The organism is Microcoleus sp. B6-A1 (genome assembly GCF_036705085.1).
Taxonomy (GTDB): Bacteria; Cyanobacteriota; Cyanobacteriia; order Cyanobacteriales; family Microcoleaceae; genus Microcoleus.
This window is the reverse complement of record NZ_JAUBTU010000013.1, coordinates 25,697-112,208: the sequence shown is the minus strand read 5'-3', so window position 1 is coordinate 112,208 and position 86,512 is coordinate 25,697. Positions and strand designations below refer to the sequence as shown.

Sequence of the window (86,512 nt, the reverse complement as noted above, 5' to 3'; positions counted from 1 at the left end):
TCAATTACTTGTTTAGCAACAGGCAAGATGCCTGTTCCACAAGAAAATTCACTCTTTGTGGAACGGGCATCTTGCCCGTTTTTGAGAATGGTGCAAGATGCAAGTTTTAACCGACTTTCGCTATCAGCCAGGGAATTCATTCCCTGGCGGGCTCTCGAAGCATGAATCAACCCAGCCATCTCCCCCTCTTGTGCTCTTGCGGGTTGATTCCCGACTAAAGACGGGGCGATCGCCAGTACGGGTAAAATCGAGACTGACAATATTAGACGCCAATAGAAAAAATTACGTTTCACAGCTTACAACTCACAATTTCACTTCTAAACGCATGGGGATTTAGAAACCCGGAAAATCCGTATGTTTCTTCTTACTAAATCCGATATTTTTAGCCGATCGCACTAATTGCCCTCAAGCCCTACTACAAAAGGCTCACCCCGGAATAGAAATCACCAACTCCGAACCCTCCCCCAAAGAAGACTTCACCAGTAACGTACCTCCATGTTTTTCTACAACAATTTGATGGGCGATCGACAATCCTAATCCAGTTCCTTGACCCACAGGCTTGGTTGTAAATAAGTGGTTAAAGATGTTTTCCTTGACTTCGACTGACATCCCCACTCCATTATCCTTAATGCGAATCAAAACCTGATTGTTGTCTTCGCTCAGAACAGTTTGAACCGTTATTTGATTAGCTAGGGCTTTAATTTCACTAAAACTGCGCCCCTTATTTGACTCCTCCAGAGCATCAATGGCATTGGCCAGTACATTCATAAATACCTGGTTTAACTGTCCGGGAAAGCATTTCACTAGGGGCAAGTTACCATACTCTTTCACAACTTCAATGGCCGGGCGGAACTCGCTGGCTTTTAAACGGTGCTTGAGAATTAGCAGAGTGCTTTCAAGTCCATCATGAATATTGAAAGAAACTGGTCGATCGCTATCAGCCCTCGAAAACGTTCTCAAACTCGTACTGATATTGCGGATGCGATCGACTCCCTCCTGCATTGAGCCAATCAATTTGGGCAAATCTTCTCGCAAATACTCCAAGTCCATATCCTCTATTTCGGCTTCAATTTCCCCTCCCGGATTGGGAAATTTTTCTTGATACAAATCAATCAAATTGAATAAATCCCCCACGTATTCTATAGCCGGTTGCAAGTTGCCGGCGATAAAGCCTACGGGATTGTTAATTTCGTGGGCTACCCCTGCAACTAAATTTCCCAGAGCCGACATTTTCTCACCCTGCACCAATTGCAACTGCATCTGTTTGAGATTGTGGATAGATTGCTCTAGTTTTTGGGCATAATCCTGAGATTGTTGATAAAGCTGTTGAGATTCCTGATACAAGCGGGCGTTTTCCAGCGAGATCGCAGCTTGGGAGCAGAGGATGTTGAGGAGGACGACGCGATCGCCAGTGAATGCCCCCGTCGTCAGATTATTTTCCAAGTAGAGAATTGCCATCATTTTGCCTTGATGGATAATCGGAGTACATAGGATGCTCTTAGGTTGCTGCTGCTTTATATAGGGGTCAGAAGCAAATATTAATTCTGTCTTGACATCATCGAAAACTAGGGCTTTATGGGTGCGTTTGACGTAATTAATGACAGTCTGAGGAATTGATTCGCTGTCCTCTATCCCAATATTTTCTTGCAGAATACAGCCTTGGCTATCGCTACAGTGGACGGCGATTTTCCAGTTTTCCTCTTCTTTCAAAATTAATACTCCTGTTTGAGCGCCTGCATTCTGAATCGCCACTTCCATCAGGGTAGTGAGCAATTGTTCCAGCTTAATTTCGCTAGACAAAGCTTGATAAGCTTTGATAACAGTTGGTAAATCTATTACTGTGGTACTCGTACTTCCAGCAATTGTTTGGTTTTTGCTAGAAGATGAGGTGTCATGGGAGGTGGTCACTGCCTCGAACAAACGAACTTGATTATGTTGCAAAATAGGAGCCAGCAATTGAGAATAGCGTTGTTCTATGTCGTCAATTTTCGCTTTAGCTCCCCAACGAGAGTAGGCATAGTAGGCATCAATTAGATAAAGTTGAGCAATTTTTTCTTTACCCCATTGTAAATAAAATTTTGCAGCCAGCTCATTTGCCAAAGCTTCTTCATTGAGGTATTTGTTTTCTTTAGCCAGAGCGATCGCGCGATCGTAAAAATCCATCGCCTCAACTTGCTGTCCTAAAACGCGATATCGCTCTGCCTCGACCAAATAGAACTTATGCAAGTGATTCATAGGGGCATACTCCGCCCATCGCTTGCTTTTTGCCTGATTTACTGCTACTTTTTCTAGGAGTGCAGCTTGTTTTTCCGCATCAGCCTCTGCATACACCGCTAAGTACGTTAGAGACCCATAGAAATAAATCAGCGAATACTGAAGCCCTGCGGTTAGAGCATCCGAATATTGCTCTGCTAGCACGGCATTTTCCAGCGCTTGTTGATAGTTTTCAAACAAATAACCGAGAATCAACTTGTTGAGATAAACGCTGCAAATCGCATACTGCACGTTATTAGCTTGATGCTGCGGTATCATGATGTCTTCATCATAAGCTTCCCCAACCAAACGGCAGGGGTTATCGGTTTTGCCTCGCAAGTTCAAAACAGCCTGCCGAAAAATTTTCACGAAACTGAGTGCGTTTCCCTGACGAATCTGATGAATAGCGCGATCGAAGGTTTCTGTCTCCCGCTCCATTTCCGCCAAGTCTCTGCCCATAGAGAAAGAAAGCGCCGTATAATTGTAAAGTCCATAGGCAGCATATTCTAATTCTCCTGCTTCTAGGGCAATTTGATGGGCTTCTAATAAAAATGGCAAAGAATCTTGGGGGTAGCGTTTCCAATGCCGGACATAGCCATAAACAAGGTTGTAGGTTTTGGTTTTCAACTCTTTGCTTTTCACATTATCTAGCAGACCTAAAGCTACCTCACCTGATTGATAGCCGATATCAATATCACCTCCTGTTCCTGCATGAATTAAACCATACCAAGCATAACTAAAAGCAGATGTAGGTGCATTTCCATAAGTGAGAGATAGTTCTATTGGCTTGCACACAATCAGCGGGAATAATTTAGATGCAGACTGATAAGAAGCCGACACAACCGTGCCTAAAATTCGCAGGGCTGCCAGATAATAGGAGTCGGTCATCTCTGGAAGATTAATCAATTCTTCCAACGTGTGGCTGGCGAACTTGCGTTTTGTTTCTTCCTGCGTTTGCTGAACCTTTTCCGGGCTGGGATTCTCTGGAAATTCCACGCCCAGTTGTTTGAGAACAATCAGCGCAGTCTGTTCTGCTAAGGGTAAATTATTCTGAGCGATGTAACTTTGAATTCGCACTGTATAAACTTTCACAGTATCCAGAGAGGTTCGGGCTTGCTGCAACACGATTTGCACCCATTGATCCATTTGTTCAAATTCACCGCTCAGGAATGCCGCTTCAACTGCTTCCTCATATAGGTTTAAGGTGAGTTGGTACTGGCTGTCCCAACAATCCGTTGCTAATAATTCAATTCCGTTACTCAAGCACTCAAAGGCTGCAGCATACGCTGTTGCGGCTTTTGCTTTTCGTCCAGCTACTAGATTTAACTGGGCATATTCTTGCCGTTGCACCCGATCGCTAACCAGCTTAATCGCCATATTCAAATGGTCAACCATTTCAAAAATTCTTTCTTCCCGCTCGACTTCCGATGTTTCCTTAAACAGCAGTTGCCCTATCTTTAAGTGGGTCGAGCGTTTTTGATCTTCGGGAATGAGAGAATAGGCAGCCTGCTGTACGCGGTCATGCAAAAACTTGTATTTCGCTAATTGTTCATGGCTAGTTAATAAGTGATGGGTATCTTCCCGGGCCGCTGGCTCAGCTAAGTCTTTACTAGATTGTTGATAAAATTTATAAACATCGCTAACTGGTAAAATCAACCCTTCTTGCAATGCTTTCCACAAAGCTGTTGCTGTTTCTGTTGGCGAATTTTCATCAACAATTGCTAAGGTCGCCAAATCGAACTGATTGCCAATACAAGCAGCTAACTTTAAAACTTCCTGTGTCCTGATTGGCAACTTTCGCAACTGAACGGCCATGAATTCTACTACATCATCCGTTAGTGCCAATGTTCGCACTCTAGCGATATCGCACTGCCAATACCGAGATTCAAAATTAAATTCAATTATCTCATCTTCATGCAAAGATTTGAGGAATTGTGTGCTAAAAAAGGGATTGCCTTGGGTTTTCTGATAAACGAGTTCTGTCAAAGGCAGAGCCAATGTTGTAGAACAAGCTAAGGTATCGGCAATCAGACAATTCAACTCCGAGCGATCGAGCGGCGCGAGGGTAATGGTGTTGACTGTGGCTCCGGTTTGTTGAATGTCGGATAATGTCAGCACCAAAGGGTGTACGGGACTGACTTCGTTATCTCGATACGCTCCAATTAACAAGAGATACCGCCGATCGCCATCGCTCGTCAAAAGTTGAATCAACTTTAATGAGGCTGAGTCTGCCCATTGCAAGTCGTCTAAGAAGATAACGAGGGGATGTTCTTTGGTTGTGAAGAGTTGAATGAACTTCTCTAATAAGCGATTGAAGCGATTTTGGGCAGCACTGGCGACGAGTTCTGGTGCGGGAGGTTGCTCTCCGATAATCTGCTCTAGTTCGGGAATTACCTCAACGATTACCTGAGCATTCTCGCCCAATGCTGCCAGGATTTGAGTCTTCCACTGCTCAACTTTAGCATCTGTTTCGCTCAGCAATTGCTTCATTAAATCGCGAAAAGCTTGTACAAAAGCTGAGAAGGGTTGGCTGCGGCCAAATTGGTCGAATTTGCCTTTGATGAAGTAGCCTCTAGCTGCGACAATCGGTTTGTGAACTTCGTTGACGACGGCGGTTTTGCCAATACCTGAGAAGCCAGCCACCAGCATCATTTCCGCGCTTCCTCCACTCACGCGATCGAAGGCTGCTAGTAGGGAGAATACTTCCCTCTCTCTACCATATAATTTTTCGGGAATGATGAAGCGATCGCACAAATCTCGCTCCCCTATTTTAAAGTTAATCAGCGCTCCTGTCTCTTGCCACTGGTACAAACAAGTTTCCAAATCAAACTTGAGTCCGATCGCACTTTGATACCTATCTTCAGCATTCTTCGCCATCAGTTTGCTAACAATTTCAGACAGCACCAAGGGAACGCTTTTGTTAAGGTGATGGACTGGAATAGGCTGCTTGGCAAGGTGACAGTGTACTAACTCTATCGGATCTTCGCTTTGGAAAGGCAACTGTCTCGTCAGCAGTTCGTAGAATGTAACTCCCAGAGAGTAGAAATCTGTGCGGTAATCAATGCCTCGGTTCATTCGCCCAGTTTGTTCGGGAGATATGTAAGCTAAAGTGCCTTCAATGAGGTTGGGATTCTGAATTTCTTGGGTTTGGCGCGGCAACAGGGAAGCGATGCTGAAGTCAATCAGCTTCACTTGTTTGCTGACAGGGTTAATTAAAATGTTCGCCGGTTTGAGGTCTTTATGGATGACGTGGTGGCGATAAAGTCCATCGAGGGAGTTGGCAATTTGAATGGCAATGGGAAGAAACTCGTTAATGGGCAACCCTTCCAGAGGTTCGTTGCTGGCGAACACCAGACTAGCGAGGTAGCTACATAAGGAAATTCCGCCAAAGTCTTCCATCACCAGAGCATACTGGTTATGGTAAGTCTCCAGGCTGTATGCCTTGACAGTGCCGGGTATCTCTAAGTTTTTAGTAATGACAAACTGATTGCGGAAGTGAACCAGTTCGTGGAAGCGAGGAAAGTCATTTCGCAGCAGTTTGATCACTACGGGCTGCTGATCGGAAGACCGACGGCCACGATAAACTAGAGTTCGATTGCCTGCGTATATTTGCTCGTTAATCTGATATCCTCGAAAAATATTTGTTATGCTAGCCATACCTACCTATTCCTACTGTTTCTGTCAAGCCAGAAGCTTTTTAGAGTTAATATAGCGCTTCTCAAGCGTTGTGAGGTATGGGGGCGAGTCCTATGCCCTATGCCCTATGCCTTATGCCCTATGCCCACGGAGCCCTATGAGCACCTCATGTTACTGAGAAAGGCTATAGCTTAAATGTCAAGCCTGACAAGGACTTGATTGGCATTTTGACATATTTGTTCAATTGATTTTACTGCTTTAACTATTGATTTAGCATAGTAAGTAACGAAGAACCCAGATTTGAAAAGCGATCTCGGAGTTTACGGTCAACGTTACGGCATCGAAGCAATGTTTAAAGACTGTAAAACAGGAGGATATAATCGGGAGGGTTGTCAAGCATCACCCGATCAATTGATTGCCAACCATGATTTTAATTGCTTTAGCTATGACTGGAGCCTGGTTACAGGGAAAAAAAACCAATTTTCAGGGACAAAAGAAATATGTTGGTCGGATTCAAGAGATAGGTAAAACTAGAAGAAGATATAGCAACTTTTGGGTTGGTTTGTATGATAACAATTGGCTAATCGCTGTTGACTCTTGTCAGGAGTGGGTAGAGTCCATACAGAGTTTAGTTCGCAATAAAAAGTCATTTTATCAGAAGGGCTTGAGAGCCATAAAGCGAATGCGGGCAAGCACTTTAGCCTCGTTGTCGCCCTCTGAAGAAATACAGCCTCCCGAACGCCCCCAAAAGCGGGGAAGTTCCGTTTCAGCTTGGATCGGCTTTTTTGAAGCTTTGCGATCGCAAGTGGCAAAGATGTGCCAGCAGCAATTTTTCCACAAGGTGAAGTGCCAGCTTGCTAAGTTCTTCGCCCCAGACTTTGTTGTAGAACCAAGCCAAAGGATCGCAGTCTCAATAGTAAGTAATGGGTGCGATCGTGTGCTTTGTAACCCTTTAATAATTTACTAGCGAGTTTTACTTGCTGGCGATTGAAAAAACTTCTGCTTGGGGGTGAAAAGAAACCGGGAAAAAGCCTCCTTCGCGCATTTCTTGAATAGTCTCTTTAACCGCCTGAATAATGCGCTCTGTGTCTTCATGAGTGTGAGCAGTGGAGAGAAAGCAGCTACGACCTTCAGATATGAAAATACGCTTTTCGAGTAAGTGAAAAAGTAGCGGATCTATCTCAACCGAGGCAACAGCGCGAAATTGCGAGCCGAAATTTACAAGCCAGACAGAGACTTCATTTTCTTTGAAATAAGCATTCAGGGTTTCAACTAGCTGCGAAGTTCGCTGATTCAACTGCTGCTGAAGGGCTGGGCCTTGACTTTTAAGATAGCGCAGCACGGAACGCGCAGCGGCCAGAGCAAGTGGGTGCTTGCAAAAAGTGCCGGCAAAAATTGTTGTTTTTACCTGGGGGTAGGAATCATCGCCGTAGTTCCACAAACCGCCGTCAATTTTATCCATATAAGCAGCTTTTCCAGCGATAACTCCAATGGGCATACCGCCCCCGACAATTTTACCGTAAGTTGCAATATCTGCCTCAATGCCAAACCACGCCTGCGCGCCGCCTTGATGAATTCGGAAACCAGTGACCATTTCATCAAAAATCAGCGCAATTTCTGATTCTTTTGTTAATTGCCTGAGTTGCTGGAGAAATTCTTTGGGTTGCAAATCGAGACGGCGGCTTTGCACCGGCTCCACGAGAACCGCCGCTAATTCGTGCTGATGAGCTTTGATAATTTCCAGGGCATGAGGGCTTCCGTAATCCAAAACTAAAACATCTTCAATAAAATTAGCGGGAATTCCTGGCGCTTTGGGAATGGTGCGTAAATCGCCATTTATGTTTTTTACAACTGCCAGAGTTCCGTCAAAATGACCGTGATAAGAACCCGAAAACAAAGCAATTTTATTGCGTTTAGTTGCCGCTCTAGCTAATCGTAGGGCTGCCATCACCGCTTCGGTGCCAGTATTAGAAAAAGCGACGCGCTCCATCCCCGTCAGTTCGCAGATTAATTCCGCAACTTCTCCGGCAAGGTCTGCTTGTGGGCCAATTTGTACGCCGCGATCGAGTTGCTCTAATAGGGCTTCTTTAATAAAGGGCGGATTATGACCGAAAAGATTGATGCCAAATCCCATTGTGATATCGATGTATTCGTTGCCATCAACATCCCACATTTTAGAACCCAGCGATCGCTCGGCGACAATGGGATAAAACATCTCCTTGACGGGCAAGCGAAACCCATCTGAAGCCCGATTGTCAGCGAGAACCGGACGGTATTTTTGCGCGAAATTCTTAGAGGTCTTTGTGCGATCGGTGTAGCGCTCTATCAGCGCTTTCATGTGTCTTTGCTGCAATTGTTCGTTCATTTTGAATTCTCCAGAGTTTGAGTCAGGTAGGATCGCAATGCTTTGCGCCCTTACAGGTTTTAATTGCGGCTACCTATCAAGCCAGAATCGGCGAGATAGGAAAAGTAAGTGCGAAACAAATTCGCATCCGCTTGCGGACAGGTGATGTCAGTGGTAGCAAGTCCATCTAGCGTATTTTGGCAATCGAAATGTAGCGTTCCTGATTGTGGCATTTCCGCTTCAGAAACTTTTTCGGAAAAAAGACCGACTAGCGGGTACAAAGCATGATCGGGAGAATATCCAGCGCGATTGATTATTTCTGCTTGCCAAGCCTCAGAAGAAACTCGTTTGATTGGATAACCCATTGAGCCAATCCAGCCAAGCAATTCACTCATTTGAAAGGACTGACTGTTGACTAAATGAAAAGTTTTTCCGAGCAATTCTTTTTGGCTCGAAAGATGAACGATCGCTCGGCTCACATAGTCAACAGGCGCTACATTCATCAGCTTATCACCATCGGGCGCACATCCAAGTTGCACGCAACCAGCGATTAACCTGTACAGTAAGTCACTGGGATTGCAGGCCCCTGTTTTGCTGTCCCCAGAAATGCGACCTGGCCTGTAAATGCTAACAGGAATGCCGCGATCGCGCGCGACCTCTACTAACTTTTCTGCCACCCATTTAGTCTGAGTGTAAGCGCCTTTCAGACCCTCTCCCGGAGTGAGTTCATCCTCCTCTCGCACCACCTTAATCCCAGATTCTCCCATTGCCGAGAAAACGGAAATCGTAGAAATTAAATGGACTGGTTTTAGCTTACTTTGACTCGCCAATCTCAGAACTTCCTGCGTCCCCAAAACGTTAGCGGGTTTGAGAACCGAGTAGGGATAAGTAAACTTGACAAACGCGCCATTGTGGTAAATGACATCAATTTTACTGGCTAAAACTTGGAACTGCTCCTCGGAAAGCCCCAAAAGTGGTTGAGACAAATCTCCAGCAATTGGGATAATGCGATCGCTGCTGCTTTCATCCCAAATTAAATAGGATTCGAGGCTGCTTTGAATCCGCTTTTTAGCTGATTCTGAATCGGCAGAACGGACTAGGCAATAAATTTCTGCTTGAGTTTGTTGCAAGAGATCGCGGAGTAAAAAGGCTCCCAAAAAGCCCGTCGCCCCTGTTAAGAGAATGCAAGCTGGTTCAGTTTTTTGCTCGCTCAATGGAGTTGTAGGGCGAATTGCCGGATCTAAAACAACTTCAGCGTTAATATCGAAATTCGAGGGGCGATCGCCCGCTGTGTTGCCCCCTTGTTGCATTTCGATTTTTTCAGCTAAACCAGCTACCGTAGGAGCTTCAAACAAAACGCGCAAAGGCAATTCCACCTGAAAAGATTCTCGCACTTTAGCTAACAACTGAGTAATCAGTAATGAGTGTCCCCCCAAGTCAAAGAAATTGTCGTGAATTCCTACCTTTTTAAGGTTGAGAAGCTGGCTCCAAATTCCGGCAAGAATCTCCTCACCGGGAGTGCGAGGGCCTACAAACGTATCTGTAAAATTGGCTGCTATGGACGGTGCAGGAAGCGCTTGACGGTCTATTTTGCCATTGGGAGTCAGTGGCAGCGCTTTCAGAACCACAAAAGCAGAAGGTATCATGTATTCGGGCAGTTGTTCTTTGAGGAATGAACGCAGGCTTTTAATTAGTTGTGAGTCCTGAATGCTGGGTTTTGAGTGAGAAACAATATAGGCGACTAAACGCTGATTTCCCGGTTCATTTTCTTGAAGTAAAACGGCTGCCTCGCGTACAGAGGGATGGTGAGACAGCCCCGCCTCAATTTCCCCTAATTCAATGCGGAAACCTCGCAACTTTACTTGGCGATCGACGCGATCGATAAATTCTATATTTCCGTCTGGCAAATAGCGAGCTAAGTCGCCAGTTTTGTAAAGTCGAGTTTCCGGTTCCTGAGTCAATGACTTGCAAATGAATTTTTCTGCGGTGAGCTCCGGTTGGTTTAGATAGCCGCGAGCCAATCCCGCACCAGCAATATATAATTCACCGGCTACCCCTACAGGAACCGGCTGCAAGTGCGAATCGAGCAAATAAATCTGCGTGTTGGGTAGCGGGCGACCTAAAGGAACTGTCTGGGAAATGCGATCGCCTTGCATTTTTACCTGATAAGTCAGCACGCCTACAGTTGTTTCTGTCGGCCCGTAATGGTTGAAGATCGAGCAGTCTGGATTGTATTTCTGAATTGTTTCAATTAAATTCCACATCAAAGGCTCACCGCCGAGAATTAATCGCTTTTTCGGTAAGATTTGCGAGGCGTTAGAAGCGCTCAACAAAGCTTTTAAGTGAGAGGGAACAATTTTCAGACAATCGATAGAATGTTGCTGAAAATAAGCCGCAATTGCTTGAGGATCTGTTGCGCGTTCTTGAGAGATGATGTGCAGGCATCCACCCGAACACAAAGCCGGAAAAATAACGGTGTTTCCCAAGTCGCCGGCAAAGGTAGAAACGGTGGCATAATTTGCACCTGATGGCAGGTTTAATTTTTCCTGAATTCCGTGCAGGTAATTGAGCAGTTGTCGGTGTTCAATAGCGACTCCTTTGGGGGTGCCGGTGGAACCGGAGGTATAGATAATGTAAGCTAAATTTTCACCAGAAGCAGAGACGAAAGTAGTAGGAGAAAAAGAGGTAATGTCTGTATCTAAGCAGACGATATATGCCTTAGTTTCCGGCAAATTTTTGATGAGATGCTGTTGGGTTAACAGCACTGGAGTCTGAGCATTTTGCAGCATCAATGCTAGGCGCTCTTTGGGCATGGCTGGGTCGAGCGGTAGGTACGCGCCACCTGCTTTGAGGATGCCTAGAATTCCAGCGATCGCCTCTAAAGAGCGATCGACGCAAAGGCCGACAATCACCTCTGGCTTGACACCTAATTGTTGCAAGTAATGGGCGATTTGGTTAGCGCGGGCGTTGAGTTCGCTGTAGGTAATTTGCTGATTTTCACAAACAGCAGCTATACGGTTGGGCGATCGCTCTGCTTGTTCTTCAAAAAGCTGGTGAACGCACTTATCGAGCGGGTAATCTGCTTTGGTGCTGTTGAATTCTAGTAATAACTGATGTCGGGCGCGATCGCTCAGCATTTCCAGCTTGCCGATTGCGGTTTGTGGGTTGCTGGCTACACTTTGCACTAAGGCGTAAAATTGCTCGGCCAAGCACCGGATACTGTTGTCTGCAAGGAAGATAGGATCGTAGTGAAACTCAGCGGCGAGCGAGTCTTTTTGGCGGTGGCAAGAGAGTTTAACTTTGAAGCGATCGCAGCACGCATACTGCTTGTAAATCGAAAAAAATACGCCACTAGCCGAATGCTTTTCGAGTTGTTCCTCAAACTCGAAACCAAATGGAAAGCCGGAAGAGTTGCCTAGATATTCGTGGGAGAAATATTCTTGATACTTGTATGCTTCGCGTTCTTCCTGCTGAATTTGCTGCAATGTTTCCGCGAAGGAAAAGTTTTCTGTTAGCTGGCCCTGCAGCGGTAAAAATTTGGCAAACAGCCCAAGCGCTGGCTCTAGTTCTTCGTATTTTCGACCGTCGAATGCCACGCCAACAGCGATCTCTGATTGGCCAATCAGCCGCCAGAGCAAAATTTTCCAGCAAGCGAGCAAGAATGTAGAAAGTGAGGTGTTGTACTGGCTGGCGATCGCTTCCACTTTTCCCAGTAAAGCTAACTCTAACTTGACCTCAAAAGCTTGGGGAGTAAATTGAGATGGCGCGTTAATTAATCTATTTTCAAACGGCAACCTTAAACTCGCTAGCGCTGAAAAATTATGCCCAGTCCAGTATTCTTTGCCCTCCGCCGCTTCCTCATCTTCTAGCAATTCATTTTGCCATTCGGAAAATTGAATGTATTGCACAACTTCATCGGTAATTTCTTCGCCGTGAAGGCAGGCGGCATAGCACTGGCTGATTTCTTGAACCAGATTTTTTAGTGTGCGACTATCGGCGCACAGTGCGGGCAAACTAACCAGTAAAATATGCCTCTCCGATGAAAGTGTAATTAAAGACAAGTGCCAAACAGGATTGCGATCGAAGTTGAAGAAAGCGCTCTTTTCTTGCTGAAAAATCTCTTCTATTTTGGCTTCTTGCTCCTGGGGATTTACTTCACTCAAGTTAACCCAGTTCCACGAAACAGAGCTATGTTCGGAGATAACTTGTATAGGAATTTTTAGCCCGACCTTTCCCTGAAAGCTTGTGCGGATAATTTCGTGGCGATCGCTAACTTTTTCTAAAGCTTTCTTGAGGTTATCAGTTTGAAGACTTCCCTCGATCGAAATAGCGGATTGAATGCGATAAGCAGCGCTGTCTTGCTGCAAAAGCCACAGATATTTTTGCTGGGGTGAAAGCCGAAATCCATTAATTGTTTGCATTGTTCCTCTTTATCAAAGCACTACTTTATTCTCGTTACCTTTGCCTGGAAGAGATGATATTATGCCCGATCGATTGACCATAATATCCCGGCCGGGCGGGTTTTTGAGATTGTCAATTATTGGCAGATATTGTTGGTGAACCCGCCCCTACAGGAATCAGGCTAATCGACCGGACATGATATGAGAGGGAATTAAATCTCTGCTTCACCGATCATTTCGCCCATCGCTACAACAATTTTTCGCGAACCGATAAATGGATTGCGACTGTGAGCGGCAAGCATATTATCTAGCATTAAGATGTCTCCTGCTTGCCAGGGAAAACTAACAGCAGCTTGCGCGTACACTGCCTGAATTTCTTCCATTACTGAGTCTTCAATAGGAGTGCCGTCACCGTAATAAACATTGCGGGGGAGGTTCTCTTCTCCAAAAACAGAGAGCAAGGAAGCGCGGGTTGCCGCATCTAAGCAGGAAATGTGATGCAAGGGAAGTTGATTGAAAAATACCATCTCTTTGGTTTTTGGGTGCTTGGCAATTGCGGGGCGAATTTTGCGAGTTCTCAAATTATTTCCTGCTTTCCACTCAAATTCCATCCCAGCTTGTCGGCAGTATTCCTCAACCACGGATTTGTCTTCCGTTTGGAAAAAATCTTTCCAGCTTACATCTAGTCCGTCTGTGTAGTTACGAACGTACATAATTTGCTTTTGGGCAAATTTTTCTCTGAGTTTCGGGTCTAACAACTGGTAAATTTTACGGCAGTCAACAATGGGCGTTTCTCCGCCTTGTTGCGCTGGCTGAACGCAGAAAAACCAGATTTTCATCGGCCAGCGGTGCAGGTGCGAACTCTCGCTGTGAAATAAGATAGCTTTATCTGCTGGGTAAGGAGTTGAACCGTAAACTTTTCCGCTAACTCCTTCGCGTGGCAAATCCCCGTACTCCCCAAATAATTCCGAACAAACTGAGAGTGCAAACTGCTCGAATGCGGCAACCACAGGGCCGATGAACCCTCGAAAAAGAATCCCTCCATGCTGCAGCAATTTTGCCTCTATAAATTCGCGGTTATTTTTCGCCCAGTCTGCGAGATCGACATCGGCTACTGCGGGTTTGGCCACTAAAGGAAAGAGTTCGTCGGGGTGCAGGTAGTCGGTTGTTATCAATTCGCCTTGCGGCAATGCCACTTGCTTCGGCTTGACGCTTTTGAACTTACTAAAATTGCTTTTTTCACGCTTTAATTCTTGCATGGCTTGTTTCTGCTTCTGGGCTTCTGTGAGTATTTCTAAAGTGTTTAAACGACTGTCAGGCTGCGCTACAATGCTGCCGAGGAGGGTTTCAAAGCGATTTGACATTTGAGCGATCGTCTCTCTGTCAAATAGGTCGGAATTATACTTCCAACTGCCGACAATTCCTGTCTCTGTTTCCGAGACAAATAGCGCCAAATCAAATTTAGCCGTACCGCTATCAACTGCAATCGGCATTAAAGTTAAACCCGCCATTTCTAAATTCGGCATAGGCGCATTTTGCATGACGAATAAAACTTGAAAGAGCGGTGTTTGACTCAGGGTGCGATCGGGTCGCAATTCCTCCACCAATTTGTCGAAGGGCAAATCTTGGTGAGTGTAAGCTTTTAATGTCACTTCGCGCACGCGATCGAGCAGTTGGCGAAATGTAGGATTGCCGCGCATATCGGTTCGCAAGACGAGGATATTGACAAAGAAACCAATTAAAGCTTCTGTCTCAACTTGTGTGCGGTTTGCTAGGTCAGTACCGACGACAATATCTTCTTGATTTGTGTAGCGATAAAGCAGCGTTTGGAGTGCTGCCAACAATGTCATAAATAAGGTGACATTTTGTTGCCGACTGAGTGCGTTTAGCGCTTCTGAAACTTGCCAATCAAGCTGAAATTCTTGAATCTCAGCTCGATCGCTAGAAACAGCAGAACGCGGTTGTTTGGCTGGCAATTGCAGCGGGGGCAAAATTTGACCCAACTGCTGCTTCCAGTCAGCGAGTTTTGCTTCGAGAACTTCGCCTTGCAGCCAATTTGTTTGCCAAACAGCATAGTCTGCGTACTGTACAGAAAGTTCGGGTAGGGGAGAAGGTTTGCCACTGCAAAAAGCTTCATAAAGCGCCGCCACTTCCCGCACCAGTACCCCCATCGACCAGCCATCAGCTACGATGTGGTGTACGGTTAGTAACAGCAGGTATTCTGTCTCGTCAAGATGTAACAATGTGACGCGCAGTAACGGCCATTTTGTTAGGTCAAAAGGCTGTCGCGCTTCTTCAGCGGCAAGTCGCATTGCCTCGGCTTCTCGTTCAGCTTGCGATAACTCTCTTAAGTTTACGATCGCCAATGTGAAATTTAAAGATGAAATAATAACCTGAGCGGGTCGTCCTTCCACCGAGTTAAAAGTTGTCCGCAATGCTTCGTGTCGCTTGATAATCTCCTGAAAAGTTTGCTCTAGAACCGCTACATTTAGCGCCCCCTTCAAGCGCACGGCTGCTGGGATATTATAGGCAGGATTTCCCGGCTGCAATTGGTCGAGAAACCACAGTCGTTGTTGTGCAAAAGAAAGGGGTAATTCTCCCAGCCTTGACGCAGGCTTGATGGGGGGTGCTTTCAGTTTTTGCGAGGCGCGATATTGCAAGAGGCTTTCGGTAACAGTGGCGACGGTAGGGGATTCAAAAAGAGAGCGCAAGGGCAGTTCAACTTGAAAAGCTTCTCGCAGGCGAGAAATCGCCTGAGTAGCCAGCAATGAATGACCTCCCAATTCAAAGAAGTTATCGTGAATTCCCACTCGCTCTAAACCGAGAACTTCCGCCCAAATTTCTGCAATTAATTGCTCGTCGGGAGTTCGAGGCTCGGTAAAATTGCTCTCGAATTCGGCTGTGTTTGTGTCAGGTGCTCTTAGCGATCGCCGATCGATTTTTCCGTTAGGCGTTAAAGGCATTGCTTCCAGCAGCACAAACGCTGACGGCATCATGTACTGCGGCAGTTTTTGTTTGAGAAAGACGCGCAAGTGATTAATAAATTCTGAATGCCTAGGATCGGTGTCCCCGTGTCCGCCCCGGAGTTCTGAGTTAGCAACGATATAAGCTACTAAACGCTTGTCGCCCGGATTGTCTTCTCGAACCAGTGCGATCGCTTCTCGCACGGCTGGGTATTGGCTGAGTACCGCTTCAATTTCGCCTAATTCGATGCGAAATCCGCGAACTTTCACCTGGTGGTCGCTGCGCCCGATAAATTCAATGTTTCCATCTGGGAGATAGCGAGCCAAGTCCCCGGTTTTATAGAGGCGTTCTGAAATAATAAACGAGGAAGGATGAAGGATGAATGAAGCATGAATTGGGTCTTCTGCAAAGGGGTTAGGAATAAACTTCTCTGCGGTCAGTTCCGGTCGGTTTAGGTAGCCTCTAGATAAGCCGGCACCGCCGATGTGCAGTTCGCCAAATACGCCAACGGGAACCGGCATTAAATAGCGGTCTAATATGAAAATTTGAGTGTTAGCAATCGGGCGACCGATGGAAACTGATTCATCTTTGCGATCGACCTGATTGAGAGTAGACCAGATAGTGGTTTCTGTAGGGCCGTATAAATTCCACACAGAAGCGCCGCGCAAAAGCAACTGATTGGCGAGTTGTCGGGGTAAAGCTTCTCCCCCGCACAGTATTTTTAATTGATTGTTTTCCTGCCATCCTGCTGCTAAAAGCATTTTCCAACTGGCTGGAGTAGCTTGCATGAATGTCGCGCCAGAATTTGTTAATGTTTCTAAAAGCTTTTCGCCGTTAGATGCCACTTCTCGGCTGGCTACAACAACCTGAGAACCTGTTGTAATAGGCAGGAACAGTTCCAGCGCTGCAATGTCAAAAGATAAGGATGTTACTGCTAGCCAAACATCTCGGTCTGCGATCGCAAGTTGTTGGCGCATAGAACTCAAGAAGTTAACGGCAGAGGCGTGGGAAATTTGCACTCCTTTGGGTTTACCTGTTGAGCCTGAAGTATAGATGACATAGGCTAAATTGGAGGAATTTTGTAAACCCACGAGTGGCTCGTCGCAGCTCGATAGGCCTTCCGAATCTGCATCCAGAAACACGATGGAGGCGCTATTTCTTGGCAGGGTTTCTAATAGCTTTTTCTGAGTGAGTAACACGGAAATTTTCGCGTCTTCCAGCATGAATCCCAGGCGCTCTGGTGGATACGCTGGATCGAGGGGGACATAAGCGCCACCGGCTTTGAGAATGCCGAGAAGCCCTACAATCATTTCTAGGGAACGCTCGACATAAATCCCCACCAAAAATTCTGGTTTGACACCGATTTTTTGCAAGTAACTTGCGAGGTTATTTGCTTTTTTGTTCAGTTCCCGGTAAGTCAGACATTCATTTTCAAAGACGACAGCGATCGCATCCGGCGTCCGCTCTGTCTGCGCTTCAAATAGTTCATGTATGCACTTATCTTGCGGAAAATTTGATTGAGTATTGTTCCACTCGAACAGCAGTTGCTGCTGTTCAGGTTTCGTCAAGATTGGCAAATGTGAAATGCGCTGTTCGGGATTAGCAGCTATACTTTCTAGTAAGGTTAGAAAATGTCCGGCTATCCGCCGTGCAGTGCTAGCGTCAAACAAATCTTGGCTGTACTCAAGCGTTCCATTAATACCCTCTAATCCTTCCTCCAGGTCAAGCGCTAAATCAAATCGAGCCGTGTTCCGTTCTATTTCCAAACTGCTCAACGTCACTCCTGGCAATTTTATCTGCGGCGTCCGAACATTTCGCAGAGAAAACAATACCTGAAATAGGGGATTATGACTTAAATCTCGTTCGTGGTGTATGATTTCTACCACTTTCTCGAATGGCAAATCCTGGTGGTTATAGGCGCCGAGAGCTACTTCTCGCATACGACCCAGTAACTCTTTAAAAGTCGGGTTGCTCGACAGATTGGTGCGGAAAACTAAGGTGTTAGCAAATAAGCCAATTAATTCCTCGATTTCGCGTCGGTTGCGGTTAGCAATGGGGGAGCCGACTAAAATATCTTCTTGCCCGGTGTAGCGATGGAGCAATGTTTTAAACGCTGCCAGTAGGGTCATAAATAAAGTCGCTTTTTCCCGCTGGCTTAATTGGGCGATTTCCTCTGCGATCGCCTTGGGAATGGTGAATTTATGCACCGCACCTCGGAAGGTTTGTACTGCCGAGCGGGGACGATCAGTTGGCAAATTTAGTACAGGGAGATTGCCTCCAAGCTGTTTTTTCCAGTAAGCAAGCTGCGTCTCTAAAACTTCTCCCTGCAACCACTGGCGCTGCCAACTTGCAAAGTCTGCGTACTGTACCGACAGTTCGGGAAGGGGAGAAGGTTTGCCAGTGCAAAAGGCTTGATAAAACGTGGCGAGTTCCTGGATGAATATTCCCATTGACCAGGCATCGGAAATGATGTGGTGCGTACTCAATAGCAGCACCCAGTTTGAATCGCTCAAGTGCAGCAATTTGGCACGCAATAAGGGTGCTTGTGAGAGATCGAAAGCAAGCTTTGCTTCTGCGGCGATTAACCGTTCTACTTCGCGCGATCGTTCAGTTTCAGGAAGACCTCGCAAATCTATTTCTACAATTTTCAATTCCAGATTTGAAGCGATCGCCTGAACGGGTTGCCCGTTTATTGTCTTAAAAGCCGTTCGCAACACTTCATGACGCTTGACAAGTTCGTTGAGACTGCGATCGAGGGATTTCGCGTCGAGTGTTCCCGTCAAACGCACGCCGGCGACGATGTGATAGGTAAAGTTCCCAGGAGTTAGTTGCTCAAAAAACCACAACCGCTGTTGAGCAAACGACAGAGGAAAAGTGTTGGACTCTCGACTTTGAGGCAGAATTTTTTCTAGCGAAACGCTTGCTTTTTTCTGGTTGATTCGCTGCAACAGCAACTCGCGCTTTTGGGGAGAAAGACCCGCGATACGTTCGATTAAATCACTCATTTGCTGACTCCTTGTTGGGCGAGAATTTCCTGTATTTCGGTTTCTGACAGTTGATCGAGGTCTGCTAAAACTTGAGCGAGCATTTCACTGTCTGTTTGTTCGGCTTGCTTTTGGGCGATCGCTACTGCAAAATCGGCGACAGTGGCCGACTCAAATAAACGGTGCAAAGGCAACTCGACCTGAAATGCTTGGCGCACTCTGGAAATTACTTGAGTTGCTAATAAGGAATGCCCTCCTAATTCAAAAAAGTTGTCGTAAATGCCGACTTTTTCAATTTTGAGAACTTCAGCCCAGATAGCGGCTAAAACTTCCTCGATATTTGTGCGAGGCGCGACCAAGTTTCCTGTCAACTCCGGTCGCATTTCATCAGGTGCGGGCAGGGCTCGTCGGTCTACTTTTCCGTTAGAAGTTAAAGGCAAACTTTTGAGCGTTACAAAAGCCCAAGGCACCATGTACTCCGGCAATTTTGACGTTAAAAAATTGCGAATTTCCTTGTGGGTAGGTGCTTGTTTCTGATTAGAAACCAAATAAGCCGCGAGGCGCTTTTCACCAGGTGCATCTTCCCGCGCCACAACTACAGCCTGCGCGATATCTGGATGCTGCCCTAACGCTGCCTCAATTTCTCCCAATTCAATGCGGAAACCGCGAATTTTTACTTGGTCGTCAATTCGCCCGATAAATTCGATGTTTCCGTCGGGCAAATAGCGAGCCAAGTCGCCGGTTTTGTACAGTCGCGTCTTTGCTTGCGTGTCAAAGGGATTGGGAATAAATTTTTCTGCGGTTAATTCAGGGCGGTTAAGATATCCGCGCGCCAAATTATCACCGCCGATGTACAGTTCACCAGGTACGCCTATGGGCACCGACTGCAAGTAAGAATCCAAGATATAAATCTGAGTGTTGGCAATCGGAAGACCGAGGGGAACTGTGTCAAAATCGCACCCAATTTTATCAAATTCGACTTGATAAGTCAGGACACCTACAGTTGTTTCTGTTGGCCCGTAGTGATTGAATACTGAGCAACTGGGAGCAAGATTGCGAAGTGTTTTAATTAAGCTCCAGTTGGCAGATTCACCTCCTAAAATAAGCCGTTTACCAGGCAAAATTGACTGGGGTTGAGAGGAATTTAAAAGGGCGGCTAGGTGAGAGGGAACTATTTTGAGGCAGTCGATGGAATTGCGGCAGAAATATTCACTCAGTGCCTCTGAATCGGTGGCGCGTTCTTGGGAGATAATATGCAGGCAACCGCCGAAACAAAGGGCGGGGAAAATCGCTGTGTTTCCTAAGTCGGCGGCGAAGGTGGAAACGGTAGCAAAACTGGCATTGGCTGGTAGGTTTAATTTTTCTTGAATGCTGTGCAGGTAATTGAGCAGTTGCCGGTGTTCGATCGCGACTCCTTTGGGGATGCCAGTGGAACCGGAAGTATAGATGACGTAAGCTAAATTGCCGGCAGAAACACGCGGCGTGCAAGCGGTAGAAACAGTGGGAATGTCTGTATCGATGCAAACAATATTTGCCTGAGTTTTCGGCAAGCTTTCTATGAGCCGCTGTTGTACGAGCAAAACCTTCACCTGAGCGTCTTCTAGCATTAGCGCTTTCCGCTCTATTGGGGTCGTTGGATCGATGGGTAAATAGGCACCACCGGCTTTGAGTACGCCCAGCATTCCTACGATTGTTTCTAAGGAGCGATCGAGGCAAATGCCAACAACGACCTCTGGTTCAACTCCCAAGTTTTGCAGGTGATGGGCGAGTTGATTGGCGCGATCGTTGAGTTCTCGGTAGGTGATTTGTTCACTTTCAAAGACGACGGCAATTTTGTCCGGGTTGCGTTCTGCTTGTTCTTCAAAAAGCTGATGAACGCATTTATTTTTCGGGTAATCTTTTTGGGTTTGGTTAAAGTCAATGAGAAGCTGGTGACGATCGCGATCGCTCAGTATGTCTACCTGACTGATAGCGACTTCTGGATTTTTGACTATGCTTTCTAAAAGCGCCTGAAAGTGTTCTGACAAGCGCTTTATATCTGCCGCAGCAAATAAAGCGGAATCATAGTGAAATTCAGCGCTTATGGAATTGCACAGGCGGAGGCAGGAGAGCTTGAGTTTGAATGGCTCTAGGCAGGCATCTTGCCGAACAAGGGAAAATGAAACGCCTGAATTACCATAGTTCTTAGGCTCTGCTTGGAACTCAAAGCAGACGGGCCAAAAGCTGCTGCTTTTTTCGTTTTCTAAAATTTCTTCCCAGCTAAAATATTCTTGCCAGTTGTACATTTCGTTGAGATTAAGCTCAACTTGCTGCCTCGCTTGTGAGAAATTTAACTCGTCTTGCACTAGGCATCGTAGGGGTAAGTATTTGCACAGCAGCCCCAGAGAGTGTTCTAATTCTTCATATTTTCTGCCGTCAATCGCTACGCCGATTATCGGGTTTTGCTCTCTGGTAAGCCGCCAAATTAGAATTTGCCAGCAAGTCAGCAGGAAGCCAGAAATATCGCTTGTCTGCTTTGGGGCGATCGCTTCTAGGCTGTTCAACAAATCACCGCGAATTTCCACCCTTTCTACTTGTGGCTTAAATTCCGCTTCTCCATTCTTCTTTTCCCAAGGAAGCGTTAATAAATCCAAAGATTCAATGTTCAGCTTTCGCCAGTATTCTTGGCCGATTGCCGTTTCTTCTGATTCGAGTAACTCATTTTGCCACTCAGCAATATCGGCATATTGCATTGGCTCATCGGCTGGTTCTTCTTGGCACGCACAGGCTGAGTAGGAAAGACTCAGTTCGCGGGTAAAATTTTTCAGGGTGACGCTATCTGCAATTAAGGCAGAGAAGTTCGCCACCAATAGGTGCTTGTCTTGGGCGAGAGTGACTAAAGAGATATGCCAAAGTGGGCCGCGCTCAAAATCAAAAGGAAGCAGACTTAGTTGCTGAAAAAGCGCTGCGATTTTAGCTTCTTGTTCTTCGGGAGACAAACCGCTCAGATTGTGTTCCGAGATAGGAACTTCACCAGTGCAGGCGATCGCTTGCAGGGGTAGTGTCATCCCAGGCAAGCAGTGAAAGCTAGTCCGCAGGATTTCGTGCCGATTCACGACATTTTGCAGCGCACTTTTAAGAATCTCTTTATCGAGGTTTCCTGTAATTAAAATTGCACCTCGAACGCGATATATCTGTTTAGGATTATTTTGCTGTAACCCCCACAGATGCCGTTGCTGTGGAGAGAGTCTAAACCCTTCGATTGTTTCGTTTTGCATTTCTAAAGTTCCTTTAATAAGCCTAAATATCTTGACAGCTAAGCTGCTACGCATCTAAATTGAATACAGAGACGGGCAGGATGCCCGTTCCACAATAATTGGAGAAAAATTGACTGTCAAATTAGATGCACAGCAGCTTAAACGCTTCTGCCATCCCCACAACAACCCGACGCGCACCAGAGAATGGGGTGCGTCCGTGCGCGGTTAACATATTATCTAGCAGCAAGACATCTCCTTCTTCCCAAGGGAAAACAATCGTTTCTTGCTGATAGCAGCGACGAATTTCGTCTAATATAAAATCTTCAATGGGCGAGCCATCGCCGTAATAAGCATTGCGGGGTAAATCTTCCTCTTTAAAAGAAGTTAAAAGCTCTTTGCGAACGGCGGGTTCGAGATTGGAAATGTGGAAGAGGTGAGCTTGATTAAACCACACCATTTCCTGCGTTTTTGGATGCTCAGCGACAGCTTGACATATTTGCCTAGTTCTCAAGCCATCGCCACTTTTCCATTCTAACTGTATTCCCGCTTTTTGGCAATACTCTTCTACCTGAATTTTGCTATCAGTATTGAAGACATTTTGCCAGGGTAAATCTACGCCACCGCCGTAATTTCGCACATACATAACCTTTTTTTGTGCGAAGTCTTCTCTAATCTTTGAATCGAGGCGATTAAAGACTTTGCGGCTGTCTGCGATCGGAGTTTCTCCTCCCTGTTCGGCTTTCTTGACGCAGAAAAAAGCGATTTTCAGCGGCCAATTTCGAGAATAAGCCATTTCATTGTGCAGGGGGATGAATTGCTCGGCAGGATACTCGGTGGAAGTGTAAATATTTCCGCTCACCTGACTGCGCGGAGTCGAGCGAAAAGAATATTCCAACAAGTCGCCAGCAATAGTTTGAATAAACTGCTCGAAACCATTCACCCCGCCGACTTCAAAGCCTCGAAAAAGTATTCCTCCATGCTTCCATAACTGCGTTTCAATTGATGAGCGATTGTTCGCAGCCCAACCCGCGAGATTTAATTTTTCTACGGTTGGCTGAACAACTAGAGGTAGAAGGTTTTCGGGCTGGAGGTAGGCGGTTTTGACTAATTCCTCTGAGGATAGGCTGACGGCTTTGCGCCTAACCAATCCTAACTTTTGGGAATTGAGATTCTTTGTTTCTGTATTTGTCATAGTTTTTGGTTTGGTGAAAAAATTATCCCTTTTTTCCGAAAAAACCTGAGAGATTGATATCAAATCCATTAGCATCGGAACTATTCATCTCTCTGTTCTCTTCCTCTGCGTTCTCTGCGTACTCTGCGGTTTAATCATTCCAATGCAACCGGAATTGATACGAGCCATCATTTTCAACTCTTCATAACTTTGCGTTTAGCCATTTTTAATTTTTGAATTCCCGAAAGATGAATTTGTTTTTGCTGCTCGATTTGGTGCTGCCTTTCTGCTTCGGCCAGAATTTCTGCCAAGTCGTCGATCCTGATATCTGGCTGGATGACTACCTGGTTGAGGAGGATTTGAAAACCTCTCACCATTCGGGCAATAGTCGCAGCCTCAAATAAGTCTGTTTTGTAGTCAAATAAGCCTTGAATTCCTTCTGAACTCTCCCAGAGAGTGAGGCTTAAGTCGTGTCTCGACATACCGACATCGGATTCCAGAATGCTCAAGGTCAAACCAGCTAACTCCAGGGGTGGCATGGGTGCATTCTGGAGTACAAACCACACTTGAAACAGCGGGTTATAGCTGAGATTTCGCTCCGGCTGCAATTCCTCCACGAGCTTTTCAAAAGGAACATCCGGGTGAGCGTAAGCTGCTAACGCTACCTCCCGTGTTCGATCGAGTAGTTCGCGGAAAGTTGGATTACCTGCCGTGTCAATTCGCAGCACTAAAGTATTGACAAAAAATCCAATTAGTTCCTCTAATTCAAGGCGGTTGCGATTGGCAATAGGAGAGCCAATAGCGAGGTTATCTTGCTTTATTTGGCAGGATAGCAAGCAGTGAAATGCTGCCAACAACGTCATAAATAGGGTGACATCTTGTTGCGGGGCGAGCGTTTTCAGCCTTTCATTTAAAGAAGCAGAAATCACAAAAGAGTGCTGCGATCCTCGGAAAGTTTGCACGGGAGAGCGCGGCCTATCTGTTGACAGTACAGCTAAACCGCCTCCCAATTGCTGTTTCCAATAAGCGAGCTGTTTTTCTAATTTCTCTCCCTGGAAATGCTGCCGCTGCCAACTGGCGAAGTCGGCATACTGCACGGGAAGTTCAGGCAACCCAGAGGGTTTGTCAGTGGAAAAAGCTTCATAAAGTGCGGCCACTTCTCGCACCAATACCCCCATAGACCAACCATCAGAAATAATGTGGTGTATCGTCAGCAGCAACACATATTCTGCCGAACTAAGTTGCAGCAGAGTTGCCCGCAGTAAGGGCGATCGCGTTAATTCAAAGGGGCGTTGGGCTTCTTCAAGAGTACGCTGCTCAATTTCAGCTTGCTGCTCAGTTTCTGGTAAATGTCGCAAGTTTACCACCGACAAAGCGAAATTCAAGGAAGGAGAAATCAGTTGAACAGGTTCCCCGTCCACTTCTGCAAAAGCAGTCCGTAAAACTTCGTGACGCCGGACAATTTCATTGAGTGTTTGTTGCAGTGCTGACAAATTCAATTGCCCTTGCAACCGCACAGCAGCAGGAAGGTTGTAGGCAGGGTTTTCGGGAGACAATCGATCAAGAAACCACAGCCGTTGCTGGGCAAAAGAAAGGGGAGCAGAATTTTGCTGCGATCGCCTGGGAATACGCTTAGATTGCTCAGCCTGTACTGCCTCTTTGCCTAATGCTTTGAGGAGGAGCGCTCGCTTCTCGGGCGAGAGGTTTTTCAGTCGTTCTGAACGATTAGTATACATCATAATTTACCTCCTCGCAGCGGTCGCTGTTTGTGATAGTTAAGGAAAGCTTGGCTGCTATTTTTAGCTGGTCGTTTAAAACAAAATTGATATCTGCTTCAGTAGTAAGGGGGTTGGCAAGAACGACTCGAAAAGCAACAATGGGAATGGTTTTGCCATAACAGGTGTTTTGCAAGGTTGTTCGCGAGACGAAGGTGTGACCGGCTTGCCGCTGGGCCTCCTGAAGGCGCTCGTTAAATTCATTAATGAAGTGGTTGTCTGCTTCGGTTAGTTGTTTTTGGGCTGCTTTTTCCCTGAAGGTTTCGGGAATGTAGCGGTATAAAAGAATATTAATTTCTGGTTCTAGCAGCAATTCAAATGCTGGATTTTCCCGAAGTAAATTGGCTAAGTGCTGCGTTTTATGGATGCCTCCATCTATCAAAAACTCATAGCCTTGATGGCCGATGATATTTAAGGCGGCTTGCAAGAACAAACTCGCACCCGATCGAGAGCCTTCGAGAGAGCGCTTGCCTAGATCGATCGAGTCTTTTCGCACCGTGTAGGGTGCGTTTTTTTCAATAACTTTGGCGGTTTGGGGATTGCGGAATAAAACCATACCGATTCCCATTGGCAAATACATTTGTTTGTGTCCATCTATGGTGACGGAATCTGCTAGTTGAATGCCTGCGAATTTGTGCCGGTGACGTTCGGAAAAAAGCACGGGGCCGCCCCACGCGGCATCGACGTGAAAGTGAGCGTTTGCTTCTTGGGCGATCGCGGCTATTTCTGGAAGCGGATCGATACTTCCCGAATCGGTGCTGCCTGCAATACCGACAATTGCCAGAATGTGCAGGTTGCGATCGCGACATTCGGCTACAGTTTGGCGCAGCGCTGCCAAATCCATGCGGTGATTGGAATCGGTGGGGACTTTTAGGAGATTGCGATCGCCAATGCCTAATAAACCGGCAGCTTTTTCAAAAGAATAGTGCATCAAACTCGATCCGATTATCACCATTCCCTTGTAGCCGTAAAATTCTAAAGCTGCGTACAAGCCTTCTTTTTCAATGCCACCAAAGTCATTTTTTGGCCCTAAAGAAGCGTTGCGAGCGCACCACAGGGCGGTGATATTAGCTAGGGTGCCGCCCGTTACCATGATACCCAGCGTGCTCTCATTGTTTTGAATGTGCTGGTTATAAAAATCCTCAGAAAAATCGTAAATTAATCGGTGCATCATTGCCAAAGTCTGGCGCTCGCAGGGGCTTAAAACTTTGGCAGTTTCCATCTTGACTAAATTTTGATTCATCGCGGTTACAAGCTTCGCGATCGGGCGCACAAAATAGGGAAGTGCACTCGTCATGTGACCGATATATCGCGGGGAAGATGTGTGGATGGAATGAGCAACGAGGGTTTGGGTCAAATCATCGATATAATTCCCAACATCTGTAGGAAGGGCGGGAATTTTGTTTTCCCTAAACTGCTGAATAATTAACTCTAAGTCAATATCTGTACTAGCGGTTTTTGCGTACAAAAAGTTTTGAACTAGGGCAGAAATTCGCTCCTCCATTGCTTCTTCTGCCAAAAATGACTTTTCTGAGGCACTGAATAGCTCCATTAACTTTTCTTCAAGTGGGATAACAGAGGCTTTTAATTGCTGCATTACCTCTTGAGAGTTTGTGGCTTTTACTGTTAGTTTACTCATGCGAATTTATCCTGTTATATCAAATTCGTTAACATCGGAATTATTCATCTCTCTCTTCCCTTTCTCTGTATCCTCTGTGTCCTCTGCGGTTTAATCATTCCGATACAACCGGAATGGATATTAAATGGGATTTTTAAATCTCCAATTACCCACCGAACCCTTAAGGAGCAAAGGGCTTTTTGTGTTTTTTGACCCACCCGATATTTACTCAGCCACCATCACAGTTTGTGCTGACTCTTCATCCACTTTTTCTAAGAGATCGAGCAATTCATCTATCTGGTTAGCATCGGCGTTTGCCAGAATTTCTTCCTCGATTAGTTCAGCTAAATTCTGAATGGTGGGAGCGGCAAAAAAATCGCACAGCGCTAACTCTACTCCAAAGCACGATCGCACTCGCGATATTAACTGTGTTGCCATCAGAGAGTGACCGCCGAGGTCAAAAAAGTTTTGGTTAATTCCTACTTTTTCTAGCCCTAAAATAGCAGTCCAAATCTCAGCAATTTTCTCCTCTGTAGGCGTTTGTGGCTCAGTGAAGGCTGTTTCATCAGAAACGTAATCGCACCTTTGAGATAAGGCGAGACGGTCAATTTTTCCGTTGGGCGTTAATGGCAACGCATCTAATAGCATAAAAGCTGAAGGAACCATGTAATCGGGCAGTTTTTGCTTCAAGAATGAACGCAGTTCGGAAATAAGTTCTGGGTGCTGATTTCTGAACCCTGAGTTAGGAACTAGGTAAGCGACTAGGCGTTGACTGCCCGGTGCATTTTCTTGAAGCAAAACAGCAGCGGTGGACACAGAAGAATGTTGAGAAATTGCTGCCTCTATTTCTCCGAGTTCGATGCGGAAACCGCGAATTTTTACTTGGCAATCGCCACGGCCCAGAAATTCTATATTACCATCCGGCAGGTAACAACCGATATCGCCTGTTTTGAACAAAACTTTTTGATGAGAATTACCGACAAAATCTAATTTTTCTTGCCCAAACGGGTTAGAAATGAATTTTTCCGAGGTTAAGTCGGGGCGGTTTAAGTAGCCTTTTGCCAATCCATCGCCCCCGACGTAAATCTCGCCGGGAACTCCTATCGGAACGGGTTGCAAATTGCGATCGAGCAGATAAATTTGCGTGTTGGCGATCGGGCGACCGATTGGAACTTTCTCGACACAGTGAGTTGCATCGTACCACGTCACGTCCGCAGCTACTTCAGAAGAGCCATAAAGATTGATTAATACCCGCTGGGGCATCTGCTCTCGAAATTGCTGGCAAAGTTCCATCGGCAGAGTTTCTCCGCTGCAAATCCAATATTTTAATTGAGGCAAACGCCTGTCTAAATCAGGGAAGGAATCTAAGATAGCGCGCAACAAAGAAGGAACCAGCACCAGTCGCGTTACATTTTGCTTTGATAAGGTTTGAAGGAATTGGTTAATATCTTTGACGGAGCGATCGGGAATAATGACAGTGGGCAACCCATGCAGCAAAGGAGCAAATATTTCCCAAACCGAATCGACAAAATTTAAGGACGTTTTTTGACCGCAAATATCTGCTTCGCTAAAAGGGTAGGGGTTCCAAAAACAGCGATTGACTGTGCCTCGGTGGGTGCCGAGTACGCCTTTGGGAGTGCCTGTGGAGCCGGAAGTGTAGAGGACGTAAGCGAGGTTTTCAGCTTCCACTTTAACAGCGGGGTTGCGATCGCTCTCGCGGGAAATTTCCTGCCATTCGGCGTCGATACAGACGACTTTAGCGCTGTGTTCGGGGAGGGTTTCTAGGAGGTTTTTTTGAGTCAAAAGCACCGGAACTTTTGCGTCGGCTAGCATAAAGGAGCGGCGTTCTTGGGGATAAGCAGGATCGATAGGAACGTAAGCGGCACCGACTTTTAAAATGCCCAAAATGGCCACCAGCATCGACAGCGATCGCTCTAAGCAAATTCCCACCAAAACTTCGGGTTTTACACCAAGAGATTGCAGGTAATGCGCGATTTGATTGGCTTTGGCATTCAATTCGCGGTAAGTCAATTGTTCATTTTCGCAAATTGCAGCCACTGCATCTGGGGTTCGCTCTGTTTGCGCTGCAAATAATTCGTGAATTGAGGAATTTTTGGGGTAATCCGCTTGGGTGTCGTTCCACTGGACAAGTAATTGCTGGCGTTCGGCGGCGCTCAATAGGGGCAATTCTGACAGTTTCCGCTCAGGATTGGCAGTCATTTCCTCTAGTAAAGTTTGCAGGTGTCCGAGCATCCGTGCGATAGCAGCGTCTTCAAAGAGGTTGCTATTGTAACCAATTTTCAGCGTCAATTCCGCACCGGGCATTGCCATCACCGTTAGAGGATAATTCGTTGTTTCCAAGGAGCGAATATTCTCTATTTTTAAGTTTTGAATCTTCTCCTGCAAAGAAGCATCCGAAGGATAATTTTCAAAAACGACCAAACTCTCAAATAGAGGTAAACTCCGAGGAACTTCGCTCCACCCCTGCACCTCAACGAGGGGGCTGTACTCATACTGCCTCGCCTCAACTTGTTGCGCTTGGAGTTCTTTCAAGCAGGATAAAATAGAATCCTTTGGGTCAATTTTTACGCGCACTGGCAGAGGATTTACGAACAGTCCCACTACCGATTCAGCACCCATTAACTCTGGCGGTCGCCCGGAGACAACCGTACCAAAAACCACATCTTCCTCGCCGCTGTATCGGCTCAAAAGTAGCGCCCAAGCTGCCTGTACGAGGGTATTTAATGTTAGCTGATGCTGCCGCGCGGCAGATTGCAGTGCGGCGGTGGCTGTTGCAGAAAATATCACCTGCTGTTCGCCACTACTTTCTAAACGGTTTCCCGCGACAATATTGCCCCGGCCGATCGCAGTTGGAGCTGCAAAACCTTTGAGAGTTTGCCGCCAAAATGACTCAGCCGCCGATAAATCTTGCTGGTGCAGCCAGGCGATGTAATCCCGATAAGGGCGAGGGCGTTTGAGGTGCAATTCCTCGCCCTGGGAGAAGGCTTGATAAAAACCAAAAACTTCATCAAGAACGATCGCCAGCGACCACCCATCTAAAACTAAGTGGTGGTGGCTCAAAATAAACTGAAAAGTATCTGTTTCTAACTGCGCCAGTGCAATGCGAATTAAGGGAGCTGATTTCAAGTCAAAGCCCTGCTCGCGATCGGCTTTTAGGAACGTTTCTAGCTGCTGTTGTTGTGCGGATGCCGAGAGCGATCGCCAGTCCATCTGCTGCCAAGATAATGCAGCCTGCTTACGCACCGCTTGCACGGGTTCTTTCAACTTTTCCCACACGAAACAAGTCCGCAAAATGGGATGTCGCTCTACAACATTTTGCCAACTATTTCTCAACGCAGAAACATTGAGATCGCCGCGCAAGACGCACAGCAGTTGCCCGAAATATACGCCCGATTCTGGCTGGTAGAGGGAATGAAAGAGAATGCCCTGCTGCGCTGGAGAGAGGGGATAAAAATCTTCGATATTGCCTTTGCTCATCTTACAGCTCTCCCAAAATTGCGGTAATGTTGTCTAAATCGTCCTGGCCCCACTGACTCCACTTAAACTCTGCAAAGTCAGAAGGAGTGCAGCCGCCGGCGTCGGGGGACTGACAGTATTGAATTAGCGATCGCAGCGATTCTATAAAGCCTGTTGCCAAATTTTCAATGCTTTCTCGTCGGTGAATGCTTTCGCTGTACGTCCAATCTAATTGCAGCTTGTTGCTGGCAATAAATCCGTTAATTTCCAGCAGATAACGCCGATTTCCGCGCGGGCTGCGAAGGGGGCCACTAGGCTCGGAGGACAGCATGAATAAAGAAGATTTCGGCAGCACTTGGTCAAACTGTCCGAGATAATTAAAGCTTACCTCAGATTGCGGCAATTTGTGCAAATTTTTAGCAATTTCAGGGTTTAAATATCGTAGGACACCGCAGCCAATACCGCGATTTGGCACGGCGCGTAACTGCTCTTTCACTGATTTGAGGGTAGCCCCTAGATCCGAAGGTTGTTCTAAATTTAACAGGACGGGAAAAACAGATGTGAACCAGCCGATTGTGCGCGACAAATCTACGGCTTCAAATATATCTTCGCGCCCGTGACCTTCTAAGTCAAGTAAAAGTGAGTTATTGCCTGTCCAGCGTTCAAATGCTTGACCTAAAGCAGTTAGCAATACATCATTAATTTGAGTGCGGTAAGCGGCAGGTACTTCTTGCAGGAGCAGTTTTGTTTCTTCAACACTCAAAGCAACGGATACTGTCTTTTCAGATGCAACTAAATTAGCTGCGGTTGGGAAATCCACTGGCAAGCGAGAAGTTGGTTGGTGAGAAAGGGCGAACCAGTAATCGAACTCTTCCTGCAATTCGGGCGATCGCGCCCACTCATGCAAGCGTTCTGCCCACTGCTTAAAGGAGGTTGTTTTGGGCGGCAGCGCGACAGTTTCGCCGCCGCTAATCTGCCCATAAGCCGTCTGGAAATCCTCAATTAAAATTCGCCACGAAACCCCATCAACCGCTAAGTGATGAATGGCCAATAACAAGCGATTTGGCTGATGTTTGCCCATGTCAAATAGGGCAGCGCGAAGTAATGGCCCCTCTGACAAATTCAAACTGGCTTGCAACTGAGTGGCGGCGGTTTGGAAAGCCGCTTCTCGCTCCTCTGGAGGTAGCGACGACAAATCAATGCAGGTAAACGGAGCAATCTCGTCGGGATTGGCGAGATCCTGCTGCCAGCCAGATTCTCCTGGCGCAAAACGCAGGCGCAGCGCGTCGTGGTGCTTCAGCAATTCCTGCAAAACTGACTCAATTAATGCAGGTTCGAGAGGTTGCCGCAACTCTAAAAGCACCGCCTGATTCCAGTGGTGTAAATCGGAGAGATTTTGCTCGAAAAACCAGTGCTGAATCGGCGTCAGAGGAACGTCGCCAATGATTAATCCCTGTTCCGATTTTTGGGTCTGATCTGTATCGGCGACGGTGGCTAACTGTGCAATAGTTTGGTGCTGAAACAGTTGTTTTGGTGTAAGTCGCAACCCCGCTTGATTGGCTTTAGAAATGACTTGAATGCTGAGGATAGAATCGCCGCCCAATTCAAAGAAATTGTCGTCAATTCCCACTTGTTCTAACCCCAATACTTGCGCCCAAATTTCGGCCAGGATTTTCTCAATAGCTGTGCTTGGGGCGGCGAATGCCTCTTCGAGTTCTGGCCGATCGCGATCCGGTGCGGGAAGTGCTTGGCGATCGACTTTGCCGTTGTTTGTTAAAGGCAGCGCCTCCAGCGTCACGAACACAGCAGGCACCATATATTCCGGCAATTTTTCTTTCAGAAAGCAGCGCAGTTCGTGAATCAGTATTGAATGCTTATTTTGTGCTGCTGAGTTAGCAATGATATAAGCTACCAAGCGCTTATCGCCCGGTACATCTTCTCGCACTACAACCACAGCCTGGGCGACATCTGGATGCTGTCCTAGCGCTGCTTCAATTTCTCCTAATTCGATGCGAAAACCGCGCACTTTTACTTGGTGGTCAATTCGTCCCAAGTATTCAATATCGCCATTTGGCAGATAGCGAGCTAAGTCTCCAGATTTGTACAGCCGCGCTTTCAAACTGTCATTAAAAGGGTTGGGAATAAACCGATCGGCCGTTAATTCTGGCTGATTGAGATAGCCCCGCGCGACGCCAGCACCGCCAACGTAAATTTCTCCGGGGATGCCGATCGGAACGGGTTGGGAGTTGCGATCGAGCAGGTAAACTTGCAAGTCAGGAATTGAACGGCCAATAAGGCTGGCATTTTTACTTAAATCAGCGGCAGTCAGCGGTCGATACGTGACGTGGACAGTTGTTTCTGTAATGCCATACATATTGACAAGTTGGGGGTGCCGATCGCCGTGCCGATCGAACCAAGGTTTTAAGCTTTGCAAGTCTAAAGCTTCCCCGCCAAAAATTACTAAGCGCAGGCTTAAATCTTCGCCAATTCCGGCAGATTCTTCTGTCTTTATCAACTGGTAAAATGCAGAAGGAGTCTGGTTGAGAACTGTGACTCGTTCTTTGCATAGCAAGCTGTAAAAATCTTGGGGCGATCGGCTGACTGAATAAGGCACGATCGCGAGTCGCCCGCCGTAGAGTAAAGCGCCCCAAATTTCCCAGACTGAGAAGTCAAAAGCATAGGAGTGAAACAGCGTCCACACATCTTGGTCGTTGAAGTTGTACCACGACTGGGTAGCAGCAAACAGGCGGACGACGTTGGAGTGAGGAACTAAAACGCCTTTGGGGATGCCAGTTGAGCCAGAAGTGTAGATGATATAGGCGAGATTTTCGGCAGTGGTGCCGCTGGCGGGATTTTCTTTGCTGTGTTGGGACAAAGCACTTTTATCCGCATCGATGCCAACGATTTTGGCGCTGCATTTGGGAAGGGTTTGCAACAACTTTTCCTCAGTCAGCAGTACATTTACCTGCGCGTCTTCGAGTATAAAAGCAAGGCGATCGCGAGGGTTGGCAGGATCTAGCGGAACGTAAGCGCCCCCGGCTTTTAAAGTTCCGAGAATGCCGACGATCGTATCGAGCGATCGCTCGACACAAATTCCCACCAAAACTTCTGGTTTTACACCTAGTTTTTGCAGGTAATGCGCGAGTTGGTTCGCTCGTTCATTCAGTTCGCGGTAGGTGAGTTTTTGGTCTTCAAATACGACTGCAATGGCATCGGGAGTTCGAGCGACCTGCGCTTCAAATAATTGATGAATGCAGCGATCGCTCGAATAATCGGCGCGGGTGTCATTCCACTCTACTAATAACTGATGCCGCTCTTTTTCCCCCAGCAACGGTAGCTCTTCAATCTGGCTATCTGGATTGGCTGTTATTCCCTCCAGTAAAACTATAAAATGCTCCGCCATCCGATTGATTGTGGCTGCATCAAATAAATCTGTGCTGTATTCAAACTGACCGCTAATTTCTTCCTGCTTTTCTTCTAAATACAGCGTTAAGTCAACTTTTGCTGTCTGATTCTCAACATCTAAAAGAGTGAGATTGAGTCCGGCGATTGATTCCGCTGCAACAGGTGCAGTTTGCAAAACAAAAGCAACTTGGAACAGTGGATTGTAGCTCAAATTTCGCTCTGGTTGCAACTCTTCAACCAGTTTCTCAAACGGCAAATCCTGGTGAGCGTAAGCTTCTAAACTCACCTCCCGAATGCGATCGAGCAACTGCCGAAAAGTGCGATCGCCTGACAAATCAGTTCGCAATACCAAAGTATTGACAAAAAACCCGATTAGCCTTTGAATTTCCGCTCTGTTGCGGTTGGCAATGGGAGAGCCAACGGGGATATCTGCCTGTCCTGTATAGCGGTAGAGCAGCGTTTTAAAGGCTGCTAGCTGCGTCATAAACAGGGTGGCATTTTCCTGGCGGCTGAGCTTTTTGAGGGCTGCCGTTAGCGTTTTCGGGATGAGGAATGATTCTTTCGCGCCCCGATAGGTTTGCACCGGAGGACGGGGGCGATCGGCTGGCAATTCCAGCAAGGGGGGAAGGCCACTAAGCTGCTTTTTCCAGTAGTTAAGTTGAGTTTGCAAGCGTGAAGCGCAGCTATCCCGCAGGGAATCGCCCGCAAGCCATTCCCGCTGCCAAATAGCAAAATCGGCGTACTGTATAGAAAGTTCGGGAAGTGGGGATGGTTTGCCAATCAAAAACGCTTCGTAAAGTGCTGCTAATTCTTGCAGAAAGACTCCGATTGACCAGCCATCAAAAATAATGTGGTGTAGCGTCAGCAGCAAGACATATTCCTCAGCATCTAACTGTAGCAAACTAGCTCGCAACAGCGGCCCTTTGGTTAGGTCAAAAGGTTTGCTAGCTTCTTCTGCAGCCAGTTGTTTTACTTTTTCTTCTCGCTCAGTTTCCGCCAATTGTTGCAGGTCTAAAACTTGCAGCCCGAAATTAAAATTCTCACCAACCACCTGCACGGGTTGACCGTCTACAGTGGCAAATGTCGTCCGCAAAGCTTCGTGACGGCGCACAATTTCCTTGAAACTTAGCTCTAGCACTACTACATTTAGCCTGCCTTTTAGTAACACAGCCGCCGGAAGGTTGTAAAAAGGGTTTTCCGGTTCAAATTGGTCAATAAACCACAGTCTTTGCTGGGCAAAAGAGGTGGGAAATGCAAATACTTCTTCTTCGGAAGCATTCGCCGAGTCGCGAGTATCTGTTGGAGGTTTTTCGGAAAAATGCACCGTCATGGGATTTTAGATTTTAGATTTTAGATTTTGGATTGACCCCACGGATCGAGTCTCTTTCTTGAGGATTTTAGATTTGAGATTTTGGATTGATTCCACGGATAAATCAGGGGGCTTGTACCATCAAGAAATTCTCGGTCATGGGATTGGTAACTGATAATTGGGAATTGGCAATTGGGAATAGAGGATTGCAGCCGATAATTGGGGATTACTTATGGGAGATCGGCCGATCGCCCGCGACTCATCACTTATTGCAAAGAGGATAGCGACCTCCGGTATGCCGATCGCGAAACAGGCGCGATCGCGGGTTCTTCAACGGCCACATTTTTGTTTTTGGCATCATTAATATTTTCTGCAAGTACGGCGAGCGATCGTCCTGCAAAAATATCGCACAAAGGCAATTCTATCTGACAAGATTCTCGTATTTTTGCTGCTAATTGAATTGCCAGCAGCGAATTTCCTCCGAGTTCAAAAAAGTTATCGGCAATGCTTAACTGTTCGATGCCGAGAACCTCACAGCAAATTCTCGCTAACATTGCCTCAATAGGGGTGCGTGGTGCCACAAAAATCTTTGCTTTTTGAATCGCCGCATCCGGTTCAGGCAGAGCCTTGCGGTTAACTTTGCCGTTCGCCGACAGCGGCAGCGCGTCCAGAATTATAAATGCAGAAGGCACCATATAATCGGGCAGCTTTTCACTCAGAAATTGTCGCAATTCTTCAACCGCCGGGGCAGCGTTTTGTTGTGGAACGATATATGCTACTAAGCGCTTTTGACTGTGATTTTCTCCGAATGCGGTGACAATGGATGCTTTGACTGCTGGGTGCTCGTTCAAAGCAGCTTCAATTTCTCCGGCTTCGATGCGGAATCCTCGAATTTTAAGGCGGAAATCTTCTCGCCCTAAAAATTCGATATTGCCGTCAGGGAGGAAGCGCCCTAAATCTCCCGTTCGGTACAAACGATCGCCCGTGACGGGGTGCGTGAGGCAACTGGCGCGAGTTTTTTCTTCATTCCGCCAGTATCCTTTTGTCAGTCCAACTCCGGCACAGCACATCTCGCCGGCAACCCAGACGGGACAGTCTTCTAGCCTTTCATTCAAAATGTAATAACGTGTATTGGCGATCGGCGATCCGTAGGGAATGCTCTTCCAAGAAGGGTCAACAGTTTCTACCGGATACCAAATATTCCAAAGGGTAGTTTCCGTTGGCCCGCCGACACTGACAACGCGGCATCCTTTGACGATCGCCCTTAACCTCTGGGGCAGCGTTATCGGTATCCAATCTCCGCCGAGAAACGCCCAGCGCAAGCACTCCGGCAACACCTCAGAACGTCCGCCAGCGTAATCGAGCAGCATTTCCATCATCGGGGGAACCGAGTTCCAAATGGTTACGCGCTCTTTTACCATCAATTGCGCCCAGTGAGAGGGGTCTAGCCGTTGTGTTGCATCGGGAATGACGATCGCTCCCCCGGCCGCTAGGATGCCGAAGATATCGTAAACCGACATATCGTGGTGCAGTGCGGTGACTGCGATCGCGCGATCGCACTCGGTCACATTAAACACTTGATTGGTCTGAGCGATCGCATTGACTACACCTCGGTGCGCGATCGCCACGCCTTTCGGCAAGCCAGTTGAGCCAGAAGTATAAATAACATAAGCTAAATCTTCCGCTTCCTGCACTGATTCCAAAGCTTCGCCGCTTTCTGTTGCTAATTCCTCAGTATCAAGACAAATTCGCCGCACATTTTCCGGCCATTCCAAGCGTTGATTTAACTGAGATTGCGTCAAAACAATCTCAACTTCGCCATTTTCCAGCAAATACCACAGCCGTTCTTTTGGCAGCGCCGCATCTACGGGCAAATAAGCGGCTCCAGAGGCTAGAATGCCCAGCACAGCGACGATTTGCTCCCACCCTTTCTCCATGACGACGGCAACCAACTGGTTAGGGCGAGCTCCCAGCTTTCGCAAGCAATGACCGACTTGATTCGATCGCCGATAGAGTTCCTCGTAGGTGAGGGTACGATCGCGCGTAATGATGGCTGGTTCGTGCGATCGCAAGGCGACTTTCTCAGCAAACAATTCGTGCAGCAATCCATCGGGAATGGGTGCCTCAATGCTGTTAGTAAAGGCTTGCTGAAACTGCACCGTTTTCTGCCAAGTTTCCTCTTCATTGGCGAGGCGTTGCAATAGGCGACAGTAGGCATCAAACATCTCATCGATCAGTCCTTGCGGGAAGAGTTCTTCCACCGCATCCCAGCTAAAAGACAGCCCTTGGGCGGTTTCGGTAAATTGCGCGTCTATCCAAACTTGCGGAGTTTGACCAATAATGTGCACCAATTCTCCCAATTCTTGAATGAGAGAAAAGATAGAGGAATCTTCCCCAGGCGCGTTTTGCGGATCGATCGTAAACACGACTGGCATTAGCGCTGCGGTTGTACCTTGCGCTTGAGCGAGTTCTCGCAAAACGCGCACCCCGCTGACATATTGGTGCTCTAAATCTTGCCAAAGCTGTTCTTGCAATCGCTTGGCTCGTACTTCAAAACTCTCTCGCTTGGAGTTATCTATTTCTAGCAAAGTAAACGAGGCAAATTCTCCGATAATTTCCTCAACTTGAGGATGCAGGGGAAGGCGATTGAAGCGCGGCACGTTGAGGGTAAACCGAGGCGTTTTGCTCCACAGAGACAGAACCTCCGCATAGGCGGCGAGCAATAAACCCGTAGGAGTGAGGCTGGCGCGAGCTGTGCGCGTTTTGAGGCGCTGCCAAGTTGAGAAATCTAAGCGATCGCTCCAGCGTTTAAATCGCGGCTGCGTTAAGGAATTCGGCTGTTTGGCGAGGGGCAATTCCGGCGCTGGTGGCAGGTTTTTGAGGCGATTTCGCCAGTAATCTAAGGATTGCTGGAAAAGTGGGGAGTTTTCTAAGGCGATCGTTGCTAAAACGCAATCGCGGAAAGATAGTTGCAAGGGTGAGCTCGCAGTATTAGGATTGCGGTAAAACTTGACCAAATCACCAAACAAAATTTGAAAACTCCAGCCATCTATGCACAAAGCGTCAATGCTGAGATGCAAGCGAATGCGATCGTTCATTTGCGAAGCGCAAATTTCAAATAGCGGCCAACGATCGAGCGGCAGCACTTGGTGAGAAAGCCGATCGCGAATTGCTTCGAGTTGTTCGCAGGCAACTTTTGAATCGAGCGATCGCAAATCCAAAACCTCAATTTTATAAGCGGGCACGTTTTCCAGAATTTGCTGCTGTCCGTTCGGAAGTACGATCGCCCGCAGCATATCGTGACGCTGTACAACTCGTTGCCACGCGAGGCTAAACCGCTCTAAATCTAACTCGTCGCTCTCAATTTCTACATAGCCGTGAATGGCAACATTGCCCATTTCAAAGAAGCTATTTCTCCCGATCCAGTACGCCTGCTGCATTTCATTGAGCGGAAATGGTTTGTAGCGATTTTGAGGATCGGGGGCGATTGTCGGCAGTAATTTAATAGGTTCTTGATCTGGCTCGCTTTTAGTTTCCGCGATCGTCGCTGCTAGACTAGCGACTGTGGGGGATTGAAACAAGCAGCGCAATGATAGCTCGACTTGAAAGCGATCGCGCACCTTGGCAATCAGTTGAGTCGCTAGTAAAGAGTGACCTCCCAACTCGAAGAAATTGTCATTGATTCCCACCTGTTTTAAACCCAGAACCTCAGCCCAAATACCAGCTAATACTTGTTCTTCTAAAGTCTCAGGAGCGATAAAATCTGCCTCTGAACTGTTGGTTTCCGGTGCGGGAAAAGCTTTGAAATCTACCTTGCCGTTGGGCGTCAGTGGCATCGATTCCAAACACACAAAGCTAGCAGGAACCATATAATCTGGCAGTTGTTCCCGGAGAAAAGAACGCAGATTTTTAATCAGTGCAGAGTGCGTAGGGGCGGTGCCTCCGTGCCCGCCCGCGACTGCTGAGTTTAAAACGAGGTAGGCGACTAAACGCTTTCCGCCTGAATCTTCCTCACGCGCGAGAATGACTGCTTCTTGCACGTCTGGATGTTGGCTGAGTGCTGATTCAATTTCTCCCAACTCTATGCGGAAACCGCGAATTTTCACTTGGCGATCCGTGCGATCGAGAAATTCTAAGTTCCCATCGGGGAGATAGCGGACTAAATCGCCTGTTTTGTAAAGGCGATCGCCTTGCACGCCACTAAAAATATCGGGAATAAATTTTTCTCGATTCAGATCCGAACGGTTGATATATCCTCTGGAAACGCCCGCACCTCCGATATAAAGTTCGCCGGGGACTCCGATGGGAACGGGTTGCAAATTAGCATCGAGTACATAGGTGCGGGCATTTGGAATTGGGCGTCCAATCGGCAAGGTTTTTGGGGAGTTTTTAACCGCAGAGGGCGCAGAGGGCGCAGAGGGGAGAGAAGAAGAGGGGAGAGTGTCGCACCACGTGGCGACGATGGTTGTTTCTGTGGGGCCGTAAGTATTGACAAGTCGTACTTTTTCTGAAACGCACTTTTGCCACTGATTCAGGGATGCTGAAAGTGCGGTTTCTCCGCCAATAATTGTCAAGCGCACTGATGGGGGAAATTCTGCTTTTTCGGTGCTGAGTCTGGCAGTTAATTCGCGCCAGTAAGCTGTCGGCAAATCTAAGACGGTGATTTGCCATTCCTGGCATTTTTGCAGGAAGGAAGAAATGCTGTCTAACATGGATTTTCCGCGTAGTACCAATGTTGCGCCTCGCGTTAAACAGGGATAGATTTCTTCGGCGCTGGCGTCGAAACTGAGGGAAGCAAATTGAAGAACGCGATCGCCTGGTTCGATGCCATATTCGACACTTGCAGCCTGCGTATAATTTGCCAAAGATGCGTGTTGAACCATCACTCCTTTTGGCTTGCCGGTAGACCCGGATGTATATATGATATAAGCTAGGTTTTCTGGCAAAACGGCGCTTTCAGGATTTGACTTGTTTTGTTGAGCGATCGTCTGCCATTCTGCATCCAAGCAAATGACAGAAATATTATTTTGGGCTGGGGTTTCTGCTTTTAATTCTGCTTGCGTTAGCAACACCTGAACACCGGCGTCTTCTAACATGAAGGCTAGGCGTTCTTTAGCATATATGGGATCGAGGGGCAAATAAGCGCCGCCTGCTTTTAATACGCCTAAAATCCCGACGATCGCATCGAGCGATCGCTCCATATAAACGCCGACTATCGCATCTGGTTTTACGCCGAAAGAGTGCAAATAATGGGCAAGTTGATTCGCGCGAATATTTAATTCTTGGTAAGTCAAACTTTGGCATTCAAATCGCACCGCAACCGCATCAGGTGTTTTCGCAGCCTGCGCTTCAAACAAACGGTGAACGCACTCATTTTGGGAGTAATTTATCCCAGTATTATTCCACTCAAATAGAAGTTGCTGGCGTTCTGCTTCTGCAAGCAGGGGCAAATCTGAGAGACGCGCGGAGGGATTCGCCACGATGCCTTTTAATAAGTTCTGAAAGTGTCTCGCCATTCGCGCAATTGTAGCAGCTTCAAATAAGTCTATGCTGTATTCAAACCAGCCTCTAATACCTGTTGCTGTGGCTTCTAATTCCAGCGTTAAATCGAAATTTGCTGTGCCGCTGTGAATCTGTTGGCAGTTCAGGCTTAAATCCGGCAATTCTAAGGCGAATTCAGAGGCATTTTGAAAGGCAAACATCACCTGAAATAAAGGCGAGTGACTTAAATCTCGATTCGGCTGCAATTCTTCTACGAGCTTTTCAAATGGCAATTCTTGGTGTGCATAAGCGCCTAAACTTACCTCTCGAATGCGAGCCAGCAACTCTCGAAAAGTGGGATTTCCGGTTAAGTCAGATCGCAGCACTAAAGTATTGACAAAAAATCCAATTAATGATTCGGTTTCGCTGCTATTGCGGCTGGCAATTGGTGAACCGACGAGGATATCTTCTTGCCCGGTGTAGCGGTAAAGCAGTGTTTTGAATGCTGCCAGCAATGTCATAAATAAAGTGGTTTTTTCCCTGCGACTCAATTGCCTAATTGCCTCGGTTAAGTGTTCTGGCAATTCAAATAATTGCCGACCTCCCTTGTAACTTTGAACAGCGGGACGAGAAAAGTCTGTTGGTAAATTTAGAACCGCTGCGCTGCCACTTAACTGCTGCTTCCAGTAAGTAAGTTGAGTTTCTAATATTTCTCCCTGCATTTGTTGGCGCTGCCAAGTTGCAAAGTCTGCATACTGAATTTGCAGAGGTGGAATCGCGGCTAATTTATTATTAGTAAAGCCTTCATAAAATGCCGCTAGTTCCCGTAAAAATATGCCCAAAGACCACCCATCGAAAATGATATGGTGGGCGGATAAAAGCAGAGTATGTTCTGTTTCTGATAGGCGCAGAAGTTTGGCACGTAGCAGATTTGCTTGAGTTAAATCAAAGGGCAACAGTGCTTCTTCCGCAGACATTTTTTGCGCTTCTTTCTCGCGTTCTGCAGGGGGGAGATGGCTCAAATCTCTCAGGGGCAAGGGGAAATTTTTTGCATCAAAAATAACTTGTATCAGTTCTTTTTCGCCACCAGCAAACGCAGTTCTTAAAATCTCGTGTCGCTCGATAATTTTCTCAATACTTTGCCTGAGTGTTTCTGCATTGAGTTGTCCTGTAATCCGAACTGCACCGCAGAGGTTATAGAATGGGTTTCCGGGTTCCAATTGGTCAAAGAACCACAAGCGCTCTTGGGCAAAAGACAGGGGGATGTTTTGTAGGCGAGAAACTGGCCTTGGGGCGACTGCTTTGGTATTTCCTGTCAGTTGCTCTAGAATTTGCACTGCCAGTCGAGCAATGCTCCTATCCTCAAACAAATCGGCAACCGATACAGTAACGCCCAAGTCACTCTCTATTTGATTTTTTAACTCAAAAATTCTTAAAGAATCTAGTCCAAAGCTACTGAGTGGTCGATCGATAATATTTTGTGTTTTATCGCTGGCACTGAAGTGGATTGAAGATTCGTCTTCAGTCGGTTTTAGCTCACATCTTGCACCATTCTCAATTACTTTTTTAGGAACAGGCAAGATGCCTGTTCCACAAGAAAACTCATTTACTTTTTTAGGAACAGGCAAGATGCCTGTTCCACAAGAAAACTCAATTACTTTTTTAGGAACAGGCAAGATGCCTGTTCCACAAGAAAACTCATTCTTTGTGGAACGGGCATCTTGCCCGTTCTTGACAATGGTGCAAGATATCAGTTTTAGCCGACTTTGGCTATTAGCCGGGGAATTCATTCCCCGGCGGTTTACCTGCTGCCAAAGGTAAGCCTCAAGCAGCGACTGCCGTTCTTCTAAGTCGGCTGTCAGCAGATTTTCTCGCGTGAGGCGATTCTCTATTTCACCAAAATCAGCTAACTCTAAAATGCTACTGGCGACAACTTCCAAATTGTCAGCTAGAAAGTCAGCATAGGCGGCGCGACGTTGAATTTTACCGCTAGTCGTTTTCGGAATGCTTCCCGGCTTAATCAGCACTACTCCATAAACTTGCACTTCATATTCTTGAGCAATGCTAGAGCGGATGGCGCTGATAATTTCCTCGGCATGATCCGGCGCTTTGCGAGATTGTAATTCTGGCACGATAACGAGCTGTTCTTCGCCTGCGACTTCCACCGAGAATGCGGCGATCGCCCCTTGCCGCAAACTGGGATGGCTGCGCTCTGCTGTTCTTTCTATATCTTGGGGGTAAAGATTGCGACCTCGGATGATAATCAAATCTTTGAGTCGCCCTGTAATAAACAGTTCTCCGTCTCGTAAAAAGCCTAAATCTCCTGTTCGCAAAAAGGGCCCTTCGCTGGTATCTGAAAGATATGCTTGAAAGGTTTTTTCTGTTTCTTCTGGGCGATTCCAATAGCCTCGCGCAACTGTTTCGCCAGCTACCCAAATTTCTCCGACTTCCTGTGGCTGGCATTGTGTCAGAGTTTCGGGATTGACGATCGCAACTTTAGTGCCAAATTCAGGGAAACCGCAGCCGACTAAAGTTCTCGCGCCCCCCTCGCCTTCGACAACTTCTACAATGTGATTATTTTCCAGCGCCCCCGCGTCAACAGGTAAGAAAGTCGGTGTTGCGCCGCTGCGAACCGTGGCAATTTTTAGCGTAGTTTCTGCCATTCCGTAAGCAGGACAAAAGGCATCCGCCTGAAAACCGCAGGGCTCAAAAGCTTTGGTAAATCGCTCTAGGGTTTCTTTGTGGATCGGTTCTGCGCCGTTATAGGCCACGCGCCAACTACTCAAGTCGAGCCTTTTTTGGTCATCGCCCAAAATTTCGCGCTGCATAATAGCGGGATGATTTTGATTGTTTTGTGGGATGGGCGTCCCGCCCGTCCGGTGTATTTTCACAGCAGGCCCGACGCCTACCCCACAATAATCATCCTCAAATTGTGCTAGCAACATTTTGCTGATTTTGCTAGCACACAAGTCGTAAGCAAAATTTGGCCCGCCGCTGTGGGTAGCTTTGTAGCGCGAAATCGCTTCCAACCAGCACATCGGGTTCTGAATAAACGCCGCTGGCGGCATGAAGTAAGAGGGAATTCCCAGATACAAAGGTTTGAGCAATCCGTCAATTAACCCCATGTCGTGAAAGGGGGGAAGCCACGTTACCGCAACGCTTTCGGAATCGTGCTGAAAGCCTCGGTGAATGTATTCGATGTTGTATAAAACGTTGGCGTGGCTCACCATTACGCCTTTGGGGGTGGAGGTTGAGCCGGAAGTGTACTGAAGATAAGCTACTTCGTCGGGATGGATCGCTGGCTGCTGCCACTTTTCGCCGTCATCCGAAAGCGCTTCTGCTGTCAGCCAGTGCAGCCCTTTGAGTTCCGGCGCTTGCTCGCATAGCTGCTCTAAATTTTCCAAGTATCGCGCGGGAGCGATCGCAACAGTTGCTCCTGCGTCTTTGGCGATCGCACTTATTTTCGCTAAATTCCGTTTCAGCTTCGGCGGATAGAGGGGAACCGCGATCACTTTGGCGTACAAGCATCCAAAAAAGGCGGCGAGATAGTCCAATCCTGGCGGGAAAAGCAGTAAGGCTCGTTCGCCAGTGACTCCCAATGTCTGAAGTCGCACGGCGTGCGATCGGGCGATCGCATCTAACTCTCGATAAGTCAAACTGGCGGTTTCAGTTTTTCCGTCTAACAGAAATGTATATTTCTGCTCTGGTTGGTGTAGTGCTCTGTTTTGTAGGAGTTCTACTAAATTGGTACAACTTTCGGTGAGTTGGTTTCCCTTAATGCTTGCGTCACTCATCGATTCTTTTTACCTATAAATCTTGTTTGCAGTACGCCAACCAGTTCCGCCAAATTCTTTCCACATAGACTTTCTGTGAACAGTCGTCGGGCGTTACGAGTCTCTCATCAGCGCGTTTGAGTCTTCAATCTGGGTATTAGCGCTTGTTTTCACGTTTTGTTGTCGATCGGGCTGTTCGGCAATGGCTCCGGGGCGATTTTAGTCCGAGCCAGCTTCGATATCAGCTTCAGGGGCTTTACGGCTATCGACTTTAAGCATAGTAGGCTAGATGAGATTTATTGTCAAGAGTCTTTTAGAAAATTTGTTGACTCCTCTGTTTCCTATCTGACAATCTTTTCTAACTCTTGCCATAGCATTTTAGGCGATCGTTTGTCTAGCCCTGACAGCAACCATAATAGGAAAGTGCTGCATAACTACATAGGGGGTAAGACCCCCTATCTTAAAATGAAATTAGTTTTCATTAGTAAACTCTTGACAGATGTGAGTGCTCTGTTATCTAATTAAGGCACTTTCTCATTAAGAGGCCAGCGACTACTTCCTTTAACCGAGGAAGGTGCCAACCGTGGGCGATCGTCCAGAGCGCCACCGGACTGAGGCTTTCGCCCTCACGCGCCTGCTGTGTTCCCAGACAAAGGCTGCTAGCGACGGGAGAATCGGATCGAACTGCGCCCGACAACTAGGTCGTATCTTCCGCAGGTCAGTTTCTGGAGCCACAGTAGAGCAGCAATGCTCTGACACATTGTGTTGTGCAAGCAACGCAAACCACATATCCGAAGTTCTATCAATTGTTGATTCAAGAGTAGTCACTAACCCCACCCTAAAGGGATGGGGCTTGTAGGGAAACCAAGCCATAGGTAGAACACAAGCGCAAGTAGGACTAGACAACGGCCGAGAAGCCAATTTGAACTAACTGAAGGTGGCACTTTCATTGGACGTTACAGGCGCTCTTCCTAACCCGTAACCACTCCGTTAGTCAAAGTCGAAGGAAATTAAACAGTTAGGTTTATCGCCAAACAAACACCATGCAATACGTTCCTGTAGTGGACTTTGATCAACGTCCTTTAATGCCAACAACACCCGCAAGGGCAGAGCGTTGGATTAAATCTGGAAAAGCAACACCATTTTTCCGTAAAGGGATATTTTGTGTTCGCTTAAACGTTGAACCTTCAAATCGTCATACTCAACCCGTAGCAGTTGGAATCGATCCGGGTTCTAAACGTGAGGGGTACACAGTCAAATCAAAAGCTCATACCTACTTAAATCAGCAGTTTCATGCTGTTGATTGGGTCAAAGAGGCTGAGGAGACAAGTACAAACGCCAGACGTGCAAGGCGCAATCGAAAAACACCTTGTCGCCAACCTCGTAAAAACCGTAAGCGTGGCGGGATTCCTCCAAGCACTAAGGCGCGCTGGCAATTCAAAATCCGAGTAGTCAAAGTTTTTGATACCATCTTTCCCCTCTCAGGTATTGGAATTGAGGATGTAAAAGCATTGACCAAAAAAGGTTGTCGCAAATGGAATAAGTCATTTTCGCCCTTAGAAGTTGGCAAAAAATGGTGTTATTCCGAGTTGGAAAGAATTGCACCTCTCACCCAATTTGATGGCTATAGCCACACCTACTTAACTCGTCAAGAATTAGGTCTCAAAAAATCTAAGGTCAAGTTATCCAATGTTTTTGATGCCCATTGTGTCGATTCTTGGGTGCTAGCTTACCTGTTGGTAGGTGGCGATAGATCACCAGAAAATATGGTGGTGATGGAATGTAAGCCCATCCGCATTTATCGCAGGCAATTGCACGTTTTTAACCCTGGGAAAAACGGATATCGCCGTCCTTACGGTGGCTCCATGTCGCAAGGATTGAAGCGTGGGGGGATTGTCAAGCATCCTAAGTATGGAAAGTGTTACGTAGGTGGCGAAGATGCTAAAAAATCTCGCATTAGCCTGCACAGTCTTGGTACAGGAAAACGCCTGTGTCAAAACGCAAAGCCCACGGATTGTAAGTTTCTGGCTTACAACTCATGGCGAACTGTAAAGCCGTCCTAGAAGGACGGGGTTTCAAACCCATTTTTCTGATGAATAGATCGCAGCAATTATTAAATAGCCTTGGGCTGGCAGGAGTCGTGTCGGCGTTAGTCGCTGGGCCGGTGTGCGCTTCCAACATCGCGCAGGTGACGGCAGTTCGCCTCAACCCCACGTCCGAAGGCATTGAAATCATCCTAGATACTGAAGATGGAAGACCGCTGCAAGTCTTCAGCGCCAGCTTTGGCGAAACTTTACAAGCTGATGTCATCACCGCTCAACTGCGACTACCGGGGGGAAATGAGTTTCGTCAAGACAAGCCTGCAGCCGGAATTGCTTTTGTCACCGTTACTCCTTTAGATAACAACAGCATCCGAATCAAAGTCGTTGGCGAGAGGGGTCAACCAGTGGCACGGGTGATTCCTAATGCTGCGGGTCTGATTCTCAGCTTAAAACCCACCTCGGAGATGACGGCTCGCCCGGGGGCACCTGCTCCTACAACACAGCGGCCGGGGGCACCTGCAGCACCCTTCCCACAGACAGGGCAGCAGGTAGAGATACCCGCAGAACCTTTACCGCCGACAGCGCAGCCACCTGGAACACCCGGAGAATCCTTGCCCCCGACAGCGCAGCCACCAGGGACACCCGGATCACCCTTGCCCCCGACAGCACAGCCACCTGGGACGCCCGGATCACCCTTGCCCCCGACAGCGCAGCCACCTGGGACGCCACAGGCGGGGAGAGACCCGATTGAAATCGTCGTCACTGCAACACGAACCGCAGAAAGAGTGACCAACGTGCCGCGCTCTATAACGGTGGTAGACTCCGAAGAACTTCAGCAGCAGGTAGGGCAATCAAGAAATATCGGGGAAGCTCTGGCAAATCAGGTTCCCGGTTTCGCGCCCCCGACTCAATTGACTGCCACTTATGGACAAACTTTGCGGGGTAGGGACGTTTCCGTTCTGATTGACGGCGTGCCACAAACGACCAATCTTCAATCGTTTGGCAGAGAATTTAGAAACATCGATCCTAGCGCGATCGAACGCATTGAAGTAGTGCGGGGGTCTACAGCAATCTACGGCGCTCAGGCTACAGGTGGCGTGGTTAATATTATTACTCGTCGGCCAACTGAGGAAAGGCTAACTGCTGTTACTGAAGTGGGCGTCAGTAGCGGTTTAACAAACACGGATGATGCTCTAAGCTTTAACGCTCAGCAGACGGTTTCGGGCCGAAGTGGCAATGTCGATCTGACGGGCACTGTCTCGCTCTCTAGAAGTGGAGCTTTTTACGATGCCAAAGGCTCGCGCATTCCCTATTTTGAACTCGGCGGAGATAGCAGCACCCTCTTCAACGTGATGGGCAAAGTCGGGGTAGATTTGGACACCAACCAGCGGCTGCAACTAACTGTCAATCACTATCGGGAAACTCAAGATCCCAATGTGATTCCAGACTTTAGTGTTGACGACCAGGAAGGACGGCAAAAAGCCCGCGCCATCCGAACCGGAGATTTGGATATTGACGGGGAAACACCGGGAAATAGAAGTACACAGCTCAACCTCAGTTACACCAACCAAAACCTTTTTGGCAGCAGCCTTCAAAGTCAAATTTACTATCGAACGAATTCCAATGTAAGTGTTCCCTCTGATTTTCGCACGTCCGATTTCTTTGGCCCGTTTGTCGGCGTTGCTCGTTCGCGAGCCGAAAACGAACAAATAGGAGGAAGGCTTGCGGTCACCACTCCTTTATCCAGTGCCGAAAATCTTCGATTAACTTGGGGTTCTGACTATGTTACTGAAGATAGTAAACAGCGTTTCGACCTGTACGAACCAGAGAGAGTTGACGCAAGTGGTGGCAGGGTTTACCGGAAAATTTCCGAGCGTCCTTTCGTCCCTCCTTACACTTACAACAGCCTTGGCTTTTTCGGTCAATTGGAATGGAATATTGACGATATCGTGATTCTAAGTGGGGGGATACGTCACGAACGCGTCGGGTTAAACGTCAATGATTATACCACTTTTAACGATCGCCAGATCGAAGGAGGCGATCGCAAATTTAACGCCACCCTATTTAATACAGGGGCTGTCTATAAAATTAATGACACCTTCAACGTATTTGGCAACTTTTCTCAAGGTTTCTCAGTTCCAGATTTCGGCCGCATTCTCCGCCAACCCCCCGACGATTTTGTGGGAATTGAATCTTCGTTAGAAGTAACTCAACCGCAAAAAGTCAACAGCTACGAAATTGGCATTCGAGGAGGGTGGCAATCCGTGCAAATGTCGCTTGCCGCTTTTTACAATACCTCCGATCTAGGAATCAGTTTTCAACCAGTTGGCAACACAGGTCGCCTGGAACTAATCCGCGCCCCAGAACGCATTTACGGCTTAGAAGGGACTGTGGATTGGCAACCTGCACGAGCATGGTCGATCGGCGGGACTGCTACCTATCTTCATGGCGAATATGAGGAGGACAACCGTTACATCGCCCTCGATAGCAGCAGAATTCCACCCCTCAAGCTAACAGCTTATGTTCAAAACGAAACTTTGCCGGGATGGAACAATCGGTTACAGTTATTATATTCTGGAAATCGCGATCAAGCCTTCAAAGACGGCTCGGATGGCGGCCCGATTAGCAGCTATCTCACACTGGATTACGTCAGCGCGGTTAAAATTGGCTCTGGGCTGCTACAAATCAAAGTCGAGAATTTATTGAATAATCAATATTTTCCCGTGATCTCCCAATACTTAGCTGGATTTGGATCGGACAGCTCTAATTATGCAGGCAGAGGTTTGACTCTCAGTGTTAATTACCGCCTTAACTGGTAATTATTTATCGGCTGGGAATTTCATGCGGATGAAAAAGTAGGGACTTGCGAGGAAAGCGCTGGCCGCCTAACTCTCGCTATCAGGTGTTTTTCTGCGAATGATAACAAGGGTGGCTCTCCCTCAAGACACCCCTGTTGCTAGTTACAAATCTACCCCCTTGCTAAGGCAGGAGGGCTGTTTCATTCTCTTGTAGGGGCTGCCCCCCGTGGCTGCCCCAATCCCTGAAATACTTAGTGGGGAGGGGTCGGCACGGGGGCACGACCCCTACAAATAACGGCTTCGAGGAAAATTTCGAGATGAATTTCCGCAAACTTGCATTCAAACTGCACTTGTATTTGGGATTAGTGGTAGGAATATTTCTAGCAGTAATTGCTTTAACGGGCAGCTTACTGGTTTTCGGGCCTGAAATCGAGCGGTTGTTCAATCCCCAACTCCTGCAAGTAATTCCTCAAGCCGAACGGATACCGCTGGAAAATGTCCTGCAAATTGTCGAAAAAGCTTATCCGCAAAATCAAGCTCTTAGTATCTTGCTGCCGCGAGAAGCGAAGGAAGTTTGCAAAGTTTCGATGCTGTCAAAGAGTGAGGAAGTAGTTAGCGTTTATGTCAATCCTTACAGCGGAGAAATTAAGGGTGCGCGCCTTTGGAAAGAAACTTTTACAGGTTTGGTTTTTACGTTACACGCAGAATTAGCGGGAGGAGAATTCGGTCATCTTGTTGTAGGTATTTGCGGTATAGTAATGCTAGGACTAACTTTTAGTGGCTTGGTATTGTGGACTGGTTGGCGCAATTTGGCTCGCGGATTTTCAATTAATTGGAAAGCTCACTGGCAGCGGACTGTATTTGATTTACATAACGTTTCGGGCATTGTATCGGTCGCTTTTCTCATACTCATCTCCGCTACAGGGACAGCGATAATTTTTTACGCGCCGGTTGAATCGACTCTGTATTGGCTAACGAATGAAAAGCCACAGCCAGCATTGACTTCTCATCCCCACTCTAGCAGTTCGAGGCAAAACCTTGACGAAATATTACACCAAGTTAATACGGTTTGGCCCGAAGCTAAAACTACTTTTATTTCTCTGCCTTTGACGCCTGAAGGCATTTTTAAAGTACGGAAAAAATTTCCCAACGAGCCGCATCCAAACGGGGTTAGCACCATTTATCTCGACCAATACAGTGGCGAAATATTGCAGGCTGACAGCGTAAATTCAGCTTCTGTAGCAAATCGAATTCTCAACTCGCTTTATCCGCTACATATTGGCAGCTATGGCGGAATTTACTTGCGACTTGTACACACGATCGCAGGATTAGCAGCGATCGTACTGTTTGTTACGGGCGTACTGATGTGGCGGCAGCGGCACTTGGCGAAATTTTACCGTAAGGAGGCGAGACAGCAATATGAAGAATTATCTCCACTTAGCCAGCAATGGCCTTGGTTTTAATGAGAGCGGCGTGGGATTTTATGCGGGTGCATATCATCTCCGGTTACACCGGAATGATGTTGACTGTTGACGGTTGACAGTGAACAGTGAAAAGTCAACAGTGAACTCGAATTTACTATTCCGATGCTAACGGATTTGATATCATTCTCCTGCCTAAAAACCCCTATCCTCTGAATTTTAAATTCTATCAATCGCCTATTTCATGCAAAAATTTATTCAACTATGGCTCGGACAAACTGCTTCGATGATTGGCAGCGCTATGTCCGCGTTTGCGCTGACTATTTGGATTTGGGAGTCCACCAGTCAAGCGACAGCTTTGGCTTTGTTGATGTTTTTTACTCAATTGCCGCGCATCTTGCTTGCTCCGGTTGCTGGCATTCTCGTCGATCGCTGGAATCGAAAATTTTTGATGGCGATCGGCGATTCGGTTTCAGCTTTGTTAACGCTCGCTATCCTATTACTTTATATTAGCCAAAACCTGCAACTATGGCATTTATATGTAGCGGCTGCGGTTAACGGAATTTTTGACCAAATTCAGCAGTTAGCTTACTCAGCAGCCATCGCCACAATGATGCCAGAAAAGCATTACAGCCGCGCTAGCAGTTTAAGTTTTTTGGCAAATTACGGCGCGAGTATTATTGCTCCGACGCTGGCGGGGATTCTCTATTCTGCGATCGGGCCCGGCGGGATTTTTACGATCGACCTGGCAACTTTTACAATCGCGATCGCCACCCTAGTATGTGTCAAAATACCACAGCCCGCGATCGCGCCAGCGTTGCGGAGCAATATCGCCTCCAATCCCCAGCCGACTCGCCCCCACCTGTTGCAAGAACTCAGCTTCGGATTCCGCTACATCGTCGAGCGTCCCAGCCTGCTTGCCTTGCTGGTGTCCGTTTCGCTATTCTGGTTTGCTCACGACATCGGCGCTGCCCTCTACTCACCGATGATTCTGGCACGCACCGGCAACAATGCCAGAATCCTCGGTACTATCCTTTCAGCCGCCGGCGCAGGCGGCGTTTTAGGAGCATTGATCGTCAGTATTTGGGGCGGCCCCAAACGCCGAATCCGGGGCTTTCTGCTCGGCATGGCAGGTGCGGGCTTGAGTAAAATAGTTTTTGCTTTCGGTCAGGCGCTTTCCATCTGGATTCCCGCTCAATTTTGTTCGTCTTTCAATTTCCCCATCCTCGGCAGTTCCAACGAGGCGATTTGGCTGGCGAAAGTCGCACCAGAGGTACAGGGGCGTGTTTTTGCTACCAGAGCAGTTATCGTGCAATTGGCGTCAGCGATCGGTTTATTGATCGCAGGCCCACTTGCCGATCGCGTCTTTGAACCCGCCATGCAACCGGGAGGTTTTTTAGCAGCTATTTTTGGCCCAATTATCGGGACAGGTGCCGGTGCTGGCATGGCTTTGTTATACGCTATCTCCGCCCTGGGCTTATTGCTCGTAGCAGTCGGTGGCTATGCTTGCCGCCTGCTGCGCGATGCGTAAAGGGGAAACAGAAAGAGGTCTTTTAACTTCTTCCCTCTTCCCTCTTCCGACTTCCATCGGACTAACATCCGTTACATCCGTTACAAAATCCGCTGCCGAACATCCGTTACATCCGTTACAAAATCCGTTGCCGAACTTCCTTCTGCTATAGTTTCTGGCGCAAACTCAAGTGAGCTTCAATTTCCGATCGCGATCGCCATACAGGGCGCAATTCCTTGCGAGCAAAGAGCTGCCACTGATCGCCGGCGTGGGGCGAACCAGGTTGAGTGGCGTTACCGTAACTGTTTAGCGCCATCGCTTTCACCGGATTCGAGAACTCAATCGCGGCGACAAAAGAATCGCCCGCCACCGCTTGAAAGCGATCGTCTTTCCCAGGAGCGAACCAGACTGAACGAAATACACCCAAAGCACCGTCAGCTCCATTTGCCGGTAGATTCGCCTCCCCAGGCAATCGGAAGACTTCCCCCCATGCGACATCTAACGCGCCATAAGTCGCCTCAACTTTGGTTGCTGTCGCGGACAGCACCCGCACCGCCTCCGCAGGATTTGCCAACCCGTCTGGCGTCGTTAGCGGCGCATCTTCGCTCCAAGGTTTGGCGAATAACTCATCAGCATCCATCGCTTTTTTCCAAAAGGCAAACAGCACCGCACCGCGACTGTCAGCATCGACTTTGCGATCCCAAGTGGCGAGAACTTCCGCAGCGCGGCGCGCTTGAGCACTGCCTTGGCGTGCGACGGGAATTAAATCATCGAGGAGGCGATCGGCTAGTTCTACCTGAGTGGAATGTTTGTATTGCATCAATTCATCGAAAGAGATTTTCTCATCTTCTAAGAGCATTTTTGCCGATCGCTGCGATCGCAAATCCATCGGGCCGCGCGGTGCCATGTAGGCGGGATAATTATCCGGTGCGATCGCGCTGGGAAAAGTCGTCGTCCAAGGAGGATCGTTAGTATTTTGCAACCAACCGCTGGGCGGATCGACAACGCGCGGCAAATCCGCATAGGGATGATTTTTGCTCCACAAAGTCTCTGATGTATTGCCTGGAATCGTGCCTGACCAGTATTTAAAATCTCCGTTTTTGCGAATGGGTACTTGACCGTTAAACAAGTGCATGATATGCCCCTCACGATCGGCATACATGACGGTAAACATGGGAATTTCCAAGCGCTTTAAAGCGGCTTCAAATTCAGAAAAATTCTTTGAGCGCGCCATATCCCACCACTGCTGAAGGGCTGCTGGTTTATCGAGTCCGACAACGCGCATGGCGATCGCTTTGCCCTGTTTTTCTGTGAGAATCGGCCCGTGAACAGAACGCCGCACTACTAGAGATTCCGATCGCAAATTCCCATTCTTTTCTTTGACTTTTAAAACCTTCTCTTCTCTGTCAAATTTTCGGACTTCGCCATCGAAGCGATAGCCATCGTTAGCGAGGGGCAATTCGTAGGCATCCCAGCCATCGTGAGTGTTGACAGTATGAGTCCATCCCAAGTTGTCATTAAAGGCGATCGTTAATACAGGAAATCCGACGAGAGTCGCTCCGTAAGCGTTAATTTCTGGGGCAACCAGTTGCGCTTCGTACCATAAATATAAATCCGACCAAGGAAGGTGAGGATTTGCCAATAGCATGGCATTGCCGCTTTGAGAACGCGAAGGAGCGATCGCCCAACCATTAGAGCCTTTGGGGGTGTCATTTTCAGCGATATCTTCAAGGCGCTCTGGATCGACTACAAACGTAAAATTGATGACGCGCTGCTCGTGTGCCAATACATCTGTCGGTTTGAGGGGCAATGCTACCTTTAATTCTTCGGTGAGCGCGTCTGGGTGTTCTTTTGCATAGGCATTCATTCCGCCAACAAAAGCATCGAGATAGTTGCGGAAAATGGGATTTTGTGATTCATACCACGCATTGGCGCGATTAGGAATTCCCATAGTTTGCACCCAGCGATCGGATTCCAGATAATCTTCGCCCCAAAACTCGGCAGCTTGCCCGCGAGCTTGTGCGTAAAGACGCAAAATCAGATTACCGTGACTTTGCATCTGCGCCCACCCAAAAGCGTAGAAAAGGCTTTTAGTATTCTCTCCATAAATATGTGGAATTCCATAGGTATCCCAAAGAATTTGATTGCCGATTTCTGGCGAGGATTGAACCCCATTATTTAGAAGCAAAACTAAAATAAAACTCATCAATAACGAGACAATCCGCCGGCCTTGTTTTTTTAGTTGTAGAAACACTGGAAATTAATTAGCTAGGGTTAAACTGAGACATAACAGCATTTTCAACAAGCTGCACGAACAAAACGCCGAGGATTTAAATCCCTTTTAGGGAGAGAGAGAAAATTATACCAAATCCGATGCCCAAAAAGCTAACCTATCTACGTCTATCTGCGTCCATCTGCAGTTAAAAAAATAATACCTCTTCGAGAACTCCAGAAAATCCGAAAAAACACTCTATGTAAATCGGATGTGGTATTAAAACTCCTCCCCTACGCTCACCAAATTAAAAAGACTATAAAACGTCGGTGTGCCGGCTAGAAAGCGCATTAATGTCATTGGTGAGGAGGGGGGCAAACAAGTAAGGAGAAATAGGTGATAATATCAAATCCGGTAGCATCGTCCTGTATTCATCTCTGTATTCTCTCCCTCTGCGTTCTCTGCGCCCTCTGCGGTTAAATCATTCCGATGCAACCGGAAACGATATAACTGAGATATTGCACCATTCTCAATTAGCCTTTTATGAACAGGCTTTTCGGCCTGTTCCACAAAAGATAAATTTTCTTGTGGAACAGGCCGAAAAGCCTGTTGCTGAGAATGGTGCAAGATGTGAGTTATAAGCTTATTTTTTAAGCTGCCCCTGTTGCCAAGTTCCCTCTACTTTCGTCCCATCTGCATATAGATAAGAACCTTGCCCGTGTTTCTGACCGTTGAGGAATTCACCTTGATAGCGATCGCCATTGGCGTAAATGCAGGTACCTTTGCCGTTGAACTGACCATCGCTAAATTCTCCTTCGCAGCGATCGCCATTCGCAAAAATGAAAACTCCTTTCCCGCTCATCTTACCCTTAACAAAAGTGCCTTTATAGCTATTTCCATTGGCGAACTCACGGACACCTTCACCACTAAATTCTCCATTGTCAAACGGGCCTTGATAACGTCCCCCTTCTTTAAAAGTAAACAACCCCTGACCTTGAATGTTGCCCTTCATAAACTCTCCTTCATAGCGGTTGCCGTTCGGATATTCGCGAACCCCTTTACCGTGAAACTGCCCTTCACTAAATTGCCCCTCATAACGCCCTCCGACCGCAAAGGTATAAATTCCCTGTCCGTGAGGCACATTATTCAGCAACTCTCCTTCGTAGCGGTTCTTATTAGCATATTGACAGACGCCTTTGCCGTTAACTTTTCCTTCTTTAATATCTCCTTCGCATCGAGTGCCATTACTGAACGTAAAAGCCCCGCGACCGCTGGGAGAACCACTCGTAAAAGAGCCTTCGTAACGAATGCCGTTAGTTGAGGTAAAAGTGCCTGTACCATCGAAGTCACCGTTTTTAAAACTTCCTTCGTAGCGATTGCCGTTAGCAAATTCGCGGACACCTTGACCGTTGAATTCCCCATCCCCAAATTCTCCTTGGTATCGACCTTCTTCTTTAAAGGTATAGATGCCTTGACCGTGAGGTTTGCCGTTGAGAAATTGGCCTTCGTAGCGATCGCCGTTGGCATATTGACAACTGCCGGGCCCGCTGAGTTTTCCCTCACTCAATTCTCCCTCGCAACGTCCGCCATCGGGTAAAGTAATTACTCCTGCCATTGCGCTGTGAGGGTTGGCAAACAACAAAGCCATTCCCAAGTTGGAACCAAGTAATAGAGCGAGTCCAACTCCCTGAAGTTTACTTAATATTGCTGACGACATTCCCAAATTCATAATTCACAAAAAATTTAACTTTTAACTTTGCTATTCCTTGGAGGGTGCTAGAGAATTCCCAGCCAAATTCCTAGACTCTCAAAAAAATCCCTAGTCAGTGAGCCGGAAGATAATGACTATTCTTTCTCCTTGAATGCCACTCTCTGATGGGGCATATTTCCTTTCTTGTACTTGTTTCATCGCTGCGCGATTCATGTCGTTGTATTTGCTAGGAGTCACGATCTTGATGTTGAAGGTCTTACCGTTGGGGTCAATGTCACAAATGAGTTCCACTTGGCCTTGGCGCCCTTCTTCTCTGGCTGCGATCGGATATTCAGGTTTACCGCAGCCACTAATGCAAGTGCCCAGAGGCGCGCCCGGAGGGCGCGAAGGACCCGCCCCTCTTCCTGGATTTGTCGGTTTTGGCACTGGCCCGGAACCGCTGCCAAATGGCCCTGACGAACCCCCGCCGCCATTTCCACCTCCACCGGGTGATGAGTTCGACGCACTTCCTCCTGGGCTTCCGCCTCCTGGGCTTCCGCCTCCTGGGCCTCCACCTCCTGGGCTACCAGATGAGGCGAGGTTTCCTAAACCTCCGCTCCCATTTCCAGAATTTCCGCCACCTCCTGGCCTGGTAGCTGTGACTGGTGAGCCAGTCGCAGGCGATCGGGGCGATCGCCCCGAACCAGTCGCAAATGGATCTGAGGAAGGTATGTTGCCATTTTCGCTGGCACCCGATGGTGAGTTGGACGCACTTGCTCCGGGGCTATCAGAGGAGGAGGGGTTTGTGAGATCCCCGATCGCATTTCCAGATTTACTACTGCCTCCTGGCCTAGTAGCTGTGACTGGTGGGCCAGCCGCGGGCGATCGCGCCAATGGCCCGGAAGAAGGATTTAATGGCTGTGAGGAAGGCTCCCCGCTACCCGCCGAAGCAGATGACGAGAGCGGGTTATTTTTTTCAGGGCTGTCGGAGGAGTTGGGATTTCCAGCATCTTTTGTAAAGTCTGTGGAACTTCCAGCACCCTTGGGGCGGGAGTCGCTAACGGGTGGTTCGCTTTTTGGAGGATCGGGCGAAGGGGTTTCGGGTTCCTGGGCGATCGGGGTTTTAGGAGTTTCTGGGGAATTTAAATCCTGTTGAGGTGCGGGGGAAGGCTCGATAGGAGTTGGCGGTGGCGTTACCGCTACCGGTGGCTCCTCTGGAATTGGTGGTGGCGTTACCGCTACCGGTGGCTCCTCTGGAATTGGTGGTGGAGTTACCGCTACCGGCTGCTCCTCTGGAATCGGCGGTGGCGTTACCGCTACGGGTGGCTCCTCTGGAATCGGCGGGGGCGTTGCCGCTACCGGTGACTCCTCTGGAATCGGCGGGGGCGTTGCCGCTACCGGCTGCTCCTCTGCGGGAGTTGGCTCTGGTGGCGGTTCTGGTTTTAACGTCTCAGGCGGGGGAGATGCCTTTTCTGGAATAGTCGGCTCTGGCTGGGTTTCCTCTACTTTTGGCTCATCAAGCACAACAATTTCAATTGCATCCTCTTCAAATTCAGCAGGTTTGACGAACTTGAGGCTCAACGGCAGCGCGACACCGTGCAGGAAGGTTGAGGCTAACAGACTGAGCGCCAGAACTTTTTTGAGAGCTTCTTCTTGTTGTTGTCTTTGCGTCGCCGAAATATTTGAAAAACTCATGCCTTATGAATCTCCTTGATGGATGGGTTGGCAACGTCCTCGCTGGCTCCCCCACATAACCCGAAACAAGCTACCAACTGCGGGTTGAGCTTGCTATCACTGATGAACCTACCCATCCTATAAGAAGACTGTCACCCTGTTCAAGACTCTTGCAATTAATTTTCATTATTTAATTTTGAGATAGCGACTAGACGCTACCAATCAGCATTTCCTTTGGGGGCGTCTACCTTGCTCTTATGGGCGCTGTCAATGTTCTGATTCTGGTAGGGGAAGGTTCAAAAATGCTTTAACTGCAATACTCTAGCCCGTAATCTACCAACAAAATTCCACATTCTCAAGCTTTTCATGAAAATTTTAAATAAGGAAAAATTAACTATCTTTCATAAAAAATAGGTAATTATTATATTTAAATGTGGTTCATGACTTGACAAACCCTGAATTTTGTGGAAACCTAGTTGAGAATCTTTTAAATTATTGAAGATTATTGTCAAGTCCTAACGCAAATATTTAGCAAAGAAGCACTGGCAGAACAATCTGTCGCGATCTCTGTCGGGATCACATTAGGAGCATTTTGGGTACAGACGAAGATAGTCAGGTAGTGCGTTTGTGCGATCGCGATCGTGCGATCGCGCTTGAGTGAAACAATTCGCAGCCTGAATCACTTGTGCCGACTTGACGCAGAAACTCTACCAGCCTTCTCACGGGCTAATTGCACCATTAGGCAGCTTGCGATCATTCAACAGAGCTAGCGAGAGTACAAATCAATGGATGCTTTCATTTACATTTTTCGCGCCGCAGGCATTGTTGCTTGGCCGCTATTTGCCTCGTCAATTGCAGCAGTCGCGCTGATCATAGAGCGTCTTGCCTTTTGGTTTAGGGTAAATCGGCGGCAGCGGCGAGTCGTGCGGGATGTGCTACAGCTTTACAGTCAAAACCCCGATTCCGCCATCAAAAAGTTACAAGTAAACAGCGATTTGCCCCTAGCCCGGATTTTTTTAGAAGCTTTAGAATTAGACTCGCCCAACATCGAAGAATTTCGTTTGGCCCTAGAGAGTGGCGCTCAGGCAGAAATCCCCATCCTGAAGCGATTCAATACAATATTTGACACCATTATCAGCCTTTCCCCACTATTTGGGTTGCTCGGAACAGTTTTGGGGTTAATTACTACCTTTAGTTCTCTCAAACTGGGGAATGCCACGGGCACGAATGCTGCAGGCGTTACTTCTGGGATTAGCGAAGCCCTCGTCTCTACGGCAATAGGGTTAGTTGTGGCAATCTTTACACTCTTATTTGCCAATATGTTTCGCGGGTTTTACTTACAGCAGATTGCTTTTATTCAGGAAGCTGGAGGCCAGTTAGAGCTATTGTACCGTCACCGCTACGAAAAATTACCAAGAGAATCTAATTATGCGCCTACCCGATGAACCTGATAGTATTCCCCAGATTAACATCGTGCCAATGATTGATGTGGTCTTCGCCATATTGACGTTTTTAATTGTTTCCTCTCTGTCTTTATCCAAATCCGAGGGTCTACCCGTAAATTTACCGAAAGCCTCAACCTCTCAAGTTCAGGACTCGCCTGCTAAAATTACCGTCACCATTGATCCTAATGGAAAATTAATGGTTGATAAAAAGTTAGTCAACTTAGAGCAGATTGAGAGTACGGTGCGACAGGTGATGGGGTCAAATCCGAACTCATTAATTGTGCTGAATGCTGATAAAAGCGTCAATCACGGAAATGTGGTGGAAGTTATGGATCGATTACGCCGAATTAAGGGAGCTAAGTTAGGGATTGCTACCACAAAGTAGAGAGTTAAATTTACAATACTCCGGACAGTTTTTAAGCAGCCAGAGTACCCTAAGACAAGACTGAAATTCGACTGCTTTTCTAAGTGGGACGTATGCCAGGTATAGAATATTAGCATAGGTTAGCAAAAATAAGCAAATTATTTACTGTGCGGTAACCTTTCTCAGTAACATGAGGTGTTCATAGGCCTCCGTGGGCATAGGGCATAGGCATAGGCATAGGGCATAGGGCATAGGCATAGGACTCGCCCCCATACCTCACAACGCGATCGAACCGCTATAAGACCTCAATATGATTTAGTAATTTTAGAAACATCTATATCTGGGAGTAATTTCCAGTTATGGACAACTGTCAACCTTTTTCGGCTAGGCATCTTAGCCTGGGTTCTGGACGATCGCTTATAAGACTTGCGCGGAAACTCTGAGTGCAATGGGTGAAATTTTATCAATTTTTTGATAAACTTGATGTTCGCGGCTTGATAGTTGACTGCACAATAAGACAGGTTTCACGAGTTGTGAACCGCGCTGCTACATTGCACCTACCGACTAAACGGGCAGGTGGATTTTGTGTCTGCAGGCGCTGACGAAAGCAACTCAACAGCGCAGCAAGCAAAATAACGCTAAAGTTACTATCTACCTGAGTCCGCAAGGCTACCCTTCCGAACTCAGGAAAAACCCACACAAAAAACTAGATCGCCTGCAATGTATCTAGTTGCAGGGCGGCGATCGCCCAAAGAATCACTGCTTTTTAACAGCAGGGTATTCTAGGAGACATCTCTGAGGCGATGCGAGCGAGATAATTTAAAATCTGCAAACAGGGTTTCAGTGCTAGGTACAGGCCGCATAGACGTAAATTTTTATCAAATCAGCTTACAATGTGCTGTCTTAAAGTTTACTAGGCTCCCACCGCTCGGCAGCCTTCTCTCTCCGAGCTATAAAAACGCATCCATCACACAATCACGGAAATAACATTCAATCAACATGGGTAACACGATCGATCCAAACAGAAACAAAAACGTGCATCAAACTGAGCGAGGAACTCCATTCGCCGGCCAAAGCTGGTTAGTGGAAGAAAGAGATGCCTGCGGTGTGGGGTTTATTGCCAACCAAAGCGGTGAAGCCACCCACTCGATTATTCAAAAAGCGCTGCCAGCTTTAACTTGTCTGGAACATCGTGGCGGTTGCAGCGCCGACTCTGATTCCGGCGACGGTGCGGGTTTAATGACGGCGATTCCTTGGGAATTGCTGGATGCTTGGTTTGCCGAACAGGGAATTGTGCCTCCCGCGCGGGAAAACTGCGGCGTGGGAATGCTGTTTCTGTCTCAAGATAAATTTCAAGCGACTATAGCGCGGCAGGTGGTTGAGCAAGTTCTGACCGATCGCGGGCTGAAACTTTTGGGATGGCGCCAAGTTCCCATTGTACCATCGGTTTTGGGCGAGCAAGCGCTAGAAAATCAACCTCAAATCGAACAAGTAATTGTCAGTTCACCGCACTTAGCCGGAGACGAACTCGACAAACATCTATTTTTGGCGCGCCGCACGATCGGACACGCCCTGTCAAATCGCCCCAACTTCACCCGCCGAGACTTTTATACTTGCTCTTTCTCCTGCCGCACGATCGTCTATAAAGGCATGGTGCGATCGGCCGTACTGGCAGAATTTTACCCAGACCTAAAAAATCCCGCTTATAAAAGCTCCTTTGCCGTCTATCACCGGCGCTTCAGCACCAACACCATGCCCCGCTGGCACTTAGCCCAGCCGATGCGCTTGCTGGGACACAACGGGGAAATTAACACGCTGTTGGGCAATATTACCTGGATGAAGGCGCGGCAAGCCAATTTATCTCACCCGAATTGGACTCAAGCTGATATCGACACGTTCAACCCAATTGTCAATCCCGAAAGCAGCGATTCGGCAAACTTGGACAACGTGATGGAGTTGTTGGTGCACTCCGGCCGCACCCCCCTAGAATCCCTGACAATTCTGGTACCCGAAGCCTACAAAAATCAGCCGGATTTGGCTGACTATCCAGAAATTGTCGATTTTTACGAGTATTACAGCGGCATTCAAGAACCTTGGGACGGCCCGGCCCTGCTGGTGTTCAGCGACGGCAAACAAGTAGGTGCTACGCTCGATCGCAACGGTTTGCGGCCGGCCCGCTACTGCATTACTAAAGACGGTTTGGTAATTGTGGCCTCCGAAGCCGGAGTTGTGGATATTCCCGAAGCAGATATTGTCGAAAAAGGCCGTTTGGGGCCCGGACAAATGATTGCAGTTGACCTGCAAACTAAGGAAATTCTCAAAAATTGGCAACTAAAACAGCGAATTGCTAAGCGGCACCCCTACGGCGAATGGCTGAAACAAAACCGCGAAATCTTGCAACCGCAGCCTTTTGCCGAAACAGCAACCCTCGACTCGCAAACGCTGTTAGCAACCCAAACTGCTTTCGGCTACACAGCCGAAGATTTGGACATGGTGATCGTCGAGATGGCGAGTTCTGGGAAAGAACCGACTTTCTGCATGGGCGACGACGCTCCCTTAGCTGTATTGTCAGAAAAGCCTCAGTTGCTGTACAACTATTTCAAACAGCGGTTCGCTCAAGTGACAAATCCGCCGATCGACCCCCTGCGCGAGGGGATGGTGATGTCGCTGACGATGAATATGGGTCTGCGGGGCAATTTACTGCAAGCAGTGCCGGAAAATGCCAAGCTGCTAAAAATTGATTCCCCCGTACTCAACGACGCTGAACTGTCTTTCTTGAAAGAGCAAAAGTCTTTCACCGCAACCGAATTGTCAACGCTTTACAAAATTTCTGCCGGGCCTTCTGGTTTGAAAACAGCAGTCGAGCAACTTTGTCAAAAGGCGGCTGCTTCGGTGCGCGAGGGTGCGAGGATTCTGATTTTGAGCGATCGACTGTTGAAGCAAGAAGGCAATGTATCTTCGGGTGGATTGAGTGCAGAATTCACTTATATTCCCCCATTCCTGGCAGTTGGAGCGGTTCACCACCATTTAATTAGCGTCGGGCTGCGGATGCAAACTTCGCTGGTTGTGGATACCGCCCAATGTTGGAGCACTCACCACTTCGCTTGTTTGCTGGGTTACGGGGCGGTGGCTGTTTGCCCTTACCTGGCCTTGGAAAGCGTGCGGGCCTGGTGGTCTGACGCCAAGACTCAAAACTTAATGCAGCATGGCAAAGTTCCCAATATTACCGTGACGCAGGCTCAAGCTAGATACCGCACAGCGGTGGAAAATGGGCTGCTGAAGATTATGTCGAAAATGGGGATTTCGCTGCTGGCTAGCTATCAGGGGGCGCAAATCTTTGAGGCGATCGGCATTGGCGGTGATTTGCTCGATTTGGGTTTCAAAGGCACGGTTTCTCGGATCGGCGGTTTGAGTGTGGCGGAACTCGCTAACGAGGTAATGTCTTTCCACAGTCAGGCTTTCCCAGAATTGCACCTCAAAAAGCTGGAAAATTACGGCTTTGTGCAGTACCGCCGTGGTGGTGAATATCACATGAACAGCCCGGAAATGGCGAAGGCTTTGCACAAGGCTGTAACTACTTTTAAGGCTCAGACTAACGGTAACGGCAATGGGGCCGAACCAAAAATGACACCAATTGGTGACAAAAATGGTGAAAGTGCTTACGATCACTACGAGGTTTACAAGAAACAGCTCGAAAACCGCCCGGTAACGGCTTTGCGCGATTTGCTGGATTTCCAGAGCGATCGCCCTTCCATTCCCATTGAAGAAGTAGAATCTGTAGCAGATATTGTCAAGCGGTTCGCCACCGGCGGAATGTCTCTCGGCGCTTTGTCCCCGGAAGCCCACGAAACGCTAGCCATTGCCATGAACCGCATCGGCGGCAAATCCAACTCCGGCGAGGGGGGCGAAGATCCGGTGCGCTACAAAGTGCTAAACGATGTGAGCGCGGCTGGTTTCTCACAAACGCTACCTCACTTAAAAGGTTTGCAGAACGGGGATACAGCTTCTTCATCCATCAAACAAGTAGCTTCGGGACGCTTCGGGGTGACTCCTGAGTATCTGATGAACGCCGAACAAATCGAAATTAAAATCGCACAAGGTGCGAAACCAGGTGAAGGCGGTCAATTGCCGGGGCCGAAAGTGAGCGAGTACATTGCTTATTTGCGCCGATCGAAACCGGGTGTCACGCTGATTTCGCCTCCTCCTCACCACGACATTTATTCGATCGAGGATTTGGCACAGTTGATTTTTGACTTGCACCAAATCAATCCGAAAGCTGGAGTTTCTGTAAAGTTGGTGTCGGAAGTCGGCATCGGAACAGTAGCCGCTGGTGTCGCCAAGGCAAATGCTGATGTGATTCAAATTTCCGGTCACGATGGCGGTACAGGTGCTTCTCCATTGAGTTCGATTAAGCACGCAGGTTCTCCGTGGGAACTCGGATTGACAGAAGTTCACCGGGTGCTGATGGAAAATAAATTGCGCGATCGAGTTTTGCTCCGCGTTGACGGTGGCTTTAAAAGCGGCTGGGACGTGATTGTAGGCGCTTTGATGGGCGGCGAAGAGTACGGTTTCGGCACGGTGGCAATGATTGCAGAAGGCTGCATTATGGCTCGCGTTTGCCACATGAATAGTTGTCCGGTGGGGGTAACAACTCAACAAGAACACTTGCGGAAACGGTTCCCCGGAACGCCGGAACACGTGGTTAATTTCTTCTATTTCGTAGCACAAGAAGTGCGGAGTTTGCTGGCGAAATTGGGTTATAAGTCGATCGCAGATATCATCGGCCGCGCGGATTTGCTGAAAATGCGCGATGGGGTGCAACTAACTAAAACCCAAGCGATTAATTTGGATTGTTTGACTAAGTTACCGGATACTAAGAGCGATCGATCTTTCTTGATCCACGGCGACGTACACACCAACGGGCCTGTGTTAGATGACGATTTGCTCGCAGATGCGGAGATTCAAAGTGCGATCGCCAATCACGGCACTGTTAGCAAAAATGTAAAATTGGTGAATACCGATCGCACTGTAGGCGCAAGAATCAGTGGTGCGATCGCACAGCAACACGGCAACACGGGCTTTAGCGGTCAAATCACCCTCAACTTCACTGGTAGCGCGGGCCAAAGCTTCGGCGCGTTCAATTTGCCGGGGATGACGCTGGTGCTGTCAGGCCAAGCCAATGACTACGTTGGTAAGGGGATGCACGGTGGCGAAATCGCGATCGCACCGCCGGCTGGTGCGACTTATGATGCTTCCGAAAATGCGATCGTCGGCAACACTTGTTTGTACGGTGCGACGGGGGGAACTCTGTTGGCTGCGGGTAAAGCTGGCGAACGGTTTGCGGTGCGTAACTCGATGGCGAAAGCAGTCATTGAAGGTGCGGGCGATCACTGCTGCGAGTACATGACTGGTGGCGCGATCGTCGTGTTAGGAAAAGTCGGCCGGAATGTCGGCGCTGGAATGACTGGCGGCTTGGGTTATTTCCTCGATGAAGACGGGACTTTCCCGGCTCACGTCAACGGGGAGATTGTGAAGATGCAGCGCGTTTGTACGGCGGCTGGGGAGGCGCAATTGAAGGAGTTGATTGAGGCTCAGCGCGATCGAACTGGCAGCAAGAAAGCTGAGAAGATTTTGGCAAATTGGTCGGAATATTTGCCTAAGTTCTGGCAAGTTGTGCCGCCGAGTGAAGCGAATTCGCCGGAGGCTTCGGAACAAAAGATTGCTGTGGAAGTTTAATTTTGTAGCTGGTTAAATAGGTGAGGGGCGACGCGAGTTGCCCCTTTTTTCATCTTCATATCAAATCCCTTGGTATCGAAATTTTTCATCTCTCTATTCTCTTCCTCAGCGTCCTCTGCGCTCTCTGCGGTTTAATAATTCCTTTGATTTTATGCCCAAATGCTTCACCCCGTTTCTGGGAGAGATTCATACCACAAGGGATGCTTAATAAGCAGGAATGAAGTTTAAGAAAACCAGTTTTCGATCACCAAATCTTGAAAGTTTGCATAATCAGCAACATTTCGTGTCACCAGAATCAGATTATTGACTTTCGCGATCGCTGCAATTTGCCCATCAGCATAAGACGGTGTAAGACCGATCGGAATAAGTCTGGCTCGTTCTTTAGCAAACCACTCAGCCGCTTCTTGGGTATAAGGTAAAATTGGTAATTTTACTTTCACTTCTTCCTGAAGATAGGCTTCGATCGCGCGGCGGCGCTTAGAGTCTGGCATTCGATAGCAGCCTAGCAGAACTTCTTGCCAAACGATCGAGGCGATCGCAACAGTGGATTTTGCCTCAATTAGTTGAGTCATCACATTGGCATTCGGAAGAGGACGAAGAGGTTCGGAGATAATGTTGGTATCGAGTAAATAACGCAGCGTCATTCAAAGATGACCTCGCGTCCTGCAAAAGTTCGATCGCGAACCTCTCCCCAAATTTCATCAGGATTTAAACCCAGTTCATGCAGTTGATATTTTTCACGAAATGCACTGAGAGATTCTCCAAAGCTAAGTTCGAGATTCTGTGGCTGTTTGCGGCGTTGAATGTATTCGCGCAAGGCGATTTCAACTAAGGTTTCGATCGCAATTTCTCGCTCCAGTTCGATCGCCTCTTGCAGCAGTGCCGTATCCACATTTAGGTTCGTCACCATTTGCTTTCCTCTTTTAACCGTTGTTTTATTATAAGATATAATCAATCCCAAACTGTTCTCTATTTTCTCAAAGGTTGACCATCTAAAATATAACATTAGATCAAATCTGTCTGGCGATCGGCATTCGGGGAGGCGCTGTTTTCCACATCAAATCTATTTCTTCCGGTGTCAATCCATAAGCTTGATTAACTAAGTCGGATAAACGGTGTTCGAGTCTCAACGCCTCAGCTTTGCGAGATTGAATGGCCGGTGCATATTCATTATAAGTTTCGCGGACTGCTTTTAGTCCAGCAACGCCGAGAGGATCGGATGATTTAGTTTTCGGCATTCGCTTTCTGATTTCTGCTACGAATTCTGCAAAGGAAAGGGCAGAAAAATCTTCGAGTTTTTGTCCGAGTTTATCAATTACATAAGTGATTTCCAGCCATTGCAAGACATCTCGGTGAGTTTGTTGATTAGTTTTGGCGATTTCAATTAAACGGCTGACAATTAATTCGACTTCGGCACGAATTGAGTCAGTTGGTGGTGCGATGGGTAAAGTTTCAAATAAATATCCCATTGGGCTAATCGCCCCTGACAGCATTTGAGTAAAAACTCGATGACTGTACCACCAAATTAGCGGGGAATTGAGCCAACCTAGCAGACATAAATCGCTGTTAGCCAGAATGAAGGTTTTATCATTTCCATAAGCACTAGAATTATCCCATGCGTATTGTGGCAAAGTTTGAATAACCTGATAAATAATTTTGGGGTTTTCAAAAGTCCTGTAGTAAGCACAGCTACGAAGTTCCCACCAGTAACGCCCTTTGTCGGAACGCTTAGACAGTTTTTCTTGCATCGGCTTCATATACTTATATACCGATGGAAATGTTTGTGCAAATACTTCCTCTGCTTGATCGTTCGCTTTACTCCACGGCCATACACTATCGCTGCTAGATTTCAGCAAAATAATCCAAAGATTTGCCCACTCTGGACTCCAGCGTTTAATATCTTGACCTCGCAAATAAGGCTTGATAATTTCAGCGGATTTAGGGTCGGCTTGAACGAGACTATTTTTAGTAGCTTCATCAATTAAAAAAGCTTCATTCAATCCTGTTAAAATACCTCGATAAGGCTTAACCCCTGCAAAATCTTTTAGCGGAACTCCCACTTGTTTTATTTTCTGCATCAACTCATCAACAGCAGGAGGTTCCAGACTCCAAGCAGTTGCAGTGAAACGATCTCGCGAAATTTGATAGCCGTGTTGTTGAACGTATTGTGTAAGGTTGATATTAGCAAGTTCCTCGCGCGGAACCGGACAAACAATCACAGGCGAATTAGGTTCAGATTTACCTGGCTCAATCTCGCTTTCAGTTTCAGAGATACATAGAGAAGCGTTAGGTTTTCTGACTGCGACAATACAGGGAAAAGTATCAGCATCCTCAAAAATTGGCGCGTGTCCGAAATCAATAATTTGCTCTAGTAAACCTTGACTGGCAAAGAACTTGCGTAGAGGTTCGCCGTATCCAGACCTCAGCCATTTATTTGTGACAATATACGAAAGCACTCCCTTCGGTTTGAGAATGTTTAATCCGAGTTCATAAAAGTAAGTATAAAGGTCTGCTACGCCATTATAGGATTCATAATTTGCTTGCAAGTATGGTTTAATTGGAGATAGCAACTCCTGCCGCACATAAGGCGGATTGCCAAGGACAACATCAAAACCGCCATCAGCAAAAATCTGGGGAAATTCAGCTTGCCAATCAAACGCTGTATCTGCTACATTACTGTCAGCGACAATCGAGTTTCCCGCTTTAATATTATCATCCAAATACGTCAGGGTTTTACCAGGTTCGGCCGTCTTCAACCACAGAGAAAGTTTGGTAATTTCCGCCGATTCCGGCAGCAAATCTACGCCGTACAGGTTGTTGCTTAAAATGCTTCTGTCAAATTCCAGCGAGTTGCCGTTTTTTGGCTTACATCCCAAAGCATTCAATTCGCGATCGACTCTTTCGTACTGCTGCATCAAATAATCAAACGCCGCAATCAAAAAAGCTCCCGAACCGCACGCCGGATCGATGACGCGCGTTTTTTGCAGCACCTCGTCTCGATACGCTTTCCAAAACTTAATTGCAGTTTTCTTGGGTGGCTGCACCGACACTTCAGCAACTTCGCCCATTAGGAATAAATCGCGCAATTCTTGCTCTCGACGCTGCAAATAGCCACCGAGAGAAACCTCGACAATATACTGAGTAATAAAAGCTGGCGTGTAAAACACACCTTGAGTTTTTCGCTTGCCCTTTTTCTGATTGTATTCCTGTCCGGTAGTTTCAGCATTTAACTCTTCCAAATCTGTAACAGACTGCTCGAAAATATGCCCCAAAATATCGACGGAAACTTCGGTATCAAAATCAAATCGCGTCAAATTCTTAAGCAGACTGCATAAGGGATTTGGCACAGTCAATTGTACGTCTAAAACCGGATCGAACTTAAATAAACCGCCGTTGTATCCCGGTACAGGAGGGTCATCATTTCCCACATCAACCCAGCGAAATACAGATTGATAATTTTCCCAAATTAATCTAGGATTGTATTGGTCTTTGTGGTCGTGAGCGTTGCTGAGGGTGTTTCGCGGCAGCAACCCTTTATCTTCACAAAAAGCAATGAATAAAACGCGGTCTAAAGTTTTTTGAGCTTTTTCGATGAGTACGCGATCGCGGTTGCGGATATCCTGCGGCCCAGAAAAGCGAAAATGTTTGACGAGAGCGAGTCGAATTGCTTTGTACTCTTGATATAATTTATTGGTGATTTCCTCTTGAGCTTCGTCAGAGTCTTTTAACAGTCTGTCAATAACAGAAACTGTTTGCTCTTGGTTTTTCGGCAAAAAATTGCGGCGACACAGCAGAAAGTAAAACCGCTTAAAAGCTTCAATATCCGCCAAGTCAGCCAGAAAAAATTGTTCGTAATAAGCAGGAGTTTTATTGGTATGATAAAGTCGCAACTCTCGATAATTCGAGACAATAATCCAGCGACAATCTGGTGTATAATTAGCGTAGCGCCAACCTTGGTCAACTGCTGATTCCGATCGCCCGGATGCGGGACGGTCTAAATCATTTTTCGCTCCCTTGAGTTCGATCGGAGCAATCACTTTACCTTGCAGGGAAACGGCTTTGCCTTTAGGATTGCCAGCAGCAGTAAAAAAGCCGATCGCCCCGTCAGCAGAACCGCCGCCATCAGATATCGTTTGTTCCGCGTTAATTTCCCAAGCTTTCCCCGCACCTTGAATTACCGAGCAATATCCCAAAACATCCTGAAAAATATCATTAATAAAACTGCCGTGCAGGGAAACTTCTTTAACTTCGTCTAACGTACCCGTTTTAAGTGCAGCAATCCACCTTCCCAATTTTTGGTGGCGCACTTCCATATCTTGCGGAAAGCTAAAAGCACGCAAAGCAGTGTTGAGTGTTTTGCTGTGAAAAAGGGCGCGAGTAGAGCGATTTGTCATCTTTTCAAGCAGGTTAATAAAGTTAATTTTACAGCATCCAAGTCCAACAGCGGCTCAGACCTTCTGCTATCAAATCAGTTCGAATCAAAGGTCGATCCTCTTCGTTGGCGTAGCCCCCGGGCGGGCTTCGCTAACGCACCCTACCCCCTCAAAAAAGCGTGAGCGATCGCTCAAGAGTCAAAAACCCACCTCTAAAGCTGAGCTAGCTCTCATTTACTTTGCATATTGTAATTATCACCAAAAGCTATAATTTTTTCTCAGTAGCTTTCCGCTGCTCCCTTCGGGTTTTACAGCAAAAGTTAAATACGCCTGAGCTTATCTGCACGGAGCGAAAAGTTTTGTTACAATAGGTAAGCTGTTACAAATCGTAACTTATGCTGGTTTCTATTTTAATAATTGACGTTGCCCTCGTTGCCTGGTCTTTGCACTTAATGCAGGAGGCGATCGCGCAACGGGAATTTTCACTAATGCTAGCCGGCACCCTAGTTGCGGTATCAGCCGCCGCTCTGCTAGTCGTCTACTTCCTCATGGGGTCTTGTTTGAGCCATTTGAGCGAAATATCCCAGCACACTTACTAAATGATAGTAGGGGATTGACCATTGTCCAGAAGCGAGGAGAGTTTTGTGGAAAAAAAGCCGAAAGCCTTGCCAGCCGAAGGCTCAAAACTAATTTCCCCAAAAAGCTTGACAAATATTGGTCCGTTAAGGCATGATTGAGAGCGCGAAAAGAAAGGGGAATTAGCTCAGTTGGTAGAGCACTACAATGGCATTGTAGGGGTCAGCGGTTCGAGCCCGCTATTCTCCATAAACATTAGAGTAGGGAAACGGCACTGCTCATTGGTGTCAACTTAAGACTAAAACTGTTGATAAATATCGCTTTTACCCCAGTCTAGATCCCCCTAAATCCCCCTTAATAAGGTGGACTAAAGAGAAGACTCTTGTCCCACCCTTATTAAGGGGGGCTGTTTCATTATCACCAAAAACGAGGTTTTTGTAGGGGTAGTGCTACCCCTACTCCCCGTGCCTACCCCCGCCACCAACCATCGAATGGGGGTTTCAGGCCAAAAGGGCCGGCACGGGGGCACGGCCCCTACCAAGAATGAAACCGCCCTGCCTTGTTAAGGGGGACTTTGAATACTCTTGTCCCCCCCTTCGTAGGGGCGGTGCCCCCGTGCCCGCCCTAGGCGCCGTGGGGATCGAGGGGCTCATCGGTAGACGGTATACTGATACTACTTTTGACGTTAAGTTGACACGAAGAAGGGCACTGCAGTGTCCTTACTCGTACCTAAACAGCATTGCCGTGTCCTTAAATTCGATCGCGACTTGTACCTAAACAGCATTGGCGTGTCGTTAAATTCGATCGCCCTACACACCGCGAAAACCAATTTTCCCGTAAAATCAAAACAGTCTACCCGCAACCAAAGCGCTACCTGTGGCAAAGTCAACTGAACCCAGCAATCCAGAGAGTCCGAGCCAACTTGCCCGCACGCCTCTGTACGACCTATCATTAGAACTCAAAGGCCGAATGGTGCCCTTTTCCGGGTGGGAGATGGCAGTACAGTACGCAGGCATCAGCAGCGAACACCAAGCAGTACGCCAGCAAGCAGGAATGTTCGACATTTCCCACATGGGAAAATTTGGTTTGAGAGGGAAACAATTAATAGAAAAATTTCAACCCCTAGTACCCTCAGACTTGAGCCGCTTGCAACCCGGTCAAGCTCAATATACAGTCTTGCTAAATGCCAAAGGCTGCATCTTAGACGACATTATTTTCTACTGCCAAGAACCAGACCCTATCACTAGCGAAGAACGTGCAGTAATCATTGTCAACGCCGCCACTCGCATCGCAGACAAAGCATGGATCACCACTCACTTAGAATTGAGCGATCTCTGTTTTACAGACATCTCCGAAGATAAAGTTTTAATTGCAATTCAAGGGCCAGAAGCTGTTAACTATCTCCAGCCTTTTGTGGAAGACAACCTTGCACCAATTAAGGCATTCGGCCACTTAGAAACAAATCTGTTGGGACAGCCGAGTTTTATCGCGAGAACTGGTTACACCGGCGAAGATGGGTTTGAAATCATGGTGGATGCCGAAGTAGGAAAAGAACTGTGGCAAAAATTGTTAGCTGCTGGCGTTTTACCCTGCGGTTTGGGTGCGAGAGATACCTTGCGTTTAGAAGCAGCAATGGCTCTTTACGGTCAAGATATCGACGACAATATCACGCCTTTAGAGGCTGGATTGGGTTGGGTAGTGCACCTCGACACCAAAGGCGATTTTATTGGGCGTGAGGTTTTGGAACAGCAGAAAGCGAGTGGAGTATCAAAGCGGTTGGTAGGGTTAGAAATGCGGGGGCGGCACATTGCGCGCCACGGCTATCCAGTAATATTTGAAGGCGAAACAGTAGGGGAAGTTACTAGCGGTACATTATCGCCTACTTTGAATCGCGCAGTAGCCCTCGCATTTGTTCCCGCAAAATTAGCGAAAATCGGTCAGCAATTAGAAGTCGAAATTCGCGGTAAAAACTATCCGGCTAATGTGGTGAAAAAACCATTTTATAAATCGCAAAACCGCCCCAGTTAAATTAGGTACAGCAGTTCTCAATCTTGGTGAGGTATGCCCTATGCCCTATGCCCTATGCCCGCTTATCAAGCGTGCACCTCATGTTACTAAGAAAGGCTATAAAGTGTAAGTGTATGTGTTCTTGTGGAACGGGCTTCTAGCCCGTTGCTCATCTTGGTCGAGAAGATTCATCTACTAGCTTAGCAAATTGTCGCAAAGTTGCAGCATAGCGATCGCCCGCCACATCCATCAAATCATTATGACCGGCCCCATCAACCCAAAAATTTAATTTCGGCTGCTTCGCCGCTGCAAACAACTCCTCTCCATGCCAAAAATGCACCACCTCATCAGCCTTACCATGAATCACCAAAACAGGCGATCGAACTTTGCCAATCTTATCAATATTCACAAACTTGTCAAAGGGTAAAAGCGGAATCCGCGTCAACACCCGAAAAGCAGAAACAAAGGAACTTTCAACCACCAAACCGCCGACTTTTTGCCGCGAAGCCAAATCAATAGTCGGCCCACCGCCCACAGAACGCCCATAAAGAATAATTTGCTTTGCAGGTATTCCCAACTGTTGGGTTAAATAACTGTAAACAGCATCAATATCACGATAAGTATTATATTCAGAAGGATTTCCCTGACTCGTGCCGTAACCTTGATAATCATAGGCAAACACAGCAAACCCGCTATCTCGAATCTCTCTGAGTAGCCACAAAATGCCGTCCAAGTCTTCCGCATTTCCGTGACTGTAAAGTATGGTATATTTAGCTTGCGGGTTAGGAAAATGAACAGTTGAAATTTTCACGCCATTAGCTGAGCTAACTTTGATAACTTCCCTGCTATCACTCTGACTAGATGGGGGAGGTTGAAAAATTAGCCGTTCTGAAAAAAAGAAACCGTAAAAACATAGAAATGCGTAAATAAAAATTATAGAGCGCATCAGTCGTTTGACAGAAAATTCTCCAAAAAGCAAGCGTTTAATATTTTTTCGGTTCCACTTAGTCATTACTAAAGGCTCATAGTTGAATAAGATTTAACTACTACTTTTTTATTGCGAGAAAAGACATGGCACTAACATACCCCGATGACCTGAAATACCTAGACACCCACGAATACATCCGACTCGAAGGTGAAATTGCCACCATCGGCATTAGTGCCTTTGCAGTTGACCAACTCGGCGATATCGTGTTTCTAGATTTGCCCGAAGTCGGTGCAGGGTTGGAAAAGGGCGAAGCTTTCGGTACAGTCGAGTCAGTAAAAGCAGTTGAAGACTTGAAAGCACCAGTTACCGGTATAGTCGTAGAACGCAATGATGACATTATAGAGTCTCCCGAAAATTTGGCGGAAGACCCCTATGGCGCTGGGTGGCTGCTGAAAGTGCGCGTTGACAATCCCAGCGAAGTCGATGACGCTTTATCGGCCCAGGCGTATCGCGAAATGGTGGAAGGCGAGTAGTTTTGAGTTGGGAGTTTTGATTGGGAATTTGGGCCTAGGGCTCGTTGATTCCTCCACAATCCGCCAGGGGTTGAAACCCCTGGCTAATAGCACAAGTCGTCTTTAGACGACTGAAATACTAACCAGTTGCGCGGGGAGTTGCGTTGACATACCTCCTCGCCCTATAAGTGCGAGGATTCCTTGACACTTCACAGCAACGTGCTACCGGAGTAGTCTTACCATCGCTCCATGTCCGTTTAGAGTCTCCCAATGCCCTATGGCGACTTTTTTGTTTTGTACGCAAGTAAAATACTTGTTTGCCTTCAGGGCCGGATTTTCCTATTGCCCTTTCGCTTCCCCTATTTCTGATCGCAACTCTGACAGGACTTTCAACCTTGCTATTTATTTCGGAGTATCTTAAATCCGGGCGGGTCTGTGACCATGTATATTTTAGCAAAGCCGTCCTTAAAGGACGGGGTTTTAGACCCAGATTCTCGATAAGTGCGCCTTAATCTACAGTCGGCGACCGACGACTTTAGCTATGAGACAGGGGTTTCAACCCCTGTCGGACTGTCGGACTGTGATAGAGGCAGAAAATCTTCCTGGTTTTCGTAGCAAAATGTTACAAACAAAGAAGCAAAAGTCTATTCAGGAGAATCCGCCTTGGTACTCTACAGCCCTCAACTTGAACCCAACCAGCAGCAAAACCTTTCCTCCATCAATGGTTTTGCTGGCCGGCACATTGGCCCGACACCCAGCGAAATCCAGCAAATGCTCAATGTTTTGGGCATTTCCAGCCTCGATGAGTTGATTGACAAAACGGTTCCTGCAGCGATTCGTATTTCTCAACCCTTACAACTTCCCGAAGCGCGAAGCGAGTACAGCGCTTTGGCAGAATTGAAAGAAATTGCTGCAAAAAATCAGGTATTTCGATCGTACATCGGCACAGGATATCACGACTGCATAACTCCCCCCGTCATCCAGCGGAATATCCTAGAAAATCCCGGCTGGTATACAGCTTACACTCCCTACCAAGCCGAAATTGCTCAAGGGCGATTGGAAGCTTTACTGAACTTCCAAACCATGATAATTGACCTCACGGGTTTGGAAATTGCCAACGCTTCCTTGCTGGATGAAGGGACAGCGGCGGCGGAAGCGATGGCGGTGAGTTACGGCGCCAGCAAAAATAAGGCAAAAGCGTTTTTTGTTTCCCAAGATTGCCACCCTCAAACTGTGGAAGTGGTGCAAACTCGGGCTAAGCCGTTGGGAATTGACGTGATTGTCGGCGACCATCAAAGCTTTGAGTTCGATCGTATAATCTTCGGCGCTCTCCTGCAATACCCCGCCACAGACGGCGCAATTTACGACTATACCGATTTTATTCGATCGGCACACGAAGTCGGCGCATTAGTCACAGTAGCCGCCGACATTTTGAGCCTTTGCTTGCTCACCCCTCCCGGCGAATTCGGCGCGGATATAGCCGTAGGAAGCACTCAGCGCTTCGGGGTGCCGATGGGATTCGGAGGGCCCCACGCCGCCTATTTCGCCACGCGAGAAGAGTTTAAACGGCAAGTTCCCGGGAGAATCGTTGGCGTTTCTAAAGATGCCAACGGCAAATCTGCTTTACGTTTGGCCTTGCAAACTCGCGAACAGCACATCCGCCGCGAAAAAGCAACCAGCAATATTTGTACTGCTCAAGTTTTGCTGGCTGTGATGGCGAGTATGTATGCTGTTTATCACGGCCCGTCTGGACTAAAAGACATTGCTGAGAAAGTATGGACTTTAACAGCACTTTTGGCATCGGGTTTAAGAAGTTTCGGATACAAAATTGGTTCTCAACCTTTCTTCGATACTTTGCGGGTAGAATTGGGAGACAAACCGCTGTCAGAACTTCTAGAAGCTGCTAAAGTACGCAAAATTAATCTCCGAGTTTTCGATGATTCGACAGTGGGAATCACTTTAGATGAAACTGTCAGCGTTGAAGATGTGCAAGAGTTGTGGGAAATTTTTGCACAGAATAAAGATTATATCAGGGCAGACGGGCAGAATGCTCTCAACATTCCGCTGGATGCCGACGCATTGAATTCCTATTTGACCTTACCAGATTTTTGCGATCGCACTAGCAGCTATCTCGCCCATCCAGTTTTCAACAGCTACCATTCAGAAACTGAACTTTTGCGCTATGTGCACCGTTTAGAAGCCAAGGATTTATCGCTAAATACATCGATGATTCCCTTGGGTTCTTGCACAATGAAACTGAATGCCACAGCAGAGATGATGCCGGTGACTTGGGCGGAATTTGGCAAGATACATCCCTTTGCGCCCCGCGATCAAACTCGCGGCTATCAAATGATGTTCGTGCAACTAGAACAGTGGCTGGCAGAAATCACCGGTTTCGCGGGAATTTCTTTGCAGCCAAATGCTGGTTCCCAAGGCGAATACGCGGGTTTGTTAGTTATTCGCCAATACCACGAACACCGAGGCGAATCTCACCGAAATATCTGTTTGATTCCCCAGTCAGCCCACGGTACAAATCCGGCTAGCGCAGTGATGGCGGGGATGAAAGTAGTTGCTGTAGAGTGCGATTCTCAGGGCAATATTGATGTCGCAGATTTACAGAAAAAAGCAGAGAAACACAAAAAAGAACTGGCGGCTTTGATGGTGACATATCCATCTACGCACGGCGTTTTTGAGGAAGAAATTAAAGAGATTTGCGAGATTGTCCACAACTGTGGCGGACAAGTTTATATGGACGGCGCAAATATGAATGCTCAAGTTGGTTTGTGCCGCCCCGGTGATTTTGGTGCTGATGTTTGTCACTTAAATTTGCACAAAACTTTCTGTATTCCCCACGGCGGCGGCGGGCCGGGAATGGGGCCGATTGGGGTAATGTCTCATTTAGTAGAATTTTTGCCCAGTCATTCTATTCTTAACAGTCAACAGTCAACAGCGGACAGTCAACAGTCAACAGTCAACAGTCAACAAACATCAGTTGGTGCTGTTTCCGCAGCGCCTTGGGGAAGTGCTAGCATTTTGACTATTTCTTGGATGTACATTCGGATGATGGGAGGATTCGGTTTAACTGAGGCGACAAAAGTAGCAATTCTTAATGCTAATTACATGGCAAAACGGTTAGAATCTTATTATCCGGTTTTGTACAAAGGGAAAGCTGGTTTGGTGGCGCATGAGTGTATTCTAGATTTGCGATCGCTCAAAAAATCTGCGACTATTGAAGTAGAAGATATCGCTAAACGGTTGATGGATTACGGCTATCACGCGCCGACGGTTTCTTGGCCGGTTGCTGGTACGGTAATGGTGGAACCGACGGAAAGCGAATCGAAGCAGGAATTAGACCGTTTTTGCGATGCGATGATTGCGATTCGAGGCGAAATTGCGGAGATTGAAAAAGGTAATGTTGACGCGCAAAATAATGTCTTGAAAAATGCGCCTCACACCGCAGAATCTCTGATGGTTGATGAGTGGAATCGTCCTTATACTCGCTCGCAAGCGGCTTATCCGGCACCTTGGACTCGCGAACATAAGTTTTGGCCGGCGGTGGGGCGGATAGATAATGCGTTTGGCGATCGTAATTTTGTCTGTTCTTGTTTGCCAATGGAGGCTTACACTTAAGATTGTAATCCATGTAAATCTCGTTTATATCTGAGTCTAGATCCCCCTAAATCCCCCTTAAGAAGGGGGACTTTGAGAACGCTTCCAGTCCCCCCTTGTAGGGGCGGTGCCCCCGTGCCCGCCCTCTTGGCTAGGGGGGATATCCGGGTTTGATAGATGCCGAATATCTAGGTAAAAAAACCCGGTTTCTCAACCTCACCTCTCTCTTCTCTTCCTCTGTGCCCTCTGTGGCCTCTGCGGTTAAATCATTCCGAAACAACCGTAAACGATATCATCCAAAGCCTCAACAAAAATTCCACCATCTCAGCTATAATCAAAACCATCCTCTCCATTCCCACAAACCCGCCATGAAACGCTGGCCCGACGGACAACAACTACACGACGGCAAATACATCATCGAAGAATACCTAGGTGGCGGCGGATACGGTGAAACCTACCGCGCTCAAAATCGCCCAGAAGGTAAGTCCGTTGCCATAAAAACTCTGAATATTTTCCAACAATTACAGCCAAATTTTGCCAAAACACAAGGTAAGTTTGTCAACGAAGCACTATCTTTAGCCAAGTGTCGTCACCCTCATATTGTCGAAGTTTATGAAGTGTTTCTAGAGGGTGATTTATGGTGCATGGTGATGGAGTTAATCGATGGGATTGATTTGTATACCCATATCAGAGAAAAGGGCAGTTTCTCCGAAGCCAAAGCTTTGTCAATAATTCAGCAATTAGGAGATGCCCTGAGTTGCGTACACAAGCAAAACCTGACTCACCGCGATGTTAAACCCGAAAATATCATGCTCAGAAAGAGCGGTATGTCAGCAGTTTTAATTGATTTTGGTTTAGCGCGACAGGCTAATTCATCGGGCAAGTTAATGACTAATAGTGTTACGGGAACCGATTTTTACGCACCAATTGAACTTGCGGAAAAACGCCCTCAACTTGGCCCTTATACTGATGTTTATTCTTTGGCGGCGACGCTGTATAATATGCTAACCGATCAGAAACCGATTCAATCGCCTGGTAGAAAGGTAATAGACGCTTTAATTGCGCCAAAACTATATAATGCTCAGATTAGCGACAGGGTGAATGCGGCGATTATCAAAGGGATGGAATTGGAACCGCAAAATCGCCCGCAGTCGGTGCAGGAATGGTTGGATTTGCTGATACCGAAACCAGTGGTATTGCCATTACCAGAAATTAGCCCTCAGCCAGCACAAAAATCTTTTGAAACGCCGCTGCCAAAACCAGCGCCTCCTGAGACTACGCGCGTAGTTTCAGCCGTGGGAATGGATTATACAAACTTGCGGAATTTATTGGCAGCTAAAAAGTGGCAAGAAGCGGATCGAGAAACGCGGAGAGTGATGTGGAAGGTGGCGGGTAGGGAGAAAGAAAGATACCTGGATATAAGTAGTATTGATAAATTTCCCTGCGAGGACTTGCGAATCATTGACCAACTTTGGGTACAATATTCTAATGGGCGCTTCGGCTTTAGCGTGCAGAAGCGCATCTTTCAAAGTGTGAGGGGAACTAGGCAATATGATGAGAAAATATGGGAAGCTTTTGGCTATCGGGTAGGCTGGATAAAAAATTACTCATGGCTGTGCTACAGTGACATCTATTTTTCAGAGCAAGAGAACGCACCGATAGCTCACCTCCCTCTGGGTGTGTTAGTGTACGAGTGTGATGCTGGTTATATACAGATCCAACAGTGGATGGGGTCTCTTCTCTCGCGTCGAGACTTGTAGACTGTAACATCTAAGCGTTTCAGGATTTCATAAATATTTATAACAAAGCCCAAAATCACAAAGCCATGCCCAGTCTAGGTTTCCGACGGAGTTGTCGGGACATAACGAGCAAATAATCAAAGTAAAATCAATCTCCGAAACCGGGTTTCTGCGATAATTTACGCATCATCACCCAGATTCAGGAAGAAACCCGGTTTCTACCTCCCCACCAACAGCCTCCAAACTCCATAAGCACCGCGCAAAATCTAAGAAACCGGGTTTCTACGAGTATCTAAACATCCTCACGCCCGATTTAGGAAGAAACCCGGTTTCTGAGCACCATGCTACATCCAAGAAACCGGGTTTTTACTTGATCTGTCGGTGGGAACGAAATATTGTCGTAAAAAACCAGGTTTCTGAGCTTACGCACTTCGACTAAAGAAACCAGTTTTTCACTTGATCTGTCGGTGGGAACGAAATATTGTCATAAAAAACCAGGTTTCTGAGTCAATCTCAAGGAGTAAGCTGTTGTGCATTTAAATCGTCCTCAGCATCCGAGTGTGTTAGGGGACAAATACAACTCTCCTGTCCCAGCCACTGCGATCCTACTTCATGCAGGGCTGCCATCACCGGTTGAATTTGGCGACCCTTGGGCGTGAGGGAATATTCTACACGGGGCGGAATCTCGGCATAAACACGCCGATCGACTAACCCTTGAGATTCTAACTCTCGTAGGCGTTGGGTGAGGGTTTTGGTGCTGATGCCAGGAAGTGCCGCGAGTAATTCGTGGGGACGGCGATCGCCTCCAAACAGTTCGCGTAGAACCAATATTGACCATTTATTGTCCAACAAGTCTAGCACAAATTGAATCGGACATTTAACCTCTACGCACTGACTCGCTTCCACCATAAACTCCCTGCACAGTTGCCTTCACGATAATTTCCATATTTCTTTAGAAATGGCTCAAGCGTCCTATTGGCTTCAATGCTTTACCTAAAGTAACTATAGGATACCACTGGTAACTGACTTGTGGGCGATCGCGGATTAAGGCAATGTGGTGCACAGTCATCAATTCCGAACAATCCACTCTCCACTCCTATGGTCAGTTCAATTAGTAAATCGGAGTCTGCTGGTCTCCCATCCAGCATTAAAGCACCTGTTCAAGAAACTCTGTTAACACCCCGCTTTTACACCACCAATTTTGATGCCGTTGCCGAAATGGATCTGTCCGGGCAACAAGCGGAATTAGAAGCAGTTGTAGCAGAATTGCGCGCGGACTATAACCGCCACCATTTTGTTCGCAATCAAGAGTTTGAGCAATGCTGGGACAAGATTGATGGCGAAACGCGAAAGGCATTTATTGACTTTCTAGAGCGATCCTGTACCTCGGAATTTTCGGGTTTTCTGTTGTTCAAAGAACTCTCCCGCAAACTTAAGAATCGCCAACCCTTGTTATCGGAAGCCTTTAGCTTACTGGCACGGGATGAAGCCCGTCATGCCGGTTTCTTGAATAAGGCGATGGCAGATTTTGGGTTGTCTCTCGATCTGGGCTATTTAACAAAAAATCGTACCTACACATTCTTCCCTCCTGAATGGGTAATTTATACTGTTTATCTGTCGGAAAAAATTGGCTACTGGCGCTATATTTTGGTGTATCGCCATCTCGAACAACATCCAGAACATCAAATTTATCCCCTGTTTCGCTACTTCGAGAATTGGTGCCAAGATGAAAATCGGCATGGGGATTTCTTTAAGGCTTTGTTGCGATCGCAGCCTAAGCTTTGGAATAACTGGAAGGCAAGACTCTGGGCGCGCTTTTTCCTACTGACGGTGTTTGCCACGCACACAATGACGGTGTTGGAACGCTCCACATTTTATGACTCCATCGGGATCGACCCCGACGAATATAACAAGCAGGTGATTCATCACACCAATGAAACAGCAAAACGGGCGTTTCCCAGTATTTTAGATACCCACCATCCAGAATTCTTTCCCCGTTTGGATCGATGCGCGATCGCCAATCAGAAGCTAGCAGAAATCTCAAGTAACCAGCGCCCTGCCGCCATCCAATTTTGCCAAAAATTACCCTGGATTGCTGTGATTGTCTGGCAGTTGTTGCGCCTTTATTTACTGCCCTCGATTAATGCTGAATCGTCCAGAACCGCTATTAATTAGGAGATATTGCCATGACTAATCTATCCACACGCCTCCGAGAAGGCACGATGCAATCCCACACCACAGCCGAAAATACGGCATTTATGAAATGCTTTATCAAAGGCATTGTGGAACGGGAACCTTTGCGTAAACTATTTGCCGATCTATACTTTGTTTACAGCGCCTTAGAAACGGCTTTGCAGAGCCATGTCAACCACCCGATTATCGGAACCCTCTATTTCCCTGAGTTAAATCGCACTGAGAATCTGGCTTGCGATCTAGCTTTTTATTACGGTGAAAATTGGCTGGAGGAAATTACGGCTTCGCCAGCGGGTTGTGTGTATCGCGATCGCATTCAAACCCTCTCAAAAACCGATCCAGTCCTGCTGATTGCCCATGCCTACACCCGCTACATGGGTGATTTATCCGGCGGACAAAGCTTGAAAAACGTGATTCGATCGGCGTTGTCTCTGCCGCCGGATCAAGGAACAAATTTCTATGAATTTTCCCAAATCTCAACACCAGAAGCAAGGCGAGTATTTAAGGAACGCTATCGCCAAACCTTTGATGAGTTTCCGGTGGAGGCTGACACGATCGAGCGAATTGTCGCCGAAGCAAATACGGCATTTACCCTTAACCAGGATGTAATGCACGAACTCGAAGCCGATGTAAAAGCGGCGATTGGAGATCATACCTTTGATTTGCTGACTCGGCAAGATCGCCCCGGTAGCACAGAAGGCCGCAGCCCTCATGCCAAGCGAGAATCTGTCGCGAAATAACTCGCCCCACGAAAACAAGATCGATCGTATCTCTAAAATATGCCGGGGTTCTGAATCTACAAAAACAAAGAAGGACACATCAGTTAATGAAACAGTTATCACAAACGGTTGAATTTGATGCTGCATTGTTGAATAAATACAACCAGCCTTTACCTCGCTATACCAGCTATCCACCCGCCACAGAATTAAGCACTGACTTCGATCGCAACGCATTTAAAACCGCGATCGCCATCGGCAATCACAAACAAACCCCCTTATCGCTTTACTGCCACATCCCATTTTGTGAAACCCCCTGTTATTTCTGCGGCTGCAATACCATCATTACCCAGCGCAAGGAGGTGGTAGAACCCTATTTAGGCTATCTCGATCGCCAAATTCGCCAAGTTGCCAGTTTGGTGGATGCCGATCGGCTGGTGCATCAGTTGCACTGGGGCGGCGGCACACCCAACTATCTCGATCGCAGTCAGGTAGAGTTTCTCTGGAACCAGTTAAATCGATATTTTCGGTTCGATGACGCGGCAGAAATATCGATCGAAGTCAATCCTAGCTATATCGATCGCGAATATATTCTATTTTTGCGACAATTAGGATTCAATCGGATTAGTTTTGGCATTCAAGACTTTAATCCCATTGTGCAGCAAGCTATCAATCGGGTGCAGCCGGAAGCGATGTTGTTTGATGTGATGGATTGGATGCGGGAAGCTGGGTTTGAAAGTGTCAATGTGGATTTGATTTACGGCTTACCTTTCCAGACACAAGCCACATTCCAGGAAACGGTAAAGAAGACCTTGCAATTAAATCCCGATCGCATTGCCGTCTTTAATTTTGCCTATGTTCCCTGGCTCAAACCGGTTCAGAAACGAATGCCGGAGTCTGCTTTGCCGACCGCTGGCGAAAAGCTGAAAATTCTGCAAAGTACGATCGCCCAACTGACGCAAAATGGCTATGTGTTTATTGGCATGGATCACTTTGCCAAGCCTAATGATGAACTGGCGATCGCGCAACAAGCTGGGCAACTACATCGTAATTTTCAGGGTTATACCACTAAGCCCGAATCAGATCTGTTGGGCTTTGGCATGACTTCCATCAGTATGTTGCAGGATGTGTATACCCAAAACCACAAGCGATTGAAAGACTTTTATCGGGCGATCGATGGGAATGAATTACCCATCGAAAAAGGCGTTCGACTGAGCCAGGACGATCTGATTCGGCGGACAGTAATCATGGAATTAATGTGTCAATTCCAACTGTCGGTGCAAGATTTGGAAGAAAAATACCATCTCGGCTTCGATCTCGATTTCAATGACTATTTTGCTCATATTTTGCCACAACTAGATCCCTTAGAAACCGATGGGTTAATCAAACGTTGGGGCGATGGCATTGAAGTAACGGCGATCGGGCGATTGCTAATTCGCAATATTGCATCCGTGTTTGATGCTTACCTCCGCGATCGTACAGGCGATCGTACAACCAAAACCTTTTCCAAAGCCATTTGAAATTTTGTAATGCAAACAACTCCCACTCGAGTTCCGCTGGATTGGACTGCGGTCTTCTTTTTCACGACTATTCATGCCCTCGCCCTCTTAGCCCCCTGGTGCTTCTCCTGGTCTGCCTTGGGTATGACCCTATTTTTGCATTGGTTATTTGGCAGTATTGGCATTTGTTTGGGCTATCACCGCCTATTGAGCCATCGCAGTTTTCAGGTTCCTAAATGGCTGGAATATGCGATCGCCCTGATCGGTACATTTGCTCTACAAGGAGGGCCAATTTTCTGGGTGGCGGGTCATCGGCTACACCACGCCTATACCGAGGATGTCGATAAAGATCCTTACTCAGCCCGTCGGGGGTTCTGGTGGAGCCATATGCTGTGGATTTTCTACCCGCATTCAGAATTCTTTGATTATGAACAGTACCAGCGGTTTGCCCCCGATCTGACACGCGATCGATTTTATTGCTGGCTGAATCGAAACTTTTTGCTGCTGCAAATCCCCTTGGGGCTACTGCTGTATGCACTGGGGGGATGGTCATTTGTCATCTGGGGTATGTTTGTCCGATCTGTTTTACTCTGGCATAGCACTTGGTTTATTAACTCGGTCACTCACCTGTGGGGATACCGTACCTTTGACACAAACGACAACTCCCGCAATCTTTGGTGGGCGGCTATTCTCACTTATGGCGAAGGTTGGCACAATAACCACCACGCCCATCCTAACGTTGCCAAAGCAGGCTGGCGCTGGTGGGAGTACGATCCTACCTGGTGGGCAATTTGGCTGTTAAAGAAATTAGGTGTCGCCCGAAAAGTGGTGATGCCACCGGCTCAAAATGGCACACCTTAGAATCACCCACAGGATTTACGCATGAGAGACCAAAAACCCGGTTTCTGCGTCAATATCTCAAAGGAATATCGACGATTTTTCAGAGAAACCGGGTTTTTTGCGTAAGTCCTAATCAAAATATAGGAGATCGAGCTGAAGCCATGTCTACAGTCACTACACCCTCCACTTCTGTTTACGGCCCAGTCCAATCATGGCGCTTTGGGCGATCGCTAGGAATTGATCCGATCGGGCCAGATTCTACTTGCTCATTTAACTGTGTGTATTGCCAGTTAGGTGAGATTGAGCACCAGAGTTGCAACCGCCAAATTTTTGTCCCGACTCAGAAAATTCAACAGGATCTGCAATCCTTCCCTGTCGGCGATGTGAACACCATCACCCTCAGCGGTAGCGGTGAGCCAACTCTGGCGCTGAATTTAGGCGAAATTCTGCTTATGGCGAAGCAAATGACCGGGAAGTTGGTTGGGGTATTGACCAACGGCAGTTTGCTGGGCGATCGCGCGGTGTGTGAGGAACTGGCGATCGCCGATTGGGTAGCTGTCAAAGTTGATGCCATTGCTGCTGAATCATTCTGTCGCATCAATCGCCCCATGCCAACCATCAACCTCCAGGACATTTGGGCCGGTCTCCTCCAATTTCGCCAACTCTATTCAGGACACCTGGCAATTCAGACGATGCTACTCACCGACTGGAACGAACAGGATCGGGCAGAGTACATCCGCCGGATGCAAGCATTATTGCCGGACGAAATCCAACTCAACACGCCGACGCGACTTTGCCCGCTAACGCACCAGCTAGAAGCACGAGGGAACGATCCGCCCAATGCCTGTTTATATCCGACAAGGCAACTGAAGCAAGTCAAGGCTGAAGTGCTACAGGTTTTTGGCGATCGCATTGAACGTGTCACAGGAATTCCAGTGCGTTACCCATTATTAAAACCAGAGGCGGAGAAGCGATGAAACCTCAGAAAACAAACCCATATTTTCAGCTTTTAGAAATTCCCCCTGGCTATCTCAACATCATGGGATATATAGACGAGTCGGAAGTGAATGGGCCCGGTTGTCGAGCCGTGATCTGGGTGCAAGGATGTCTGCGGGAGTGTCCAGGCTGCTTTAATCCGGCTTCCTGGTTTTTTGAGATTAATCAATTAATTGCGGTTGATGTTCTTGCTCAGCAGATTCTCAGCAATCCTCGCAATCGGGGTGTCACTTTTTCGGGCGGAGAACCTTTTTGGCAAGCTCCAGCCTTGGCAGATTTGGCACGCCAAGTCAAAGCAGCAGGATTAAATGTCATGTCGTTTACTGGCTTCACGTTAGAACAATTGCGATCGCAACAAGGGCCCGCCGGTGTTGAGGAGTTGCTGGAACAACTCGATATTTTAATCGATGGTGCTTATGTGCAGTCTTTGGCAGTCCACTCACCCGATTCTCTCGTTTCTTCCAGCAACCAGCGCGTCCATCTTTTCAATCCTGCTTTTGAGGCTCAACTCACTTGGGCGAGCGATCAGATGGAGATCCATATTCTCAAAGATGGCAGTCGGATTTTCACAGGCTACCGGGGTCAAATGAATCTGGCTGACTCGGAGTTATGAACCCGATCGCATTAAGCATCGAGCATCCAAGCAATACACTTTTGCATTTGATTGCTCATTGTTTGTCGATCGGCATTATACCTGCGGCCGTGTCCCGGCAACACCCATTCAAACGAGTAATTAGCCAACTTCTGCATAGATTTGATTTGTTCTGGCCAAGAATACCAACAGACATCGTGAAAGCCAACTAGCTGCTGCAAACTTTCCGACCAAGCAAGATGATCGCCGGTGAACAAAAACTTGTTATTGTAAAGCAAAACTGTGTGACCTTTCGTGTGACCTGGCACAGATATAATCAACAAATCATCTGCTAGTTGATACGGTTCGGTGGGCGACAATTGCATTTCTACACGGCAAGTATCAGCGTTAATTTCGTCATAATGAATGATGCGATCGCACCCAAAATGATCGTGGTATTGTTGATGATCTGCCACATCATCGCGGTGAGTCAAGTACATATAGCGAATGCCACCCATTGCTTCTATGTTTTTGACTAGCGGCGGCACAAAACGGGGAGAATCAACTAAAATATTGCCATCAGGCCGGACAATTAAATAGCTCGCTGCGGCGTAGGATTTCTCTGAGTGGTAGCCGCAGTGATAGACATTTTCTGCTATGAGTGCGGGTAACAGTTGCTGGGCTTCTTTGATCCTTTTGGGTTTTTCTACAGTCCCGATCGAACTTGTGGGACAAGACAAAAGAGCCGCGAGCGATCGCATTTCTTCAGTTTCATTAGTTGGCTGGTGGTAAACCGCAGACTGTTCTCCCGCTTGACCAAATACTTCAGGTGCCATCCACCGACAAGTATCACAGTCAATGCAGGTACTGTCTACATAAAAGTTACCGTTAATATTTTCAGCACGCCTCCGATTAATGTTAGCCATTTTTCTACCTGTTAATAAGCCATATAAATTATGGTAACTTACTATAATGAGTACCCCCGACATCCCGCCGGGGTTTAGACCCGTCTCACAGACCAAGCCGATTAAAACTCACCTTTGGCACCAATCTCAAGAACGGGCTCTCCGGCCCGTTCCACAAGAGATAAATTTTCTTGTGGAACAGGCATCTTGCCTGTTCCTAAAAGGCTAATTGAGAATGGTGCAAGATCTAAGCTAAAACTCACATCTTACACCAATCTCAAGAACGGGCTCTCCGGCCCGTTCCACAAGAGATAAATTTTCTTGTGGAAC

The 86,512-nt window shown here is 47.3% G+C and carries 40 protein-coding genes, 1 tRNA gene and 1 pseudogene; 20 read left to right on the top strand and 22 right to left on the bottom strand.

Annotated features, from left to right (window positions below; all coding sequences use genetic code 11):
• Positions 1-293, bottom strand: a pseudogene (locus QUB11_RS07065) (phosphodiester glycosidase family protein); the annotation flags it as partial.
• 133 nt (positions 294-426) lie between these two features.
• On the bottom strand, positions 427-5,910 hold the full coding sequence (locus QUB11_RS07060) for an AAA family ATPase (RefSeq protein WP_333200151.1): 5,484 nt from the start codon (positions 5,908-5,910) through the stop codon (positions 427-429).
• A gap of 424 nt (positions 5,911-6,334) precedes the next feature.
• Here QUB11_RS07060 and QUB11_RS07055 point away from each other — a divergent pair, with 424 nt between their 5' ends.
• Positions 6,335-6,856 (top strand): hypothetical protein, encoded by a 522-nt coding sequence (locus tag QUB11_RS07055; RefSeq protein WP_333200153.1) that lies wholly within the window; start codon positions 6,335-6,337, stop codon positions 6,854-6,856.
• A 6-nt stretch (positions 6,857-6,862) separates the two neighbouring features.
• On the opposite strand, the gene QUB11_RS07050 is transcribed toward QUB11_RS07055, so the two are convergent.
• The 11 genes from QUB11_RS07050 to QUB11_RS07000 all read right to left on the bottom strand — a co-directional run bounded on the left by QUB11_RS07050 (position 6,863) and on the right by QUB11_RS07000 (position 44,654).
• Entirely contained in the window at positions 6,863-8,254 is a 1,392-nt protein-coding gene (locus QUB11_RS07050; protein WP_333200154.1) for an aspartate aminotransferase family protein, read from the bottom strand.
• A gap of 59 nt (positions 8,255-8,313) precedes the next feature.
• Positions 8,314-12,654, bottom strand: coding sequence for an amino acid adenylation domain-containing protein (locus tag QUB11_RS07045; protein WP_333390140.1), 4,341 nt, complete (start codon positions 12,652-12,654; stop codon positions 8,314-8,316).
• A 191-nt stretch (positions 12,655-12,845) separates the two neighbouring features.
• Positions 12,846-18,602 carry an amino acid adenylation domain-containing protein gene (locus QUB11_RS07040; RefSeq protein ID WP_333390138.1) on the bottom strand — a complete coding sequence of 1,919 codons (5,757 nt, stop codon included), beginning with the start codon at positions 18,600-18,602 and terminating at the stop codon, positions 12,846-12,848.
• Positions 18,599-21,838, bottom strand: coding sequence for an amino acid adenylation domain-containing protein (locus QUB11_RS07035; protein ID WP_333390136.1), 3,240 nt, complete (start codon positions 21,836-21,838; stop codon positions 18,599-18,601). Before QUB11_RS07035 ends, QUB11_RS07040 begins: the two co-directional genes overlap by 4 nt.
• Before the next feature lie 121 nt (positions 21,839-21,959).
• Positions 21,960-23,009: a TauD/TfdA family dioxygenase gene (locus QUB11_RS07030; protein WP_333390134.1), complete on the bottom strand. Its 1,050-nt coding sequence runs from the start codon at positions 23,007-23,009 to the stop codon at positions 21,960-21,962.
• 173 nt (positions 23,010-23,182) lie between these two features.
• Positions 23,183-24,727 carry a condensation domain-containing protein gene (locus QUB11_RS07025; protein ID WP_333390132.1) on the bottom strand — a complete coding sequence of 515 codons (1,545 nt, stop codon included), beginning with the start codon at positions 24,725-24,727 and terminating at the stop codon, positions 23,183-23,185.
• Entirely contained in the window at positions 24,714-26,402 is a 1,689-nt protein-coding gene (gene panP, locus QUB11_RS07020) for a pyridoxal-dependent aspartate 1-decarboxylase PanP (RefSeq protein WP_333390130.1), read from the bottom strand. The genes QUB11_RS07025 and panP overlap by 14 nt, the downstream gene beginning before the upstream one ends.
• Before the next feature lie 204 nt (positions 26,403-26,606).
• Positions 26,607-29,879 (bottom strand): amino acid adenylation domain-containing protein, encoded by a 3,273-nt coding sequence (locus tag QUB11_RS07015; RefSeq protein WP_333390127.1) that lies wholly within the window; start codon positions 29,877-29,879, stop codon positions 26,607-26,609.
• A gap of 1 nt (position 29,880) precedes the next feature.
• Positions 29,881-34,593: an amino acid adenylation domain-containing protein gene (locus QUB11_RS07010; protein ID WP_333390125.1), complete on the bottom strand. Its 4,713-nt coding sequence runs from the start codon at positions 34,591-34,593 to the stop codon at positions 29,881-29,883.
• Between the two features lie 245 nt (positions 34,594-34,838).
• Positions 34,839-43,847 carry an amino acid adenylation domain-containing protein gene (locus QUB11_RS07005; RefSeq protein ID WP_333390123.1) on the bottom strand — a complete coding sequence of 3,003 codons (9,009 nt, stop codon included), beginning with the start codon at positions 43,845-43,847 and terminating at the stop codon, positions 34,839-34,841.
• 540 nt (positions 43,848-44,387) lie between these two features.
• On the bottom strand, positions 44,388-44,654 hold the full coding sequence (locus tag QUB11_RS07000; protein WP_333256521.1) for a hypothetical protein: 267 nt from the start codon (positions 44,652-44,654) through the stop codon (positions 44,388-44,390).
• Between the two features lie 215 nt (positions 44,655-44,869).
• Here QUB11_RS07000 and QUB11_RS06995 point away from each other — a divergent pair, with 215 nt between their 5' ends.
• From QUB11_RS06995 to QUB11_RS06980, 4 genes are all read left to right on the top strand, one after another.
• Positions 44,870-45,889: an RRXRR domain-containing protein gene (locus tag QUB11_RS06995; protein WP_333200177.1), complete on the top strand. Its 1,020-nt coding sequence runs from the start codon at positions 44,870-44,872 to the stop codon at positions 45,887-45,889.
• Positions 45,865-48,687, top strand: a complete 2,823-nt coding sequence (locus QUB11_RS06990) for a TonB-dependent receptor domain-containing protein (protein WP_333390121.1) — start codon at positions 45,865-45,867, stop codon at positions 48,685-48,687. The genes QUB11_RS06995 and QUB11_RS06990 overlap by 25 nt, the downstream gene beginning before the upstream one ends.
• 296 nt (positions 48,688-48,983) lie before the next feature.
• A complete protein-coding gene (locus QUB11_RS06985; protein WP_333390119.1) occupies positions 48,984-50,129 on the top strand; it encodes a PepSY-associated TM helix domain-containing protein in 1,146 nt (381 codons plus the stop codon).
• A 202-nt stretch (positions 50,130-50,331) separates the two neighbouring features.
• Entirely contained in the window at positions 50,332-51,618 is a 1,287-nt protein-coding gene (locus QUB11_RS06980; protein ID WP_333390117.1) for an MFS transporter, read from the top strand.
• A gap of 145 nt (positions 51,619-51,763) precedes the next feature.
• Here the strand turns inward: QUB11_RS06980 and QUB11_RS06975 are convergent, their stop codons facing one another.
• The 3 genes from QUB11_RS06975 to QUB11_RS06965 all read right to left on the bottom strand — a co-directional run bounded on the left by QUB11_RS06975 (position 51,764) and on the right by QUB11_RS06965 (position 57,194).
• The gene (locus QUB11_RS06975; RefSeq protein WP_333390114.1) at positions 51,764-53,803 is read right to left on the bottom strand and encodes an acylase; all 2,040 of its coding nucleotides are present in this window, start codon (positions 53,801-53,803) and stop codon (positions 51,764-51,766) included.
• A gap of 649 nt (positions 53,804-54,452) precedes the next feature.
• On the bottom strand, positions 54,453-55,526 hold the full coding sequence (locus QUB11_RS06970; protein WP_333256515.1) for a hypothetical protein: 1,074 nt from the start codon (positions 55,524-55,526) through the stop codon (positions 54,453-54,455).
• 102 nt (positions 55,527-55,628) lie between these two features.
• On the bottom strand, positions 55,629-57,194 hold the full coding sequence (locus QUB11_RS06965) for a TonB family protein (RefSeq protein ID WP_333390112.1): 1,566 nt from the start codon (positions 57,192-57,194) through the stop codon (positions 55,629-55,631).
• A gap of 764 nt (positions 57,195-57,958) precedes the next feature.
• On the opposite strand from QUB11_RS06965, the gene QUB11_RS06960 reads away from it, so the two are divergent.
• The 3 genes from QUB11_RS06960 (at position 57,959) to QUB11_RS06950 (ending at position 64,718) form a co-directional block, all read left to right on the top strand.
• A complete protein-coding gene (locus QUB11_RS06960) occupies positions 57,959-58,618 on the top strand; it encodes a MotA/TolQ/ExbB proton channel family protein (protein ID WP_333390110.1) in 660 nt (219 codons plus the stop codon).
• Entirely contained in the window at positions 58,602-59,003 is a 402-nt protein-coding gene (locus QUB11_RS06955) for a biopolymer transporter ExbD (RefSeq protein ID WP_333200191.1), read from the top strand. Before QUB11_RS06960 ends, QUB11_RS06955 begins: the two co-directional genes overlap by 17 nt.
• 978 nt (positions 59,004-59,981) lie before the next feature.
• Positions 59,982-64,718: a glutamate synthase-related protein gene (locus tag QUB11_RS06950; RefSeq protein ID WP_333390108.1), complete on the top strand. Its 4,737-nt coding sequence runs from the start codon at positions 59,982-59,984 to the stop codon at positions 64,716-64,718.
• A 224-nt stretch (positions 64,719-64,942) separates the two neighbouring features.
• On the opposite strand, the gene QUB11_RS06945 is transcribed toward QUB11_RS06950, so the two are convergent.
• The 3 genes from QUB11_RS06945 to QUB11_RS06935 form a co-directional block, all read right to left on the bottom strand.
• The gene (locus QUB11_RS06945; protein WP_333200195.1) at positions 64,943-65,362 is read right to left on the bottom strand and encodes a type II toxin-antitoxin system VapC family toxin; all 420 of its coding nucleotides are present in this window, start codon (positions 65,360-65,362) and stop codon (positions 64,943-64,945) included.
• Positions 65,359-65,628: a type II toxin-antitoxin system VapB family antitoxin gene (locus QUB11_RS06940; protein ID WP_333200197.1), complete on the bottom strand. Its 270-nt coding sequence runs from the start codon at positions 65,626-65,628 to the stop codon at positions 65,359-65,361. The genes QUB11_RS06945 and QUB11_RS06940 overlap by 4 nt, the downstream gene beginning before the upstream one ends.
• Positions 65,629-65,728: 100 nt before the next feature.
• The gene (locus tag QUB11_RS06935) at positions 65,729-69,112 is read right to left on the bottom strand and encodes an Eco57I restriction-modification methylase domain-containing protein (protein WP_333200199.1); all 3,384 of its coding nucleotides are present in this window, start codon (positions 69,110-69,112) and stop codon (positions 65,729-65,731) included.
• Between the two features lie 374 nt (positions 69,113-69,486).
• On the opposite strand from QUB11_RS06935, the gene QUB11_RS06930 reads away from it, so the two are divergent.
• The 3 genes from QUB11_RS06930 to gcvT all read left to right on the top strand — a co-directional run bounded on the left by QUB11_RS06930 (position 69,487) and on the right by gcvT (position 71,695).
• Positions 69,487-69,690: a hypothetical protein gene (locus QUB11_RS06930; RefSeq protein ID WP_096832242.1), complete on the top strand. Its 204-nt coding sequence runs from the start codon at positions 69,487-69,489 to the stop codon at positions 69,688-69,690.
• Positions 69,691-69,843: 153 nt separating this feature from the next.
• Positions 69,844-69,916: transfer RNA gene (locus tag QUB11_RS06925), tRNA-Ala, on the top strand.
• Between the two features lie 627 nt (positions 69,917-70,543).
• Positions 70,544-71,695, top strand: a complete 1,152-nt coding sequence (gene gcvT / locus QUB11_RS06920) for a glycine cleavage system aminomethyltransferase GcvT (RefSeq protein WP_333200201.1) — start codon at positions 70,544-70,546, stop codon at positions 71,693-71,695.
• Between the two features lie 148 nt (positions 71,696-71,843).
• Here gcvT and QUB11_RS06915 read toward each other — a convergent pair whose 3' ends face one another.
• A complete protein-coding gene (locus QUB11_RS06915) occupies positions 71,844-72,686 on the bottom strand; it encodes an alpha/beta hydrolase (protein ID WP_333200203.1) in 843 nt (280 codons plus the stop codon).
• 59 nt (positions 72,687-72,745) lie between these two features.
• On the opposite strand from QUB11_RS06915, the gene gcvH reads away from it, so the two are divergent.
• The 3 genes from gcvH (at position 72,746) to QUB11_RS06900 (ending at position 78,483) form a co-directional block, all read left to right on the top strand.
• Entirely contained in the window at positions 72,746-73,135 is a 390-nt protein-coding gene (gene gcvH / locus QUB11_RS06910) for a glycine cleavage system protein GcvH (RefSeq protein ID WP_333200204.1), read from the top strand.
• 642 nt (positions 73,136-73,777) lie between these two features.
• On the top strand, positions 73,778-76,744 hold the full coding sequence (gene gcvP, locus QUB11_RS06905) for an aminomethyl-transferring glycine dehydrogenase (protein WP_333200206.1): 2,967 nt from the start codon (positions 73,778-73,780) through the stop codon (positions 76,742-76,744).
• 347 nt (positions 76,745-77,091) lie between these two features.
• Positions 77,092-78,483, top strand: a complete 1,392-nt coding sequence (locus QUB11_RS06900; protein WP_333200208.1) for a serine/threonine-protein kinase — start codon at positions 77,092-77,094, stop codon at positions 78,481-78,483.
• A gap of 492 nt (positions 78,484-78,975) precedes the next feature.
• Here QUB11_RS06900 and QUB11_RS06895 read toward each other — a convergent pair whose 3' ends face one another.
• Positions 78,976-79,371 (bottom strand): helix-turn-helix domain-containing protein, encoded by a 396-nt coding sequence (locus QUB11_RS06895; RefSeq protein WP_333200210.1) that lies wholly within the window; start codon positions 79,369-79,371, stop codon positions 78,976-78,978.
• A 189-nt stretch (positions 79,372-79,560) separates the two neighbouring features.
• On the opposite strand from QUB11_RS06895, the gene acsF reads away from it, so the two are divergent.
• From acsF to QUB11_RS06865, 6 genes are all read left to right on the top strand, one after another.
• Positions 79,561-80,637: a magnesium-protoporphyrin IX monomethyl ester (oxidative) cyclase gene (gene acsF, locus QUB11_RS06890; RefSeq protein WP_333200212.1), complete on the top strand. Its 1,077-nt coding sequence runs from the start codon at positions 79,561-79,563 to the stop codon at positions 80,635-80,637.
• Between the two features lie 11 nt (positions 80,638-80,648).
• The gene (locus QUB11_RS06885; protein ID WP_333200214.1) at positions 80,649-81,395 is read left to right on the top strand and encodes a heme oxygenase (biliverdin-producing); all 747 of its coding nucleotides are present in this window, start codon (positions 80,649-80,651) and stop codon (positions 81,393-81,395) included.
• Between the two features lie 86 nt (positions 81,396-81,481).
• Positions 81,482-82,891 (top strand): oxygen-independent coproporphyrinogen III oxidase, encoded by a 1,410-nt coding sequence (gene hemN, locus QUB11_RS06880; RefSeq protein WP_333200216.1) that lies wholly within the window; start codon positions 81,482-81,484, stop codon positions 82,889-82,891.
• A 9-nt stretch (positions 82,892-82,900) separates the two neighbouring features.
• Positions 82,901-83,731 carry a fatty acid desaturase gene (locus QUB11_RS06875; protein ID WP_333200219.1) on the top strand — a complete coding sequence of 277 codons (831 nt, stop codon included), beginning with the start codon at positions 82,901-82,903 and terminating at the stop codon, positions 83,729-83,731.
• A 140-nt stretch (positions 83,732-83,871) separates the two neighbouring features.
• Positions 83,872-84,687, top strand: coding sequence for a radical SAM protein (locus QUB11_RS06870; RefSeq protein ID WP_333200221.1), 816 nt, complete (start codon positions 83,872-83,874; stop codon positions 84,685-84,687).
• Complete coding sequence (locus tag QUB11_RS06865) at positions 84,684-85,319, top strand: 4Fe-4S single cluster domain-containing protein (RefSeq protein WP_333200223.1); 636 nt, start codon at positions 84,684-84,686, stop codon at positions 85,317-85,319. Before QUB11_RS06870 ends, QUB11_RS06865 begins: the two co-directional genes overlap by 4 nt.
• Positions 85,320-85,330: 11 nt before the next feature.
• Here QUB11_RS06865 and QUB11_RS06860 read toward each other — a convergent pair whose 3' ends face one another.
• Positions 85,331-86,203, bottom strand: coding sequence for an MBL fold metallo-hydrolase (locus QUB11_RS06860; RefSeq protein ID WP_333200225.1), 873 nt, complete (start codon positions 86,201-86,203; stop codon positions 85,331-85,333).
• Positions 86,204-86,512 lie beyond the last annotated feature (309 nt).

Excerpts from the sequence above, each read along its gene's own strand:
- QUB11_RS06980 (WP_333390117.1), top strand. The coding sequence starts at position 50,332 with ATGCAAAAATTTATTCAACTATGGCTCGGACAAACTGCTTCGATGATT.
- QUB11_RS06995 (WP_333200177.1), top strand. The coding sequence starts at position 44,870 with ATGCAATACGTTCCTGTAGTGGACTTTGATCAACGTCCTTTAATGCCA.
- QUB11_RS06985 (WP_333390119.1), top strand. The coding sequence starts at position 48,984 with ATGAATTTCCGCAAACTTGCATTCAAACTGCACTTGTATTTGGGATTA.
- QUB11_RS07025 (WP_333390132.1), bottom strand. The coding sequence starts at position 24,727 with ATGATGTATACTAATCGTTCAGAACGACTGAAAAACCTCTCGCCCGAG.
- QUB11_RS06895 (WP_333200210.1), bottom strand. The coding sequence starts at position 79,371 with ATGGTGGAAGCGAGTCAGTGCGTAGAGGTTAAATGTCCGATTCAATTT.
- QUB11_RS06975 (WP_333390114.1), bottom strand. The coding sequence starts at position 53,803 with ATGAGTTTTATTTTAGTTTTGCTTCTAAATAATGGGGTTCAATCCTCG.
- QUB11_RS06955 (WP_333200191.1), top strand. The coding sequence starts at position 58,602 with ATGCGCCTACCCGATGAACCTGATAGTATTCCCCAGATTAACATCGTG.
- QUB11_RS06930 (WP_096832242.1), top strand. The coding sequence starts at position 69,487 with ATGCTGGTTTCTATTTTAATAATTGACGTTGCCCTCGTTGCCTGGTCT.
- QUB11_RS06870 (WP_333200221.1), top strand. The coding sequence starts at position 83,872 with ATGTCTACAGTCACTACACCCTCCACTTCTGTTTACGGCCCAGTCCAA.
- QUB11_RS07005 (WP_333390123.1), bottom strand. The coding sequence starts at position 43,847 with ATGAGTGACGCAAGCATTAAGGGAAACCAACTCACCGAAAGTTGTACC.
- QUB11_RS06960 (WP_333390110.1), top strand. The coding sequence starts at position 57,959 with ATGGATGCTTTCATTTACATTTTTCGCGCCGCAGGCATTGTTGCTTGG.
- QUB11_RS06950 (WP_333390108.1), top strand. The coding sequence starts at position 59,982 with ATGGGTAACACGATCGATCCAAACAGAAACAAAAACGTGCATCAAACT.
- QUB11_RS07050 (WP_333200154.1), bottom strand. The coding sequence starts at position 8,254 with ATGAACGAACAATTGCAGCAAAGACACATGAAAGCGCTGATAGAGCGC.
- QUB11_RS06900 (WP_333200208.1), top strand. The coding sequence starts at position 77,092 with ATGAAACGCTGGCCCGACGGACAACAACTACACGACGGCAAATACATC.
- QUB11_RS07010 (WP_333390125.1), bottom strand. The coding sequence starts at position 34,593 with ATGACGGTGCATTTTTCCGAAAAACCTCCAACAGATACTCGCGACTCG.
- acsF (WP_333200212.1), top strand. The coding sequence starts at position 79,561 with ATGGTCAGTTCAATTAGTAAATCGGAGTCTGCTGGTCTCCCATCCAGC.
- QUB11_RS07015 (WP_333390127.1), bottom strand. The coding sequence starts at position 29,879 with ATGAGCAAAGGCAATATCGAAGATTTTTATCCCCTCTCTCCAGCGCAG.
- QUB11_RS06945 (WP_333200195.1), bottom strand. The coding sequence starts at position 65,362 with ATGACGCTGCGTTATTTACTCGATACCAACATTATCTCCGAACCTCTT.
- QUB11_RS06860 (WP_333200225.1), bottom strand. The coding sequence starts at position 86,203 with ATGGCTAACATTAATCGGAGGCGTGCTGAAAATATTAACGGTAACTTT.
- QUB11_RS07035 (WP_333390136.1), bottom strand. The coding sequence starts at position 21,838 with ATGCAAAACGAAACAATCGAAGGGTTTAGACTCTCTCCACAGCAACGG.
- panP (WP_333390130.1), bottom strand. The coding sequence starts at position 26,402 with ATGAGTAAACTAACAGTAAAAGCCACAAACTCTCAAGAGGTAATGCAG.
- QUB11_RS06970 (WP_333256515.1), bottom strand. The coding sequence starts at position 55,526 with ATGTCGTCAGCAATATTAAGTAAACTTCAGGGAGTTGGACTCGCTCTA.
- gcvH (WP_333200204.1), top strand. The coding sequence starts at position 72,746 with ATGGCACTAACATACCCCGATGACCTGAAATACCTAGACACCCACGAA.
- QUB11_RS07030 (WP_333390134.1), bottom strand. The coding sequence starts at position 23,009 with ATGACAAATACAGAAACAAAGAATCTCAATTCCCAAAAGTTAGGATTG.
- QUB11_RS07060 (WP_333200151.1), bottom strand. The coding sequence starts at position 5,910 with ATGGCTAGCATAACAAATATTTTTCGAGGATATCAGATTAACGAGCAA.
- QUB11_RS06935 (WP_333200199.1), bottom strand. The coding sequence starts at position 69,112 with ATGACAAATCGCTCTACTCGCGCCCTTTTTCACAGCAAAACACTCAAC.
- QUB11_RS06865 (WP_333200223.1), top strand. The coding sequence starts at position 84,684 with ATGAAACCTCAGAAAACAAACCCATATTTTCAGCTTTTAGAAATTCCC.
- QUB11_RS06990 (WP_333390121.1), top strand. The coding sequence starts at position 45,865 with ATGGCGAACTGTAAAGCCGTCCTAGAAGGACGGGGTTTCAAACCCATT.
- hemN (WP_333200216.1), top strand. The coding sequence starts at position 81,482 with ATGAAACAGTTATCACAAACGGTTGAATTTGATGCTGCATTGTTGAAT.
- QUB11_RS06940 (WP_333200197.1), bottom strand. The coding sequence starts at position 65,628 with ATGGTGACGAACCTAAATGTGGATACGGCACTGCTGCAAGAGGCGATC.
- QUB11_RS07055 (WP_333200153.1), top strand. The coding sequence starts at position 6,335 with ATGACTGGAGCCTGGTTACAGGGAAAAAAAACCAATTTTCAGGGACAA.
- QUB11_RS06965 (WP_333390112.1), bottom strand. The coding sequence starts at position 57,194 with ATGAGTTTTTCAAATATTTCGGCGACGCAAAGACAACAACAAGAAGAA.
- QUB11_RS07040 (WP_333390138.1), bottom strand. The coding sequence starts at position 18,602 with ATGAGTGATTTAATCGAACGTATCGCGGGTCTTTCTCCCCAAAAGCGC.
- QUB11_RS07045 (WP_333390140.1), bottom strand. The coding sequence starts at position 12,654 with ATGCAAACAATTAATGGATTTCGGCTTTCACCCCAGCAAAAATATCTG.
- QUB11_RS06875 (WP_333200219.1), top strand. The coding sequence starts at position 82,901 with ATGCAAACAACTCCCACTCGAGTTCCGCTGGATTGGACTGCGGTCTTC.
- QUB11_RS06915 (WP_333200203.1), bottom strand. The coding sequence starts at position 72,686 with ATGACTAAGTGGAACCGAAAAAATATTAAACGCTTGCTTTTTGGAGAA.
- QUB11_RS06885 (WP_333200214.1), top strand. The coding sequence starts at position 80,649 with ATGACTAATCTATCCACACGCCTCCGAGAAGGCACGATGCAATCCCAC.